This is a genomic window from Pseudomonadota bacterium (genome assembly GCA_016195085.1).
Taxonomy (GTDB): Bacteria; Pseudomonadota; Alphaproteobacteria; order SHVZ01; family SHVZ01; genus JACQAG01.
On the sequence record JACQAG010000039.1, the window covers coordinates 1 to 115,343 of the forward strand.

Here is a 115,343-nt window from a genome sequence, read left to right on the forward strand (position 1 = left end):
CTCAACAACAAAATCCGCGTCATCCAGCGCCGCGCCTACGGCCTGCGCGACCAGGAATATCTCAGACTGAAGGTGCTGACTTGCATGCTGCCGACGCTCTAAAGTTCCCAAAATCACCCACACAACTTCCGGAAGACCCATAATTTTATCGCAGATCCAAAGGATCCCGGCCGTCCCCATGCTCCGCCGACCAATCGAGAACCCGAAGCTGCAGGAGGCGGTGAACCGACTGGTTGCCGCCCTGCAGCCGCGCGCCGTCATCCTTTTTGGCAGCCGCGCACGACGCGCCCATCGACCGGACAGCGACTACGACCTCCTCGTGGTTTCGGATCAGCTTCGTGACTATGACGAAGTCTATCGGCCGGTTGCAGGCCGTGGTCTCCACTGCGAAGTCGTCCCATGCACGGCTGAGACGTGGAGAGAAGCGAGCCTCGACGCCGGCGGCGTTCTCCGCGCCGCGCTCGACGAGGGCGTCCTGATCTATGGCGAACCCTAAGCGGGTCGAAGCCTTCCTCGCCATGGCGGACGAGGATCTCGGTGCCGCGAGCATGCTGCTGGCGTCATCGACGCGGATCGCCCGCTATCACGTCCAACAGAGTGCGGAAAAGGCGGTGAAGGCTCTCCTCGAGCACCGAGGCTTGAACCCCGGTCGCGAGCACCGCTTTGAATTCCTAGCGGAGATGTTACCCGAATCCGACATCTGGCGGGCCCGCATTAGAGACCTCGATCTGCTGTCACCGGCCGCTACGACATATCGTTATCCCACTTCCGAAGGGCGAATCCTCCCTCCACCCGAGAGGGAACCAATCCTGCGCGAGATCGCTATGGTGAGGCAATCCATTCAGGACGTCAGGGCGGCGGTCAGTTAGACCGTATCCGTGGAAATCGTCTCTGACTCCAATACCTCCGGCACCGCCTCAGCCGTAAGCTGGCCGGCCAGACATCTATGCGGCCTGAACCGCGGCCTGCTGGACGTGGAAAAAGCTCTGCCAGAGCGGGTTTGCACCGAACACTGCATCAAAATCACGTCGCGGCCTCATGTCACCGAGCGACCATGATAGGGCTCGCCGTCCGGCGGCGTTTACAATGAAGTCTGCTACTTCCATTGCTTCATCACCACGCGCCTTCGACATGAAGCCTTGATGTACCTTCACTGTTTGGCCATTCACCTTAACAAATGTCGGACCGAAGTAGCGCTTCACGAACCGATCTCCACGCTTGGACTCTTCGTGGATGAACGCGACCTCAATCAACGTCGGCTGGCATCGAGAAGCTAGCTCCGCGCATCTCTTGCGGATTGCACCTGGCATGATCTCGTAAGCGATGCGATTTGCGGGCAGTTGGGTTCCACCGGTCATCGTTACCGCAAACCGTCCAAATTCCTGCCTCCGGAAGAACTCCCCAATCGCGCTCAATTGCGCCTGGGAAGCGGTACGCATGTCGGAGGCGTGCAATCTCACGTCAGCCCCACCGAAATACTCTTCCTTCAACGCTCGCCATGGCGTCCTCAGGTAAGCAGCGATTGCGCCCGCCATGATCGCGCATCCACCGAGCCCAAAAACCGGGTAATTGGGGTCAGCAAACGACTCATGCCCGGTCTCATCGACGAAAAACATGAGGCAATGCGGATGGACCCTTAGAACCTCTTCCATGAGTTATCTCGTTTCGACTTGCTTAATGCGGCGGATATTATCGTATTTCGTGCTCATTGATTCCTCTACGCCTAACAGACCTATTCCCTAATCCCTCCCCCCGAATCGCATCCGGCGCCCAGGGTGCCCCCGGGCGCCGGATCGTTATCCAGCCTCCGACGCCTGGCGCGTCCGCACCAGGCGCCGGGCCCCCGCCCCGAACTCGTCAGCTACAGCCGCTGGTCCCTCCGCAGCTATCGCACTTCATGCAGGTGCCGTTGCGCACCAGTGTGAAGTTGCCGCATTCGCCGCAGCTGTCGCCTTCGTAGCCCTTCATCCTGGCTTCGCGGATCCGCGAGAGCTTGCCGTCGACCGCGGCCATGACCGCTTGGCTGACTTGCACCGACGTCACACCGGCCCCGTTGACCGCCGCCGCCAGCCCGTTGGCGCCATGGGCGTGCGCGTGGCCGTTTCCGCTGGCGGCACCCATCGCCACGGTGGCGGTGGCCGTTGTCACGTTCGCCTCGCTGGCGATCATCGTCGTGCCGTTGCCGCCGCCACCCACGGCATGGCCGACCGCATGTGCAACGGTCGTATGACCGTTGGTGCCGTTCTTCCCGGCCCCGCCATGGAGCACGGTGAAGGTGCGGACGTCCGTGCGCACGAAGCCGCGGCTGGCAACCTTGCCGACATCGATGTCCTCGGGCTCGTTGAGCGCGCCTTCGGAGACACCCTTGCCGATGGCGCCGGGCAACAGGTCTTCCGGCTGCACATGGGCTAGATCGGTGCGGTCGAGATAGGAGATGGCGAGCTCGCGGAAGATGTAGTCGAGGATCGAGGTCGCCATCTTGATCGCCTGGTTGCCTTCGACCATGCCCGAGGGCTCGAAGCGGGTGAAGGTGAAGGCCTCGACGAACTTCTCCAAGGGCACGCCGTATTGCAGGCCCAAGGAGACGGCGATGGCGAAGTTGTTGGCCCAGGAGCGGAGTGCGGCCCCCTCCTTGTGCATGTCGATGAAGAGCTCGCCGACGCTGCCATCCTCGTATTCGCCGGTGTGGAGATAGACCTTGTGGCCGCCGACGGTGGCTTTCTGGGTGTAGCCCTTGCGCCGCTGCGGCAGCATGCGGCGCTGGGCGCGGCGCTCGATCACCCGCTCGACGATCTTCTCCACCACCAGGGAGGCGCGGGCGGCCAAGGGTGCCTCGGCGATCTCCTCGGCGAAGTCGACCGCGTCGTCGTCGTCCAGAAGCGAGGCGGACAAGGGCTGGGAGAGCTTGGAGCCGTCGCGGTAGAGCGCATTCGCCTTCAGGCCCAGCCGCCAGGAGAGCATGTAGGCGTTCTTGCAATCCTCGACCGTGGCCGCGTTCGGCATGTTGATGGTCTTGGAGATGGCGCCGGAGATGAAGGGCTGGGCGGCCGCCATCATGCGGATGTGGCTCTCGACCGAGAGCGAGCGCGTGCCGGTGCGCCCGCAGGGGCTGGCGCAGTCGAACACCGAGAGGTGCTCGGGCTTGAGATAGGGCGCACCCTCGACCGTCATGGCGCCGCAGCAATAGATATTGGCGGCTTCGATATCGGCCTTGCTGAAGCCAAGCGCCAACAGCATGTCGAAGCCGGCATCGTCGAGCTGCTCCGATGACAAGCCCAGCTTCGCCTTGCAGAAGTCTTCGCCAAGCGCCCATTTGTTGAAGGCGAACTTGATCTCAAAGGCGCTGGCGAGGCCCTGCTCGAGCTGCTCGAGCGCGGCATCGGTGAAGCCCTTGGCCTTGAGGCTCGCGTGGTTGATCCCGGGTGCGGTCTTGAGGGTGGCGTGGCCGACGGCGTAGCGGACGATCGCCTCGATCTCGCTCTGGGGATAGCCAAGCGCGGCGAGCGCATCCGGCACCAGGCGGTTGATGATCTTGAAGTAGCCGCCGCCGGCGAGCTTCTTGAACTTAACGAGAGCGAAGTCCGGCTCGATGCCGGTGGTGTCGCAATCCATGACCAAGCCGATGGTGCCGGTGGGTGCGACCACGGTTGCCTGGGCGTTGCGATAGCCGTGGATCTCGCCCAATTCCAGCGCCCGGTCCCAGGCGCGGCGCGCGGCGTCGACGAGAGCCGCATCGGGGCAATTGGCATGGTCCAAGGGAACGGGACGGATCGCCAGGGACTCATAGCCGTCGCGCTCGCCCCAGGCGGCGCGGCGATGGTTGCGGATGACCCGGAGCATGGCCTCGCGGTTGCCCTTGAAGCCGGGGAAGGGACCGATCTCGGAGGCCATCTCGGCCGAGGTCTCATAGGCGATGCCGGTCATCAAGGCGGTGATGGCCCCGCACAAGGCGCGGCCCTCGTCGGAATCGTAGGAGAGGCCCGAGGCCATCAGCAGGCCGCCGATATTGGCGTAGCCCAAACCCAAGGTGCGGAACTCGTAGGAGAGCTCGGCAATGGCGCGGGACGGGAACTGCGCCATCATGACCGAGATCTCGAGCGCCACCGTCCACAGCCTGGTCGCATGCTCGAACTCGGCGACGTCGAAGCTGCCATCCTCGCGGCGGAAGCCGAGGAGATTGAGCGAGGCCAAGTTGCAGGCGGTGTCGTCCAAGAACATGTATTCCGAGCAGGGATTGGAGGCGTTGATGCGCCCCGACTGCGGACAGGTGTGCCACTCGTTGATGGTGGTGTCGTATTGCAGGCCGGGATCGGCGCAGGCCCAGGCCGCCTCGCCGATCTCTTCCCAGAGCTCGGCGGCCTTCACTGTCTTCGAGATCTTGCCGTCGGTGCGGCGGATGAGCTTCCAGTCGCCGCCGTCGAGCACCCGCTCCAGGAACTCGTTGGTGACGCGCACCGAGTTGTTGGAGTTCTGCCCGGAGACGGTGAGATAGGCATCGGAATCCCAATCCGTGTCGTAGGTCGGGAACTCGATCTCGGTGTAGCCCTGACGCGCGAACTGGATCACGCGCTGGACGTAGTTCTCCGGGATCATCGCCTTGCGCGCCGCGATGATGGCGCGCTTCAGGGCCTTGTTCTGCTTCGGCTGGAAGCGCTCCTCGCCCCTTGCATCGGCAGAGGGTCCCTCGCTGCAGGTCTTGATGATGGCGTTCATGTGCAGGTTGCAGAGGCGCGAGCCGGAAACCATCGCCGCCACCTTCTGCTCCTCCACCATCTTCCAGCGGATATAGGTCTCGATATCCGGATGGTCGATGTCGACGGTCACCATCTTGGCCGCGCGCCTGGTGGTGCCGCCGGACTTGATCGCACCCGCGGCACGGTCGCCGATCTTAAGAAAGCTCATGAGCCCGGAAGAGCGGCCGCCGCCCGACAGCGTCTCGCCGTCGCCGCGGAGCTTGGAGAAGTTGGAGCCGGTGCCCGAGCCGTATTTGAACAGGCGGGCTTCCCGCACCCACAGATCCATGATGCCGCCCTCGTTCACCAGATCGTCGGAGACGGACTGGATGAAGCAGGCATGGGGCTGCGGATGCTCGTAGGCCGAGGCCGATTGGGTGAGCTTGCCCGAGCGGTAGTCGACGTAGTAATGGCCTTGCGCCGGACCGTCGATGCCATAGGCCCAATGCAAGCCGGTGTTGAACCATTGCGGGCTGTTGGGGGCGCAGAGCTGGCGGGCCAGCATGGCGCGCATCTCGTCGTAATAGGCGCGCGCGTCCTCCTCGGAATCGAAATAGCCGCCCTTCCAGCCCCAATAGGTCCAGGTGCCCGAAAGGCGATCGAACACCTCCTTGGCCGAGCGCTCGTGGGTGGTGCGCAATTCCGGCTCGAGCTTGGCCAGCGCCTTCTCGTCGGGCACATGGCGCCACAGCCATGACGGCACCGCGTTCTCTTCCACCCGCCGGCGCTTGGTCGGCACGCCCGCCTTGCGGAAATACTTCTGTGCCAGCACGTCGGAGGCGACTTGGCTGTAGAGGGCGGGGATCTCGATATCGCTCAGGCGAAAGACGACCGAACCATCCGGGTTTCGGATCTCGCTGGTGGTCGTTCGGAACTCGATTCCAGCGTAAGCATCCTTGCCTTCGGTCGTGAATCGCCGCGCGATACGCATGAGCCGCCCCTCCTGAAACCACAATATCTTGTGTTGATGGAGGGGAGGTTACGCTAGATCTGGGAGGGCTGCAAGGGTGAAATTAACCAAAAATCAACGATCGTAAATGCGTATAGTCTTCTTTAAATGTTGTACTGCAGCATAGCCGTGTAATCGACTGAATCGGCTGTCACATTTGGATTGGAAAGAATGGCCGCGCGTGCGTACGCGGCAACCGGCTTTGCCCGGTTTTTCGCCCTGTTTTGCCGTCGTCGACGGCCTTCTTGCTCGCTCCGTTCGCAACCGGCCAAAGGCGACCCCCATCGAGGCTGGAACAGTGAGGGCGGCCAGTCTGCCACAACCGCCGGCCCAAGCAACTAGATTTTGTGGCAGAAATGTGGAGCTGCCCAAATGCTACAGATAAGTGCCTATTTTCGTGCGATTCTTTCTTTGATATCCACAGCCCTCGCGATCGCCCGGCGATACACCTGGGGCAGCTTGATCGAGGCGAGTTCGGAGAGGGCGAACACCTGGGCCCGGCGGTGTTCGGGGCTGACCCGGAGCCCCTCGATTCCGCCCGCGACCCAAGCCCGGTAGCTGACGATGAAGACATGACGCCCGGGGATCACCTCGAAGAGCTCGCTCGTCAGAATCTCCTGCCCATCGGCGGCGAGGCCCAGCTCTTCGGCGATCTCGCGGGCGAGGCATTCCTCCGGCCTCTCGCCCGGCTCCAGCCGGCCGCCGGGGAGCTCCCATTCCAGCCGCTCATTCTCCAGCAGTACCACCCGGTCCCCCTCGAGAATGACCGCCTTGATCGACACGGGATAGCGCACGTCCATCGCCCGCCTGATAGCACGGAATTCTGCGTTGCCCCCACCTGTCGCCGTTGCCCCCACCTGTCGCCGTCGCCCCCACCTGTCGCCGTCGCCCCCACCCCAGCCCTCCCCCGCTATGAAGCGAGGGAGGGAGCAAGAGCACCGCACGCGTGACTCCCTCCCCCACCGACGGTGGGGGAGGGTCGGGGTGGGGGCAACCTTGCCGATGCAAGCGGGGGCAACCTTGCCGATGCAAAATGTTGCTGCCATAGTCCGGCCCGCATCGGCGTTGCGGCGTTGGAACTCGAGAATGAGCATCAGCACCAAGCTCTATACCTGGCTCCACGGCGCGCTCGTGGGCACCGACCAGTTCGGCAATCGCTATTACCGGGCGAAGAGCGGGGCCAAGCGCAGCGACCAGAAGGAGCGGCGCTGGGTCATGTATGAGGGCATGGCCGAGGCAAGCAAGGTGCCGCCGATGTGGAATGCCTGGCTGCACCACACGGTGGATGCGCCGCCCACCGACGGCGGCCGGGCGCCGCCGAAATGGGTGAAAGAGCACGAGCCCAACCTGACCGGGACCGCCGCCGCCTACCGCCCGCCGGGCGATCTCATGAAGGGCGGGCATCGTTCCGCCGCCACCGGCGACTACGAACCCTGGCAACCGAGCTGAGGACGGCCCCATGGGGCGTAACCTGATCGAAACGGTGATGGGCGCCGTGGTGCTGCTGGTGGCCGCCGGCTTCCTCGCCTTCGCCTACAGCCACTCCAATCTGCGCAGCGTGCAGGGCTACAATTTGACCGCCAGGTTCGAGCGCATCGACGGGGTCAATCCGGGCACCGATGTGCGCATCAGCGGCATCAAGGTCGGCACCGTGGTGAGCGAGCGGCTCGATCCCGAGCGCTTCCAAGCCATCGTCACCTTGACGATCGATTCCTCGATCAAGCTGCCGGCCGACACCATCGCCGAGGTGGCGACCGAAGGCCTCTTGGGCGGGCGCTTCATGGCGCTGGTGCCGGGCGGGGCCGATGAGATCCTCAAGCCGGGCGATGAGATCAAATACACGCAATCGCCGATCGACGTGGTGCAGCTCCTCGGCCGCTTCATCTTCTCCATGGGCGAGGCGAGCCAGCAGAAGCCGGGCGCCGGACCGCAGAAGCCGGCGCCGTAATCTGCCGGCGCCGAATTTCGTCGATGCCTGATGCCCCCACCCCGGCCCTCCCCCACGCTTCGCGCGGGGGAGGGTGTCGAAGTCTCGGCCTCCTGCCCCCTCCCCCGCCTCAGAGCGGGGGAGGGCCGGGGTGGGGGCATGTCGGCGCCATCGCGCTCGCGTGTCTGGTACTGCTCCCTCGCGCTTCGGCGGCGGCGGAGGCGGCGGCGGTGCTGCAGGGGTTGGACAAGGTGACGGCGCGGGTCTCCACCTTCGAGGCGCCGATCGGGCGGATGGTCAAGTTCGGGACCCTCGAGATCACGGTCCGCACCTGCCGCAAGCGGCCGCCCGAGGAGCCGCCGGAGAGTGCGGCCTTCCTCGACATCGCCGAGCGACCCCCGGGCGAGAACCCGGTCATGCGCTTCACCGGCTGGATGTTCGCCTCCAGCCCCGGCCTCAACGGACTCGAGCACCCCGTCTACGACGTCTGGGTGCTGGACTGCCGCCCCGCGTCCTGAATCATCTTGTCGACCCAGGGCCAGTCATCGGCCTCGGTGGGAAACACCGCGGGGATGGCGAGCGCCCCCGCCAGCCGGCGGCGATATTCGGCGCGGCCGATCTCGAAGGCCCCGAAGCGCTCGAGATGCCGGGTCACGAACTGGCTGTCCAACAAGACGAAGCCGCCATGGCGCAGGCGGGCCACCAGATGCGCCAGCGCCACCTTGCTCGCATCCGCCACCCGGCTGAACATGCTCTCGCCGAAAAAGGCGCCGCCGAGCGCCACGCCATAGAGACCGCCGACGAGCTCGCCCTCGAGCCAGGCCTCCAGCGAGTGCGCATTGCCTTGCTCGAAGAGGGCGGTGTAGAGGCGAACGATCTCGGCATTGATCCAGGTATCGGGCCGCTCCGGCGTCGGCTCGGCGCAGCCTTCGAGCACGGAGGCGAAATTCGTGTCGCAGCGGACCTCGAATTGGCGGCGCTTCAAGGTCTTCTTCAGGCTCTTCGCGAGGTGGAAGCGGTCCAAGGGCAAGATGCCGCGCCGGTCCGGCTCGATGAACACCAGATTGGGATCATCGCGCCGCTCGGCCATCGGGAACACGCCCACGGCATAACCCTGCAGCAGCAGCTCCGGCGTCAAGTCGCTGGTCATCCGGCCAGCGATCCGAAAGGGCTCACCACGGAGGCACGGAGAACACGGAGAGGAATCCGACGGCCGCGCAAGGCGCGGCTACGATTCTCATCTCCGCGATCTCCGTGTCTCCGTGGTGAATTCATCCTCGATGAATTCTACGCGCCCTTGGCGGTTCCGGCGACGAAGCTTTCGAGCCAGTGGATGTCGTAGGCGCCGTCGATGAAGCGCTGGTCGGCGAGCACGCGCACATGCAAGGGAATGGTGGTGTCGATGCCGCCGATCACATACTCGCCGAGCGCGCGCTTCAGGCGCATGAGACACTCGTTGCGCCCCGCCCCGTGCACGATCAGCTTCGCCACCAGGCTGTCGTAGTGCGGCGGCACCCGGTATCCCGGATAGAGCGGGGAGTCGATGCGCACGCCCAAGCCGCCCGGCGCGTGGTAGTCGGTGATGGTTCCGGGCGAAGGGCGGAAGCTCTCGGGATGCTCGGCATTGATGCGGCACTCGATGGCGTGGCCCTGGAAGCGGATGTCGGACTGGCCAAAGCCGAGCTTGGCGCCGCTCGCCACCCGGATCTGCTCGCGCACGAGATCGATGCCGGTGATCATTTCGGTGACCGGGTGCTCGACCTGGAGACGGGTGTTCATCTCGATGAAGTAGAACTGGCCGTCCTCGAACAGGAATTCCAAGGTGCCCACACCGCTATAGCCCAAGCGCCGCATGGCCTCGACCGCGCCGGTGCCGAGCTTGCCCCGCTGGTCGGCGTTCAAGGCCGGCGACGGCGCCTCCTCCAGGAGCTTTTGATGCCGGCGCTGGATCGAGCAGTCGCGCTCGCCCAGATGCACCACCCCGCCCTGCCCGTCGGCCAGGATCTGCACCTCGATATGGCGCGGATGGGCGAGATATTTCTCCAGATAGACGGCATCGTTGCCGAAGCCGGCCTTGGCTTCGCTCTTCGCCAGGCGCAAGGCATCGGAGAGCTCCGCCTCGCCGGCGGCCACCTTCATGCCGCGGCCGCCACCGCCGGCGGTGGCCTTGACGATCACCGGATAGCCGATGTCGCCGGCGAGGCGCTTGGCGACACCGTCATCGGTGATGGCTCCTTCCGAGCCCGGCACGCAAGGCACGCCGAGATCCAGCATGGCGCGCTTGGCGGTGATCTTGTCGCCCATGAGACGAATGTGCTCCGGGCTCGGGCCGATGAAGGTGAAGCCGTGTTCCTTCACCATCTGCGCGAAGGCGGCGTTCTCGGCCAAGAAGCCGACGCCGGGATGGATCGCATCGGAATTGGTGATGGTGGCCGCCGACAGGATCGCCGGAATGTTGAGATAGGAGTCGCGCGCCGGCGCCGGGCCGATGCAGACACTCTCATCGGCCAGGCGCACATGCATGGCATTGGCGTCCGCGGTCGAATGCACCGCCACGGTCTGGATGCCCATCTCGCGCGCCGCGCGGTGGATGCGCAGCGCGATCTCGCCCCGGTTCGCGATCAAGATCTTTTCGAACATGGGCAATGAGTGCTCGCGGCAAACGCTAAGGTGCGGACCCGACCGCTCGCTTCCCTCTTGCCGTCATGCCCGGACTTGATCCGGGCATCCATCGCAGTCCGACACGATGGATTGCCGGGTCAAGCCCGGCAATGACGACTAAAGAGTGAAAGGTGAGCAGGTGCACCACGACGCTAATCGATGACCATCAACAGCTCGCCGAACTCGACCGGCTGACCGTTGCCGACGGCGATGCGCTGGATGGTGCCGGCGCGGGGGGCGGGAATCGGGTTCATGACCTTCATCGCCTCCACGATCAGCACGGTCTGGCCTTGACGGACCTTGTCGCCCTCCTTGACGAAGGGTGCCGAGCCGGGCTCGGCCGAGGCATAGACGGTGCCGACCATGGGCGAGAGCAAGGCACCGGGATGATCGGAGCCGAGCTCCTCCGGCTGGGATAGGGACGCCACGCTCGGGACGGGATTGGCGATGATGGCGGCGGGGGCGACATGCGCCACCGGGGCCGGCGCCTTCGCCACCCTTAGGCTCCAGTCCTTGGCCGCATATTCGATTTCGGTGAGGCCGGTCTCCTCCAGGAGCTGCGCCATGCGGCGCACCAGCGCCTCGTCGATCTCGCGGGTCATCAGCCGCGCCCGTTCGCGGTCTGGAGCAGCCGTTGAACCGCGTCCAGGGCCAAGAGGTAGCCATGACCGCCGAAGCCGCAGATGACGCCCTTCGCCACCAGGGAGATGTAGGAATGGTGGCGAAACGGCTCGCGCAGAAAGATGTTGGACAAATGCACCTCGATGACCGGCAGCTCGGTGAGCTTGAGCGCATCCAGAAGGGCGACCGAGGTGTGGGTGTAGGCGCCGGCATTGAGGATGATGCCGTCGGCGCCGCCACGACCTTCCTGCACCCAAGTCACCAGCTCGCCCTCGAGATTCGATTGGCGAAAGTCGATGGTGAGACCCAGCTTGTGCGCGTGCTCGCGGCAGGCTTCCTCGATGTCGCCCAGGGTCTCGCGTCCATAGATGTCCGGCTCGCGCATGCCCAACATGTTGAGGTTGGGGCCGTTGAGCACGAGGATCGTGGGGGTCTCGGCCAAGGTCTGTCATCGCCGCCGGTTGATGGCCTCGGCCTTATACCATGATCGGCCTATGGTGCAACGCAACAGAGCAGTCGGCCACGGCACGGACTTGCTGCGCCGGCCCGATTTCGCCGATGCTGTGATTCAAAGCAGGAGCCACGTTGATTGCCATGGACGACGCCCGCCCCGAGACCCCACCCACCCGCGAATCCCTGGAGCGCCTCGACCGCGCCGATCCCTTGGGCGGCATCCGCGATCGCTTCTATCTGCCGGCGGGGGTGATCTACCTCGACGGCAATTCGCTGGGGGCCTTGCCGAAGACGGCTCCGGTCCGTGTCGCCCAGGTGGTCGAGGAGGAATGGGGCCGGCACTTGATCGGCGGCTGGCGCCGGGATGGCTGGATGGATTATCCCGAGCGTCTGGGCAACAAGATCGCGCACCTCATCGGCGCCGGTGCGGGCGAGGTGATCACCGTCGACACCACCTCGGTCAATCTCTTCAAGCTGATCGCCGCGGCGCTGACCTTGCGGCCGACGCGCAAGACCGTGCTGTCGGACACCGGCAACTTCCCCTCCGATGTCTACATGGCGCAAGGCCTGATCGAGCTCCTCGGGGCCAAGCATCGCCTGAAGCTGGTGGAGGAGGACCAAATCGAGGCGGCGATCGACGGCGACACCGCCTTGGTCATGGTGACCCATGTCAACTACAAGAGCGGCCGCGTGCACGACATGGCGGCGATCACGCGCGCCGCGCAAGCCAAGGGCGCGCTCATGCTCTGGGATCTCTGCCACTCGGCAGGCGCGGTGCCGGTCAACCTGACGCGCGCCGGCGCCGACCTCGCCGTCGGCTGCGGCTACAAATTCCTGAATGGCGGCCCTGGCGCCCCCGCCTTCCTCTACGTGGCCCAGCGCCACCACGACCGCACCCGCCAGCCCCTGACCGGATGGCTCGGCCATGCCGATCCCTTCGCCTTCGACTTGGCCTACCGGCCGGCGCCCGGCATCCTCCACTACAAATGCAGCACGCCGCCGATCGTGGCCCTGGCGGCCCTCGAATGCGGCGTCGACATCATGCTGGAGGCGGGGATGGATCGGCTCCGCCAGAAGTCGATGGCGCTCGGCGACCTCTTCATCCGGCTCATGGACACGCGGCTTGCAGACCGCGGCTTCCGTCCGGCCTGTCCACGGAACGCCGAAGCGCGCGGCAGCCAGGTCTCCTTCCACCATGATGCGGGCTACGCGATCATGCAGGCCTTGATCGAGCGGGGCGTGGTCGGCGACTTCCGCGCCCCGGACATCATGCGCTTCGGGCTCACCCCCGCCTACACGCGCCATGTCGACATCTGGAATGCGGTCGAGATCCTGGCCCGGATCATGGACACCAAGGCCTATGACCGGCCGGAATGGCGGGAGCCGAGCGGGGTGACGTGAGCGGGGTGCAGCGTCCGGCGACCCGCCTGAGCTAACGTTCCGCGTCGACCGCCGACAGCACATAGTCGTTGAAGACCGTCCGCGGGACGAGGCCTGACAAGCGGTCGTTTCCATAGTAGAGACCCGCCGTGACGACGACGACGAGGTCGAGCTTCGGAACGATGAAGATGCGCTGTCCGCCCTGGCCCAAGGCTCCCACCCAATCGATCAACCGACCGGATGCGAGCGAGCGGCCCAGCCAGAACTGATAGCCATACGCCTCGCCGGAGCTCGTCTTTATCTGCGGTGCCGTGGCAGCATCGATCCACGCCTCCGACACCACCTGCTTGCCATTCCAGCGGCCGTGGTCGAGCACAAGCTGGCCGATCTTGGCCATGTCCCGCGGGCGCATCCAAAAGCAGCACCAGTCTTTTGGATCGCCGTTCGGGAGGATCGTCCAGGCCACATCTGAGATGCCCAGCGGGTCTAAAAGCAGCGATGCCGCCAGCGCATCGAAGCGCTTGCCGGTCACACGCTGCAGGACGGCACCGATCAAGGCCGTTCCTCCACCGCTGTAGTTCCAGACCGTTCCTGCCGGGTGGACTACGGGCTGTCCGAGCACGTAGCGGTATGGAGCGAGGGAACGATTGAGTTCGTTCTCATTCGTGAATGGCGCCTCCTCGCTCCAGTAGAGGCCCATGGACATCGTCAGCAGATGCCGCATGGTGATGCGGTCCTTTTCCGGAGTGCGGAGATCGGCATAGTCCGGGAAGAAGGAAAGCACGGATTGATCCACATCGGAGATGAGGCCGCGGTCGATGGCAACGCCCATCACCAAGGAGGTGACGCTCTTGGTCATCGAGCGCAAATCGTGGGTGGTGGCCACATTGAAATCGACGATGCCCGGACCATTCCGACCCTTCAGGTCATAAGCAGCAAAGTAGTGTTCAAAGGCGAGCTTGCCGTGGCGCACCACGACGACGCCGTGCAGATTGGCCTCTTTCCATTCGTCAAACCTCGTCACCAGCGCGCAGAGCTTGCCGCCGTCCAGCCCGACGCTCTCCGGAGTCGCCACCTGCCACTGATCATCGCTCGCGACCGGCGGTGCGCACACCGTCTCAGCGCGCGTCTCATGGACGGCGAAGCCGAGGCCGAGGAGCAAGACGAGAACGAATGCGCGCATGGCCACTCCTTCTGTACGGAGCGCGCGGAAGCCCACGGCAGGATTGTAGCGAGGATCATCAACAACCGCCAATTGCATCCTCGCGGGTGCTGCCTATACTTGCGCGGTGCCGCGTTCCCAGCTGGAGGTGACGAACATGAAAACGTCGGCTGGCGCACTGAGGTATAAAAGGACGGCGAAGCACCCCACGCTTGCGGTCGTCATTGTCGCCATCTCCCTCCTGTCGCTCTCTGTACCTGCCAAGGCCGACTGCAACCCACCGCAGGAAGGCCTGGATTGGCCGATAGCAACGCCGGAGAGCGTCGGGCTCAACCGGACGACGCTGTGCGCACTGGTGGACAAATTCGATGCGTGGACCACTTCCGAGCTGCACTCGGTTCTTGTCGTGCGGCATGGCAAGCTCGTCTTCGAGCATTATTTCACCGCAACCTTCCAAGACCAGCGCATCCAATACGACGCCGAGCGCAAGAACGACATGCGCTCCATCACCAAGAGTGTGACATCTCTCTTGCTCGGTGCTGCGATTGACCGCGGTTGGGTCGCAAGCATCGATCTGCCGGTGTTGTCCTTTTTTCCGGAATACGCCGATCTCGCCACCCCGGAAAAGGAGCGCATCACCATTCGACATCTGCTGATGATGGCTCATGGATTGGAGTGGGACGAAAGGCGCCCATACTCGGATCCTACCAACAGCGAGATTGTGATGGGGCGTTCGCCCGACCCATATCGCTACGCACTGGAGCAGCCAGTCGCCAAACCGCCGGGAACGGTCTTCAACTACAGTGCAGCATCTTCCGCTCTGATCGCGGGCATGCTGCGCAAGCAGACCAATCGACCCCTCGATGCTCTCGCCCGGATCCTGCTTCTCGATCCTCTGGGGATCGCGAGTGTCGAGTGGTATCGGTACAGCAATGGCCATCCCGCCGCCTCATACGGCCTGATAATGCGTCCGCGCGACCTCGCGAAGATCGGCCAGCTCGTGCTCGGGCGCGGCCTATGGAACGGCACGCAGATCGTGTCATCGGCATGGATCGATGCGGCTACGGCCCCGCAGATCCAGGTGAACGCGTTTGGCACCCCGCAATACGGCTATCAATTCTGGTTGGGCTACTCCGTCTCCTCGGACGGGAAGCGCAAGGTGGACTGGAGCGCCGGCTTGGGGCTTGGCGGACAGCGCGTCAACATCATGCCGTCCCTCGATCTCGTCGTGGTCATAACCGCCGGCCTCTACACGAGCTCCCTGCAGTCCACCGTACCGACCATCATCCTCAGCAACTACGTGCTTCCGGCGGTCGAGTGATGCGCTGATTTAGGAGATTTGCGATGGGCGTGCGCATGGAAACTCGATTCCTTCGGACATTCGCGCTCCTTGGCGCTCTTGGTGCGGTCGCCATCGCGGCGGTGCTATCGGCGTCTGCAGCAGCGGCGGGTGAGCTCGTCCACTTTGACTTGGATTGGAAACAGCCGAGCCAGTGCGAGCGTCTGGGCTACCTGGCGCGGCCTCAGGGCGCCGGGACCCACCCGGCGATCATCGTGCTGCATGGCAGCTCGGGCTTCGCCCCGGAGACGGTGCTCTGGGCCGAGCGGTTGGCGTCTTGGGGCTATGTCGGCCTTGCGATCGACAGCTCCGAGGAGACCTGGGGCAGGGATTGCGGTCGGGGCCAGTTCCGCCAGACCTTCGATGCATTGGCCGCGCGACGATTCCTGATCGAGCAGCCCTATGTCAGCGCCGGACGCATCGGGGTCATCGGGTTCTCCATGGGCGCCGGTTCGGGGCTGGCTCTAATGGAGCGCCGCTTGACTGACCAATCCATGCAGGCGGTCGTCGCGGTCTCACCCCCCTGTGCAGGCCGCGCCGGCATCGTGCGCGGGCCGACCTTGATCCTGATCGGGGAGCTGGATGAGCTGACGCCGGCTGCGGCCTGCCGCGACATGATGGCGCGGCGCAATGACGAGGGCGCCGAGCTGCGTCTCCTGGTCTATCCCGAGGCCCACCACGGGTTCACGGCCCCGTCCCTCAAGCCCGGACGACGGTGGGGCAATGGCTGGATCGAATACAACGAGGCTGCGGCGAATGCCGCGATCGAGGAGACGCGCCGCTTCCTGCAGGCGACGCTTTCCGAGGCGGCCCACTAGGTCAAGCGCCGGCGTTTCTCAGGCTGCAGCCGCCGAATGCCCCCACCCCGTCCCTCCCCCACGCTGACGCATGGGGGAGGGAGTTTTAAGACGCAGGTTTATCGCCCTCCCGCACGCATGTGGGGGAGGGACGGGGTGGGGGCGTCAAACGGTGATTACCCCACCCAATGGGCGATCGCGCGGATCATCTCCTCGCCCACATAGATGAGCGCCAGGTTCCACAGCACGGCGGGGATGGCGAAGAGGGCGGCCACCGCGATCGCCGCACCGTCGCGCTGGATGAGGCCGAGCGCCATCAGCGCCAAGGCCCAGGCCGGCGGGAAGTTGCCGAACGGGATCGGCAGCGCCAGCACCAGGCCGACGAGGCAGATATAGAATCCCACCAGGCGATCCAGGACAGGAGTTGCCGGGCCGACGAGGCGCGGCCGGATGCGCCGTTCGCACCAGGCGAGCACCGGCCGGGCGCGCGCGAGCAGGTTTAGGAGCCCTGCCCGCGGCAAGGAGCGCCGGCCGAGCCAGCGGGGCAGCCAGGGCCTGGGATAGCCCAGCGCCATCTGGAGCGCGACAAAGATGAGCGGCACGCCGGTCAAGGTGGAAAGCCCGGGAAGGCTCGGACCGGGCACGCCGTTTGGGATCGCGAAGATGAAGATGAGAAAGCCGTAGGTGCGGTCGCCGAGGCCCTGGACGATCTCCTCCAAGGTGACCCGCGGCGCGTCCGATGCCGCCAGCACCCGGGCCAGGATCTCCGATGCGGGTTCCGCCGCACCGCCCGATCCGGGCCGAGCGGACGACGCGGTGCCGGCGCTCATGCCGCGGCGGCGCGCCAGCGCGGGATTTCGACGTCGCGGTGGATGGAGACGCTCATCAGGAGGCCGCAGCCGATGAGCAAGGTCAGCATGGCGGTGCCGCCATAACTCACCAGCGGCAAGGGCACGCCCACCACCGGCAACAGGCCCATCACCATGGCGATGTTGATGAAGACGTAGAGGAAGAGCTGGGCGGCGATGCCGATCGCCACCAGCCGGCCGAAATGGCTGCGCGAGCGGAGAGCGATCGCATAGCAATAGACCAGGAGCAGCATGTAGAGGCCGAGCAGCGCCAAGCAGCCGACCATGCCGAACTCCTCGGCCAGCACGGTGAAGATGAAGTCGGTCTGCATCTCCGGCAGGAAGTGCAGCTGGCCTTGGGTGCCGTTGAGCCAGCCCTTGCCGAAGAGCCCGCCCGAGCCCAAGGCGATCTTCGATTGCAGGATGTTGTAGCCGGCACCCAAGGGATCCTGCGAGGGATCGAGGAAGGTGTAGATCCGGCGCTTCTGATAATCGTGCAGGAAATGCCAGGCGACCGGCACGACGGAGCCGGCCAAGACCGCCCCCAGCACGAACTTCCAGATGCGGACGCCGGCGGCGAAGAATATGATCGCCGACCCCGCGGCCAAGAGCATGGCGGTGCCGAGATTGGGCTGGCGCAGCACCAGCGCAACCGGCATGGCGATGAGCAGCACCGGGGGAATCAGCATGATCGGGCGGGCCACCTGATCCAAGGTCAACCCATGGAAGTAGCGCGCCAGCGCCAGCACCAGGGCCACCTTCATCAGCTCCGATGGCTGCAGCTGGATGACGCCCAGATTGATCCAGCGCTGGGCGCCGCCGCCGATATGGCCGACGACGTCGACCACCACCAGGAGCAGGAGGGCCGCCAGATAGATCACATAGGCCAGACGCAGCCACATGCGGATGTCGACCAGCGCCATCAGGAACATGGCGATGACGCCGATGCCGAGGCGCAGCACCTGCTTGGCGGCCCAGGGATCCCAGGCGCCGCCGGCGGCCGAATAGAGCATGGCGATGCCGATGGCGGCGATGCCGGAGACCAGCATCACCAGCCCCCAGTTCACCATCACCAGCTTGCGGAGCAGCGAAAGATCCGGTGACCGTTCGCTGAGTTCCTGCGCCACGCCGCCTCGCGTTAACTATCGAGACTGTCGATAAGCCCCGCCGGCCTTGGTTTAGCCGATTCCAAGGGGCCGGGAAAGGCGCGGCGCGGCGCGGCGGCCATCCGCGCAAGAAGATTTGCCTTGCCGGGACTGCCGGGCCTCAGCATGCTGTCCTCGATGGAGCTCGATAAGACCACGGTTCGCGCCGTCGAGATCCTGGCCGATGAGACCGCACGGGTCACCGGCACCGGCTCGATGGCCTATCTGCACTTGACGCGCGCCGCCAGCGTCAAGACCGACCGCGCGTTGGATGCGGCCAAGACGGAATTCGACAAGCTCCCGGGCGAGCGCCGGCGCTCCATCAGCTCCAGCGCCATCGAGCATGCGAGCCGGGTGGCCTCGGGCAACGACAGCATCCTCAAGCCGATCGCGACGACCGGCAAGAAGGTCTGGCCGCTCCTCATCCGCGGCCGCTAAGCGAATCTTCGATCGGCTGAGATCGCTCTCCTATCGTCACCCCCGGGCTTGACCCGGGGGTCCATCGATGGATTGCCGGGTCAAGCCCGGCAATGACGAAATAAACTAGGAGTTCACCGCGGAGACACGGAGGTCACGGAGACGATTGGCTTCGTGGCGCGCTACGCGTGTGAGCTTCATCTCGTCTCCGTGTTCTCCGTGTCTCCGGGGTGAGTTCTCTTCTGCTTCTGCGTCGTCGTCCCTACCTCAGCACGTTGCTCGCCTCGGCGGCGGCGATGAGGGCTTTGGCGTCGGCGGGCAGCAGGAATTTCTCGGCGATCGCCGTCTCGGCGGCTTTGGCGACGGCGGCGACATAGCCCGCATGGGAGCCGTAGCGCTCCTCCAAGGAGGGCCTCGGATCGTTTGCGGCCAGGCGCTCGGCCTTCGTCTTGGCGAACGGGATCATGCCGCCGGCATAGTTGCAGATCTGATCCTTGTGGAAGCCGGCGGCGGTGATGTTCCAGCCGAGATAAGTGCCAAGCGGCGCATCGCGGAGCACGACGGGAACGCCGCCCAGCTCGTTGCCGTCGGCATCGACCTTGGGCACCTTCATGGCGATGGCGCGTTTCACTCCCGGCGGCACCAGCGTCTGGATTCCGGAGCCGTCCCTATAATTGAAGTCGGGGCCGAAATCGTAATCGATGACCGGGTTGATGAGACCGGTCGGCGCATCGCCGGGCAGCTCGGCGAGTGCGGGAAAGCCCATCGCCTGCCTGGTGGCGTCGACCAAATTCCCGTCCGCCAGCCTCGGATAGCGGCTCGGCGGCGGGGTGGCGCCCGTCATCACCCAATCGCGGAAATGCGCACGGATGGCGTTCACCGTTTCCGTGTGGGGAACCGGATTGGCGGCGAGCAAGCCCTGGCCGTAGCCGGCGCTGGGGCAGGCGGGTGCGGCTGCCACGGTGGTGGTGAAGCCGCCGGAGCCGCCGCCATGCTGGGTCGATGGGATGTAGTAGCGCCTGACCGTGTCGGGCAGCTTGATGTCGGCATCGCCCGATGTCCCGACCCATTCCGGCGTCAGCTTCAGGCCCCAGACCTCCGCCGCGCCGAAATGCTCGATGATCTTCGGACAGGTGTTGCTGGCGGTGCAGCGATCGAGGATGCCCGCCTCCGGCAGCCCGCGCACGGGGTCCGGCCAGCGCGTCCACCATTGCGGGCCCTCGCTGCCGGGCTCGTACAGCTTCAAGACGCCGTCGGGCATGGCAAAGCGCACATTGAGCGCCACCCGCCGCCCGGCGATGATCGGCCAGGCGCCGTCATAGACCTGCCGTCCGGCTTCGTCCTGATTGAAGCCCAGATGCAGGAAGGCGCGGACGAAATTGCCCGATTGCGACACGCCGCGGGTGATCGCCCAGCGGACGCCGCCGGCAATGGGATTGGGCGTGCCGGCATCGTCCTTGGCTTCGTAGCGAAAGAAGGTGCCGAGATCGCGGAAGGCGGCGAAGCCGATGCCCAGCACCGGCGGGTCTGCCGCGGTGAACACGACCTGATAGAGGAGGCTCGGATCGAAGCCGTTCTTGAGGCAGATCTCGGTCGGATCGGGCGTACCGGGAAATGGCTTCTCGGCGCTGCACTTGGCCCAGGCCCAATCGGATGACGGGACGGTCGCGGCGCCGCCGACCACGCCCTCGGCGGTCTCGGAAGCGTGCGTGGTCAAGCTCGCCTGCGTCGTGTCCAGGCTTACCGGGCGGTAGGGCAGCGGATTGGAATGCACGATCATCGGCTGCGAGCTCTTGCCCGCGGCGTTGAGGATCCGCCCCATGACCTTGCCCGCGATGGGAGAACCGTCAGGGTTCTTCGCCACCGGCACGACGACATAATCGTTGTTGGCGGCGGGCCGGGTGGCGCCGGAATTGTCGCCCTGCCAGCCGCTGGAGAGGCCGATGTCGCCGGTCATGCGCTCCTGGGGCACGATGGTGAGGCGGCCGCCGCGATTGGGCACGTCGTGCCACAGGAGCCGGCTCGATTTCGCCATGTCGATCGGCTTGGTGAGCTGGAAGGTCGCGGTGTATTCGACCATGCCGCTTGCGTTCTTCGGCGCCGCAGCGATGTCCTGGATGAGGGCGTTCTCGGGCAGCGCCGGGTCGAGCTCGCCGATCGCCCGGCCCGTGAGCACCTCATAGGGACCGGCATCGCCGAAGCTCCGGCCCTCGAAGGCGGGCCGGGTCTGGGACTCGATTTGAATCTTGGTGACCCGCGCCTCGGCGGCCGGGCACGTGGCCAGGCCGGCAAGCAGGGTGGCGACGGCGAGCGCCACGGCCGCGCTGCGCGCCTGCATCCTGGATCGTCCAATCATCGCTTCCTCCCCTTTCGGCGTCGGCTTCGCTCCGGCTGCGAGCCGATCATTGGCGCAAGGATAGGCGGCTCGGCCGGGACCGGCAATTCACAGGGGCTTGTGCGGGGGCGGCGGCGATGAGGCTAGGAAGCAGGGGCGCCGGTGGCGCCGGCGACGGCGGCCAAGAGGGCTGCCGCATCGAAGGGCTTGGCGAGCGTAGCGACGGCGCCGGCGCTCTGCGCAAACATGAGCAGGCTCCTGCTGCCGCCGGACATGGCGATGATCGGCACCGTTCGATCCATCTCCTGCAGCATGACGATGGTCTCGATGCCGTCCCGGTTGGGCAGAATTATGTCGGTGATGACGAGATCGGGACGACGCTCGGCGAAGCTCTCGATGCCGTGGTTGCCGTCGGCGACGGAGCGAACCACATGGCCGCTCCCCTCCAGCATGGCGCGGACCACCTTGCGGTATTGCGGATCGTCTTCGATGAGGAGAACCGCAGCCATGCGCATGCCGATCCGGCTTGTGGTGAAAGCGGCGCCTCAGAGGATTTAGGGCAAATTCACATCAAAGTCAAAACACTGCCGGCGGATCGGCGCTAAACTGCGCTCGCTATTGCGCCGGTTTGGGCAACAAAGGAACCAAAGTGGGAATCGTCGCTCCGGCATTGGCGAGACTGATGCGCGCCCGCGAAACCTTGCTGGTCGGGCTCGCCGTGCTCATTGCCGTCGTCGCGGCGGCGCTGGTCATTGCCCGCACCTATGTCGACACCCAGGAAAGCCTCTACACCGACGCCGAGATCGCGATGGCGCACGCCACGCAGGATGCGGCGAGCGAGGCCAATCACCTCTTCATCCCGGCCTGGAGCGCTGCCGAGAACGTGCTGGAAGCCGGCCTGCCCGAGCTGGCGGCGGCCGAGGCGGAAAGGCTGTTCTTTGCGCTGGCCACCGTCTCGGTGCGCCACGCGGCGCAGATCAATGCCGTCTATATCGGCTTTCCCGACGGCTCGTTCATGCTGCACGAGGAGTTCGTGCCGCGCGAGCTGAGCGAGCAGCCCTCGGCCGAAAAGATGCTGAGCCGCATGGTCGCCGAGGCGGGTGTCAGGCGCATCATCGACCGGCGCCCGGGCGGCTCCGGCGATGCCTGGTACCTGCAGGATCGCCAACGCGGCGAGTGGGTGCGCGCCGACGCCCGCGCCGTCCCCTACGATCCGCGCACGCGGCCCTGGTACCGGGCAGTGCTCGCCCGCGGCACCCCGATCTGGAGCGATCCCTACGTCTTCGTCTCGACGCGGGCGCCGGGCATCACCTTGGCGATGCCGATCAAGACCCGTGCCGGCGCGCTCTGGGGCGTGGTCGGCGTCGATATCGGGCTCGGATCCTTATCCCAGATCATGGATGGGTTCCGCCGGAGCCATCTCGGCCCGAGCGGCATGATCTTCATCGGCGACGGCGACGGCCGGCTGCTCTCCCATCCCGACCTTCGCCGCCATATCGAGGCCTTGAGCGAAGACGGTCTGAGCGATACCGCCAATGTCAGCCTCGTGCATCGCGCCGATGCCGCCGACCTCGCCTTGTTCCGGGCGCTGGGGGCGACCCAATCGGCGGCGCGCGCCGAGGCCGAGTCGGGCATCATCATCGGCACCCGCGCCGCCTTGGACAAGAACGTGGCGCCCCCGGCCTTCCTCTATATCGGCCAGTCCGCCGACGAGATCGCCGGCGATGCGATCGCCGAGCTCAAGCGCAACCTCGCCATCCTGCTGGCGGTCATCGTCGTGGCGCTGGCGATCGCCGCCTACGCGGTCAAGCTCAGAAACGAAGTGACGCGGCGGCGGGCGACGGAGCGGGCGCTCATCGAAGCCAAGCACGTGGCCGAGGAAGCCACCCGGGCGAAGTCGTCCTTCCTCGCCATGATGAGCCACGAGATCCGCACGCCGATGAACGGCGTCATGTCGATGGCCGAAATGCTGGACCAGACGGATTTGAGCGAGGATCAGAAGAGCATGTCCTCGGTCATCCGCGGCTCGGCCGGGGCGCTGCTGACGATCATCAACGACATTCTCGACTTCTCCAAGATCGAGGCCGGCAAGCTCGAGATCGAGCGCGTGCCGTTCTCGCTCTTGGAGGTGGCGGAGGGCACGGGCGAGCTGGTGAGCCCGCGGGCGGAGGAGAAGGGGATCGACTTCGTGCTCGATCTCGATCCCGCGCTCCCCGATCGCCTGGCGGGCGACCCGACGCGGCTCAGGCAGATCCTGCTCAACCTCGCCGGCAATGCGGTGAAGTTCACCGATTCCGGCGCCATCACCATCAAGGCGCGCGCCGAAGGGATGCCGAAAGCCGGCGCGGTCAGGCTCCGCTTCGAGGTGATCGACACCGGGATCGGGCTCACGCAAGAGCAGCGCTTGAAGCTGTTCAAGCCCTTCGTGCAGGCCGACAGCTCGACCGCGCGCAAATATGGCGGCACCGGGCTCGGGCTCTCCATCTGCCAGCGGCTGGCGGCGATGATGGGGGGTGCCATCGGCGTCGAGTCGGAGGCAGGACGGGGCTCGACCTTCTGGTTCGAGCTGCCGTTTGCGATTGAGGGGGGCGCGGTCGGGGACGGAGCGCCCGTGCTGCCGGCAGTCGCCATTGCCGATGCGCGCGTGGTGCTGGTCGGCTTCGAGCCGGCGCGCCGCCAGATCCTGGAGCGGCTCTTGGCAGCGGCCGGAATCGCCGAAGTGCAAACCGTCGGCCCGGAAATCGACGTCGTCTCGTACCTCCGTGCCCGCTACCGGGCAAGCGGCCAGAGCGACATCGTGCTGGTGCGCGCCGGCCCAACCAGCCGCTCCGGGCTGGATCGGGCTGAGAGCGTTCTGGCGGCCGACGGGCTCGGCCAATGCAAGGTGGTTCTGGTCGCACCCCGGGGCATGGTCTCCAGCCTCGCCGCCGCCGATCGCCAGGGGCTGTTTGCGAGCTTGAGCATGCCTTTGCGCCGGCGCCGGCTGTGGCAGGTGATCGCCGCTTGCCTCGGGCGCGCCAGCCTGGACTCGCGCCAGGCCTCCGGCACGGATGCGGCGACGGGCTGGGCGCCGCCGGAGATCGAGCGCGCGCGGGGTGCAGGCGCCTTGGTGCTGGTGGCCGAGGACAACGCCACCAACCAGATCGTGATCAAGCGCCTCCTGACCCAGCGCGGCTATGCCCATGAGATCGCCAATGACGGTGTGGAAGCGCTGGCGCTCTACCGGCCGGGCGAGCACGGGCTGCTGCTGACCGACTTCCACATGCCGGAGATGGACGGCTTCGAGCTCACCAGGCGGCTTCGCGACCAAGAGCATGAGGGCGTGAGGTTGCCGATCGTGGCCTTGACGGCCGATGCCTTGCCCGGCACCGAGCAGCAGTGCCTCGCCGCCGGCATGGACGGCTATCTGACGAAGCCGATCGACTCGAAGGCGCTGACCCAGATCTTGGAGCGGTTCCTGCCGCAGGCGAAGGCGCTCCGGCGCCCGGGCGGAACGATCGCCGCGGCGCCGCAGGCCGCGCCGGCCGCGGCGGCAGCCGCACTGCCCGAGATCGACCCGCAGGTCTTGGATCTCGAGCGCCTGAAGGAGACCTTCGGCGGCTTCGGCGAGGAGGCTCGGCAGTTCCTGGCCGGCTTCGTCGCCGACGTGCCGCGCATGCTGGAGGAGATCACCGCGGCCTTGGCCAAGGAGCAGCAGGAAGCGGCACGGGACGCCGCGCACGCGCTTAAAGGTGCGGCGCGCTCCACCGGCGCTCAGCGCCTGGGCCAGCTCGCCGCCGACATCCAGGATTGCCTCGACGCCGAAGATTTGGAGACCGCCGGCGTGCTGAACCGGCTGCTCCAGCAAACCCACGCCGAGCTCCGCCAAGCCGTGGCACCGCTCATGCCTGCCGCCTCGTGAGCCGAGGGCGGCGCCTGTACCCGACCTCAAAGAACCCCCACCCTCCCCCGCGCTAACGCACGGGGGAGGGAGATTCAAAAGTGTTCGTGCGGCGCTCCCTCCCTCGCCGACAGGCGGGGGAGGGTCGGGGTGGGGGCATTTTTCGCTGCTAACGGAACCCGATCCAGCGCCCCTCGTCTTGTCTACAGCCGCGCTGCCTGCGCCTGCAGCTTTGCGAGCAGCCGGTCGAGGAGCGCGGATTCTGTCGGCGTGAGGGCGGCCATCAGATTCGCCTCGCGGCCAAGCGCCAAGGGCACGATCTCGGCATAGATCGCGCGGCCCCTGGGCGCCAGGCTCAGAACCCGGCGCCGGCGATCCGCGGCATCGCCGATGCGGCTGATAAGACGGCGATCGAGCATGCGTCCGACGGCGCGGCTCACCTGCACCTTGTCCATGGCTGTCACCCCGCAGATCTCGCTGGCCGAAAGCCGCCGATACCGGCCGAGGGCCGCCATTACCCGCCATTCGGGAATGGAAAGCCCGAAGCGCTCGGCATAGAGCCGGGCAATGGCGCGGCTCACCGTGTTGGTCAAGACCGAGAGCCGGTAAGGCAGGAAACGCTCGAGCTCGAGCCCGGGTGCGGCAATCGCTTCGGGGGGGCTTGGAATTGGTTTCATTTGCAACTAATATCCTAGCTCAAGGGCCATGGGTCAAGCGCCGCCCGCGGATCGGCGGCCGGGAGGAAGCGACATGCCGACGAAACCGGTGGCCGGTGCCGACGCCGTCAATCCGATGGGAACCGACGGCTTCGAGTTCGTCGAATACACCGCCCCCGACGTGGCCGCGCTCGGGCGGCTGTTCGAGGGCATGGGCTTCACCGCGGTGGCGCGGCACCGCTCGAAGGACGTGACCCTCTATCGCCAGGGCGACATCAACTTCATCGTCAACGGCGAGCCCGACAGCTTCGCCCAGTCCTTCGCCCGCGTGCATGGTCCCTCGGTCTGCGCCATCGCCTTTCGCGTCAAGGACGCGCCGGCCGCCTTGAAGCGCGCCGAAGCCTTGGGCGCCAAGCCCTTCGAGGGGCGGATCGGACCGATGGAGCTCAACATCCCGGCCATCCGCGGCATCGGCGACAGCTTGATCTACCTGGTCGACCGCTATGGCGAGCGCACCATCTACGACGTCGATTTCCGCCCGGTGCCGGGTGCCGATCCGAGACCCAAGGGTGCGGGTCTGCTGGCCATCGATCACCTGACCCACAACGTGCACCAGGGCCGCATGGATCACTGGGCGCGCTTCTATGAGCGGCTCTTCAATTTCCGCGAGATCCGCTACTTCGACATCGAAGGCAAGCTCACCGGCCTGAAGAGCCGGGCGATGACCAGCCCCTGCGGCAAGATCCGCATTCCCATCAACGAGAGCGCCGACGACAAGTCGCAGATCGCCGAATATCTCGAAGCCTATCGCGGCGAAGGCATCCAGCACATCGCGCTCGCCGCCCACGACATCTACGAGTCGGTCGAGGGCCTGGCGAAACGCGGCGTCGCCTTCTTGGCCGACGTCCCCGAGACCTATTACCAGATGCTGGCCGAGCGGCTGCCGGGCCACGGCGAAGACGTGGCGAGGCTGAAGCGCGACAAGATCCTGATCGACGGCGCGCCAACCGACAAGGGCGGCACGCTCTTGCAGATCTTCACCAAGACGGTGATCGGTCCGATCTTCTTCGAGCTCATCCAGCGCAAGGGCGACGAAGGCTTCGGAGAAGGCAATTTCCGCGCGCTGTTCGAATCGATGGAGCGCGACCAGATCGCCCGCGGCGTGCTGCAAGACGTGCCGCGGTCCTGAGCGAAGGGACGCACACCATGAGCAAAAGCTGGATCTCGTTCCCCCGTGTGGAAGGCATCGCGTCGCGCCAGGCGCACACCGATCTGCCCGACGGCACCTATGAGCGCGAGCTCGGCAAGGAGGGCTTCTTCGGGCCTTCGAGCCACATGATCCACCGCCATCCGCCCACCGCCTGGACCGATTGGCAGGGCCCGCTCCGCCCCCGCGCCTTCGATCTCGCCAAGCTCAACGGCATCGATGCCTCGCCTTGGGAAGCGGCCGAGCTCCTTGGCAACGCCCATCTCCGCCTCAGGCAATGGCGCACCAGCGGCGCCATGGACCACCTCGTGCGCAATGGCGACGGCGACGAGCTCGTCTTCCTGCATCAAGGCCGCGCCGAGTTCTTCTGCGACTATGGGCATCTCTCGCTCATCGACGGCGACTATCTGATGATCCCGCGCGGCACCCTGTGGCGGATCGAGGCCGCGGGCGATCTGACGGCACTCCTCATCGAGGCGACCGGCGACAGCTACTGCCTGCCGGAGAAGGGCATGGTCGGCCAGCATGCGGTGTTCGATCCGGCGATGCTGGACGTGCCGGCCATCGATGCCGCGTTCAAGGCGCAGCAGACCGAGGATCCCTGGCGGGTCATGATCAAGCGCCGGGGCCGGATCTCCACCGTCACCTACCCGTTCAATCCCTTGGATGCCGTCGGCTGGCACGGCACGTTGTTGCCAGTCAGGATCAATTGGCGCGACATCCGCCCGCTGATGAGCCACCGGGCCCACCTGCCGCCTTCGGCGCACACCACCTTCCTTGCCTCCCGCTTCGTCGTCTGCACCTTCGTGCCCAGACCGGCGGAGAGCGATCCCGGCGCCCTCAAGCTGCCCTTCTTCCACAACAACGACGACTTCGACGAGGTGATCTTCTATCACCGTGGGCGTTTCATGAGCCGCGACAACATCCATCCCGGCATGGTGACGTTGCACCCCTCGGGCTTTCCCCATGGGCCGCATCCGAAAGCCTTGGCGCTCGCCGCCAAGTCCCCGGGCGGGCAGATGCTGGACGAGGTCGCGGTCATGATCGATGCCCGCGATGCCCTCGACATCGCCACGCTGCCCGAGGGCGTGGAATGGACCGGCTATGTCGATAGCTGGAGGACGCAAGCGAAGGCGGCGGAATAGTCAAGAAACGATGAGTGCACCACGGAGACACGGAGAGCACGGAGACGAAAGGATCTAATGCGCGCCTTGCCCGCCAACGCTCCTTCTTCTCCGTGCTCTCCGTGTCTCCGTGGTGAATCTCCTAAAAGTCGAGAAGGGAGAGGCAAGAAACGATGAAGCTCGCATCATTGAAGCTGGGCGGCCGCGACGGGACGCTGGTGGTCGTCGACCGCACGCTGACCCGCGCCGTGCCGGTGCCCGACATCGCCCCCACGCTCCAGCGCGCGCTCGAGGATTGGGGCTTTGTTGCCGCCGAGCTGCGCTCGGTCTACCGCCTCCTCGATCACGACCAGATGCAAGGCGCCTTTCCCTTCGATCCGGCAGCGTGCGCCTCGCCCTTGCCGCGCGCCTATCAATGGGCCGATGGCTCGGCCTATCTCAATCATGTCGAGCTGGTCCGCCGTGCGCGGGGTGCAGAGATGCCGAAGAGCTTCCTCTCCGACCCGCTCATGTATCAAGGCGGCTCCGATTATTTCCTCGGGCCACGGGATCCGATCCTGGCCGGCTCCGAGGAGTTCGGCATCGACTTCGAAGCCGAGGTCGCGGTCATCGTCGACGACGTGCCCATGGGTATCGGCGCCGCCGTGGCCCGTTCCCGCATCAAGCTCGTCATGCTGGCGAACGACGTCTCCTTGCGGAACCTCATCCCGGGCGAGCTCGCCAAGGGCTTCGGCTTCTTCCACGGCAAGCCGCCGACGGCATTCTCGCCGGTCGCGGTCGAGCCTTCCGAGCTCGGGGCTGCCTGGGACGGCGGCAAGCTCAGCCTGCCGCTGTTGAGCCATCTCAACGGCAAGGAGTTTGGCCACCCCAATGCCGGGGTGGACATGAATTTCGATTTCCCCCGCCTCATCCAGCATGCGGCGCTGACGCGGCCGCTCGGCGCCGGCACCATCATCGGCTCGGGCACCGTCTCCAACCGGGATCCCGCGGCGGGCTATGCCTGTGTCGCCGAGAAGCGCACGGTGGAGACGCTGGAATCCGGCAAGCCCGTAACCCCCTTCCTCAAATTCGGCGATGTGGTGCGCATCGAGATGCTGGATGGCGGCGGCAGGACGATCTTCGGGGCCATCGAGCAGACCGTCGCCGCAGCGATGCCGGTGCGCTAGACGACACCCTGCACGTCCGTCGTGCGTTCTTCGACAGGCTCAGAATGAGCAGATTATGTGCATGGCATAAATACTGATGGCAAAAAGACGAGGCTCATCCTGAGCCTGTCGAAGGATGAGCTTGCCGAAGGACGCACAATCGCCGTCCGAGACTACGTCATGCGAGGGGAAACGAGGATGAAGCTCTACGGCTATTTTCGCTCGTCGGCGGCGTTTCGCGTGCGCATCGCGCTCGGCCTCAAGAACCTCGACTATGAAAACGTCTTCATCCATCTGCGCAAGGGCGACCAGTCGACGCCTTCTTTCCTCGGGCACAACCCGCAGGGATTGGTGCCGGCTCTGGCCGATGGCGCGGCCCTTCTCACCCAATCACTCGCCATCATCGAGTATCTGGACGAGACCCGCCCGCACCCGCCGCTGATGCCCTCGACCCCGGTCGAACGGGCGCGCGTGCGAGCGCTGGCGCAAGTCGTCGCCTGCGACATCCATCCGATCGACAATCTCCGGGTGCTCACCTACTTGACCGGCGATCTCGGCGTCTCGGAAGCCAATCTGCAGCGTTGGTACAATCACTGGATCCAGATCGGCTTCCAGGCAATGGAGTCGATGCTGGCGGGCCACCCCTCGACCGGCCGCTTCTGCCACGGCGACACGCCGGGACTGGCCGACATCTGCCTGGTGCCGCAAGCCTTCAACGCCCGGCGCTTCCAGCTCGACATGAGCGGCTTTCCCACGATCCGGCGCATCGTCGAGGCCGCGATGGCGCTCGCCCCCTTCGATCAGGCGCAACCCTCGAAGCAGCCGGATGCGGAGTAGACGCCCTACTCCTCTTAAGCCCCTCGCCCGCATTGCGGCGACTGACGACTCACGGATCGTTGATATCCTTGACGCTTCAGAGGAAACTGCTGGTGCCTTGCGTCAGGAGTTACCCCAAGGTTCAACCGACCCAATCACATACGCCCGCCCGACGACGGCGCTCTTGTCTGGACGTCTTGGTCAATAGTTCGGTAGCCCCAGCAGTACAGCGCAACTCACGCGGGAGATAGAAGGAGTATGAGCAACGGCGATTTGAACTGGATCACGAACTTCATCTGGGGGATAGCCGACGACGCCCTGCGCGATCTCTATGTGCGCGGCAAGTATCGGGATGTGATTTTGCCGATGATGGTGCTTCGCCGTCTCGACGCGGTGCTTGAACCCACCAAGCAGGCCGTGCTCTCGATGAAAGTGAACCTCGACAAGGCGAAGATCTCCAATCAGGACGCCGCTCTCCGGCAGGCGGCCGAACAGGCGTTCTACAACACGTCGCGCTTCACCTTGCGCGATCTGCGCAATCGCGCGAGCCAGTCGCAGCTCAAGGCCGACTTCGAGGCCTTTCTCGACGGCTTCTCGCCGAACGTGCAGGAAATCCTCGACAACTTCGAATTCCGCAATCAAATACCGAAGCTCTCGAAGGCCGACGTGCTGGGCACGCTGATCGAGAAGTTCCTCGATTCCGCGATCAATCTCGGCCCCAAGCCCGTGCTGAACGGCGATGGCTCGGTGAAGCATCCGGGCCTCGACAATCATGCGATGGGCACGATTTTCGAGGAGCTCGTCAGACGCTTCAACGAGGCAAACAACGAGGAAGCAGGCGAGCACTGGACGCCGCGCGACGCCGTCAAGCTCATGGCAAAACTGGTCTTCGTTCCGGTCGCCGATCAGATCACGTCGGGCACCTACCTGCTTTATGACGGGGCCTGCGGCACCGGCGGCATGTTGACGGTGGCGGAAGCGACATTGAACGAGCTCGCTGCGCAGCACGGCAAGAAGGTCTCGACCCACCTCTTCGGGCAGGAGATCAACGCGGAGACCTATGCCATCGCCAAGGCCGATCTGCTGCTCAAGGGCGAAGGCGAGGAAGCCGACAACATCGTCGGCGGTCCTGAATGGTCCACGCTCGCCAACGACGCCTTCCCCTCGCGCGAGTTCGATTTCATGCTGTCGAACCCGCCTTACGGCAAGAGCTGGAAGAGCGATCAGGAGCGCATGGGCGGCAAGGATGGCATGCGCGATCCGCGCTTCGTCATCAAGCACGCCGGCGATTCCGAATTCAGTCTCGTCACCCGTTCAAGCGACGGGCAGATGCTGTTTCTCGCCAACATGTTGTCGAAGATGAAGCACGATACGCCGCTGGGCAGCCGCATTGCCGAGGTTCACAACGGCTCGTCGCTGTTCACGGGCGACGCCGGCGGCGGCGAAAGCAATGTGCGGCGCTGGATCATCGAGAACGATTGGCTGGAAGCCATCGTCGCCCTGCCGCTCAACATGTTCTACAACACCGGCATCGCAACCTATGTCTGGGTTCTGACCAACCGCAAGCCGGCCCACCGGCGCGGGCGGGTTCAGCTCATCGACGCGACTGTCTGGTTCAAGCCGCTGCGCAAGAACCTCGGCAAGAAGAGCTGCGAACTGGCCGATGCCGATATCGAACGCATCGTCGAGACCTTCCTGAAGTTCGAGGAGAGCGATCAATCGCGCATCTTCGACAATGTGGAGTTCGGCTATTCGAAGGTGACAGTGGAGCGACCTTTGCGCGCGCGCGGCATCGATCCGAACCGCGCCTATGCGCCGAAGGAAATCAAGGCACTCAAGGATGAAGGCCGAATCATCGAGGATGGCGCGCCCGTCATCCGCCGTATCCACAAGCCCGGCAAGTCGGAGGCCGATGCGTTACGCGGGCTCTTCCCGGCCACGATCGAAGGCAAGCGCTGCGTGGTCGAATTCGAGCCCGACAGCGACCTGCGCGATACCGAGACGGTGCCGTTGACGGAGCCGGGCGGGATCGAGGCGTTCATTCGCCGGGAGGTGCTGCCGCATGCACCTGATGCGTGGATCGAAGAGAGCAAGACCACGATTGGCTATGAGATCAGCTTTACGCGTTACTTCTATAAGCCGCGGCCGCTGCGCCCGTTGGAAGCGATCCGCGCCGACATCCTGGCGCTGGAGCGCGAGACGGACGGGCTGATGGCCGACATCATTGGAGCCAATCGATGATCGACGGGCTTCGCCCCTACCCGGAGATGAGTCCGACCGGGTTGCCGTGGTTAGCCGAACTGCCGACCGCTTGGGAAGTCCATCGCGCGAAATACTCCTTTCGCGAAGTGGATGACCGGTCAGAGGAGGGGGGCGAGGAGTTGCTCTCGGTTTCGCACAAGACGGGCGTGACCCCGCGCAGCCAAAAGAACATCACGATGTTCATGGCGGAGAGCTATGAGGGGCACAAGGTCTGCCGTCCGGGTGACGTTGTCGTAAATACGATGTGGGCGTGGATGGCAGCCATCGGCGTAAGCCGCCACGTCGGCATTGTCAGCCCTGCCTACGGTATCTATCGGCCGAGAACGACCAACCAATTTGAACCAAAGTATCTCGACTACCTGCTGCGGACTGAGGTCTATCGGGCAGAATATGTGCGCAGCTCGCGCGGCATCACGACATCGAGGCTGCGGCTCTATCCGCCAGATTTCCTCAACATCCCATTCGTGCAGCCGCCCCTCGATGAGCAGCGGCTGATCGTGCGGTTTCTGGATTGGCACGGGGCGCAGACGGCGAAGCTGATCCGCGCCAAGAAGAAGCTCATCGCGCTGCTGGATGACCAGAAGCAGGCCATCGTCCATCGCGCCGTCACGCGCGGCTTCGACCCGAGCGTAAAGCTCAAACCCTCCAGCATCCACTGGCTCGGCGACGTGCCGGAGGGGTGGGAGGTGATTCCTTTCAAGCGATGCATTGGGTTCCAAGAGGGGCCAGGCATTATGGCGCTCGACTTCCGAGATGTCGGGATTCCGCTGTTGCGGATAGCTGGGCTGCATGGCGATGAGGCAACCCTTCGCGGGTGCAATTTTCTCGATCCCGACATGGTTGATAAGCGCTGGCCGCACTTCCGAGTCCAAGAAGGAGACTATTTACTCAGCTCTAGCGCGAGCACGGGCAAAATATGTCTCGCTACCAAAGTCGTTGAAGGTGCAATCCCGTATACGGGGATCATTCGCCTTTGGCCGATTTCAAGCAACGTATCCATGCCGTTCCTGAAGTACTTGATCAGCGCACGTCCGTTTCAGGATCAGCTCGATGCCGCAAAATCAGGCGTGGCCATCGAACATTTTGGACCGACCCACCTAAAACGTATTTTGATTTGCCTACCGTCTCGATCTGAACAAGATGTCCTTGCTCAACATATCGCGGAAACGACGGTGCGGTTCGATATAGCGGCAACCGCCGTCGAACGCGAGATCGCCCTGCTTCAGGAATTCCGCGCTCTCCTGATTGCCGATGTCGTCACCGGCAAGCTCGATGTGCGCGCGGCCACAGCGAGCTTACCCGAGATCACTGAAGCGGAACCCATCGACGAAATTGCGGCCGACGATCTCGAAGAGGAGGTCGGCGACAACGAGAACGAGGAGGTTGCCGCCTGAGGATGCCCGTTCCCGCCCAGCCCAAAATCTACCACATCGTGCACGTCGATCGCCTGGCTTCGATCATCGCGGACGGCTTCCTGTGGTCGGACGCGATGATGGTTCAGCGGCCGGGTGTGGGCACGACAATCGGCATGAACAACATCAAGGCTCGCCGCTTGAACGAGCTTCGTCTGAGCTGTCACCCCGATCTGCGTGTGGGGCATTGCACCCCGTTCTACTTTTGTTCAAGATCGGTTATGCTTTATCTGATCTACAGAAGGAACGAGGAGCTTACTTACAGGGGTGGGCAAGAGCCGATTGTTCATCTTGAAGCCGATCTTCATGCCACCATCAGCTGGGCTCAGCAAAACAATTTGCGCTGGGCGTTCACCCTGTCGAATGCAGGCGCATATTATTTTGAAGATCGTTCGGATGTCGCAAATCTTGGCGATGTCAACTGGGACGCAGTTCAGGCCCGCCAATGGTCCGGAAATGGCGTTTCGCGATCCGTGAAGGAAGGCAAGCAAGCGGAGTTCCTGATAGAGCGCTCATTTCCGTGGCATCTAGTGGAGCGCATCGGCGTTCACTCCCAGGGCATCGTGCCCCTGGTATCGAACGCGATGCAGGGCGCGGCGCATCGGCCGAGAATCGAAATAAGAAGGGAATGGTACTATTGAGGGGGAGATGGCGATGATCGAATTCAGGATCGGAGATATCTTGAAGGCGGACGCCGAAGCGCTCGTCAACACGGTCAATTGCGTCGGCATCATGGGCCGCGGCATCGCGCTTCAGTTCAAGAATGACTTCCCGGAGAACTTCAAGGCTTACGAAGCCGCCTGCAAGCGCAAGGAAGTACAGCCGGGGAAGATGTTCGTGTTCGAGACGGGCACGTTTACCAAGCCGAAGTTCATCATCAACTTCCCGACCAAGCGCCACTGGCGCGGCAAGAGCCGAATCGAGGACATCGAGTCCGGCCTGAAGGCGCTGGTCGAGGAGATCCGCAATCGTGGCATCCGCTCGATCGCCATCCCGCCGCTCGGCAGCGGCCTCGGTGGACTGAACTGGGCTGACGTGCGCCCGCGTATCGAAGCGGCGCTGCGGGACATCAACGATCTGAACGTCATCGTGTACGAGCCCAACACCGCGCCGGTCGCGACCAAGTCACGCGAAGTCCCCAAAATGACCCCAGGGCGCGCGGCGCTGGTCGTGCTCATGCACCGCTATCTCGGCGGCCTGATGGACCCGTTCGTGACGCTGCTGGAAGTCCATAAGCTCATGTACTTCATGCAGGAAGCCGGCGAGAAGCTGCGCCTGCAATACGCCAAGGCCGCCTATGGCCCCTATGCCGAGAACCTTCGGCATGTGCTTAATACGGTCGAGGGGCATCTCGTATCGGGTTATGCCGATGGCGGCGACGCGCCGGACAAGCAGATCGAGCTCGTTCCCGGCGCGGTGCAGGACGCCGAGGCCTTTCTGAGTGACAAGCCGGAGACAGTCGACCGCTTCGATCGCGTCGGCAAGCTGGTCGAAGGATTCGAGACGCCGTTCGGGCTTGAATTGCTCGCAACCGTCCATTGGGTCGCCACGCGCGAGAATGCGGCAAGCGCCGAGGACATGACGGCAAAGGTCTATGCCTGGAGCGATCGGAAGAGGCGCTTCTCGCCGCGCCAGATCGGGATCGCGTTTGAGACCCTTCGCGCGAAGGGGTGGCTTGTGGCTGCGTGAAAACCGACACCTCGGAAAAAGGCCTGGAGGCCCTCATCGTCGCCGACATGATGGGCCGTGCGACGGCGCCGCCGGCTGGTCGATTATCCGAGGAGCCGGAACCCTTTGTCGGCCTGCACAATTGGCTGCTCGGCGATCCGAAGGCCTATGACCGGGCATGGACGGTCGATCTCGTGCAGTTCCGCTCCTTCATTGCCGCGACCCAGCCGCCATTGCTGGCGGCACTCGATCTCGACAACGACAGCCCGGTACGCCAAAAATTCCTGATGCGGCTGCAAGGTGAGATCGGCAAGCGCGGCGTCATCGATGTGCTGCGGACCGGGCTCAAGCATGGCCCGCATGACGTGGACCTATTCTACGGAACGCCGTCTCCGGGCAACATCAGGGCCGCCGGCCGCTTCGCGCTGAACCGATTCTCGGTCACGCGCCAGCTTCGCTATAGCCGCGACGACACTGCCCATGCGCTCGATCTGGTGCTGTTCATCAATGGGCTGCCCCTGGCAACATTCGAGCTCAAGAACAGCCTGACGAAGCAGACGGTGGAAGACGCCGTCGAGCAATACAAGCGCGACCGCGATCCGCGCGAGAAGCTGTTCGAGTTCGGCCGCTGCATCGTTCACATTGCGGTGGACGACGCGCAGGTGAAATTCTGCACTCACCTCAAGGGAAAGAGCTCGTGGTTCCTGCCGTTCAACAAGGGCTGGAACGACGGCGCCGGCAATCCGCCCAATCCCGCGGGATTGAAGACGGATTACCTCTGGAAGAGCATCCTCACGCCATTGAGCCTCACGGACGTCATCGAGAACTATGCCCAAATCGTCAAGCGGAAAGATCCAAAGACCGGCAAGGTCAAACGCGATCAGCTCTTCCCGCGCTATCATCAGCTCGATGTGGTCCGCGAACTCCTCGCCGATGCCAAGCTAAAGGGCGCCGGCCGAAGAGTGCTAATCCAGCATTCAGCCGGGTCGGGGAAATCGAATTCGATAGCGTGGTTTTCGCACCAACTCGTTCGGCTCGAGAGCGGTGCCGCTCAAGTCTTCGACTCCGTGATCGTGGTGACCGACCGTCGCATTCTCGATCAGCAGATTCAGGACTCGATCAAGCAATTCGCTCAGGTGGGTGCCACCGTCGGCCATGCCAAACATTCCGGCGATCTTCGCCGCTTCATCTCCGAGGGCAAGAAGATCATCATCACAACGGTTCAGAAATTTCCGTTCATTCTCGACGATATCGGCTCGCAGCATCGAGACCGCCGCTTCGCGATCATCATCGATGAGGCGCATTCAAGCCAAGGTGGCAAGGCCGCTGCCGCGTTGAACGCCGCGCTGACGGGCGCAGAGGACGGTGACGACGCGGAAACGGTCGAAGACAAGATCAACGCGATCATGGAGCAACGAAAGATGCTCCCGAACGCCAGTTATTTCGCCTTCACCGCGACGCCGAAAAACAGGACCCTCGAGATATTCGGAGAACCCTTCCCCGAAGGCGACACGATCAAACATCGACCCTTCCACTGCTACACGATGAAGCAGGCGATCCAGGAAGGCTTTATCCTCGACGTGCTTCGCTACTATACGCCGGTCAATAGCTACTATCGCCTGGTCAAGACCGTCGCCGCCGACCCTGAGTTCGACACCAAGCGCGCCACCAAGAAGCTGCGCCGCTATGTCGAAAGCAACGACCACGCAATCCGCCTCAAGGCCGAGATCATGGCTGATCATTTCCACGAACAGGTGCTGGCGCTGAACAAGATCGGAGGTCAGGCGCGCGCCATGGTCGTTACCTCAGGCGTGGAGCGAGCTATTCAGTATTTCCAAGCGATCAGCGCCTATCTCGTCGAACGCAAGAGCCCTTACCGCGCGATCGTCGCCTTTTCCGGCGACCATGAGTTCCGCGGCCCCAAGGTGAGCGAAGCCAGCCTGAACGGCTTCCCGTCGAAGGATATCGTCGATCAGATCGAGAATGACCCGTATCGGTTCCTAATCTGTGCCGACAAATTCCAGACGGGCTACGACCAGCCTCTGCTTCACACGATGTATGTCGACAAGGTGCTTTCGGGCATCAAGGCTGTCCAGACGCTCTCAAGGCTGAATCGGGCTCATCCGCAGAAGTACGACGTATTCGTGCTCGATTTCATGAACGACACGGAAACGATCCGCGCCTCATTCGACACGTTCTATCGCACCACGATCCTCAGCGACGAAACCGACCCGAACCGATTGCACGATCTCAAGGCAGCCCTCGACGGCTACCAGGTTTATCAGCGCGGGCAGATCGATCAGCTCGTCGAACTGTATCTGTCGGGCGCCGACCGGGATCGTTTGGACCCGTTCCTCGATGCCTGCGTGGCCTCCTATAATTCCCAACTCGATGAAGACGGACAGGTTGATTTCAAGGGGAAGGCGAAGGCGTTTGCCCGAACCTATGCATTCATCGCATCAATCCTGCCCTTCACGAACTCAGATTGGGAAAAGCTCTCGATATTCCTGAATTTCTTGCTTCCGAAGCTGCCGGCACCGCGCGAGGAAGACCTCTCCAAAGGCATCCTCGAAGCCATCGACATGGACAGCTATCGGGTTGAGAAGCAAGCGGCTCAGCGCGTTCAACTGGCCGATCAAGATGCGGAGGTCGATCCCGTTCCCACCGATGGCGGCGGGCGCAAGGCTGAACCTGAGCTTGACCGGCTTTCCAACATCATCAGGAACTTCAACGACCTCTTCGGCAATATCACTTGGGAAGATGCCGATCGAATTCGACAACTGATCGCGACCGAGATCCCGAACAAGGTTGCCGCGAACGAAGCGTACCAAAACGCGAAGCAGAACTCGGACAAGCAGAACGCTCGCATCGAACACGATAAGGCGCTGGCGAGCGTCATCGTTGGATTGATGAAGGACGACACGGAATTGTTCAAGCAATTCAGCGATAATCCTGAATTCAAGCGCTGGCTGACCGACACGATTTTCTCGGCGACCTACGATCAGCTTGACGGCAAATAAATAGACCGCCCGATCGCTAGAACCCGATATCGACCCCCTGGGCCGGGCGCCACTTGATGAGGGCGTTCTCCAACAGCGTGATCAGGGACTCGGCCACCAGCGCCACCACGCCCAAGACGAACATGGCCGCGAACACGCCGGCGGCGTTGAACGTGCCCTGGGCGGTGGCGATCAGGAGGCCGATGCCTTTGCGCGCACCCAGGAACTCGCCCACCACCGCACCCACCAAGGCGAAGCCGAAGCTCACATGCAGGCTGGCGATGATCCAGCTCAGGGCCGAGGGGATCACCACCGAGAGTGTGACCTGGCGCGGCGAGGCGCCGAGGATGCGGGCATTGGCGATGAGGTTGCGGTCGGCCTCGCGCACGCCTTGAAAGGCGTTGCCGAAGACCACGAAGAACACCATGACCACGGCCAGCGCCACCTTGGAGGGCATGCCGAGGCCGAGCGAGATGATGAAGATCGAGCCCAGCACCACGCGCGGGATCGAGTTCGCGACCTTGATGTAGACGCTGAAGATGTCGGCCAGCAATTGATTGCGGCCGAGCCCGATGCCGCAAAACACCCCGAGCACGGCGCCGATGAGGAAGCCCAGCACCGTCTCCTCCAAGGTCACCAGCACCTGCTCCCAGAGCGGACCCTGGGAGGTGCCCTCGGTCATCCATTCCCAGAGCTGGTCGGCCACGTCGCTCGGCATGGCGAAGAAGAACGGGTCGATCGCCTCGGTGCGGGCGGCGAGCTCCCAGCCGCCGAGCATCGCCACCAGCACGGCGATGCGCAGGGTGATCACCAGCCGGCGGCGGCGCTGCATTCGGAGGAGTGCGGCCACGGTCTCGGCGGTGGGCTTGGGGGGCGTCTGGCTCTCAGGGGCCGACGCGGTCTCGATGGTCGTGTTCATGGCTCAGCTCTCCAGGGCGCGGGAGCGGCGATAGCTGATCATCACCTCGTCGCGGAGATCGTTCCAGATCATCTTGGACAGCTCGATGAATCTCGGCTCGTAGCGGATCTCCGAGGTGACCCTGGGCCTCGGCAGGTCGATGTCGTAGACGGCCTTCACCGTCGCCGGACCCGCCGTCAGCACGAACACCCGGTCGGCGAGCGCGATCGCCTCCTCGAGATCGTGGGTCACGAACACGACCGAGGCCGAGCCCGCCGACCAGAGCTGCAAGAGCTCGTCCTGCATCAAGACCCGCGTCTGCACGTCGAGCGCGCTGAACGGCTCGTCCATGAGGAAGATCTCGGGCTCGTTGATGAAGGTCTGCGCCAGCGCCACGCGCTTGCGCATGCCGCCGGAGAGCTGATGGGGATAGTGCTTCTCGAAGCCGGCGAGACCCACGCGCTTCACCCAATCGCCGGCCCGGCGATAGGCGTCCTCGCGCCTAGCGCCCCGGAACAGCGGACCGGCGACGACATTGTCGATGACGCTCCGCCAGGGAAAGACCGCATCGGCCTGAAAGACGAAGCCGACCCTGGGATCGATGCCGGTGACCGGAGTTCCCATGACGCGGACCTCTCCTTGGGTCGGCCGGGCGAGGCCGGCCACCAGGGTCAAGGTCGTCGACTTGCCGCAGCCCGTGGGCCCGACCACCGCGCAGAACTCACCGCGCTTCACCGTCATGTTGAAGTCGCGGAGCGCCTGCAGGCTCTTGCCCTCCGGCGTCACGAAGCTGCGCGCGACAGCCTCGAGCTCGATCGCCGGCGCCACACTCGATTGAGTCGTGCTCACAGGCACCTCCCCGAGGCCCCTCACCCGCCTCGCTCCCGCTCGGCACCCTCTCCCGCAGTGCGGGAGAGGGGACCACGAGGACGGCCCTCTTCCCCCCTCTCTCGCACCGCGGGAGAGGGTCGGGGCGAGGGTCGAGCAATGCTACTTCACCTTGCTGACGAACTCCGTCGTGTAGGTTTTCGCCAGGTCGATCTTCTTGCCTTGCAGGTTCTTGCTGAAGGCCGAGAGCACCTTCAAGACCGTCTCCGGGCCGTCCGGCGGCATCGTGCCGTCGACCGTGAACATCGCCTTGCCGTCGGCGAGCGCCTTCACATACATGTCCTTGTCGCCGGCGTAGTAGTCCTTCGGCATCTGCTCGGTGATCTCGGCAGCGCTGTGCGTGTCGATGTAGTGCAGCGTCTTGACGAAGGCATTCGCCAGCTTCTGCGTCTCGGCTTTGTGCTTATTCACCCAGTCCGTCATCATGTAGAGGCATGCCGCCGGATAGGTGCCGCCGAGGGCCTCTTTGGTCAGCTCCTTGGTGCGCATGTCGACCAGCACCTTGGCGTCACCGGTCTTCAGCATGCGCGAGATGGTCGGCTCGGTGGTCATGCCGGCATCGATCTTGCCCTGCTGCATGGCGGCGATGAAGGTGTTGCCGGCGCCGACGGCAACCGAGGTGATCTCGCTCACCTTCACGCCGTTCTTGACCGCGAGATATTGGGTGAGGAAGTTGGTCGAGGAGCCGAGCCCGGTCACGCCCAGGCTGCGGCCCTTGAAGTCGGCGGGCGACTTGATCTTGTCCGCCAGCTTTGCCGACACCAGCTCGACCTCCCCCGGCGCCTGGCTGAACTGCACCACCGACATCAGCATCTTGCCCTTGGATTGCAGGTCGATGGTGTGGTCGTAGAAACCGACCACGCCCTGGGTCTCGCCGGCGATCAAGGTTTGCTCGGCATCGACGCCCGCAGGCTCGGTCAGGAGCTCGACCTCGATGCCCTCCGCCTTGAAATAGCCGAGGCGCTCGGTCAGCATCGCCGGCAGATAGATCTGCTTCTCCAGACCGCCGACCATGATGATGATCTTGGCGTCCGCGGCCTGCAGGCTTCCGGCGCCGAACGCAGACGCGGCCGCGATCGTCGCCCCTAACGCCAAGATTTTTGTCAAGGCACGCATAGTCGCTCCTCCCAAAATGACTCTTCACCTTGCCATGGCGCCGCGGCGGCGGGCAAGATCGTGGGGGGGTGCCCGAGCGAGGCGCTCGTCGCAGCCTTCCTAGTCGCAACACGCGACCTTGCCCAGCCCTAATGGGCGACCCACCGGGATCGGCAGCGGCTACTCTTGGCTGCGGGCCTCGGCGACGAGGGACTTGAGCGCCGCCTTGTCGAGCGCGCCCGGCACGAACTGCTTGCCGATGACGAACGCCGGCGTGCCGCCGACGCCGAGCGCTGCCGCCAGGTCATGGTTGCGCTTGAGGATCTCGTCGATCTCCGCCGATGCCATGTCGCGCTTGAGGCGGGCGACATCGAGCCCGACCTCGCCGGCGGTGCGGAAGATCGCCGCCTCGTCGAGCGCGCCCTTGGATCCCATCATGGCGCTGTGGAAGGGCTGGTAGCGTCCTTGCGCGCGCGAAGCGAGCGCGGCGCGGCTGGCGATGACCGAGTCCGGGCCGAGGATCGGAAACTCCTTCATCACCAGCCGGACCTTGCCATCCTCGCCCAGGAGCTCGGCCAGGCTCGGCTCCATCTGCTTGCAGTACGGGCAGCGGTAGTCGAAGAACTCGACGATGGTGACGTCCCCGGCGGCATTGCCCAGGACCGGCGCCGTCGGATCCTCCGTGAGCTCCTTCAGATGCAGGGCGACCGCCGCCTTGCCGTGGTCCAGCTCGGCCTGGCGCTCGCGCTGCTGCAGCACCTGGACGGCTTCGCGAATGATTTCGGGGTGGGTCAGCAGATAGTCGCGAATGAGCGTCTCGATCGCCCGCTTCTCATCGGCATCGAAGCTCTGCTTCTGCGCGGGCGCCGATGCGCCGAAAAGGAGGACCCCGCAGGCCGCCGCCAAGACGAGCCCAAGCCGACGAAGGAGCATGCCATCACCCAATCGAGGAACCGTGCCTGGCCGAGTATGGCCGGCGGTGCCAGCCCCGTCCATGCGGCATGCTAGCCGCGCTGCTGCCGTTGATGCTGGCGCTCGCGCTCGGCCTGCTGCAGCAGGTCCTGGGCGCGCAGCCAGCCCGGCGAGCCCGTCGGCAACAGCTGCTGGGCGCGCTTCGACTGCTGGATCGCATCGCGCAAGCGACCGTCGATGATCGCCTGCTCGGCCAAGGCGAGCGAGGCATCGCCGATGCGGTTCTCGCGTCCGTAGACGATGCCGAGCAAGCGCCAGGCGAGCGAGAACTCCGGCTCGTGATTGACCGCATCGGAAAGGTTCTGCAGCGCATCGGCATTGAGCTTCGGATCGTCGAGCTCGAGCTCGGTCTGCGCCAGGCCCACCCTGAGCAAGGCGGAGTTCGGCAGCAGCCGCACCGCCTCCTTATAGGAGGCCATCGCCGGCACGCCGCGGCCGTTCTCGAACAGCATCTGGCCCTTGAGCTCGTGATAGTAGGGATCGACCGGGTGCTCGGCGATGAGGCCGTCGATGAGCGCCAGCGCCCGGTCGAGCTGCGGTATCCGATAGTAGGCGATCGCCCTGGCATAGCGCGCATATTCGGAGTTGTCGGTCTCCGGATAGGATTGCAGCGTGCGCCCGAGCGGCTCGGTGAAGCCGAGCAGCTTCGCCCGCACCCGCTGGAAGGCATACACCGCCCCCGGCGCGTCCGGCCGATCGGCGAAGCGCGATTGGGCGACCGCGTTCTTCACGAAGTCGATGCGCTCGCGGGTGAGCGGATGGGTTCTGAGGTAGGGCGCTTGGCGCGAGGCGGAGAGCAGCTCCTGGTTCCACAACGTCTCGAAAAACTCCAAGAGGCCGCGCGGCGATTGGCTGGTGTGGTCGAGGAAGGTGATGCCGGCCTGGTCGGCGGAGGATTCCTGTGTCCGGCTGAATTGCAACACATTGGCGGTGGCGAGCGTCTGGCCCACGCCGGCGACCGCACCCAACGCGTTGCCTTGGCCGGTGGCGATCGCCGCGCCGATGCCGAGCAGCATCGAAGCGATGGCCAAGGCCGAGGCCCCCTGCATCTGGTCGTTCCAGCGCGAGAGATGGCCGCCGGCGATATGGCCGGTCTCGTGCGCGATCACGCCGATGAGCTGATTGGGCGTTTCGGCCCGCATGATGGTGCCGGTGTTGAGGAACAGATTCTGACCGCCGGCGACGAAGGCGTTGAGCTGGTTGTCGCGGATGATGTAAATGTGGACGTCGTTGGCATTCAGCCCGGCGGTCGTGAACAGTGGCGCCGCCAGGGTGCGGATGGTATTTTCCGTTTCCGCGTCGCGGATCAAGGATAACCGCTGCGCTTCGGCGATCGTCGGCGCATAACCAAACCAAGCCGCGAGCCCGGCAACGGCCATCGACGAAATGCGTTTTCTCAGCAAGTCCGCGCTTCCTTCGCCCGTGCGCCGTTTCCGCCGATACTGGCCGATGATCGTGCTCTTGGGCGCGGCGATTGGCCTTCAAGCATGTGGGAGCAGCAATCTACTAGGCAAGAGGCAAGAGGGCGATAGCTTCGCCGGCGGCGCCGTGGCCGACGAGCCCAGCGCCGCGCTGGCCGCCCGCGACATGCTGGCCGCCGGCGGCAGCGCCGCCGATGCGGCCGTCGCTGCTTCCTTCACCCTGGCCGTGAGCCTGCCCTCCTCGGCCGGGCTCGGCGGCGGCGGCAGCTGCCTCGTGTGGGAGAAGGCGAAGAAAGCGGCCCAGCTTCTCGACATGATCGAGCCCGCGGCCCCGCACGGCGACGTCGCGAGCCCGATGCTGGCCCGGCTCCTGTTCGCGCTCCATGCGCGCTATGGCCGCCAACCCTGGGCGCAAGCGGTCTCTCCGGCGGAGCAGCTGGCACGGTTTCCGCAGCCCATATCACGCGCCCAGGCGCGGGAACTTGCGGTGGCGCCGGCGGCGGTCTTGCGCGTGCTGGCCGAACAGCGCCTGTTCGTTCGAGCCGATGGCGGCGTGCTCGAGTAAGGCCAGCCTTCGGCGCAGGTTCAGCTCGCCGCCACGCTCGGGCAGATTCGCGCCCGCGGCGCCGGCGTGCTCTACACCGGCCCGGTCGCGCGCGAGCTGGCCCAAGCCTCGGCGGGCAAGATCTCGCTCGAGATGCTGAGCCAGACGCGCCCGCGCTGGCGCGAGCCGGCAAAGGTCGGCTTCGGCGACCGCACCGCCTATTTCACCATGGAACCGGAGCGGGCGGGGATGCTGGCGGCCCGCCTCCTCGCCCTGCTTGGCGACGGAAAGAGCTACGAAGAGACGCCCGAGGCCGAGCGCCCGCATCTTTTGGCCGAAGCGATGGCGCTGGCCGGGCGCGATCTCGCCCGCGACCAGATGAGCCGCGCCGGCGCGGTCCTCAGCGTTTATGGGCGCGACCAAGCCCGTTCGGCGATGGCCAGCTACCGCGCCGATCGCCATGCGTCCGCCGACAGCGCCGGTGCTGAGGCCCCGATGCCCGCGCCACCCATCGGTTCCACCAGCCTGGTGGTCACCGATCGCGACGGTCTCACGGTTGCATGCGCGCTCAGCATGAACGCGCCTTTCGGTACCGGACGCGCGCTTCCCGGCTTCGGCTTCCTCACCGCACCGGCCGAGCCCAAGGGCGAGGCCGCTGCCGCCGCCGTGATGGTGGGGACGCCCGACGGCGATCTCTTGCTGGCGGGGGCTTCCAGCGGCGGCAGTCCCGGCGCAGCCGCCTTGGATCAGGTGGCGCTCGGCGTGCTGGCAGACCACTTGCCGGTCGATCGATCGATCGCCCGCCCCCGCCTCTGGCATTCGGGCGATGCCGACGTGCTGTACGACGAAGCGCTGCCGGCTGCGATCGAGGAAGGGTTGCGGCGCCGCGGCCACCGGCTGCTTGCGGCACCTGCCCTGGGCCGCGTGAACGCGCTCGCCTGTCCCATCGGCATGGCGCGCGCCATGGAGCGCTGTCGCCTGGAAGCCGACCCGCGCAGCAACGGCATTTGGGTCGGCGGAGGCTGATCCTTGCTCAAGATCGCCCGCCGCGGCCTGGTGCCCCCGTTCATCGTGATGGATATCCTGCGGCGGGCCAACGAACGCGCGGCGGCGGGGGGCGACGTGCTGCATCTCGAAGTGGGGCAGCCCTCGACCGGGGCGCCGGCAGCGGTGCTGGCGGCGGCCCATGAGGCGCTCGACGGCGAGACCCTCGGCTATACCGAGGCCCTCGGCCTGCCGGCGCTGCGGGAGACGATCGCCCGGCATTACCGCGACTATTACGCAATCTCCGTGCCGCCCGGCCGCATTGCGGTGACCACCGGCTCGTCCGCCGGCTTCATCCTGGCATTCCTCGCCGCCTTCGAACCCGGCGACCGGGTGGCGCTGGCGGCACCGGGATATCCCGCCTACCGGAACATCCTGGCCGCACTCGGCATCGAGCCGGTCGAGCTCGCGGTCGGCGCCGAAAGCCGCTTCCAGCCGACCGTCGCCGATCTCGAAGCTGCGGGCCCGCTCGCCGGCCTCATCGTCGCCAGCCCGGCCAACCCGACGGGCACGGTCTTGAGCAGAGAGGCCCTCGGCCTCATCGCACAGCATTGCCGGGCCAACGGTATCCGCCTCATCTCGGATGAGATCTATCACGGCATCGGCTACGGCCCGGCGATCACCAGCGCGCTCGTCCTCACCCATGAGGCGGTGGTGATCAACAGCTTCTCGAAATACTTCTCGATGACGGGTTGGCGGATCGGCTGGATGGTGATGCCGGAGGAGCTGGTGCGCCCGGTCGAGTGCTTGGCGCAGAACCTGTTCATCTCGCCGCCGAGCTTGGCGCAACTGGCGGCGGTCGCCGCGTTCGGCTGCCGCGCCGAGCTCGATCGGAACGTCGCCCGCTATGCCGAGAACCGCGCCATTCTGCTGCAAGGTTTGCCCGAGGCCGGTCTCGACAGCCTGGCCCCGGCCGACGGCGCCTTCTACGTCTATGCCGACGTCGGCCGCTTCACCAACGACAGCGAGGCGTTTTGTCGGCGCCTCTTGGCCGAGACCGGTGTGGCGATCACGCCCGGCGTCGACTTCGACCGCGAGCGCGGCCACCGCTGGGTCAGGTTGTCCTTCGCCGGCAGCACCGAAACGGTCGCCAGGGCCGTCGACCGCATCGGTCCGTTCCTCCGGCGCTAGCGAATCATGCGGTTCCACCAGCCCCGCTTCGGCTTGTCGTCGTCGGGCGCTTCGCCACCGACGACGACGACCGGCGGATTGGGATCGACCGGCGCCGGCTCGGGCTCGCTCGGAGCGCCATTGCCGCGCGCCTGCGGGACCGGCTCCGGCGGCGGCACCGGCGTCAGCTCGCGGAGGGGAGCTGGCTCCGGCGGCGGTGCTGGCTCGGCCAGCTCCGGCCGATGCGCGGCGTCATGCTCCCCCCGCTCGCGATGCTCGTCGCCGTCGGGGGCGGCGATCGGCCGCGCCTCGACCGGTCCGTCGGCCTCGCGTTCCTCCAGCCGCTCGAAGATATCGGCGACATCGGTCTTGAGATCCGAGGGCGCCAATTGCGGGAAGGGTGCGGGGTAAGCGGGGGCGCTCGGCTCCACCGGCGGCGGCGGAACGCCCGCGTTCGACTCGGGTTGATCACTGCGCCGTCCACGACGCCGACCACCGCGGCGACCGCGGCGACGCCGGCGGCGCTCGGCTTCGCCCTCGCCTGCGCCGCCATCTGCGGCCGGCTCGGCGCCGGCATCGCGCGGTGCTTCGCCGGCTGCCCGGGGTGCCGCGGGTTCGCTTGCACCCTCGGCCGCGATCGGCGCCTCATCGCCGCGGCGACCGCGACGCCGACGCCGACGCCGACGACCGCGCTCCTCACCCTGTTCGCCGCGCGGGCTTTGTTCGCCCCGAGGGCCCGGTTCGCCGCGTGGGCTTTGCTCGCTGCGCCGGCCGCGCTCGCGTCGAGCGCCGCGCTCGCCCGGCTCGGCCGGCGCCGGCTCGGGATGGCGCTCCTCGCTATCTTCCGACTCCACGTCGGCGTCGACCGCCTCCTCGGCGGGCTCGTCCATCGGCGGCGGCACCACGGCGGCGACCGGCATCCCCACGTCTTCGGCACCGCGCAGCTTGGTGCGATCGATCCGGTGCGCCGGCGGGATCAGCGTGTCGTCCTGGTCGAGCAGCACGTGGAAGGCGTAGCGCTGCTCGATCTCGGCGACGTCCGCGCGCTTGTGGTTGAGGATGTAGAGCGCAACCCCGGCCGGTACATAGACCTTGATCTCGCTCGCCTTGCGGCGCACCCCCTCCTCCTCGATCGCGCGCAGCACATGCAGCGCCGTCGACTCGGTCGAGCGGATGTGGCCGGTACCCCCGCAATGGGGGCAGAGAAGCGTGCTGGCCTCGACCAGGCTCGGCCGCAAGCGCTGGCGCGACAGCTCCAACAGGCCGAACGGGCTGATGCGGCCGAGCTGGATGCGGGCGCGGTCATGCCGCATCGCCTCCTTCAGCCGCCGCTCGACCTGGGCGTTGTGCCGGCTTTCCTCCATGTCGATGAAATCGATGACGACGAGGCCGGCCATGTCGCGCAGCCGGAGCTGGCGCGCGATCTCGTCAGCGGCTTCGGCATTGGTCTTGAGCGCCGTCTCCTCGATGTGCCGCTCGCGCGTGGCGCGCCCGGAGTTGACGTCGATGGCGACCAAGGCCTCGGTCTGGTTGAGCACGATCGAGCCGCCGGACTTGAGCGGGACCATCGGGCTGTGGATGGCATCGAGCTGGCTTTCCACCTGGAAGCGCTGGAACAGGTGAACCGCCGGGTCCTTGTAGCGCTGCACGCGCTTGGCATGGCTCGGCATCAGCATCTTCATGAAGTCTTTGGCGGCTTTGTAGCCGTCCTCGCCCTCGACCAGCACCTCGTCGATGTCGCGGGCATAGAGGTCGCGGATTGCGCGCTTGATCAGGTTGGCTTCTTCATGGATGAGGCAGGGGGCGGTGGATTTCAGCGTCTGCTCGCGGATCGTGTCCCAGAGCCGGACGAGATAGTCGCAGTCGCGCTTGATCTCGACCTTGGTGCGCTCGGAGCCGGCGGTCCTGACGATGAGACCCATGCCGTCGGGAAGATCCAGATCCTCGATCAGCGACTTCAGCCGCTTGCGGTCGGGGGCGCTGGTGATCTTGCGGCTGACGCCGCCGCCTCTGGCCGTGTTCGGCATCAGCACGCAATAGCGCCCGGCCAGCGAAAGATACGTGGTGAGCGCGGCTCCCTTGGTGCCCCGCTCCTCCTTGACCACCTGCACCAGCAGGATCTGCCGGCGCTTGATCACTTCCTGGATCTTGTATTGGCGGAGGATCCGATGGCGCTTGCGCGCCAGGTCGTCGATCTCCTCTCCGCCCAAGGTCTCCACCGCCTCAGCCTGGGCCGCCTCCGGCTTCTCGGCCCGCTCGCTGGGCTCGGCTGCTTCGCCCGTCTCGGCCGCACCGTGGGTCGTGCCTTCGGCCGCCGCCTCCTGGGGACCCTCGAGCAGCACCGGCGCCGCCGTGGCCAGAGATTCCTCAACCAAGGCCGGGGCAGCGCCGCCCGCCTCGGAGACCGGCTCGCTCAGGCTCTCCGTGGAAACAGCCGCGGGGAGCGCCGGGGTGGCGTTCTCGTCGGGCTGCGCGGCGGACCCGTTCTCGCCTTCGGCGCCGTTGTCCCCGCGCTCGCCAATTGCGCCCTCTTGGCCCTCCTCGCGCTCGAGCGCGGCGTGCTGGGCCAAGAGCCGTTCGCGGTCGGCGATCGGGATCTGATAATAGTCGGGATGGATCTCGCTGAAGGCGAGAAAGCCGTGGCGGTTGCCGCCGTAGTCGACGAACGCGGCCTGCAGGGACGGCTCGACCCTGGTGACCTTCGCTAGGTAGATATTGCCTTTGAGCTGCTGCTTGGTCGAACTCTCAAAGTCGAAGTCTTCCAAGCGGTTGCCGGACACGACCACCACCCGGGTCTCCTCCCGGTGGGTCGCGTCGATAAGCATGCGTCTTGCCATGAATTAAATACTCCGCTGCGCCTCCCACCGGCTCCGCTGAGACCGTGCGGCGGGAGAGGCGGCTTCTGTCTTGGTGGAAGCCGGGCCAGGGTCGGAGTCCCCTCGTCGGACGGCGCCTCTGCGGCCAGCCAGGACGGGACATGACAACTCTGGGCGCGCCGCAGCGCGCGGCCGCGGCAGGCTTCGGGTTTCGATGGGAGGAAGGTCTCGCGCTGTTTCAAGCGTCGTCACGCGGCCTCATAAGGAGGCCTTCACCATGGGTTGGATCGACCGACCCACGGCGCCGGCACCAGCGGCGCTGGCGTGGGCGGCCCGAGGGCTCCAAGTCGATAGGCCTAACATAATGACCGGCTGGGGATTTCACAATGCTCTTCAGGCCTCGGCAAAAAGCCAGGCGGCGCCAGCACTTGCGGCTTGCCTGCGGCCCGGCGAGGGATCGCGCCGACACTCGTTGGAGGAATTCGCCCCAGGCGCAAGCCATTTGGCGTGACCGGCTGGGTGCAGTATATCTAGTGGGTTCTCATGTATTGGACCCAATAGCTTGATCGACTTCGGCTGGGCGGCGCGGCTTCGGCCATGGGCCTTGTTTGTCCTCGCTTTGGCTTTGAGCTGGCCCGGTGCTGCGGCCGAGACGATGGTCACCGCGGTCCGCGTGGCCAGCCAAGGCGACCGGCTGCGCTTCCAGCTCGACCTCAGCCAACGGCCGGAGTTCCGCGTCTTCCTCTTGGCCGACCCTTACCGGGTGGTCATCGACCTGACGCAAGCCGCCTGGCGCCTGGGGGAGCCGCCGCCCAGCTTCGCCGATGGGCCGATCGCGGGTTTCCGCTTCGGCCAGTTCCAGCCCGGCACCAGCCGCATCGTGCTGGACGCCCGCCAACCGCTGGTGGTGCAGCAGGCGCTCGTGCAAGAACCCCAGGCGCCCCTCGGCTGGCGGCTGCTGGTCGAGCTGCAGCCGACCACGCGGGAGGCCTTCCTGCAGGCCATGCGTCAGCCCGTCGGCGCGCCGCCGGCGAGCCAGGCAGCATCCCGGCCGCCCGCGGCCCCGTCCCAGCCGAAGCGGAGCGAGGCCAAGCGGGTGGTGGCGCTCGACCCCGGCCATGGCGGCGTCGATCCCGGCACCATCGGCGCCACCGGCACCTTGGAGAAGAACCTGACCCTCGAGGTCGCCCGCGAGATCAAGCGGACGCTGGAAGCGACCCAGCGCTACCGCGTCGTGCTCACCAGGGAAGACGACAGTTTCATCCGTCTGCGCGAGCGCATCCAGGTGGCGCGCGCCGCCGGGGCCGAGCTGTTCGTCTCGCTCCATGCCGATGCCCTGGGGGACGCCAAATTCCACGGCGCCACCGTCTACACGCTCTCCGACAAAGCCTCCGATGCGGAAGCCGAAGCCCTTGCCCAACGCGAGAACAAAGCCGACCTCATCGCCGGCATCGACCTGACGGACGAGGCGCCCGAGGTGACCGGCATCCTCATCGACCTGGCCCAGCGCGAGACCATGAACCTATCGGCGCGGCTCGCCGGCTATCTGGTCGAGGAAATGGCGCATGAAACGCAATTTTTGCGCAAGAGCCACCGATTCGCCGGCTTCGCCGTGCTGAAGGCGCCCGACGTGCCCTCGGCCCTGATCGAGCTCGGCTATCTGTCGAACCGCCAGGATGAGGCGCTGCTGACCCAGCCCGCCTACCGCAAGCGGCTGGCCGGCGTGCTGCTGAAGGCGATCGACCGCTTTTTCCAGGGGCGTACCGGAGCGAAGCGACCTTGATCAGACCGAGCGAAGCGGCTGTGATCAGGCCCTGCCAAGCGCTCCCGAGGCCGGGCTAAATTTCGCCACCGTTGTCGGATAGCCACGCCGGATCAATTTTAGGCTTGTCACACGCGCCCAGGCGGGCGCGGCAGCCGACAAAATGCTAGGGTAGCGGCTTCATGTTCCGAGCACTCGCCTTCATCTTCGCCACCCTCACGGTGCTGGCGGTCGCCGCCGCTGGCGGCGGCGTGTACGTGCTGTGGCATTACGGCCGCGGGCTGCCCGACTACACGCAGCTCGCCGACTATCAGCCGCCGATGGTCACTCGCGTGCATGCCGGCGACGGCCGGCTCTTGGCCGAGTATTCGACCGAGCGTCGCATCTTCGTGCCGATCGAGGCGATGCCCAAGGGCGTGATCAAGGCGTTCCTTGCCGCCGAGGACAAGAACTTCTACAGCCATCCCGGCATCGACGTCTTCAGCATGGCGCGTGCCGCCTTACAGAACCTGGCCAAGATCGGGCAGAACCGGCGCCCGATCGGCGCCTCCACCATCACCCAGCAGGTGGCGAGGAACTTCCTCCTCACCAACGAGGTCTCCTTCGACCGCAAGATCAAGGAAGCGATCCTCGCCTTCCGTATCGAGCGCGCCTACACCAAGGACCGCATCCTCGAGCTCTATCTGAACGAGATCTATCTCGGCGCCGGCTCCTACGGCGTCGCCGCCGCGGCGCTCAACTACTACAACAAGTCGTTGAACGAGCTGAGCGTGGCCGAGGCGGCCTATCTGGCGGCCCTGCCCAAGGCCCCCAACAACTACAACCCGCAGCGCAACCCCAGCGGCGCCAAGGCCAGGCGCGACTGGGTGCTGGACCGCATGCTGGAGGAAGGCTTCATCCGCCCGGAGGAGTATGAGGCGGCGCGCACCGCCCCCATCGTCATCAGGCGGCGGGACGAGACCGAGTTCGTGCGTGCCGATTATTTCGCCGAGGAGGTCCGCCGCGAGCTCATGCAGCGCTATGGCGAGCGGGGCCTCTATGCCGGCGGATTGTCGGTCAGAACCACGGTCGATCCCCGGTTGCAGGCGATCGCCGACAAGGCGCTCAAGGACGGCCTCATCGCCTATGACCGGCGCCATGGCTGGCGCGGGCCGCTCGGCGAGATCGCCGCCGGCCCCGGCTGGGCGGAGCGGCTGGCGGAGATTGCGCCGCCTGCGGGCATCGGCAGCTGGCAATTGGCGGTGGTGCTGACGATCGATCCGGGCGAAGCCGGCATCGGCCTCGCCTCGGGCGAGCGCGGGCGGATTCCCCTGGACGAGCTCCGCTGGGCGCGAGAGACCCGCGACGGCCAGACCCGCGGGCCGGCGATCGAGCGGGCGAGCAACGTGCTCGAAGCCGGCGACGTCATCATGGTCGAGCCGGTCGCCGCCGACGACAAGGGCAAGCCCTACCCGGCAGCGACCTTCGGACTCCGGCAGATCCCCGACGTCGGCGGCGGTCTCGTCGCCATGGATCCGCACACCGGGCGCGTGCTCGCCATGTCCGGCGGCTACAGCTACGAGATGAGCCAATACAACCGCGCGACCCAGGCGCAGCGGCAGCCCGGCTCGTCCTTCAAGCCCTTCGTCTATCTGGCGGCACTCGAGGCCGGCTACACGCCGTCCACGATCATCCTCGACGCGCCGGTCAGCTTCGATCCCGGCGCGGGCCAGCCGATGTGGCAGCCACGGAACTATGGCAACCAGTCGCTTGGGCCGAGCACGCTTCGCGTCGGGCTCGAGAAGAGCAAGAACCAAATGACGGTTCGCGTGGCGCTCGATATCGGCATGGATCGCATTGCCGAAGCAGCCGAGGCCCTCGGCATTACCTCCTATCTGCCGCGTTACTATTCGATGGCTCTTGGTGCCGCCGACACGACACTGCTCAAGATGACGACGGGTTATGCCATACTGGTGAATAGCGGCAAGCGCATCACGCCGACGCTCATCGACCGCGTCCAGGACCGCAACGGCAAGACCATCTTCCGCCACGACGGGCGCACCTGCGAAGACTGCCGGGACGTCGCCTGGCAGAACCAGCCGCCGCCGCGCCTGCCCGACGCGCGTGCGCAGATCGTCGACCCGGCCACCGCCTATCAGATGGTGTCGATGATGCAGGGCGTGATCGAGCGCGGCACTGGGATCCGCATCCGCGATCTCCGGCGGCCGCTGGCAGGCAAGACCGGCACCAGCAATGATGCAAAAGATACCTGGTTCCTCGGCTTTTCGCCCGATCTCGCGGTCGGCGTCTTTGTCGGTTTCGACCAGCCGCGGACGTTGGGCGAGAATGAGCAAGGTTCATCGGTCGCGGTGCCGATCTGGAAGGATTTCATCGCCGAGGCGCTCAAGGGCCAGCCGGTGATCCCGTTCCGCATCCCGCCTGGCATCCGGCTGGTGCGGGTCAACGCGCATGATGGGAAGCTCCCGGTCCCCGGCGACAAGGACGTGATCCTGGAGGCCTTCAAGCCCGGCACCGAGCCCGGCGCGCATCCGGCGATGAGCGAGCTCGAAGAAGAGCCGCCCATCACCGCGATCCCGGCCAGGGCCAGCCCGCCCGTCAACGGCGGCGGGATTTACTAGTCGCTGCACCAGCCAGCAGACAGAAGAGTCACCGCTGTTGGCCGCACCGGAACGGGGGCGCTAAGATCCGCGCCGCCCTAGGCTTCGCATGGGAGAAAGCATGGGAGAGCAGCTTGCCGCCTTGGCCCCGAGCCGGCTGAAGGCACGATGGCTCGAGGTCGAGGCCAACCGGCTCTCCAAGGAGGCATTTCTCGCCGAGGAAGCCGACGCGCTCGCCCGCTATCGCCGGCTTTGGAACGAGGCTCTGCCGCTGCCTGGCGCTGAGAGCCTGGAGGAAAGCATCCTCAGCGAGGTCGCGCGCTGGCGCGGGACCAGCGATCTCGCCTTGACGCGACGCCGCTGCGAAGCGGCTCTGGCCGCCCTCAAGGCGAGATGGCTCGCCACCGTCGATGCCGCGCGCTCCAAGGAAACGATCATCGCCTACTATGATCAGAGCCAGGAGCTGATCGAGGAGCTGATGTGGTGGCATGCGCTCATCGATGACACCTCGCCGCTTGCCTATGTGGCGGCGCTCGACTTCGCCAGGGCTCATGGCTGCCGCGACCTGCTCGATTTCGGCTCCGGCGTGGGCGCCGGAGCGATCCTGTTTCGGCCCCATTGCCGCATCGTCGCCTTGGCGGATGTGAGCTCGACCTTGCTCGCCTTCTGCCGCTGGCGGCTCGAGGCGCGCGGGATGGACGCGAAGCTCATCGATCTCAAGCAAGCGAAGCTGCCGGCGCGTACCTATGATTTCGTGACCGCGATGGACGTCTTCGAGCATCTGGACGACCCGGCCTCCGCCATCGATGCCATCGACGCGGCCTTGGTGCCGGGCGGCTACATCTATGGCCGCTTCGACTGCGAGCCCGAGGACGCCGATCGGCCGCAGCATATCCTCAGCGACTTCGTGGGCGTGTTCGAGCATTTCCGCCGGCGCGGCTTCACCGAAGTGTGGAAAGACGAGTGGTTCTGGGGCCACCAGGTGTTTCGCAAGGCCGGATGAGTTTGAATAGGAAAAGAGGGAGGGCAGCGGTGCTTAAAATTTGGGGACGCGCAACGTCGTCCAATGTGATGAAGGTGGTCTGGGCTTGCGAGGAGATGCGGCTCAATTACCAACGGATCGACATCGGCGGCTCGTTCGGAGGCAATCGCGAGCCGAAATACCTGGCGATCAATCCCAACGGCCTGGTGCCGACCATCGAGGACGATGGCTTCGTGCTTTGGGAGTCGAACGCGATCGTGCGCTACCTGACCGCCAAGCACGGCGCCGGCGGGCTCTGGCCGAACGACCTCAAGGTCCGCGCCGACGCCGACCGCTGGATGGACTGGGTGAATGGCGTCGCCACGCCGCCGATGGGCGCCATGCTGTTCGGCTATTACCGCACTCCCGTGGAGAAGCGCGATCCGGCCGCCCTGGAGGCTGCCCGCATGAAAGCGATCGAGGCCTGGACGATGGCCGAGGCGATCTTGGCGAAGCGCCCCTTTCTCGCCGGCGACAAGCTCAGCATCGGCGACATCGCCATCGGCCCACATGTGCACCGGTGGTTTTCCTACCCGATCGAGCGGCCGAACCTGCCCGGGCTCGCCGCCTACTATGGACGCCTCAAGGAGCGTCCGGCCTATGCCAAGCACATCGCCTTCCCGGTGAGCTGACCCGCGCCAGGTTCGATCCGGGTCTTGCGCTTTGGCCGTGAACACGGCAGTTTCCGCGCCCCGAAGGAGGGTCGTTCAGATGCGTGCCGAGGTCGAGCAGACCGTCACCCACATCAAGCAGGCGCTGGACTTGCTGAGGAGGCATCTTTGACTGGGATCGCGCGGTCAAGCGCCTGGAGGGGCTGAACGCGCTGGCGCAGGGCGAGGGGTTGTGGAACGACCCCGCCAAAGCGCAGGCGATCATGCGCGAGCGCACCCAGCTGGAGAAGGCCATCGGCGACACGACCCAGATCGAGCGCGCGCTCGAAGATGCGGTCGGCTTGCTGGAGCTGGGCGAGGCCGAGGGCGACAGCGCGGTCGTCGAAGAGGCGGAGCAGGCGATCTTCGCCCTCAAGCCCATAGCCGACCAGAAGCAGCTCGAAAGCCTGCTGTCGGGCGAAGCCGATGGCAACGATGCCTATCTCGAGGTCCATGCCGGGGCCGGCGGCACCGAGGCGCAGGACTGGGCCGAGATGCTGGCGCGCATGTACACGCGCTGGGCCGAGCGTCGCGGCTACAAGGTGGAATGGCTGGAGGAGAGCCCGGGCGAAGAGGCCGGGATCAAGTCGGCCACCCTCAAGGTCATCGGCGTCAATGCCTATGGCTGGCTGAAGACCGAGAGCGGGGTGCACCGGCTGGTGCGCATCTCGCCCTTCGACAGCCAGGCCCGCCGACACACCAGCTTCGCCAGCGTCTGGGTCTACCCCGTGGTCGACGAGACCATCGACATCGACATCCAGGACAAGGATCTCCGCGTCGATACCTACCGCGCCTCGGGTGCGGGCGGCCAGCATGTGAACAAGACCGAGAGCGCCATCCGCATCACCCATATGCCGACCGGCATCGTGGTCGCCTGCCAGACCGACCGCTCCCAGCACCGCAACCGCGCCACCGCCATGGCCATGCTGAAGGCGCGCATGTATGAGGCCGAGCTGCAGCGCCGCGAAGCCGAGGCGGCGGCCCAGGCCGCCGGCAAGACCGACATCGGCTGGGGCCACCAGATCCGCAGCTACGTGCTGCAGCCCTACCAGATGGTGAAGGATCTCCGCACCGGCGTGGAGATCGGCAATGCCGGGGCGGTGCTGGACGGCGCCATCGACCGCTTCCTCGAGGCCTCCTTGGCCTCGCGTGTGGGTGGCGGTGCCGATTCCGGCGCGCGCGCCTAGGATTCCTGCCGCGGATGCCCGGGCATCTCGAAAAATACTGGTAAAATCCGCATGTTAAAGGCGCTCGACGGAGCCCGTCGCTTAACCCTTCGGCAACCACTTCCGCGTTAGCATCCGGCCTTGTGCGAGCCCCCGTTCGGGACTATCGTGGGGCTGCTAAAATAGCCTAGTGGCCGAGGAGCCCAAGAACATGGCCAACTCGATCAACACCAATCATGGCGCCTTCGTCGCCCTCCAAAATCTCAACTCGGTAAATCGCCAGGGCCAGACGCTGGGCAACCAGCAGTCGACCGGCAAGCGCGTCAACAGCGCCGTCGACAATGCCGCGAGCTTCGTCATCGCCCAGCAGATCCGGGGCACGCTGCAGGCCACCTCCGCGGTGAGCCAGGGCATCAGCAATGCCCAAGGTGTCACCGCGGTCGCGCTGGCCGCCGGCAACGCGCTCTCCGATCAGCTGACCAATCTGCAGGCAACCGTGATCGCCGCACAGAACGGCGCCAACACCCCGCAGCAGCAGGCGATCTACGCCCAGGACTTCCAGGCGCAAACCGCGCAGATCAGCCAGACCATCCAGAACGCCTCCTACAACGGCACCAACCTGTTCAACGCCGGGGCGAACTCGGTCAACGTGCTGGCCAACACCGACGGCTCCACGCTGACGGTGCAGTCCAACAGCTTCTTCTCCACCGCCGCGGCCAATCTCGGCGCCCAGAGCCTGGCCACCACGGCCGGCGCCCAGCAGGCGTTCTCCGCGCTGCAGCTGGCCCAGGGCTCGCTCTCGACCGCGCTCGGCAATCTCGGGTCCGATACCCGCACGCTCTCCGCCCAGCAGCATTCGCTGCAGGGCCAAAGCGATGCGCAAGCCATCGGCCTCGGCAGCATCGTCGATGCCGATCTCGGCCGCGTCTCGGCGCTGGCGACCGCCAATCAGGTCCAGCAGCAATTGGCGACGCAGACCCTCAGCATCGCCAACCGCAATCCGCAGGTTCTGGTCAGCCTGTTCCGCTAGCAGCTCGACCCCGGGCGGGGTGTGATCTCCGCCTCAGTCCCGACCCTCACCCGCCTCGCTCTCGCTCGGCCCGTCGGTCCGCTCTGCGCGGCCCCGACCCCGCAATGCGGGAGAGATTCCATGGGGTGAGGGTCTTACCTCCGCTGTCCCAGGATGGGTGCCCGGGACTGGGACGCTGGGACAGGCCAAGCTCTCCCGAGCATAGACCCCCTTTCGCCAGGCCCGGACCGGCATCGGCAGTGGCATGTCCGCCGGTTTACGGCTAATTGTAGGGAGCGTCTAAGAAGATCCCGCTCGGGGATCCGGACGCTGGAGTGGGAGGCGTTGAGGTCATGCGGATGCGCATCGTCAAGACGGCTCCGCGCCGGAGGCAGGGATGACGCAGCTCGATACGCGGCGCGGTGCGGCCGCCGCTGGCGGCGGCGTCGGCGCGTTCGGCCAGGCCCGGCGGGGCGGGGCGTGGTGGAACGACGCCAAGGTCCGCGCCGTCCTCTACCAGCTCTTGGTTCTGGCGGGGCTGATCGTGCTGGGCTGGTGGTTCGCCAGCAATGCGATCGACAACATGCGCCGGGCCAACATCACGTCGGGCTTCGGCTTCCTCAGCCACGAAGCCGGCTTCGGCATCAGCGAGACGATCGTTCCCTATACGCCGGCGGACAGCTATGGGCATGCCTTGGTGGTGGGCTTCCTCAACACGATCAAGGTCGCCGTCATCGGCTGCTTGCTGACCACGGTGCTGGGTGTGCTGCTGGGCGTGCTCAGGCTCACCAAGAACCCGCTGCTCTCGCGCCTGGTGTCGGGCTATATCGAGGCCATCCGCAACATCCCGGTGCTGCTGCAGCTGTTCTTCTGGTACGCGCTCATCACCCAGCTCCCCGGCCCGCGGCAAGCGATCAATCCGATCCCCGGCTTCTTCCTGTCCAACCGAGGCATGCAGGTGCCGGCGCTCGAGCTCAATCCCTTGCACAAGATCGTCGCGGGCGTGCTTCTGCTGGGGCTGGTCGCCACCATCGCGCTCTATCATCGGGCGCGGCGCCAGCAGGAGCTGACCGGCCACCATAGCCCCGTGCTGCCGGCGGCACTCCTCCTCCTCGTGGGCGTGCCGCTCCTCATCGGCTACCTCATCGGCGCGCCGCTGACCTTGGAGATCCCCGAGCTGCAAGGCTTCAACTTCGCCGGCGGGCTCACGCTCTCGCCGGAGTTCAGCGCGCTCCTGTTCGGCCTCACCATCTACACCTCCGCCTTCGTCGCCGAGATCGTGCGCGCCGGCATCGAGGCGGTGAGCAAGGGCCAGTGGGAAGCCTCCGCCGCACTCGGGCTCAACCGGCGCCGGACCTTGCGTCTGGTGGTGCTGCCGCAGGCGCTCCGCACCATCATCCCGCCGATCACCTCGCAATACTTGAACTATACGAAGAACAGCTCGCTCGCGGTGGCGATCGGCTATCCCGATCTGGTGAGCGTCGCCAACACGACGATGAACCAGACCGGCCAGGCGGTGGAGTGCATCGCCATCTTCATGACCGTCTACCTGGCGCTCAGCCTCGGCATTTCCGCCTTCATGAACTGGTACAACACGCGCGTCGCGCTGAGAGAGCGTTAACCCATGGCAGATATCGCCGAGGAAATGCCCGGCTCCGGCGGCGGCACCACCGCTCCACCGGGAAAGTCCGCGAGCGCTTTGAGGCAGTTCGTGCTGGCGCTGTTCGGCACTCCCCTCAACGCCGCCATCAGCATCGTCTGCATTCTGCTCCTCCTCTGGATCGTGCCGCCCTTGCTCAACTGGCTGTTCTTCAACGCCACGTGGATCGGCACGTCCAAGGAATGCCGGGCCGCCGCCGGCGCCTGCTGGGCGCTCATCGGCGAAAAATTCCGCTTCATGCTGTTCGGCTTCTACCCCTATGAGGAGCAATGGCGGCCGCTGCTCGTGACCCTGCTGCTCTTGGCGATGATCGGCCTCAGCATGCTCAGGCGCTTGTGGCGGCGCGAGCTGCTCTACGCCTGGATCGTGACGCTGCCGGTCATGTTCGTATTGATGATGGGCGGCTTCGGCTTGAGCCTGGTGTCGACGGAGAAGTGGGGCGGCTTTCCGGTCACGCTGCTGCTCTCGGTATTCGGTCTGGCGCTTGCCTTCCCGCTCGCGATCTTCCTGGCGCTCGGCCGCCGCTCGCACATGCCGATCATCAAGACCTTGTCCATTTGCTACATCGAGGTCATCCGCGGGGTGCCGCTCATCACCTTCCTGTTCATGGCCTCGATCATCTTTCCCTTGTTCCTGCCGGCGGGAGCCAGCCCCGACAAGCTGCTGCGCGCCCAGATCGCCATCATCATGTTCGCGGCCGCCTATATCGCCGAGGTGGTCCGCGCCGGGCTCCAGGGAGTGGCGCGCGGCCAATACGAGGCCGCCGACGCGCTCGGCCAGAGCTACTGGCAATCGATGCGGCTCGTCATCCTGCCGCAGGCCCTCAAGATCGTGATCCCGCCCCTGGTCAACACCTTCATCGGGTTCTTCAAGGACACGACCTTGATCATCATCGTCGGTCTCTTCGATTTCCTTACCACGGTCCGCGGCGCCCTCACGGACGCGGCTTGGCAGGGTTTTGCCAACGAGGCTTATGTGTTTGCCGCGGTGGTGTATTTCGTCTGCTGCTTCACCATGTCCAAGTACAGCCAATACCTGGAGAAGGAGCTGAACCCGGAACGCCGCCGCTGAGAACGTCTCTAGGGAGCGGTTGCCAGGCATGACCGGGCTTGCATATCAAGGGTTGCATTCCCGGCAGGCCGGGCCTAAATAAGAGTGCTGCGGGATTTCGGACAAGAAACATTCATAATCGAGTCGCGCTGCCTCAATTCCAATTAGCAGTACGCAAGGAGTTTCAGCAGTGCCAAAGAAGCGAGTCCCTCTGCCCTCGGCCAAGACCACGAGAGCCAATCCCCGCGGCGCCAGCTCGATCGATGCCCATGTCGGGTTGCGGGTTCGCCAGCGTCGAACCCTGATGGGCTTGAGCCAGACCCAGCTCGGCGAGGCGCTCGGCCTCACCTTCCAGCAGGTGCAGAAATATGAACGGGGCTTCAATCGCATCGGCGCCAGCCGGCTGTTCGAGCTGAGCCGCGTGCTGGGCGTCCCCATCACGTATTTCTTCGAGGGATTGGGCCCGGACACCGAGGCGATCCCGTTCAGCCGCACCGGCGCGCCGGCGGTCGCACCCGACCCGATGAACAAGCGCGAGACCCTGGAGCTGGTCAGAGCCTATTACCGCATCGAAGACGTGGCTCTCAGGCGGCGCCTGATGGAGCTCATCCGGCAGATTGCCGGCGCCAGCGAGACGGTCGAGGACTTCGACGGCAGCGACAAGCAGGTCGCTTAGGCGGCTCGAGGCACCGGCCGGGGCCGTCAGGCCCGTGGACAAGAAGCCTACCGACACCCAATAGCCATGTGCGGGGATTCAGCACCGCGCATCCAACTCTTCCCCGAAATAAGCGGGGGCTTCGTGGACGGCCGGACCGGTGGGCTCGGCCGTGACGAACGCTACTCGGCGAGCGCCGGGACCTTCGCTTCCGGACGCGGCGCGGGCGGGCTCGGATAATGGAAGGCGAGCTTGCCTTCGACGAGATCGACAGTGACCGTGCCGCCGCCGGCGAGACGACCGAATAGCAGCTCCTCGGCCAGCGGCTTCTTCACATGCTCCTGGATCACCCGGCTGAGCGGCCGGGCGCCGTATTGCCGGTCGTAGCCCTTCTCGGCGAGCCAGTTGCGTGCCGCCTGCGTCAGCTCGATCTTGACGCCGCGCTCGCCCAGCTGGGTCTCGAGCTGGCCCACGAACTTGTCGACGACCTTGGCGACGATCTCCGGCGATAGCCCGGCGAAACCGATGATCGCATCCAGCCGGTTGCGGAACTCGGGCGTGAACAGGCGGTTGATCGCCTCGGTGTCGTCGCCTTCGCGCTCCTTCCTCTCGAAGCCGATCGCCGGCTTCACCATCTCGGCCGCACCGGCATTGGTGGTCATGATCAGGATCACGTTGCGGAAGTCGACCGACTTGCCGTTGTGGTCGGTCAGTTTGCCGTGGTCCATGACCTGCAGCAGGATGTTGAACAAATCCTGGTGCGCCTTCTCGATCTCGTCCAAGAGCAGGACCGAATGCGGATGCTGGTCGATGGCGTCGGTCAGCAATCCGCCCTGGTCGAAGCCGACATAACCCGGCGGCGCGCCGATGAGGCGGCTGACGCTGTGCCGCTCCATGTACTCCGACATGTCGAAGCGGGTGAGCTCGATGCCGAGGATGTGCGCCAGCTGACGCGCCACTTCGGTCTTGCCCACGCCCGTGGGACCGGAGAAGAGATAGCAGCCGATCGGCTTCTCGGGCTCGCGCAGCCCCGCGCGCGCCAGCTTGATGGCACTCGCCAAGGCTTCGATCGCCTTGTCCTGGCCGAAGACGACGCTCCTCAGATCCTTCTGCAGATCGCGCAGCACTTCCTTGTCGTCGGCCGAGACGCTCTTGGGCGGAATGCGGGCGATCTTCGCCACGATCGCTTCCACGTCCTTGACGCCGATCGTCTTCTTGCGCCTGGAGACCGGCACCAGCATCTGCGCGGCACCGACCTCGTCGATGACGTCGATGGCCTTGTCCGGCAGCTTGCGGTCGTTGATGTAGCGCGAGGAGAGGTCGACCGCCGCCTTGATCGCCTCGTTGGTATAGCGCACGTGGTGATGCTCTTCGTAATAGGGCTTGAGGCCGAGCAGGATCTTGATCGAATCCTCCGGCGAGGGCTCCTTGATGTCGATCTTCTGGAAGCGCCGGACCAGCGCCCGGTCCTTCTCGAAGTAGTTGCGATATTCCTTGTACGTGGTCGAGCCGATGCAGCGGAGATTTCCGCTCGCCAGCGCCGGCTTCAGGAGATTGGAGGCGTCCATCGCCCCGCCCGAGGTGGCGCCGGCGCCGATCACGGTGTGGATCTCGTCGATGAACAGCACGGCACCTTCCATCGCCTCCAGCTCGCCGATCACCGCCTTCAGCCGCTCCTCGAAATCGCCGCGATAGCGGGTGCCGGCCAAGAGCGCTCCCATGTCGAGGGCGTAGATGGTCGAGGCCTGCAGAACCTCGGGCACCTCCCCATGCACGATGCGCCGTGCCAGGCCTTCGGCGATCGCGGTCTTGCCGACGCCGGGGTCGCCCACATAGAGCGGATTGTTCTTGGTGCGCCGACACAGGATCTGAATGGTGCGCTCGACCTCATCCGCGCGCCCGATCAAGGGATCGATGCGTCCGGCGGCCGCCTTCTTGTTCAGATTGACGCAATAGGCATCCAGCGCCTCGTGGCCGCGCTTGTTGGACTTCTCGCCGGCGGCGGGAGCCGGCTCCTCGTCCGCACCCTGGACCCGGCGCTGCTCGGTCCGTCCATGCACCTTGGCGATGCCGTGGGAGATGTAGTTGACCGCATCGAAGCGGCTCATGTCCTGCTCTTGCAGGAAATACACGGCGTGGCTCTCGCGTTCGGAGAAGAGCGCCACCAGCACATTGGCGCCGGTCACCTCGCTGCGTCCGGAGGACTGCACGTGGATGACGGCCCGCTGCACCACCCGCTGAAAACCGGCGGTCGGCTTCGCCTCGTCGGCGCGCTTGGATACGAGCGCCGACAGCTCGCCGTCGATATAGGCCGCGAGGTCGCGCCTGAGGCGCTCGACGTCCACCCCGCAGGCCCGGAGCACGGCGATCGCATCCTGGTCTTCGGTCAGCGCCAGCAACAGGTGCTCGAGGGTCGCGTACTCATGATGTCGCTCATTGGCGTGATCGAGGGCGCGGTGCAGGGATTTCTCGAGATTCCGCGACAACATGAGACTGCTAATCCTTCTCCAGGGTGCACTGTAGGGGGTGCTGATGCTGGCGCGCGAAATCCATCACCTGAGTCACCTTGGTTTCCGCCACCTCATAAGTATACACCCCACAGATGCCGACGCCGCGATGGTGCACATGCAGCATGATGCGTGTGGCCTCCTCCCGGCTCTTGCCGAAGAAGCGCTCGAGCACATGAACGACGAACTCCATGGGGGTATAGTCGTCGTTAAGCATTAAAACTTTGTACATGGACGGCTTCTTGGTCTTCGGCTTCGCCTTGACCACAACCCCCGTCTGCGGGTTGTCACCGCCGCGCTTGGTGCCATTACCGGTGGCCCGGATCGTCATCGTGACGCTCGAATCCCATTAGCGAATGGTTCGGAGAAGATCATATTGGATTAAGGGAGCCCGGGAAAAGGGCCTAGCGACTACATGGCGTTCGCCGTGACATAATGACAACGGCCCGGCGAGGGGTCCCTCGCCGGGCCGTTTACTTCGATTCGAGTCGACCGGGTTAAGCAGCGATCTGCTTGAACATCCGCTCGACCGTAACGTTCATCCGCGCCTGGATCGGCTCGATCGCCTCATTGGTGGTCTTGACGCTGAGCTCGGAGAACTTGGTGGTCTCGACCACGGCCGCATCGAAGCTCTTCTTCGCCCAGTCATTCTGCAGCTCGACGAACTCGCGGAGCGTCTTCGCCGCCATCAACCCCTGCACGGCGGCCACGCTCTGCTCGACCGAGGCCTGGGTGAAGCTGACCCACTCCTTGCCGAGGTCTTCCATCGCCTTGGCGACGATGGTGCCGGACTTCACCAGGGCTTCGTAGTTGTCCTTGGACAGCGCGTTCAGCTCGTCATAGCCCTTGAACAGGGTCTCGCTCGCCTTGGCGACCTGCTCGGAGGTCAGCTGGAGGGCCTGCTCGTAGTGCTTGGTCGCTGCCGCGGTGCCGGCCTTGATGGCGGTCTCGACGGTTCCCTTGCCGGCGGCGGCGAGGGCTTCGACATGCTTGAAGGCGTCGTTCGCCGCATCCGCGGCCTTGGTCTTCGGCTGTGCCATAATCATTTTCCTCTCCGATGGTGGCGGCGAACCGATGTTTCGGTCGCCTTGCGTATGATGTCCCGGCGGGTCCGCCGCCCAACAACATTTTGCTGCAGCGCAGCATGCAACTAAAATAGGCACTGCAGCCCTATTGTCAAGACCCCTTTGCAGTGCAGCAAGATTGGGAAGGGGCCGGGCTGGAACACGGCCTGCGGCCGGCGGCGGCCGGGCGTCGACCCGACGCGGGTCCATCCCCCGGCACCAGCGCAGAATCCGGGCTGCAATCCACCGCAAGGCGAGTCGCTCGATGCGATTCGGGCATCGATTCCGAAGGAATTGTTCAGGTTTTCGTTTATGTACTGCGAAATCAACGCTTTATAAAAAAGTACTCAACTTTTCATGAGGCTCGTGCCATAACATAGCCATATTTCGGCGGGGTTCGGGGAGTGGCGGGGATGCGGTCGGGTTACCTGGCGTATGTCTCTCGTGCAATCTGGGCACTCCTAATAGCCTTTTCTTTCACCTCCACCCTCAGGCCGGCGAGTGCGGCCGAGCGCTACGCCTCCTTCGTCATCGAGGCCGATACCGGCCGGGTCCTGCATCAGGTCAATGCGGACGAGCTCCGCTACCCGGCCTCGCTCACCAAGATGATGACGGCCTACCTCACCTTCGAGGCCCTCAGGAACGGCGCGCTCAAGCTCAACCAGCCGTTGCCGGTCTCCAAGCACGCCACCGAGGTAATCCCTTCCAAGCTCGGCGTCCTCCCCGGCCAGACCATCACCGTCGAGCAGGCCGTTCTCGGCATCGCCATCAAATCGGCCAACGATGCGGCCATCGTTCTGGCCGAGGCGATCGGCGGCACCGAGCGTGACTTCGCCCGGATGATGACCCAACGCGCCCGCCAGCTCGGCATGACGCGCACCACCTTCGCCAATGCCCACGGCCTGCCCAATTTGAAGCAAGTGACGACCGCGCGCGACATGGCGACGCTCGCCCAAGCGCTGCTCCGCGACTACCCCCGGCAGTACCGCTATTTCTCGACCGAAGAATTCACGTTCAACGGGGCCACCCTTCGAAATCACGATCATCTCCTCGGCAAGTACGAGGGCGCCGATGGCATCAAAACCGGTTTCACCGGGCGTTCCGGCTTCAATCTCGTGAGCTCGGCGGTTCGCGACGGCAAGCGGGTGATCGCGGTGATATTCGGCGGCCAAAGCGCGCGGACGCGCGACGCGCACATGGTCGATCTGCTCGATGACGGCTTCCGCTCGATTGAGATCCGCACCGCCAACGCGGCGCAGCCGGTCAAGCCCAAGATCAAGCCTGAACCCGATGAGGAGGCGCCGGCGACCATCGTCGCCGCCGCGGCCACCCAACCGGCGAGCACGCCCGCGAAAAAGCCCAAGGTCTTCGTCAACACCCCGGCGCCTGCGGTCGAGGTCGAGCAAGGCGACACCGTCGATGGCCCGACTTGGGGCATTCAGGTCGGTGCCTTCAAATCGGCGAGCCAGGCCAAGCACGCCGTCGCCGACGCCAAGCGCCACGACCGGGCGCTCTTGGCCAATGCCCGGATCGATCTGTCGGTGGCCAAGACCTCGGAAGGCCGCATGCATCGGGCCCGCTTCGTCGGGCTCACCGAAACCCAATCCCGCGCCGCCTGCCGGGCCCTCAAGCAGCAGAAGCAGATCTGCGTGCCGGTATCGCCCACCGGCCAGCTCGTCCGCGCCACCTCGCGCGCGAGCTAGACCGAGACCGCCAAAAGCCCCCACCCCGACCCTCCCCCGCCTCCGGCGAGGGAGGGAGAGCTGACCGCGTTTTTTACCCCCTCCCCCACGCTTGCGTGGGGGAGGGTCGGGGTGGGGGCAATGCGGATGTGATGGCGCTAATGCCCGGCCGTGGCCTTTTCCGGCAGGTCGAGGCCGCTTGCTTGCAGGAGCCCGCCTAGATCGGCCTTGAGCCGCTCCAGGCCTTTGGCGGTCTTCGCCTCCAGGCGGGCCGTCAGCGCCGCCTGGGTGTTGGAGGCGCGCAACAGCCACCAGCCATCCTCGGTCTGCACCCTGACCCCGTCGATGGTATTGACCCGGCGCCCGGGCTCGGCGGCTAGCCGCGCCCTGATCTCCTCGACGACGGCGAATTTGCGCTCATCCGGGCAGTCGAAGCGCAGCTCCGGGGTGTTCACCATCTGAGGCAGGCGATCGCGCAAGGCCGAAAGCGGCTCCCTACGGTTGGCGAGCATCTGAATGAGCCTGACGGCGGCGAACAGCGCGTCGTCGAAGCCGTACCACCCATCGGCAAAGAAGATGTGGCCGCTCATCTCGCCCGCCAGCGGCGCGCCGAGCTCGGCCATCTTCGCCTTGATCAGCGAGTGGCCGCTCTTCCACATGACCGGCTTGCCGCCGAGCTCGGCGATGCGGTCGAACAGCACCTGGCTCGCCTTCACGTCGGCGATGATGGTGGCGCCGGGATGGCGGGCGAGCACGTCCTCGGCCAGGATGGCGATGAGCTGATCGCCCCAGACGATGCCGCCCTTTTCGTCGACGACGCCGATCCGGTCGCCATCGCCATCGAAGCCGATGCCGAGATCGGCCTTGCGGACCCTAACCTCATTGATCAGCTGCTCCAGATTCTCGGCCACCGTCGGATCGGGGTGGTGATTGGGAAAGGTGCCGTCAACCTCGACATTGAGGAGGAAGTGCCGGGCGCGAAGCCGCATGCAGATCTCGTTCGTGGGCGGACCGGCGGCACCATTGCCGCTGTCCCAGACGATGACGAGGTCGCGGTCCTCGGGCGCCTCATAGTCGCGCATGACCCGGTCGCCATAGTCGTTGTGGATCTTGCGCCGCTCGACCGCACCCTCGCCCTGGGCGAAGCGGCCGGATTCCGAGAGCCGGCCCAGCTCCTGAATGTCGGCGCCGAAGAACGCCTTCTTGCCCAACATCATCTTGAAGCCGTTGTGGCTGGGCGGGTTATGCGAGCCGGTCACCATGATCCCGCCATCGGCCGGCAGCTCGAAGACCGCGTAATAGAGCATCGGGGTGGAGACGATGCCGAGGTCGACCACGTCGACGCCGGCGGCATTGAGGCCGCCGATCAGCGCTTGGGCGAGCTCGGGCGAGGTGAGCCTGCCGTCGCGCCCGACCGCCGCCTTGCGTCCGCCCGCTTCGCGAATGCGCGTGCCGAAGGCCCGCCCCAACGCCGCGGCATCGGCCTGGGACAGCGTTTCGCCGACCACGCCCCTGATGTCGTATTCGCGAAGGACGGTTGGGTGAAAGCGGTGGCTCACTGCGCCGCCTCGGCCGCGTGCCTGGGGGAGCGCCAGGGGCGCCCGACGGAGCTGTACTCGAAACCGGCCGCGGCCATCTCCTCGGGATTGTAGACGTTGCGCAAGTCGACCATGACCGGGCGCCGCATCAGCTGCTTCACCCGGGCGAGGTCGAGCTGGCGAAACTCGTTCCACTCCGTCACCAGCACCAGCGTGTCGGCCGCTTCCATGGTCTCGTAGGCGTTCTGGCACCAGGTGACGCCGGTTAACAGCTTCTTCGCCTCCTCCATGCCTTGCGGATCGAAGACGCGCACGGCGGCACCTTCGGCGATCAAGGACGGAATGATGTCGAGGCTGGGACTGTCGCGCATGTCATCGGTGTTGGGCTTGAAGGTGAGGCCGAGGATGGCGACGGTCTTGCCCCTGGCCGAGCCGCCGAGCGCGCGCTTCACCCGTCCGGCCATGCTCTTCTTGCGCTTGTCGTTGATGTCGATCACGGTCTCGACGATACGCAAGGGCGAGGCGGCCGCCTGCGCGGTCTTCACCAGGGCCAGCGTGTCCTTGGGGAAGCAGGAGCCGCCATAGCCCGGGCCGGGATGCAGGAACTTGCGGCCGATGCGGCCGTCGAGGCCGATGCCGCGGGCGACGTCGTGCACGTCGGCGCCGAGCTTCTCGCAGAGATCGGCGATCTCGTTGATGAAGGTGATCTTGGTCGCAAGGAAGGTGTTGGCCGCGTATTTGATCAGCTCGGAGGTCTCGAGCGAGGTGAACAGGATCGGCGTCTCGATGAGATAGAGCGGCCGATAGATGCCGCCCATGAGCTCGCGGGCGCGCTCGCTCGTGGTGCCGATGACCACCCGGTCGGGCCGGCGGAAGTCCTCGATCGCCGAGCCTTCGCGCAGGAACTCCGGGTTGGAGACGACGTCGAAATCCGCCTCCGGCCGGACCCGCCGGATGATGCGCTCGACCTCGCGGCCGGTGCCGACCGGGACCGTCGACTTGGTAACCACCACCGTGTAGCCGCTGAGCGCCCGGCCGATCTCCTCGGCCGCGCCATAGACATAGCTCAGATCCGCGTGCCCGTCGCCGCGGCGCGACGGCGTGCCGACGGCGATGAAGACCGCATCGGCCTCGGCCACCGCCTGGGCAAGCGCGGTCGTGAAGGAGAGGCGTCCGGCCTTGACGTTGCCCTCGACCAGCGCCCCCAGCCCCGGCTCGTAGATCGGCATTTCGCCGCGCTTCAGGCGCTCGATCTTGCTCGTATCCTTGTCGACGCAGGTCACGCTCACGCCGAACTCGGAAAAGCAGGCGCCGGACACCAGGCCGACATAGCCCGTGCCGATCATGGCGATGCGCATGGCTTGCTCCGTGTCTTAATTCGTCTGAGGTGCCGGTCAGCGGTAGCGCGCGAGGATGTCGCGCACCCGGTCGACCATGTCGGGTCGCTTCAAGGCAAAGGCAATATTCGCATCGAGAAAGCCGACCCGCGTCCCGCAATCGAAGCGGCGCCCCTCGAAGGCGACGCCATGGAACGGACCATTGCCGATCATCCGCGCCAAGGCATCGGTCAGCTGGATCTCGTCGCCCGAGCCGCGGTGGCCCCTGGCCAAATGCCCGAAGACCGCCGGCTGCAGGATATAGCGGCCGACCACCGCCAAGGTCGACGGTGCCACCTCGGGCTCCGGCTTCTCCACCAGGCCCAAGACCTCGACCAGCGCGCCCTCGGTCTTCCCCGGCCTGACCACGCCGTAGCTCTTGGTCTGCGCCCGGTCGACCTGCATCACCGCCACCAGATTGCCGCCGGTGTCCCGGTAATGCTCCATCATCTGCTGCAGGCAGGGCCGGTCGGACAGGATGAGGTCGTCGGCCAGCAGCACAGCCACCGGCTCGTCGGCAACCAGGTTGCGGGCGCACCAGACGGCGTGGCCGAGCCCGAGCGGCTCCTGCTGGCGCGTATAGGCGACCTGGCCCGGCTCCGGCAGGCTATCCATGAGCTCCTGGTATTCCGCGGTCTTGCCCCGCTGGCGCAAGGTCTCGGCCAGCTCGTAGCTGTGATCGAAGTGATCCTCGATGGCGCTCTTGCCGCGCCCGGTGACGAAGACGAACTCCTCGATGCCGGCGGCCCGCGCCTCCTCGACCGCGTATTGGATCAAGGGCTTGTCGACGACGGGCAGCATCTCCTTGGGCATCGCCTTGGTCGCCGGCAAGAACCGGGTGCCAAGACCGCCGACCGGGAAGATAGCCTTGCGCACCCGCGTATTCGCCCGGGCCTTTGCCATAGATTTCCTTGTTTTCGGGACGGCGCTATGTGCCACAGGCGGCCTGGCACCGCAAGGCGCGGCTGGAAGCGGGCTCAGCCGCCAAGGAGCACGTCCTTGGCCTGGTTGATCTGGGCGGCGAGGTAAGTCGAGCCGCCGCGGTCGGGATGATTGGCCAGCATGAGCCGGCGATGCGCCTCGCGGACCTCCTCGGCCGCGGCACCGGGCTCCAGCCCGAGCACGCGAAAAGCCTCGGCCCGGCCCATCGGCCCGGAAGGCGGGCGGGGCTCGGAGCGATCGCCCGCCTTCTCCTCCCGGTCGCGCCAGGCGCTGCCATGGAGGCGGTCGAGATAGGTCTCCAGCACCTGCGCCGAGGCCGGATCGTCCCTGCGAACCTCCTCGAGGAGGGCCAACAGCTCGGGAAGCGCCAGGCTCTCGAGCGCCCTGCCGGCATACGGCCCGGCCAGCACCTGCCCGGTCACCGAGCCGGTGTCATGGTCGAGCACGACCTGGAGATAGGTGGTCTCCAGCGCCGAGCTTTGTCCGGCGCTGGGGCCGGCGGCGTTCCGCGCCATGGTCCAGAGCGAGCGCCAGCGCGCCGCGAGGGGATAGAGGAGCGCTCCTAAGCTCGCGACCAGGCCGAGGCCGCCGCGGAACAGCAGGAACAGCCCGACCGCCAGCGCCAGCGTGATCGCCACGATCTTGACGGTGCCGGCGAGCCGCTTGGGATCGGCATGGACGAACCAGTGGACGAGCAGGACGACACCGACGAGGAGGACCACGCCGAAGAGGAGGTAGACGGGCATGGCGGGAGGTCAGGGTTCGAGGCGACGCGTCAGCAGGAGCGCGCCGCCGCCGACTTTCCGACCGTAGTCGCCCAAGGCCTTGCGGCCGCCGGCCGCATAGACGGCAACCGCGCTCAACAGCTCGCGCAGCTGGCGCGCGCTGCCGGCATCGAAGGGGCAGTAGGCCCCACGGGATAGTTTGGCGATCTCTTCAAAGGCGCGGCGCGCCTTCGGCTCGCCCCCCTCGTGGAAGATGAAGACGGGCACGCCCAGGAGACCGAGCTCGCCGGCGAGGTGGCCGAGCTGGTCCACATCCTCCTCGAGGTGGTCGCCGACGAAGACGAGAGCGTTCACCCGGGCGCGCTTGGTCTCGGCCAGCACATGGGTCAGCACCTTGCCGATCTGCGTGCGTCCGGCAAGGCAGCGGACACCGGTCATCTGGCGCAAGAGACCGTCCGCCTCGCGGAACCAAGGGCTCGCGTTGAATTCACCGAAGCCTTGGTAGTGGACGAGCTGGATCTCGAGCCCGCCCAGCCCATGGGCCTCGCGGAACATCTCCGCCTGGATATGGCTCGCCTGGTCCCAGGTCGCCTCGCGGCTGGCGGTGGCATCGAGCGCGAAGACGAGCCGGCCCCGCCCCTCGCCGCGAACGGCCGGAGGGTGCAGGCGCATCTTGGCAAGGAAGGTGTCGACCGCGGTCGGGCCGCTCACCTTCGCCGGCGGCAACTTGTCGCTGGGCCCGGGCATTGCCCATTATGTCGGCGAAACCCGCCCGAGTTCCAGATGCTGCTTTGCCTTGGCGGAGGCGGCGGGAACTCGGCTCGTCATCCGCTTACGCGGCATGCAACGCCTTCTGCACCGCCTTCGGCGCGCGATCGATGACGATTAGGTAGGCCCGCGTCGGCCCTTCCGGTTGACGCTTGCCTTGTTCCCAATGACGCAGCGTGTTGACGCTGAACCCGAATCGGCCGGCAAACTCCTCTTGAGTCATGCCAAGCTTCATTCGGATCGCCCGGACATTGATCAGCGCCGGCACGTGGACGCGGTATTCGCTTTCCTTCGCCTCGCCGCGCGCATAAGCAACGGCCTCTCCAAGGCCGCGCCGAATGCCGTCAGCCACCTTGCTCATTGCTTCATCCTTCCATAGCTCGCGGCCAATAACTTGGTCAGTTGGCGGAAGTCGTTCCGGTCCTTCTGGCTCAGGTCGGCCTGCTCATTTTTCGCGTAGGCCGTGAGCGCAAATAGCGGAATTCCGCCGCCGCCGTAGAAATAGACCACCCGCGCGCCGCCGCGCTTGCCGCGCCCCTCCAGCCCCCATCGCAACTTCCGCACTCCGCCGGTCCCCTGGATGAGGTCTCCGGCCGTCGGATTGTGCGCCAGGTAATCCACCAGCAGCGCCCGTTCCACTTGGGTCATGAGCTTGCGCGTTGCCGACAGAAACTCCGGCGTTTCGACAATAGTGATCGGCGCGACCCCAGACATGACCGAATGTAGTCCAATGGATCAGTCGCTACAAGGTCGGATCGGGTGGCGCATGCCCAGTCGGGGACCACTTGTCCGGGCCAAAGAAGGTTGGATTTTATTGCACGTGATCGGCAAGCCTATGCGGGACCGCTGCAGGTGAGCTTGCAGGCTCGCAGCCGCGCACGCACTGCCGCCAAGAGCGCCCCGGGTCTCAGCCGACCTCGGCCTCCGCCCCCTCGGAAAGCCGCGCCGGCAGCCTGAGGCCCGCCACCAGATTGCGCACTTCCTGGCGCGCGGCCAGGTGGGAGAGCTTGAGCGAGCCGAATCGCGGCCCCTGCAGATCGAGCAGCGTCAGGCCCTTCAGGAACAGCTCGCGGAAGATCACCCGCTCGCCGAAGCCGTCGAGCAGCCGGAAGCCGATGCGCTTGGCGAGCTTTTCCAGGATATCGACCATGTCGCGCTTGTTGCGGGCATCGAGATGGCTCAAGCGATTGCGCATGACGATCCAGTCGATCGAGCCGCGATCGCGCAAGGCCCGCTGCTTGCGGCAATCCCAGACCATCTCCGCATAGGTGCCCGGCCGCTGGATGGCCAGGCTCTCGCCGTCGACATTGGCCAGCATGTCGAGGTCGAGGAAGCTGTCGTTGAGCGGCGTGATCAGGGTGTCGGCATGAGCATGGCCGAGCCGGCCGAGGAAGTTGTCGCTGCCCGGGCAGTCGATCACCACGAAATCATGCTCGCGCATGAGCCGGCCGAGCGCCGCCTCGAAGCGCGTGCGCTCATCCAGCGAGGCCTTGGCGAGATCGGAGGAATCGCCCCGTGCGATGGCGAGATGGGTCGGCAGCGGCAGCCCGCCCTCCTGCTGGGCGGCGCGGGCGGAGCGGTTGGCCAGATAGCGGGTCAAGGTGCCTTGGCGCGCATCGAGGTCGAGGCTGCCGACGCCGTGACCCTGGCGCAGCAGCGCCACGATCAGATGCATCGCGGTCGTCGATTTGCCCGACCCGCCCTTCTCGTTGCCGATGACGATGACGTGGGCCCGGCCCGTCATCCGAGCGCCCCCCTCTGAAGCCGAACCCGCACAAGGCAAAGCATAAGCGTCATCATACTATGCTGTCCGCAGCCAAACTGCCGTGTCGTGGAACACCGCACCCCCGTCCGGCAGGCCGGCATCGGCGCTGATGAGCGCATTGATCCCCAGCTTCTCCTCGAACGCATCGTCGGGCCAAATGCTTTCGACAACGACCACGCCTGGCTGCAGCCCGTCGAATACCCGGACATGCACCACGACCGAGGCCTGGTCGTTGCCGAGGCGGACCTTGCCGCCCTCCTTAAGACCGATCCGGCGGCAATCTTCGGGATGGACGAGAGCGGTCGGCCTGCCCTCGCGCTTGCGCGAGCCGGGGGTCTCGGTGAAGCTCGTATTGAGGAACTGCCTGGCGGGCGCCGTCACCAGCCGGAACGGCCGCTCGGCGGTCGCCTTGTCGATGTTGTCGAGATGGTCGGGCAGCGGCGGCATCGCCTTGAACTCAGCACCGATCGCCGCCCAATCCGGCGCGAAATGGAACTTCTTGTCCGGCGTCGGGAAGCCGTCGAGGAAATGCGCGGTCTCGAACGGCAAGGCGCGGTCGATCCAGCGCTGCTCCTTGACCGTCTCGGCATCGGGATAGCCCGACTGGCGCAGGGTCCAGTCGATGATCTCCCAAGCGCTCATGGCAAAGCCCGGATGCTCGGCGCCGAGGCGGCGGGCCAGGCCCTGCAGCACCTCGTGGTTCGAGCGCGCCTCGGCATAGGGCTCGATCACCTTGGGTGCCACCATTGCATGGGTGTGGCCGCCGCCCTGATAGAGATCGTCATGCTCGAGGAAGGTGGTGGCCGGCAGCACCAGATCGGCGAGCTTGGCGGTCTCGGTCATGAACTGCTCGTGCACCACCACGAACAGATCCTCGCGCCTGAACCCGGCCTTCACCTTGAGCGATTCCGGCGCCACGGTGGCCGGATTGGTGTTCTGGATCAGCATGGCCTTGACCGGCGGACCGCCGGCGAGCGCCTCCGGCTCGCCCGCCAAGACCGGGCCGATGCGGCTCATGTCGAGCTCGCGCACGCCGGGATCGAGGCGGTCGAGCCCCTCGATCATGGTCTTGTTCCAGCCATAGAGGGCGGAATTGGAGTAGAGCGCGCCCCCGCCCGGGTAGGCCCAGGCGCCGGTCACGGCAGGAAGACAGGAGGCGGCGTGCACCTGTGCCGCCCCGTTGCGCGAGCGCGAGAAGCCGTAGCCGATGCGCAGAAAGCTGCGTTTGGTGGCGCCGTACAAACGGGCGAACGCCAGGATCTCGGCCACCGCGAGCCCGGTGATGGATGACGCCCATTCCGGGGTGCGCTCCGCCAGATGCGCCTCCAGCGCCGGCGAGGCGTCGGTGTACCGGGCGAGATAGGCCTTATCGGCGAAGCCTTCCTTGTAGAGGACATGCATGACCGCGGCGGCCAAAGCGCCGTCGGTCCCCGGCCTCGGCTTCAGATGCATGTCCGCCACCGCCGCCGTCGCGGTGCGGTAGGGGTCGACGACGACAAACTTCGCCTGGCGCTCGCGGCGCGCCCGGGTCACATGGGTCATCACATTGACCTGGGTCGCGACCGGGTTGCCGCCCCACATGACGATAAGATCGCTCTCCGCCATCTCGCGCGGATCGAGCCCGCGCTTGGCGCCGTAGCCGGCAACCCAGCCGGAATCGCAGAGCGTGTTGCAGATCGTCGTCTTCTGCCGGGAGTAGCCCATGACGTGGCGGAGCCGGTTGATGCCGTCGCGCATCACCAGGCCCATGGTGCCGGCATAGTAATAGGGCCATACGGATTCCGCCCCGTGCCGGCGCGCCGCCTCGGCGAAGCGCTCGGCGGCAAGGTCGAGGGCATCCTCCCAGCCGATCTCCCGCCAGGATCCCTCGCCTTTGGCGCCTTGGCGCAGCAACGGCTTGGCCAGCCGGTCGGGATGGTGCACGCGCTCGGCATAGCGGGCCGTCTTGGCGCAGATCACCCCGGCGGTGTAGCTGTTGGCCGCGGCGCCGTGTACACGTCCGATTGTATGAGTGTCGATTCGCTCTACTTCAAGTAGGCAAGTGCTCGGGCAATCATGCGGACAGACCGAGGGAACGATATCGAGAGGCATGGGACCGGCCAGGCGCGAAGCTTAACCTTCAAGCTAGACGATGCCGCCCGCCCACGCAATCAGCGGAGGCCAATCCCGCAAGGGTCATTGAGCTGGCGACCCCATTGACGGGCGCTGTCCCAGCCCCGGTCGCTCCGAGGGGGGAGCGGGGCCAGCCTTGACCCCGCGCGTTGCGCCACACCACACTCGGGCCCGCGATGGTGGAACGCGTGGATTGTGTGGTGGTCGGTGCGGGGGTGGTCGGTCTTGCCGTCGCCCGTGCCATGGCGCTTGCCGGCCGCGAGGTGATCGTGCTGGAGGCCGCGGACGGCATCGGCACCGAGACCTCCAGCCGCAATTCCGAAGTGATCCATGCCGGCATCTACTACCCGACCGGCAGCTTGAAAGCGCGCTTCTGCATTGCCGGCCGCAAGGCCCTCTACGCCTATTGCGCCGAGCGCGGCATTGCCCATCGGCGGGCGACCAAGCTCATCGTCGCCACCGAAGCGGCGGAGCGCGCCGGCATCGAGACGCTGCGCGCCCAGGCCGCCGCCAATGGCTGCGAGGATTTGCGTTGGCTCAGCGCCTCCGAGGCGAAGGCGCTGGAGCCCGAGCTCGCCTGCATCGGCGCCGTGCTCTCGCCCTCGACCGGCCTCATCGACAGCCATGCCTTCATGCTGGCGCTCCAGGGCGATGCCGAAGACCGCGGCGCCATGATCGCCTTCAAGAGCCCGCTCGAAGGCGGACGCTGCCAGGAGGACGGGATCCTGATCGAGGTCGGCGGCGCCGAGAAGATGCGCCTCCAATGCCGCACCCTCATCAACTCCGCCGGCCTTGGCGCCCAGGACGTGGCGCGGCGGCTCCGCAGGCTGCCCACCCAATCGGTGCCGCCCGCCTTCTATGCCAAGGGCAACTACTTCGTGCTCTCCGGCTCGAAGCCGCCCTTCTCGCGGCTGATCTACCCGGCACCCGTGCAGGCCGGTCTCGGCATCCATGTCACCATCGATCTTGCCGGGCAGATCCGCTTCGGCCCGGACGTGGAGTGGATCGACCGGCTCGACTATGACGTCGACCCTGCCCGCGCCGATGCCTTCTATGCCGCGATACGCCGCTATTGGCCGGGCCTTCCCGACGGCACGCTCAAGCCGGGCTATTCCGGCATCCGCCCGAAGCTGCAGCAGCGGGGAGAGCCGGCGCAGGATTTCCTGGTGCAGGGCCCGGCCGAGCACGGCGTTCCCGGGCTTGCCAATCTCTACGGCATCGAGTCGCCCGGCCTGACCGCCGCCCTGGCGATCGCCGATCACGTCGTCGAGATCTTGGGCCAGCCGAAGCCGGCGCTGACGAGGGCCGCGTGAGCTATCGCCTGAGCGGCCTCTTGGCCCGGGTGGCGGCACCGCCGATCCCGGAAGCCCGACGCTGGCTTGCACCCGATCGCCACGGTCCCGACCGGCCGCTCATCGATCTCAGCCAAGCGGTGCCGGGATATCCCCCACCCAAGGAGCTGACCCGGCATCTGGCCCTGCGCCTGGATGATCCCCAGACCCAGCGCTACACCGATATCGAAGGCTTGCCGGCGCTGCGCCTGGCGCTGGCACGCCACATGAGCCAATGCTACGGGGCCCGGGTCGCAGCACAGCAGGTCTGCATTACGGCGGGCTGCAACCAGGCCTTTTGCCTGGCGCTGATGGCGCTGGCCGAGCCCGGCGAGAACGTGCTGCTGCCGGTGCCCTATTACTTCAATCACCAGATGTGGCTCGACATGCTGGGCATCGGCACGGTCCACCTGCCGTTCCGCCCGGAGCATGGCGGGGTGCCCGATGCGGCCGAGGCGGCGCGGCGGATCACGCCCAAGACCCGCGCCATCGTGCTGGTCTCGCCCAACAACCCGACGGGTGCGGTCTATCCCCCGGACGCGCTGGCCGCCTTCTACAGCCTGGCCAAGCAGCGCAACTTGGCACTGGTGATCGACGAGACCTACAAGGACTTCCTGCCCGGCGACGATAAGCCGCACCGGCTGTTTGAGGATCCGAAATGGTCCGACACGCTGGTGCAGCTCTACAGCTTCTCCAAGGTCTATTGCCTGACCGGCTACCGGGTGGGCTCGGTCATCGCCGGCGGTCGGCTCCTGGCCGAGATCGCCAAGGCGATGGACTGTGTCGCCATCTGCGCGCCCCATATCGGCCAGGAAGCGGCCCTCTACGGTCTGGGTCGGCTGGAGGCGTGGCGGCGCGCCAATACCGGCCTCATGCGCGAACGCGCCCAAGCGCTCGCGCAGAGCTTCGAGGGCGCCAACCATGGCTATCGCCTGGTCTCGCTGGGGGCATATTTCGCCTATCTTCAGCACCCGTTCGAGGGCACGCCGGCGATCGATGTGGCCAAGCGCCTGGCGGGCGAGCAGAACCTGCTCTCGCTTCCCGGCAGCATGTTCGGGCCGGAGCAGGAGCGCTATCTGCGCTTCGCCTTCGCCAATGTGCCGGCGGAAGCCATGGGCCACGTGCGAAAGCGCCTGGAGGCGAGCCTCTGAGGACAATGCCAACACCGGCTCGGCTCGGTTATGCTTGATCCATGGCAAGTCGCCTCAAGCCTGAACCCCTGAATCTCGACCGCCTGTTCCACCCGGCGGTGGCCGCGTGGTTCGAGGCGCGCTTCCCGGCGCCAACGCTGGCGCAGGAAGCGGCATGGCCGGAGATCGAGGCCGGCCGCCATGCCCTCATCGCCGCCCCCACCGGGTCCGGCAAGACCCTTGCCGCTTTTCTCGCCGCCATCGACGGCTTGGTGAAGCAGGGACTGGCGGGCGGCCTCAGGGACGCAACCGAGATCGTCTACGTCTCGCCGTTGAAGGCGCTGTCGAACGACGTCGAGCGCAATTTGGAAGCGCCGCTGGCCGGCATTCGCGAGAACCTGCGAGCCCGGGGCTTGCCCGATGTCGAGATCCGCACCTGGGTGCGCACCGGCGACACGCCGGCCGCCGAGCGCACACGGATGCTGAAGCGGCCGCCTCATATCCTCGTCACCACACCGGAGTCGCTCTACATCCTGCTCGGCTCCAAGTCCGGCCGCGCCATGCTGGCGACGGCGCGGACCGTCATCGTCGACGAGATCCACGCAATCGCACCGAACAAGCGCGGCCAGCATTTGGCCTTGTCGCTGGAACGCCTGCAGGCGCTGGCCGGCGGGCGGCTGCAGCGCATCGGCCTGTCGGCGACGCAGAAGCCGATCGAAGCGATCGCCCGCTTCCTCTTGGGCGCGGGTCCCGAGAGCGCTCAATGCCGGATCATCGACACCGGCCATCGCCGCGCCCGTGACCTCGCGATCGAGGTTCCAGGATCGCCCCTGGAAGCGGTCATGTCCGCCGAGGTCTGGGAGCAGATCTACGAGCAATTGGCCCGGCTTATCGAGGCGCACCGCACCACGCTCATCTTCGTCAACACCAGGCGCATGGCCGAGCGGGTAACGCGGCAGCTCTCCGAGCGCTTGGGCGAAGAGCACGTGACCGCCCATCACGGCAGCCTCGCCAAGGAGCAGCGGCTCGACGCCGAGCAGCGGCTGAAGGCGGGCAAACTCAAGGCTCTCGTCGCCACCGCCTCCCTCGAGCTCGGCATCGACATCGGCGAGGTGGATCTCGTCTGCCAGCTGGGCTCGCCCCGATCGATCGCCAGCTTCCTGCAGCGCGTCGGCCGCTCGGGCCATGCCGTCGACGGCACGCCCAAGGGCAGGCTGTTCCCGCTGTCGCGCGACGAGCTGGTGGAATCGGCCGCCCTCATCGACGCCGTCAGGCGAGGCGAGCTCGACCGTCTCGCCATCCCGGAATTGGCCCTCGACGTGCTGGCCCAGCAGATCGCCGCCGAGGTGGCGACCAGGGAATGGAGCGAGGACGGGCTCTTCGCCCTGGTCCGCCGTGCCTGGCCGTACCGTTCCTTGACCCGCGACGACTTCGACGCCGTGGTGGCGATGCTGGCCCAAGGCTTCGCCACCAGACGCGGTCGGCGCGGCGCCTTGATCCATCACGATGCGGTCAACCACATGCTGCGCGGCCGGCGCGGCACGCAGCTGACGGCACTCACCTCGGGCGGCACCATTCCCGACACCGCCGACTATCAGGTCCTGCTCGAGCCGGAGAACCACGTCATCGGCAGCGTGCATGAGGATTTCGCGGTCGAGAGCATGGCCGGCGACATCTTCCAGCTCGGCAACAACTCCTACCGCATCCTCCGCGTCGAGCGCGGCACGGTGCGCGTCGCCGATGCCCGGGGCATGCCGCCGACGATTCCGTTCTGGCTGGGCGAGGCGCCGGGCCGCAGCGACGAGCTGTCCGAGGCGGTGTCGCGCTTGCGGAGAGAAATCGAAGTGCGCCTGCAAGACGACGCCTCCGGCGCCAGCGCCGAGGAATGGCTCACCCTCGGCGTCGGCATCGCCAAGCCGGCGGCCGAGCAGCTCGTCGCCTATCTGGCCTCGGCCCGGGCGGCACTCGGCTGCCTGCCGACGCTGGAGACCGTGGTGTTCGAGCGCTTCTTCGACGAGGCCGGCGGCATGCAGCTGGTGGTGCATTCGCCCTATGGCAGCCGCGTCAATCGCGCCTGGGGCCTGGCCTTGCGCAAGCGCATGTGCCGCCGGTTCAACTTCGAGCTGCAAGCGGCCGCGACCGAGGACAACATCGTGCTCTCGCTCGGGCCCGCGCATGCTTGCGAGCTCGAGGAGGTGCCGCGCTATCTGCATTCCAACAGCATCGAGCCCTTGTTGACCCAGGCCTTGCTCGATGCGCCGATGTTTCCCACGCGCTGGCGCTGGGTCGCCGGCGTGGCCTTGGCGCTGCCGCGCTTCCGCGGCGGCAAGAAGGTGCCCCCGCAGATCGCGCGGATGGAGGCCGAAGACCTCGTCGGCACGATCTTCCCCGACCAGCTCGCTTGTGCGGAGAATCTCGTGGGCGAACGCGAGATCCCGAACCACCCCTTGGTGCGCCAGGCGATCGCCGACTGCCTCGGGGATGCCATGGATCTGGAGGGCCTGAGGCGGCTGCTGCTGGGGTTCGAGTCCGGCAGGATTCAAGCGGTCACCCGCGATCTGACCGAGCCCTCACCGCTCGCCGCCGAAGTCCTGTCGGCCAGGCCCTATGCCTTTCTCGATGACGCGCCTCTGGAGGAGCGCCGGACCCAGGCGGTGATGAGCCGCCGCTGGCTGGATCCGGAATCCGCCGCGGATATCGGCCGACTCGACCCGGAGGCGATCCAGCGCGTGCGCGAGGAAGCCTGGCCCGATGCGAGCACTGCCGACGAGCTGCATGACGCGATGGTCTGGCTGGGCTTCCTCACCGAAACGGAAGCCCAGCGCGGGACCGGCTGGCATGGATACCTCGCCGCGCTCGAGGGCCAAGGGCGGGTGACGCGGATCCGAACGCCGAAGGTTCAGCTCTGGATCACCGCCGAGCGCCTACCGCAATTCCAGGCGCTGTTTCCCACCGGCCGGCTGGAACCGCCGATCGCCGCACCCGATGCCTATCGCGACCGCAACTGGTCGGAAGATGTGGCGCTGATCGAGATCCTGCGCGGCCGGCTCGAGGGAGAAGGGCCAACGACCCAAGCCGGGCTCGCAGCCGCCCTTGGGCTGGAACCTGAGGAGATCGCTCCAGCGCTCGCCCAGATCCAGGCCGAAGGCTTCGCCCTCAAAGGGCGCTTCACCCAGGATGCGAATGGCGAGGAATGGTGCGAGCGCCGTCTCCTGGCCCGCATTCACGGCTACACGGTGAAGCGCTTGCGCGCCGAGATCGAGCCGGTGGCCGCCCGGGACTTCCTGCGCTTCCTCTTCGGTTGGCAACGGGTGGCGCCGGATCAGCGCATGGCCGGAGCGGATACGATCGAGGCGATCCTGGGCCAGCTCGAAGGCTTCGAAGCGCCGGCAGGCGCCTGGGAGACCGAGATCCTGCCGGCGCGCATCGCCGGCTACGAGCCGGCCTGGCTCGACGATCAGTGCTTGGCCGGGCGCATCGCCTGGGCCCGGCTCCGGCCGCGCAACCCGCGCGCCAATTTGGGCCAGCGCGCCGCCGGTCCGGTGCGCTCGACGCCGATCACCTTCCTGGCGCGCCGCCGGGCGCCGCTCTGGGCCTCCCTCAGCGCCAGCCTCGACGCGGTTCCCGGAATCCGCGCAACTAAGATCCTCGACTGCATCAAACAGCGGGGTGCCTCCTTCTTCGATGAGCTGGTCGAGGCGAGCGGTCTCCTGCGCCCCGAGGTCGAGGAGGCGTTGGCGGAGCTGGTGGCGCTCGGTCTCGTCAGCTCCGACAGCTTCGCCGGCTTGCGGGCGCTGCTGGTGCCCTCGGACAAGCGACGCTCGCACGCCCATGGCGGGCGTCGCCGTGGCAGCGTGCTGTTCGCCATGGAAGATGCCGGACGCTGGGCGCAGGCACGCCGGCCGCCGGCAAGCGAGCCGGAAAAGCCGATCGACGCCGAGGCGGTCGAGCATTTGGCGCGCACGCTGCTGCGCCGCTACGGCGTGGTGTTCTGGCGCCTCCTCGAACGCGAGGCGGACTGGCTGCCGCCCTGGCGGGACCTGCTCCGGGTCTACCGCCGGCTGGAAGCCCGCGGCGAGATCCGCGGCGGCCGGTTCGTCGCCGGCTTTTCCGGCGAGCAATATGCCTTGCCGGAAGCCATCGGCATGCTGCGCGAGGTCCGGCGCAAACCGGATTCCGGCACCCTCATCTCGCTTTCCGGCGCCGATCCCTTGAACTTCGTCGGCATTCTCACGCCGGGTCCGAAGCTGGCGGCGCTGACCGGCCACCGTCTCGCCTATCTGGATGGCATCCCGGTGGCGCTTTTCGCCGGCGGCGCGGTCGAGTTCCTGGAGACCCTCGATGCCGCTGGCCAGTGGCAGGTGCGGAAGGCGCTGCTGCGCGGCGCCGTGCCGGCGTCCCTCGTCGACCTTTCCTGACGGTGCGCATCGGAGCCGCGGCGCCGCCAAGTGACAGGCGTGAGGCGACCGTCCCGACAAGCCGAAAAAACTAAGGACGGTTAACGATAAATTTATCTCGAACCTCTACCTTTCCTCGCGTCGGACCTGGTGTAGATGAGAGATTCGCTTGGATATTCGAACCCTTAGCATCCTTTCCGTCGCCATTATTCTTGGTTTTGGGCTAGCCCTGGGAACGTTCTGGCGCGCCGATCCGCGGCGTGTTGGAGCCGGGTTGTTCGCCGCTGCCTTCGTCAGCTTCGCCGGCGGCCTCTTTCTCTTGGGGTTGCGCGGCGTGGTGCCGGACATGGTCACCGTCGTCGCCGCCAATGGCGCGGTGGGCATCGGCTTTCTCGGCCTGTGGCGAGGTACGCGGGCCTTGTCGGGTGCGCCGGCGCAGCCGCAGATCGAAGCCGGCCTGCTCGTGGTGCTAATGGCGGCCTTCGTGCATTTCACCTACCAGCAGCCGGACGTTCGCTGGCGCATTGTGGTCCTCTCGCTCTTCATTGTCGCGACGAGCACGCTGTCGGTGCGCGACTCTATCCGCTTCGCGCGCGCCTCGGTCGGCAGGTCCGGCGGCGTGCTGGTCGCCGTGTTCGCGGGTATTGCGGCGTATTCATTCCTGCGCGCAACGGCCACGGCTTTTCAGGACGAGATTCCGGATTTCTTGTCCGCTGGCAATTTCCAAGCGGCGGCTTTTCTCGTGCTGATCTTCGGCTGCGCCGCCCTCGCCTTCGCGATGGTGTGGGCGACCCTCGCCCAGATGGCGGAAGACCTGTCGCTGGCCAATAGGGAGCTGTCGCGATCGAACGCGCAGCTCGAATGCTTCGCCCGCGTGGTGTCGCACGATCTCCGCGATCCGCTGTCGACGGCGCGCGGCTATGTCGATCTGCTGCTGGTCCGGCACGGCGATGCCTTGCCGGAGAAACCGCGCGACTACGTGCAGGCGGTCGGCGCCGCGATGGATCGCTGCATGTCGCTGGTCGAGGACATCCTCCTCCTGTCCCGGCTGCAGTCCGACACCCAGCCGCAGGTCCGCGTGAGCATGGCGGACGCGTGCGCCGAGGCGATCTCCAATCTGAATGCCGCGATCGAGCGGGACGGCGCCACCGTGCACCTAGACCGCCTGCCTGACATCCTTGGCGCCCGAGGCGAGATGGTCCGCCTGTTTCAAAATCTGATCGGCAACTCGATTCGTTATCGCCATCCTGATCGTACGCCGGAGATCCGGGTCGAAGCGCTTCGCGATGGCGATAGCTGGCGCTTCGCCGTCATCGACAACGGAAAGGGCATCGACCTGCGCCGCAACCGACGGTTCTTGCCGCCGTTTGAGCGCGACGAAACACCTCACCCGGATAGCACCGGACTCGGGCTGTCGATCTGCCGTCAGATCGTGCAGAACAACGGCGGTCGATTGTGGATGGACAGCGCTCCCGGCGCCGGCACGGTCGTGCACTTCGCTCTCTCCGCTGACCTCGGATCGCCGATCGCGGCGGAGCGCGAGGGGACCGCCAATCTAAGCGTGCCGTGCACCATGCAGACAGGCGTTGTCCACTCCGAGGCCACGGCGCAGCTGCTCTAGCCCGCAGCGTCTCAGCTCTTGGCCAGATACTTGTCGACCAGAACGCCCAGCTCCTGGATCACTTCCAAGGCGATCCCTCGGGGGCTGCCCTTCACATTCTCGCGCACCATGGCCTTCAGTGAGTCGATCTGCACGCGGATCACCTTCAGCCGGCGGGGGCTGTGCTGGCCGGGCTTCTCGGTCACCCGGCAGAGGAGGTCCGCCACCCGCGAGACCGCGGGATAGCCGAAGCTGGCGCCTTCGCCCTTGAGATTGTGGGCGAGCTCGTAGATGCGCTTCTCGGCCTCAAGGAGGCCCGGATTGTCGATCAGCTCCTTCAAAGAGATGTTGATCCGATCCAAGGACTCCTGGGCGATGCTCTTGTAGTCGACGCGGTTCTGATGCTGCTTGACCGCCGCCTCGGCCGATTTGAGGGCGCGCGCGCCGGCACCGGGAACGCCCTTCCCGGTCTTGTCGCCGAGCTGCCGCGGCGGTTTGACGAATTCAGCCATGTATCGATTTTTAGGCAATGATAATTCAATTGCAAATTGTTAATCATCGAGAGAAGATGGAAAAATTTGACTATAGACAATGACTATAGGAATATTCCTCATGGACAAGATTTCTGTCTCCGAATTCAAGGCGACGTGCCTCGCGGTCATCGAGCGCGTGCGCCAAAGCGGCCAGACGGTGGTGATCACTAAGCATGGGCGGCCCGTCGCCGAGGTGATTCCGGTCCGCGCCGGGGAACACCGGGGGCGCGGATTCCTCGGGCGGATGCAAGGGGAGTTTGCCGTGGTCGGCGACATCGTCTCTCCCGTCATGAGCGAGGAAGAGTGGACCCATTCGCTCCTCGAAGGCCAGGCGAGGAAGAAGCGCCCGCGCCGATGAAGCTGCTGCTCGACACGCACATCATTCTCTGGAGCGCCGGCGAACCCAAGCGACTGCCCTCCGCCGCCGCTCAAGCATTGGAGGACGAGGCGAACCAGCTCTGGTACTCGCCCATCAGCGTGTGGGAGGTGCTGATGCTTGCGGAAAAGGGCAGGCTCTCCGGGGTGGGCAAGAGCCGAGAGCGGTTCGTCGAGCGGCTCTTTGCCGGACTCAGCGAGGCACCCCTCAACACCCATGTGGCGATCGCCAGCCGGGCGATCGATCTCCCCCACGGTGATCCGGCCGACCGCTTCATTGCGGCAACGGCGCGGGTCTATGGGCTTCAGTTGGTGACCGAGGATGCGAAGCTGGCAAGCGCCGTCGGCGTCGATGTCTTTCGATGATCGCTTAGAGCCGCGCCAGCCGCTGCAGCAGTAGACGGTAGAAGCCGTCGGAATCGATCGCATTCACGAAGAGCGCATTGGGCTCGGCTTTGGTCTTGCCCCACCAGTCGACGATGGTCGTGCCCTGAGCGGGCGTGTCCGCGGTTTCGATCGCCACATGCACCTTCTTGCCGCCGAACAGATCGGGCTTGAGGAGATAGGCGATGGTGGTGGGATCGTGCAAGGGTCCGCCGGGCATGCCGTATTTCTCGATGTCGTGGCGGTCGTAGAAGGCGAGCATGTTGGCGACCGTTTGCGCGAGCTTGGTGCCGATGGCACGGATCCGCTCGAGACGCTCGGGCGTGGTCAGGTTCTGGTGGGTCACATCGAGGGGCATCATCACGATGGGAATGCCGGCGCGGAACACCACGTCGGCCGCGTGGGGATCAACGAGGATGTTGAACTCGGCGGCCGGGCTGGTATTGCCGCCGGTCTTCCAAGCCCCGCCCATGAGCACGATCTCGCGGATGTTCGCTTGGATCGCCGGCCGGGCCACCAGGGCCAAAGCGATGTTGGTGAGCGGCCCGATCGGCACCAGGGTGATCGGCTCCGGCGCCTGGGCCAGCGCCTCGATCAGAAAGGCGACCGCGTGCTGGGCGCGGGCTGCGATCTTCGCCGGCGGCAGATCGGAGCCGTCGAGCCCACTCTTGCCATGCACATGCTCGGCCGTCAGCAGAGGGCGGAGCATGGGTCTGGGGCAACCGGCATAGACCGCCACCTCGGTGCGGTTGGCCAGCTCGACGACGCGAAGCGCATTCTCTGTGGTGAGGGGCAAGGGCACATTGCCGGCAACGGTGGTGATCGCCTTCACCTCGAGCTCCGGCGAGGCCAGCGCCAAGAGGATGGCCACTGCATCGTCCTGGCCGGGATCGGTGTCGATGATGATGGGACGGGGCATGGCTATAGCATGCCGCGGAGCGCGGTCTTGAGGACCTTGCCGTAGTTGTTCTTCGGCAACTCGCCCACGAACCGATAGAGACGCGGCCGCTTGAAGCGGGCGATCGCCTCCAGGCACATGCGATCGAGCTCGGCTTCCGGCACCTTCGCCTCGCTGCGCGCCACCACGAAGGCCACCACCTCCTCGCCCCATTCGGGGTGAGGACGGCCGACGACGGCGACCTCGGCGACGCCGGGATGGCGCAGCAGCACCTCCTCCACCTCGCGGGGATAGATGTTGGAGCCGCCGCTGATGATCAGATCCTTCGAGCGGTCCTTGAGGGTGAGGAAGCCGTCCTCATCCAAGGCGCCGACATCGCCGGTATGCAGCCAGCCGCTCCGAAGCGTCTGGGCGCTGGCCTCGGGCTTGTTCCAGTAGCCGGGCATGACCGAAGGACCGCGCGCCAGCACCTCCCCCGCCTCGCCCGTCGGCATCGGCCGGTCTTCGCTATCGCCAACCATCAGCTCGACCGCGATCTGGCGCTGGCCGACCGAGGCGATCCGCGCTTCCCAGCGGGGATGCGCGCGGTCGGCGATGATCGAACGGGAGAGCGCGGTGATGGTCATCGGGCTCTCGCCTTGCCCATAGATCTGCACCAGGCGCGGGCCCAGACGGTCGAGCGCGCGCTTCAGGTCGGCGACATACATGGGCGCGCCGCCATAGACGATGGTCTTGAGGTTGTCCAAGGAGGCGGTGGCCAGGGCCGGGCTGTCGACCAGACGCTGGACCATGGTGGGTGCTGCAAACATGGTCACCCCCCGGTGGCGAGGAAGGAGCGCGCAGATCTCACCCGGATCGAAGCCGCCGGATTCCGGGATCACCTGCTTTGCCGCCTGCACCACGTGGGGAAGGATGTAGAGGCCGGAGCCGTGCGACATCGGGGCGGCATGCAGGATCGAATCGCCGGGCTGGATGTGATCCACATCGGCGAAGTAGCAGAGCGTCATGGTCATGAGATTGCCGTGGGTCAGCATCGCCCCTTTCGGCTTGCCCGTGGTGCCGCTGGTATAGAAAAGCCAGGCGAGTCGATCGCTTGACACCGCGGCCGCCGGAACCGCGTCGGCGTCGCCGAGCCGCCTGAAATCCGGCGTCCCCGTCACCAGGAGCGGGGTGCGGGTGCCCGCTTCGGCCAGCGCCGCTGCCGCGGTCTCGGCCAGGTCCGGCGTGGCGATCGCCGCCCGGGCGCCGGAATCGGCGAGGATGTAGGCGATCTCCTTGGCATGCAGCTTGGCGTTGACCGGGACCGCGGCGAAGCCGCCATGCCAGCAGCCGAACAGCAGCGGCACGTAGTCGAGCCCGTTCTTCATGATGAGCGCCACCCGGTCGCCGGGCGCGAGCTCGAGACGGGAGGCGAGACCCCCCGCCAGCCGCGCCGACGCCAGCGCCAGCGCGCCAAAGTCCATGGCTGTGCGCTCTCCATGCGCCAGGGCGGGTGCATCGGGGGCGGCGGCGGCCGTTCGGATGAGGAGCTCCGCCAGGTTCATCGGTGCGCATGATATCGCGGGCCATGCGTCCGAGGCGATGGTCATGCTAAGAAGCCGGTCGCATCGGCGCGGGCACATTGAAGGCTCCGCGGAAGGAGCACCATGACCACGTTCGAAGCTTTGTTCATCGCCGTGCTCCAGGGCGTGACCGAGCTGTTCCCGGTCTCGAGCCTGGGCCATGCGGTCGTGCTGCCGCCGCTCTTGGGGCTCGGCGTCGATGAGCGGGCGCCGGATTTCCTGCCCTTCCTCGTGGTCCTCCACCTCGGCACCGCGGCGGCGCTGCTGGTCTATTTCTGGCAGGACTGGCTCGGTCTCCTGGTCGCCGTGCTCGGCCTGGGCTCGCCCGAGCGGCGCCCGACGCAGCTCAAGCTGCTCGCACTCATCGTCGTCGCCACCATTCCCGCCGCGGTCCTGGGATTCACCTTGAACCACTTCTTCCGCCAGCTCTTCGGCTCGCCGGTGGTGGCGGCCGCGTTCTTGATGGTGAACGGCGTGCTCTTGTGGGTGGGCGAGCGGCTCAGGCGGGCGGCCGCCGGCGAGCGGCGGATCGAAGACATGGGCTGGTTCGATGCGCTCTTCGTCGGTCTCGCCCAGTCGACCGCGCTCATCCCCGGCATCTCGCGCTCGGGCGCCACCATGGTCGCCGGTCTCCGCCTCGGCCTGCACCACGAGGCGGCGGCGCGGTTCTCCTTCCTCTTGGCCACCCCGATCATCGCCGGTGCCGGCGTGCTCGAGGCGCCGAAGCTCCTGCGCCAGGGTGCCACACTGGGGTCCCTGGCGGTGATCGCAGGGATCGTCGCCGGCATCACCGCCTATCTCTCGATCGCCTTCCTCATGCGCTATTTCCACCGCCACGATTTCGAGGCGCTCGATCCCTTCGCCTATTACTGCTTCGCCTTCGGCGCCTTGGCCTTGGGCTTGTTGCTCTTCGTCTTCTGATCCGGCGCGGCGGCGAACGGATCGGCATCGAAGGGCCATTTCGGCCGCTTCATCCTGGTGTAGGGAATGCGGCGGAAGTCGCCGGCGAGCGCCCCCGGCCCGTCGCTGTAGAGCACCTCGCTGGCCATTGGCCCAAAGGCGGCGTGGAAATGGTTGGTGGATTTGACCACGACGATCTTCTTCGCCGTGGGATCGATGCCGACATTGGTGAAGAGATCCAACCCCAGCCCCTGGCAGCGCTCCGTGATGAGAACGATCTCGACGCCGCCGATGCGCAAGCCCGCTGAGTCGCCGAGCGCAAAGGTGGTATCGCCGAAGCTCTGATGCGCATTCCTGGCGAGCTTGAGGACCGTGACGCGCGCATCGATGGGATCGCCCGAGGTCGGGCCCATCTTGCCGCCGAAGCGGAGATCGAAGACCGCACCCTCGCCCGCGGCGAAGCTGAGCTTGACCGCGATCGGATCCCAGATCGGGCCGAAGGCGGCCTCCTGGAGGTCGCGGGCCAGCATCGCCGCGAGGAAGAACGTCGAGTCCCCGGGAGCCCCGCCGCCGGCATTGTCCGCCGGCTCGGCGATCACCACGGGACGGCCGGGCAAAGACACCGCCCGGTCGAGGGAAGCCTCGATCGACAACAAGGGCGGCGCCAGGCATTCGCGCATGGCGAAGAGCTGCATGCCCAGCTCTTCGGCGAGCCTGTCACCATAGTCCTTGCGGTCGTCGGTGATCACCAGCACCTTGGTGCCGATATCGGCGACGTCGCCATAGGAAAAGCAATGGGCGACCGACACGGAAAGCACGCCGTTCTTGCCTTCGAGCGATTTTATGTGATCGACGAAGGAGCGCATCGGCTCGGCGGTGGTGCGCAGGAATTGCACCATGCGGCAATCGAAGCTGCTCATGACCGGCTTCGCCTTGCCCAGCGCCGCATCGGCGATGATGGCGACCAACTCCTCGCCGCGCTCGAGGAAGTCGGTGTGCGGATATTCCTTGAAGCAGACCAGAGCGTCGGCCTCGCTGGTCATCGCCTCCGTCAGATGGCAATGGGGGTCGAGCTCGGCACCGATCGGCACCTTGGGTCCGACGATGGCGCGTACGCGGCCGATGAGATCACCCTCGCAATCGTCATAGCCCTCGGCCGCCATGGCGCCGTGCAAGCCCAGGACCACCATATCCACCGGCATCGCCTCTCTCAGCTCCGCCAGGATCTGGTCGCGGAAGCCCTCATAGACCTTCCTGACGGTGCGCCCGGCCGGCATGGCGAAGGTATGCAGGCCCTCGACCACCTGCCAGTTGCCCGCCTTCGCTTGGCGGCGCGCCGCCGCCAGGGGGCCGCTGAAGAAGCTCGGTTCCTGCGGGTGCCGGCCGGCCGGCGCGTAGAAGCTTTCCTCGAAGGCGCGCTTGTCCGTCGGCATCGGCGAGAAGGTGTTGGTCTCGGTGGCAAGCGCGGCGACGAAAACCTTCACGGGTGGACCCTCCGGCTCAACTCCACGGATCGGCATCGAGGGGCCAGATCGGCCGCTTGATGCGGGTATAGGGAACCTTGCTGAAGTCGCGGGGCAGCGCCCCCGGCCCGTCGGTGTAGAGCACGTCCTCGGCGATCTTCGAATAGGCGCCGTAGAAGTGGTTGGTCGACTTGACCACGATGATCCGGCGCTTGGTCGGGTCGATACCGAGATTGGAGAAGAGATCGGTGCCCCAGGCCTGGCCGCGCACCGAGACCAGCACCACGGCGATTCCATCCACATCGATGGCGGCGGCATCGCCCAGGCGGAAGACCGTGCCATGGGCGCTCTGGGTTGCATCCTTCACGCATTTGATGACCTTGACCCGCGCATCCACCGGCGGACCGGAGAAGCGCCCCATCTTGCCGCCGAAGCGGAGATCGAAAGTGGCACCCTCGCCCGCCGCGAAGCACATCTTGACCGCGATCGGATCCCACAAGGGCGCGATCGCCGCGTTCTTGATGCCGCGCCTGCGCATGGCGGCGAAGATGAATGTCGAGTCCGACGGCGCGCCGCCGCCGGCATTGTCGGCCGGCTCGGCAATCACGATCGGCCCGGCTTCGGCCATGCTCGCCTGATCAAGCGACTCCTCGATGGAGAGAAACGCCGGGCGAACCGCATCGCGCATGGCGATGAGCTCGCGGCCCAGCGTTTCGGCGAGGCGGTCGCCCACTTCCTTGCGGTCGTCGGTGATCACCAGGATCTTGGCGCCGATATCGGGCACGTCGGCATAGGGATAGCAGTGCACCACCGAAATCGACAAGATTCCGTCCTTGCCCTCCATCGCCTTGATGCGATCGACGAAGCCGCGCATCGGCTGGCGCGAGGTAGGAAAGCTCTGGATCATCCGGCAGTCGAAGACGCTTTTGACCGGCTTCACCTTGCCCTGGGCGGCATCGGCCACCAGGCTCACCAGCTCTTCCGCGCGCTCGAGGAAGTCGGTGTGGGGAAATTCCTTGTAGCAGATCAGCACATCGGCCGAGCCCAGCATCGCCTCGGTCATGTGGCAGTGGGGATCGAGCTCGCTGCCGATCGGCACCTTGGGGCCGACGATGGCGCGGATGCGCTGGAGCATGTCGCCTTCGCAGTCGTCGTAGCCCTCGGCAACCATGGCGCCGTGCAGGCCCATGCACACCATGTCGACCGGCATCGCCGCTTTGAGCTGCGCCAGGATGTCGTCGCGAAACTCCTCATAGGCAGCGCGCGAGACCGTGCCGGCGGGCTGCGCCGCGGTGCAGAGGCCTTCGACCACCTGCCAGTTGTTCGCCTTCGCCCGCTGCCGCAGTACCCAGAGGGGTGCCGTGGTGTGGCGGGGATGGTCGGGATGCTGGCCGGGCGGGGCATAGAATTGCTCGAGGAAGGCCGCGCGGCCGGTCAGCATGGGCGAGAAGGTGTTGGTCTCGGTCGAGAGCGAAGCGGTGAAGACTTTCATGGGGATCCGGGCTTGAGGGGTGGCGGAGGACGGACCCGCGGCGTCCATTCACCTCCGGTTTAGGTCGACCTTGCTATAGAGACACCCGTGTCGATCGTCGGCCCTGGTTTCCTCCGAGGCTGTCTTTGGTGCGACACGGAATAGCTCCCCTTGGCCCCGACGTCTGACGACGCCGGGGCTTTTCTTTGGCCGGTCCCGCTGTTCAGGAGTCCAGGCGCTTGTCCTCGAGGCTGCGCGCCTCGCGCTCCTCCTCGCGGCGCCGGCTGAGCTTCTCGGATTTCGTCTCGCCATGCCGGCTGCGGTTCAGGGCGGCGCGGCTCTTGTCTTGGGCACGCTCGCGTGCCTTGCGGACCTTGTTGAGGTTGACGACCTCGCCCACGTATCCCTCCTCGCCGGAGATGAAAGACTACGCGCAGTCAGCCGCAGGCGGCAAGAATCGCCTGGAGCTGGCCCACCAGGTCCGGGGCCAGGGCCGAGAAGCGCCGGCGGATCGCCGCGGTGCCGACGGTGAACGCATCGGCGCCGGCGGCGGCAAGCGCCTTGACCCGCTCGGGCGAGTCGATCGAGCCGGCGACGATGAGCTCGCCGGCGAGCACCCGCCGCGCCGCACGCACCAGGTCCAAGGGATCGGCCTGGGTTGCCCGGTAGGCGAGCAGATCCACCCCGGCGGCACCCAAGGCCTCCAGGCGCCGGCAATCGGCGGCGATGTCGGCGCCGCTGCCGTCCAGCTTCGTCGGGTGTCCAATGGGCTTGCCGGCGAATGGATAGCAGCGGATGGCGCTGCCTTTCAGGGTCTCCAGCATCGCCGGCGCATCGATGCCGCCCAAGAGCCGGTCGATGCCGAGCTCCAGCGCCGCCCGGGTCGAGGCCAGCACCGTCTCCGGCGTGGTGCTTACGACTTCGAGATAGGAGACGGCACCCGCTTCGCGGATGCGCCTGGTGAGCTCGGCCAAGACCGGACGTCCGACGCCGATGTCCTTGAAGCCGACATGCTTCAAGCCGAGCGGCCTGACCTCGTCCATGAGCTCGAGGCAGTCGCGCACTGTCTGATCCTCGACCGTCAGCATGAAGATGAAATTCACGGCCGACGGACGCTGGGTAAAAAGGCTGGGGACATGGGCGCCAGCCTAGCAGATCGGCGACGCCTCCGTAGCCGCGGGCGCCGACAGGGATGCCCCCACCCCAACCCTCCCCCGCTATGAAGCGAGGGAGGGAGCAGGAGCGACGATCGAATCTCCCTCCCCCGCCGCCCTTCGACAGAAGCTCAGGGGTGGGGGAGGGCTAGGGTGGGGGCGTCGACCGCTCAGGTCTTGTAGTCGGGCTCCTCGCGGTCGAGGAGGCGCAGCATGGCGTTGAAATGCGCCTGCGCCGCCGGCGGCGTCAGCCCGCGGTCGCGGTCGGGCGAGTCCCGCAGAATGCCTTCAGGCAGCGCATGCAAGGGCTTGCCCATCTGGCTCGCCAACACCGTGTACATGGCCCAGCGCTCGGTGAAGTAGAAGCTGTCATAGGCTTGGGCGACGGTGCGCCCGATGGTGGTCAAGCCATGCATGGCATGGAAGATCACGGTCTTCTTGCCGACCAGCTTGACCATGCGCTGGCACTCTTCGGCGCTGATGACACCATTCATCTCGTCGTCGTAGCAGATCTGCTTGGCAAGCCCGATGGCGTTTGCATGCGCGGTGCCGAGCCGGCCGCCCTTGACGCACGCAATCGCCGTCGCATAGGGCGGATGCGCATGGATGATGCAGGTCGCGTGCTCGAGGGAGGTGTGGAGCGCGCCGTGCAGGTGAAAGGCGGCCGAGCGTACCTGGCCCTCACCGGCGATCAAGTTGCCCTTGGCATCGGCGATGATCAGATTGGAGGCGGTGATCTCACGGAAATGCAGCTCATAGGGGTTGAGCAGGAAGCGGTCGCTCGCCGAGCCCGGCAACACCATGGAAAAGTGATTGGCGATGCCCTCGTTCCAACCCAGACGGTTGGCGATGCGGAAGGCGCCGGCGAGCTCGACGCGGGCCTGCCATTCGGCGGCATCCGAGGGGCGAGTGGTCGGACGGACGGTGCGCAGCTTCGCAGTCATCGGCATCGTTTCCTTGGGCCGGGAGGGATTGAAGAGGTTGGTCGTAAGCCTGGCGTTTCGTATCCGAATTGTAAAGCCGGTCATACCGGTTCGAACACCGGCTCGAAGCCGTCGTCGATCGGCCAGCGCGGCCGATCCATGCGCTTCCAGGGAATGCCGGCGAGATTGGGCGTGGTCGGTCCCGGCGTGTCCACCACCAGCATCGCCAGCGCATAGGCGTAGGCCTGCTGATAGTTCATGGGATTCTTGACCACGATGAACTTCAGCTCATGGGGGTCGATGCCGGCGGCGCGGAACTGCTCGTCGGCATATTCATAGGCCGAAGCGGAGGCGCAGATGATTTTGATCTCGCCGATCTCCAGGACGGCACTCGGCCCCATGCTGGCATTGAGGCCGCCCATGAGGCCGCCCGAATAGGTGAAGCGCCCGTCGAACAGCCGCTCGACGGTGACCTCCGCCTCCACCGGCTTGCCGTAGACCGGGTCGAGCTTGTTGCCGATGCGGGCGCGAAAGCGGCCGCCGACGCCGGCCTTGGTCGCCTGGCCGACGGTCTCGGGATCGACCAGGAGAATGGCGGCACTTTGATCGCTGCCGGCTTGGATGAGGGCCTCCAGCACGACGGCGCTGTCGCCCGCCGCACCGCCGCCGACGCAATCCGCCGCATCGGCCAAGACGATCGGGCCGGCATTGGCGGCACGGCCCCGGCGGATCGCCTCGGCGGTGCCGATTGTCGGCACGGCGAATTCCTGGCGGCGGGACCAGGCGGTCTTGGCCATGTCGAGGGCGACTCGATCGGCCGCTTCGCCGTCGCCGTCGCTGATCGCGACCGCGGTGAAGCCGACGCCCGGAAAGTCGAGCCAGGGCTGCACGCAGAAATAGCTGGCGGCCAGCACCTCGCCCGCCGTCTCCCGGGCGCGGGCGACGGCATGGGCATCGGCCATGGGCCCGGTCCCCTTGGTCCGCTGCTTCTGCGCCGGCAGCAGCATCGGCGCGCGGCGCGCGCGCATCACCGGCTTGATCTTGCCTTGGATCGTGCGCAGCAGCAGACCGGCCGCCCGGCGACCGGTCTCGAAGCCGTCATCGTGCGGATAGTGCTGATAGCCGATGAGGATCTGGGAGAGCCGCAGCATCGCCGGCGTCACATGGGCGTGGAGGTCGAGGCTGACCGCGACCGGCACCCCCTCTCCGACCACCAGGCGCACGTCGGCCAGGATATCGCCTTCGGCGTCATCGAGACCCTCGGCGACGAAGGCGCCGTGGAGGGCGAGATAGACGCCGTCGACCGGGAGAGAGGCCCGCAAGCGATCGATGAGCTCGCCCTTGAGGCGCTCATAGCAGGAGCGCGCCACCCGGCCGCCGGCGCCGCCATGGGTGGCGATCAGCGGCAGCACCTCGGCCTCGTAGAGGCCGAAGAGGTGCAAGGCGCCGCCGACCTCGGTGTTGCTGCTCATGAGCTTGGCAAGCCCGGCCCCGCGCTCGAGATACTTGTTCTCGAAATCGGCCATGTCGCTCACCACCGGCGACAGCGTGTTGCCTTCGAACAAGAGCCCGCCGACGGCGATGCGGGGTGGTTTGATCCTGGCCATGTGCTTTAGCACCTATCGTTCGAACGCGAGACAAAGATTCACCATGGAGACGACATACAAGGCACGAAGAAACAGAGGTTCACGCAGAGGGCGCTGAGAATACGCTGAGAGCGCAGAGGAACGATTTCTGCCGCGCTGAGCGCGGCGCAAAGACTCTTCGCTCCGCGACCTCCGCGTCTCTCTCGGCGAACTCCGCGGTTCGCTCTTCTTCGATGCCTCCGTGGTGCATTCTCCTAGGGCTTGCGGCCGGTGAGCTGTTCATAGAGCGCGCGGTCGGTGGCACCCTCGCTGGCGATGACCGCGACCGAGGCCTCGCCATCGAGGCCGAGGCGATCCCTGAGGCTCCGATCGCGACAGATTGCCAACAGACCGGCAAGGCCGGCAATACCGGTCTCGCCGATGACGAGCGGCGGATCGAGGCGTGCCGCGTGCCGGAGTGCGGTCAGCGCCGGCTCGTCGGGGATGGCGAGAAAGGCGAAGGCTCCCCGATCGAGGATGGTCCAGGAGAAGGGCGAGACCGTACGTGTGGCAAGACCGTCCATGACGGTGGCGAGATCGCCGTCGGCGGGGCTGAGGCGGCCGGCTTCCGCACTTCTCAGAATCCCGGCCGCCGCCAGCGGCTCGACCACGATCACCCGGGGGCCGCGCCGGCCCAGCAATTGCCGGAGCCGTCCCACCACCGCGGCCGCCAGGCTGCCGATGCCGGCGGCGACGAAGAGATGCGTGGGGATGCGGCCGTCCCGTTCCCAGCCCTGGGCGAGCTCGCTTGCCAGCATGGAATAGCCATGGAGCGTATGGCGCGGCACGTCGGGGTAGAGGGGCAAGGGCAGATCGGAGACGACGAAGCCGCCGGTTCGCTCCGCATCGGCCATGCAGCGCTCCAAGGCATCATCAAAGGTGCCGGGCACCCGGACCACGGTGGCGCCGAGGGCCGCGATCGCCTGCGCCCGGCCGGGGCTGACGCCGTCCCGCATGTAGATGGCAGCATTGCAGCCGAAGCGACTCGCCGCCCAGGCGATAGCGCGGCCGTGATTGCCCGACGTGGCGGCCATCAAGGTGATGTGTCCGGCCTCTGCGGCATGGCGGCCGGCGATGATCTCGGCGCTGTCGATGTGAGCCTGCCCGGTGCGGCGCTGGAGCTCGCTCGTCACCAGCTGCAAGGCCGCATAGGGCGGGCCCAAGACCTTGAAGCTGCCGACGGCGAAGCGTTGACCTTCATGCTTCACCGTGAGGCGGGCGATGGCGAACGCGGCGGCGAGGTCCGGAACCTCGATCTCCGGCGTCGGCCGGTAGTGGGGCCAGCGGCGGATGTCGGCGGCGGCGCTCTCCGCCTCATCCTCGGACATGACCCGGCGCTCGGCCGCGCCATAGGGCCGGCCGGCGCGAAAACGCGGGTTGAGCAGGAGCTCGGTCGTGGGGCTGGCTGGCGTCGTCACCGGCGACTTTCCGATCGGAACAAGCTTTTACGATAGGGTTGCCGGCGAGGGAATAGCTGTCTACTTTCGGCCCATTCCATCGACCGGCCGGAAGAGCCGGAGGCGAACGAGGAGGCGTTCCATGCTCGATCCGCAAACCCGGGCGGCGCTGACCGGCCTGGCGGTCGTGGTTGCCCTTGGCATCACCGGCGGCAGCGCCGAGGCGCAGAAGCCGGGCGGCACCGTCATCATGGCGCAGCAGGCGCAACCGCCCTCGACCGATGCGCAAACCACCTCGGCGCAGGCCGCGCGCAACATCTCCATGCATTGGGCGGAGACCCTGGTCGCCCGCGCCGAGAATGCCGCCCCCATCAACGACCTCGCCGAGAAGGTCGACATCTCCGCTGACGGCCTCACCTACGTCTTCACGCTCCGCCAGGGTGTGATGTTTCACAACGGCAAGGAGATGACGGCCGAGGACGCCAAAATCTCCACCGAACGCTACGCCAAGGTCGGCGCCAGCGCCGGCATGATGACCCCGGTGGCGTCGGTCGCCGCCACCGACAAGTACACCATGACCGTCAAGCTGAAGACGGCGGTGCCCGGCTTCATCGAGCAACTAAGCTCGCCCCGCGCCCCGGTCATCGTCATGCCGCGCGAAGAGGCGGCCAAGGAAGCGAACAAGATCAACCATATCGGCACCGGGCCGTTCGAGTTCGTGGAATACAAGCCCGACTCCCACGTCGCCTTGAAGCGCTTCGAGGGCTACCGCGCCAACCCCAACTACACCAAGCGCGACGGCTTCGGCGGCAAGAAGACCGCCTATTTCGATGCCATCACCATCCGCTTCATGCCCGAAGGTGGGGCCCGCACGGCGGCGCTCGAGACCGGCGAGGTGCACATCCTGGAGCAGCTGCCGGCATCCGCGGCCAAGCGCCTGGCCGCCAACAAGGACATCAAGACCTATGAGATGATCCCCTGGGCCTACCAGACGGTGTTCTTGAACGCCGGCCAAGCGCCCACCAACAGCGTGAAGCTCAGGGAAGCCATCCAGATCGCCATCGACGCGGAGGAGATCATGGCGATCTCGACCGAGGGCCTCTTTCGGCTGACCCATGGCTGGCAGCATCCGGGCTCGCTCTACTTCGCCGGCGACGTCGGCAAGGAGAAATACGACGTCCGCGACGTCGGCCGCGCCAAGGCGCTCGTCCAGGAATCCGGCTACAAGGGCGAAGAGATCGTCTTCCTCACCGACAACAGCTTCAAGAACCATAGCGACACCGCCGTGGTGATGACCGAGCAGCTGAAGAAGATCGGCCTCAACATCCGCCTGCAGGTGACCGACTGGCCGACCTCGGTCGCCATCCGCAGCAAGCCCACGGGCTGGAACATGTTCCCGGTGATGATGGGAATCGAGCCCTATGAGGGCCCCTACAACGTCGCCGGCGTATTCGTCGGTCCGAACAATTTCCAGTTCGAAAAGGACGAGGTGCTGGAGCGCGAGAACGTGGCTCTCACCACCCAGCCGACGCTCGATGGACGCCGGCAGGCCTTCGCCAATATCCAGCGCCGGCTCTATGAGCGCTTCTATGCGATCAAGGTCGGCGATGTCGGCATCTACCAGGCGACCCGCGCCAATGTCGCCAACTATCAGCCCTACCGCATCCCCCGCATGTGGGATGTTTGGTTCGAATAAGGGATCGACTAGACTTGCCGGCGCATCGTCGGGCGGGGGCCGAGGAATCGAATGGGTCGTTATCTGGTCTACCGGCTGTTGAGCGCCGTGCCGGTGCTCGTGGTGGTTTCGCTCGTCTCCTTCCTCATCATCTTCCTGGTGCCAGGCGATCCGGCCGCCGAGATCGCCGGCCCCGGCGCCACCTCGGCCGAGGTCGAGCGCATCCGCCATCAGCTCGGCCTCGATGCGCCCCTCTATGAGCAGGTGGTCGGCTATTACGGCAGGCTCGCCCAAGGCGACCTCGGCCGCTCGATCCTCTTGGGCCGCGGCGTCGGTGCCGCCATGCTGGAGCGGGCGCCGATCACGCTCTCCTTGACCGGGCTGGCGCTCATCATCGCGCTCACCCTCGGCCTCCTCTTGGGCGTGGTCGCCGCGGTGCGCCAGAACAGCTGGATCGACCAATCCTCGATGACCGTGGCGCTCATCGGCCTATCGGTGCCGGACTTCTGGCTCGGCCTCGTTATGATCTACGGCTTCGCCGTGCTCTTGGGCTGGCTACCCACCGGCGGCTATGTCGATACCAGCTTTGCCAGCTGGGCGCGCTCGATGGCGATGCCCGCACTGGCACTCGGCATGACCCAGATGGGGCTCTTGGCCCGCATCACCCGGGCCAGCATGCTGGAAGTGCTGCGCCAGGACTACGTGCGCACCGCGCGGGCCAAGGGTTTGCCGGAATTCGTGGTGATCGCCAAGCACGCGCTCGCCAACTCCATGGTCCCGGTCATTACCGTCATCGGCCTCATCGTCGGCATCCTGCTCGGCGGCTCGGTGGTGATCGAGCTGGTATTCTCGCTTCCCGGCGTGGGGCGCCTCATCATCGGCGCCATCCTCAGGCGTGACTATCCGGTGATCCAGGGCGGGCTCTTGCTCACCGCCAGCATCTTCGTCTTCGTCAACCTCATCGTCGACATCCTCTACGCCTATCTCGACCCGCGGGTGCGGTATGACTGAGGATAAGATGAAGATGGATCGCCGGGTCAAGCCCGGCGATGACACAAAAAGAAAGCTCGTCATGCGCGGGCTTGACCGGGGGTGGACTTTGGGAGGGGGTGAGGATCACCCCCTCCCCGACCCTCCCCCGCGCATCCACGTCTTTCGCTCAGGGCCGACGCCGTGACCGCTTCCGCGCAAATCGCCGAGCCCAGGCGGACCAGCCGACTCATCGAGCGGATGCGGCGCTCGACCTTGCCGCGCCGCCTCCTCCGCCATCGCCTGTTCATGACCGGGGCGGTACTCTTCTCGCTCATCGTGCTGATGGCGCTGTTTGCCGATCTCCTCGCCCCGCACGCGCCCAACCAGAACAATGTGCGCTACCGGCTGGGCGAACCCAACGATTTGTTCTGGCTCGGCACCGACAATTTCGGCCGCGACATCCTGAGCCGGGTCATCCATGGCAGCCGGGTGTCCTTGCGCATCGGCCTCATGGTGGTGATCACCAACGCCGTCTTCGGCACGATGATCGGCGCCTGCGCCGGCTATTTCCGGCTGCTCGACAATCCGGTCATGCGCCTCATGGACGGGCTGATGGCCTTCCCCGCCATCCTGTTGGCGATCGCGCTCGCCGCCGTGCTCGGCCCCTCGGAGGTCAATGCCGCCATCGCGCTCACCGTCGCCTATACGCCGCGCACGGCGCGCATCGTCAGGGCCTCGGTCCTGGTGGTCCGCGAGATGGACTATGTGCAGGCGGCGCTGGCCACCGGCGCCGGCCATATCCGCATTCTCTTCCGCCACATCCTCGCCAACAGCATGGCGCCCTTGATCGTGCAGCTCACCTTCATCTTCGCCGTCTCGGTCCTGGCCGAAGCGGTGTTGAGCTTCATCGGCGTCGGCCCGCCGCCGCCGACACCCACCTGGGGCAACATCATCTCCGAGGGCCGCAACTATATTCGCGAGGCGCCGTGGATCTCCCTGTTCCCGGGCATCGCCATTGCGGTTACCGTGCTGGGCCTCAATCTCCTGGGCGACGGGCTGCGCGACGTCTTGGATCCGCGCATGAAGGTGGAACGATGAGCCTACGTGCAGAACCCTTGCTGTCGGTGCGCGGACTCAGCACCAGCTTCGGCGGGCCGCCGGTGGTCGAGGGTGTGAGCTTCGATCTGGCGGCGGGCGAGGTCTTGGGCATCGTCGGCGAATCCGGCTCGGGCAAGAGCGTCACCGCGTTGTCGATCATGCGCCTCATCTCCCATCCCGGCCGCGTGGTGGCGGGGCGCATCTTCTTTGAGGGCGAGGATCTCTTGGCCAAGAGCGAAGCCGAGATGCGCAAGATCCGCGGCGAGCGCATCTCCATGATCTTCCAAGAGCCGATGACCTCGCTTAACCCGGTCTTCACCGTGGGCGACCAGATCGTCGAGACCCTGCGCTATCACCAGGGCATGGGCCGGAAGGATGCGGCGAAGAAGGCGATCGAGCTCCTGAAGCTGGTGGAGATCCCGACCGCCGAGCGCCGGGTCGACGAGTACCCGCACCAGATGTCGGGCGGCATGCGCCAGCGGGTGATGATCGCCATGGCGCTGGCCTGCCGGCCGAAATTGCTGATTGCGGATGAGCCGACAACGGCACTCGACGTCACCATCCAGGCGCAGATCCTGGACCTGCTGCGCCAGCTGCAGCGCGAGCTCAACATGGCGGTCATCCTGATCACCCATGATCTGGGCGTGGTCGCGGAATTCGTGCAGCGCGTCATCGTCATGTACGCCGCCCGCACGGTGGAGCAGGCCTCGGTTTCGGCGCTGTTCAGCGCCCCGCAGCACCCCTATACCGAGGGATTGCTGGAATCGATCCCGCAGCTGGATCAGGTGGCCGATCGGCTGCAGGCGATCGAGGGCACCATCCCCAGCCTGCAGGACATGCCCACGGGCTGCCGCTTCCACCCGCGCTGCCGGTATGCGCAAGCCCCTTGCGCCGAGCTCGACCCGCCGCTCTTCGAAGTGGCCGAGGGCCGGTTCGCCGCCTGCATCCGGCACACCGGCTACCGCCTCCCCAGCCTGGCGGAGGCCGCCTCGTGACCGCCAGCCAGACTGCTCGCCGGACCGCCCTCCAGGGCCGCCCGACCCTCATGGAGGTCGACAGCCTGGTCAAGCACTTCCCCTTGAAGAAGGGCTTCTTCCTGTCGACCGAGATCGGCGCCGTGCGTGCCGTCGACGGCATCAGCTTCCAGGTCGCCGAAGGCGAGACCTTGGGCCTCGTCGGCGAATCCGGCTGCGGCAAGTCGACGACGGGGCGGCTGCTGCTCCGCCTGATCGAGCCCACATCGGGCGCCATCCGCTTCGGCGGCGAGGATCTGGCCACCTTGCCGCCCAAGGCTCTCCGCCAGCGCCGCCGCCAGATCCAGATCATCTTCCAGGATCCGTACTCCTCCTTGAATCCGCGCATGACGGTGGAGGACATCGTCGGCGAGCCCTTGATCGTGCACGACGTCGGCAGCTCCCGGGAGCGCACCACAAGGGTGGCCGAGCTCCTGTCCGTGGTCGGGCTCGCCCGCGAGCACGCCAACCGCTACCCGCACGAGTTCTCCGGCGGACAGCGCCAGCGGATCGGCATCGCCCGGGCGCTGGCGCTCAATCCGAAATTCATCGTTTGCGACGAGCCGGTTTCTGCGCTCGATGTGTCGATCCAGGCGCAGATCATCAACCTCATGCAGGACCTGCAGCGGGAATTCGAGCTGACCTATCTTTTCATCAGCCACAACCTCGCCGTCGTCCGCCACATCGCCGACCGGGTGGCGGTCATGTATCTCGGCAAGATCGTCGAGATCACCGACAAGCACACGCTCTACGAGGACCCGAAGCATCCCTATACCCAGGCGCTCTTATCCTCGATCCCGATCGCCAAGCCTGAGCAGAAGCGCCAGCGCATCATGCTGACGGGCGACGTGCCGAGCCCGATCAACCCTCCCGCCGGCTGCCGCTTCCACACGCGCTGCCCCTATGCGGAAGCGATCTGCCGGGAGAAGGAGCCGCCGCTCATCGAGGTCGGCGGCGGCCACCGGGTCGCCTGCCACCTGGTGCAGCCGCAGAATGCCTGAGGCAAGGGTGCGGGATTTCACCGCTTGACCCTCCGGGCGTGGCATCATAGGCGGGTCGAACCAACCAAAACCAATGAGGAGACCCCCATGCGCATTGCCGTCGCCGCCGCCCTGCTGCTTGCCGCCGCCTCGCCCGCTTGGGCGCAGAGTGCCAAGATGGACATGGTCACCGGCTCGGGTCAGGTGAAATGGTCACCGGCGCCGCCGAGCTTGCCCAAGGGCGCCATGATCGCCGTCATCTCCGGCGACCCGTCCAAGGACGGCCCCTATGTGCTGCGCCTCAAGATGCCGGCCAACTACAAGGTTCCGGCCCATCACCACCCGACCACCGAGAACGTCACCGTCATCTCCGGCAGCTTCCATGCCGGCATGGGCGACAAGCTCGACATGAAGAAGGCGATGACCTTCGGGCCGGGCGGCTTCGCCTCGATGGCCTCCGGCATGAACCACTATGCCTGGGCGACGAAGGAGACCGTGCTGCAGGTGCATGGCATCGGCCCCTTCGCCATGGTGTACGCCAACCCTGCCGACGATCCCAGCAAGACGCGCTAACGCCCCGCTGCCGCGCGGGCGGAGCCACGGCTTGACTGCGTCCCTGGGTGACAGCATATTGACAGCAAAATGCTGGGGGTCCGCATGTCCACTTTGACCGTCCGCAATCTCGAGCCCGAAGTCGTCGAGCGCCTGAAAGTGCGGGCGCGTGCAAACCATCGATCGCTGGAGGCCGAAGTTCGAGTGATCCTCAGCGAGGCTGCCCCGATCTCGCGGGCCGAGGCGATCGCGGCGCTTAAAACCTTTGGGAAGAGGCTCGGCAAGCGTCGATGGTTCGCCGAAGACTCGACCGCAGTGATCAGAGCGGCCCGCGACGGGCGGCGTGATTAGCGCCGTCATCGACGCGAGCGTCGCCGTCAAGTGGTTCGCGTCGGAATCGGACAGCAGCGCCGCGCGGCGGCTTCTTGACGTCGTCGAACCTTTCGCTCCGGATTGGCTCTTGCTCGAGGTCGCTCACGTTGCGGAGCGCGCCCGACGCAACGGCGTGCTTAGCGCGGAACAATGCCGCGGCGTCGTGGAGATGCTGGAAGCGGCGGTTACCCTCGTGTCGGCGCGCCAGCATGTTGCTGCCGCCCAGGAGCTTGCTGCCGAGCGCGGGCTGTCCGTCTATGACGCCATCTATCTAGCCCTTGCGCTCGACTATCGGCTGCCGCTGATCACCGCCGACATGGAGCTGGCGGCTGCCGGCGGTGTCCATCTCGCTGACTTCGTCCGCCGGCTGTAGCCACGGCTCGCCTAAGTCCGCCCATGACCAAGCTCCGGCGCACATTCAACATCGAGGACCTGCGGCAGGCGGCCAAGAGGCGGCTGCCGCGGGGGATCTTCGAATATGTCGACCGCGGCACCGAGGACGAGACCGGGCTCGAGGAAAACCGCGCTGCCTTCGAGCGCATCCGGTTCAAGCCGCGGGTACTCCTCGACATGTCGACGCGCCGCATGGAGACGACGCTGTTCGGGCGTCAGCAGCGCCTGCCCTTCGTCATCGCGCCGATGAGCCCGACGGGCTTCCTCTGGTACGAGGGCGAGCTCATGCTGGCCCGCGCCGCGGCCGCCGCCGGCATTCCCTACTCCTTCCCCACCTATTCATTCACCGCGATGGAGAAGATCGCCGCGGCAACGCCGGGAAACCTGTGGTTCCAGCTCTATATGTGGCAGGACCAGGAGCATTCCTTGGCGCTCCTCGAGCGTGCCAAGGAGGCGGGCAGCCATGCGCTGATCGTCACGGTGGATACCTCAGTCGGCCCCAACCGCGAATTCAATCAGAGGAACGGTATGACCGAGCCGTTTCGTCCGGCATTGCGGCCGATCCTGGGCATGCTGGCCCATCCGGGGTGGCTCATGCGCGTGCTCCTTCCCTACGTTCTCGCCAAGGGCGCGCCCATGCTGGAGAACCATCCGACGGAGCACCGCTTGGGCGTCTTCCGCAAGCCGCCGAATGACGGCATCAGGATCAGCGCGTCGCTCAATTGGGCCGACATTCGGAAGCTGAAGGAATTCTGGAAAGGCCCGCTGGTCATCAAGGGCATTCTCCGCGCCGACGACGCCAAGCGGGCGATCGATGCCGGCGCCGACGGCGTGGTGGTCTCCAACCACGGGGCGCGCAATCTCGATGGTGCCATCGCCTCCATCGACGCCTTGCCAGAGATCGCCGACGCGGTCCGCGGCCGGCTCACGCTCCTCTTGGACAGCGGCATCCGCCGCGGCAGCGATGTGGCAAAGGCACTGGCGCTCGGCGCGGACGCTGTCCTCATCGGCCGCGCCGCTCTCTGGGGCCTGGCGGTCGCCGGCCAAAAGGGCGTCGAGCACGCGCTGGCGCTGCTTGGCAACGAGCTCGACATTACGATGGCTTTTCTCGGTTGCCGGGAGTTGGCCGAGCTCGGGCCGGATCTGTTGGCGCTGCCGGCGCGCCCAGCGCTTACAAGGTCAATGGAGCCCGTCTAGGATTGAGGGCTACCATGCCCGCCATGATCTTCGCCCAGCCCCCGCCCGCCCGCGATCCGCTGCGCCGCGCCATCGCGGCGCTCTATCGCGCAGATGAGACGCACCTGGTCGAACGCCTGATCGACGCGGCGGCGGTGGCGCCGGCGGTGGCGCGGCGCATCGAGGCCAGGGCCCGGGCACTCGTCGTCGACGTCCGGCGCGGGCGCCAGGGCCAGGGTGGGCTCGATGCGTTCTTGCACGAATACGCGCTCTCCACCCGCGAGGGCGTGGTGCTCATGTGCCTGGCCGAGGCGTTGCTGCGCATCCCCGATGCCGAAACCGCCGACCGGCTGATCCGCGACAAGATCGGCGAGGCCGACTGGCAGGCGCATCTCGGCCGCTCCGACTCGCTCTTCGTCAACGCCTCCACCTGGGCCTTGATGCTGACCGGACGGGTGATGGCGCTGGGTGCGGAGGAGGATGATTGGCCGGGCGTGCTCGGCCGGCTCGTCCGCCGCTCGGGCGAGCCGGTCATCCGCAACGGCTTGACCCAGGCGATGCGCATCCTGGGCCGCCAATTCGTCATGGGCCGCTCCATCGAGGAGGCCCTCGAGCGCGCCCGCGAGCCCGAGCGCCAGGGCTATCGCCATTCCTACGACATGCTGGGCGAGGCGGCGCGCACGCAAGCGGATGCCGAGCGCTATCGCCTCTCCTATGAGGCCGCGATCGGCGCCATCGGCAAGGCCTCATCGGGAAGCGGCCCCATCGCCGGGCCCGGCATCTCGGTCAAGCTCTCGGCGCTCCATCCGCGCTACGAGCTGGCGCAGATGGATCGGGTCATGGCCGAGCTGGTGCCGGTGGTGAAGAGCCTGGCGCTCCAGGCCAAGGGGCTCGATATCGGCTTCACCGTGGACGCGGAGGAATCGGACCGGCTCGAACCCTCCTTGGACGTGATCGAGGCGCTGGCATTGGATCCCGAGCTCGCCCAATGGTCCGGCCTCGGGCTTGCCGTGCAGGCCTATCAGAAGCGCGCGATCCCCGTCATCGACTGGCTGGCCGACCTCGCGGAGCGGAGCCGGCGCCGGCTCATGGTCAGGCTGGTCAAGGGCGCCTATTGGGACACCGAGATCAAGCGCGCCCAGGAACGCGGGCTAGCGGGATATCCCGTCTTCACCCGCAAGCTCGCGACCGACGTCTCCTATCTGGCGGCCTCCCGCCGCCTCCTGGCCCGGCCGGATCGCTTCTATCCGCAATTCGCCACCCACAACGCCCATACCCTGGCCGCGATCCTGGAATTCGCCGGCAACGATCGCGACTTCGAGTTCCAGCGCCTGCACGGCATGGGCGAGGCGCTCTATCGGCAGATCGTCAACGCCGATGCCGGCGGCATTCCAGCCCGCGTCTATGCGCCGGTGGGTGGGCACGAGGATCTCTTGGCCTATCTCGTGCGCCGCCTCTTGGAGAACGGCGCCAACACCTCCTTCGTCAACCGCATCGTCGATGAAAGGCTGCCGATCGATGTGGTGGTGGCCGATCCGGTGCAAGCGCTCAGGGGCATGACGCCGAAGCCGCATCCGCGCATCCCGCTCCCGGCCGACCTCTTCCGCCCGGAGCGGGTGAATTCGCTCGGCATCGATCTCGGCGATGAAACCCAGCTCGCTCCCCTTGCCGCCGCCATGGACGAAGCAGCAGGGCGCGGCTGGAAGGCCGCACCCATCGTCGCCGGGCGGGAGCGCTCCGGCAGCGGCAAGATCGTGCGCGATCCGAGCGACCACCGGCGCGAGATCGGCCGGGTGGTGGAGGCGTCGGCCGCCGACCTCGAAGCGGCCCTCGCCGCCGCCTCGGCATCGTCGGCAGCATGGGATGCGACGCCGGCGGAGCGCCGCGCCCAGATCCTGGAGCGCAGCGCCCTCCTTTACGAAGAGAAAATGCCGGAGCTGATGGCGCTCGCCATTCGCGAAGCCGGCAAGACCCTGCCCGATGCCTTGGCCGAGGTTCGCGAAGCCGTCGATTTCTGCCGCTACTATGCGGCGCGCGCGCGGGCCGACTTCGCCTATCCGTTCGAGCTGCCGGGACCCACGGGAGAGCGCAATAGCCTCGAGCTGCATGGCCGCGGGGTCTTTGCCTGCATCAGCCCGTGGAACTTTCCCTTGGCGATCTTCACCGGCCAGGTGGCCGCCGCACTCGCCTCTGGCAACGCCGTCATCGCCAAGCCGGCCGAGCAGACCCCACTCATCGCCGCCGAGGCCGTGCGTCTCCTGCATGCCGCCGGCGTTCCCGCCGAGGTTCTGCATCTCTTGCCCGGCGACGGTGCTGCGGTGGGGGCGCCGCTGGTCGCCGATCCGCGCATCGCCGGCGTCGCCTTCACCGGCTCGACCGAGACCGCCCGCACCATCAACCAGTCGCTGGCCGCCCGTTCCGGCCCGATCGCCCCGCTCATCGCCGAGACTGGCGGGCAGAACGCGATGATCGTCGACTCCTCGGCCCTGCCTGAACAGGTGGTGATGGACGTCGTCGCCTCGGCCTTCCAAAGCGCCGGGCAGCGCTGCTCGGCCTTGCGCATCCTCTGCCTCCAGGAAGACGTGGCGGACCGGATCACCGCCATGCTGAAGGGCGCCATCGACGAGCTCCGGCTCGGCGATCCCGGCCTCATCGGAACCGATGTCGGCCCGGTCATCGACCAGGAAGCCCTGGACACGCTGGAGGCGCACGCCAGGCGCATGGCCCACGAGGGCAAGCTCATCGCCAGGGCCAAGCTCGGCCCCGAGGCCGCCCATGGCACCTTCATGGCGCCCTTGGCCGTCGAGATCGACCGCATCGACCGCTTGACTGGCGAGGTCTTCGGACCCGTCCTGCATGTGCTCCGCTACGAAGAGGATCGCCTGGAGGCGGTCCTGGACGAGATCCGGAAGACCGGCTTCGCGCTCACGCTTGGCATCCACAGCCGCATCGACGAGACCGTGCGGCGGGTGACCAGCCGGCTCGGCGTCGGCAACACCTATGTCAACCGCAACATGATCGGCGCCGTCGTCGGCGTGCAGCCCTTCGGCGGCGAGCGTCTGTCGGGCACCGGCCCCAAAGCCGGCGGCCCCTTCTATCTCCACCGGTTCGCGGTCGAGCGCACCGTCAGCATCGACACCACGGCGGCCGGCGGCAATGCCAGCCTGTTGTCGCTGACAGAGTGACTAGAGAATGACTAGAGTCTATTCCGCCCGGACATGATCACCCTCATCCTTAGGAAGAGGGAGCAGGATGTAAGCGCTCTTCCCTTGTATTCCCTCTCCCATGGGGAGAGGGCTAGGGTGAGGGGAAGCGCCAGCCGAGACGTTCGGCACCATCGCGAACGCGGCATCTCTTCCCCTCACCCCAACCCTCTCCCCATAGGAGAGGGCGAAGAGGCGATCCTCGCTTCCAATTGACCAAAACGCATCCTAACTTGCTGTAACGCACGTGTCACAGACCGTCGCTATGGTCGGCCACGATCATTCCATCCCAGCGGAGGTAAGGCCCATGTCGGCACGCCGTCTCCTGAGGCTCATCGCGCTAGCACCGCTCACCCTGCCGCTCGCCGCCCTGCCAAGCGCCGCCGCCGGCATCGATGACGTCAAGCACCTCATCGTCATCTATGGCGAGAACCGCAGCTTCGACAATCTCTACGGCCTCTTCCCCGGCGCCGACGGCATCGCCAATTCGGAAAGGACCCAGACCCAGGTCGACAAGGAGGGCAAGGTCTACGAGGCCTTACCGCAGCCGATCAACACCGGCCTGAAGCCGCCCGGGCCGGACCCGCGCTTCCCCGCGAACCTGCCCAACAAGCCCTTCGACATCGGCAAATACGTGCCGATCGGCGAGAAGACCGGCGATCTCGTGCATCGCTATTGGCACGAGATGGAGCAGATCGACGGCGGCAAGATGGACAAGTTCGTCGCCTGGTCGGATGCCGCCGGACTCGCCATGGGCTATTACGACGGCAGCTCCATGGCGCTGTGGAAGGTGGCGCAGAAATATACGCTGGCCGACCACTTCTTCCATGGCGCCTTCGGCGGCTCGTTCCTGAACCACGTGTTCCTGGTCTGCGCCTGCGCGCCCCGCTACGAGGGCGCGCCGGAAGCCCTGGTGGCCAAGCTCGACGCCAATGGCCGTCTGCAGCCCGGCCCCGATGTGGTGACGCCTGACGGCTTTGCCGTCAACACCATGCAGACGGTCTACCAGCCGCACGCGGCCTCGATCACCGACACGGCGCGGTTGTTGCCGCCGCAGACCGCCCCCACCATCGGCGACCGCTTGAGCGCCAAAGGCGTGGACTGGGCCTGGTATTCCGGCGGCTGGGACGACGCGCTCGCCGGCAAGCCCGACCCGCTGTTCCAGTTCCATCATCAGGCTTTCGCCTTCTTCAAGAACTATGGCGACGGCACCGAAGCGAAGGCGAAGCACCTCAAGGACTACAAGGATTTCGACAAGGCGCTCGCCGACGGCACGCTGCCGCCGGTCGCCTTCTACAAGCCCATCGGCGGCTTGAACCAGCATCCGGGCTATACCGACGTCATGTCCGGCGACAAGCACATCGCCGAGGTGATCCAAAAGATCGAGCAGAGCTCGATCTGGAAGGACACCCTGGTGATCGTGACCTATGACGAGCATGGCGGCTATTGGGACCACGTGGCCCCGCCCAAGGCGGACAAATGGGGGCCCGGAAGCCGGGTGCCGACGCTCATCATCGGCCCGATGGTGAAGAAAGGCTTCGTCGACCATAGCGTCTACGAGACCACCTCGATCCTCACCTTCATCGAGAAGAAGCATGGGCTCGAGCCGCTCGCCACCCGCGACCGCGACGCGCCCAACCTGACCGGCTTCTTCGAGTAGCAACCGGACATTTCGCATCCCGGCCCTCCCCCGCATCAGCGGGGGAGGATAAACGGCGCCGTAAGGTTGAAGCGCTGGCCTCGATTGCCGGCTGCGCTACACTCCGGGACGGAGGTGGCGCCATGTCTCGCTTGCTCGCCTTGGTTTTCTTGCTGGCCGCATCGCGGTTTGCCGGCTGGGCGCCAGCCGTCCAGGCCGAGGAGCCGCCCGTCGACCTGGCGATCGTGCTGGCGGTGGATTCCTCCGGCAGCATCAACACCGAACGCTATTTCATGCAGCTCCGCGGCTATGCGGGTGCCCTCACCTCGCCGGAGATTCTGAACGAGATTCTGAGCGGGCGGCATCACCGCATTGCAGTTACCTATTTCGAATGGGCGGATGCCAAGCGGGTCGCCCGTGTCGTGCCCTGGACCGTGATCGACGGCAAGGAGTCGGCGGCCAAGGTGGCAGACCTGCTCGCGGCCCATCGCCGCCAGCTCGTCGGCGATACCTGCATCGGTTGCGCCATCGAGGAGGCGATGAAGCTGTTCGCCGAGCTGCCCTACAAGCCCGACCGCAAGGTCCTGGACATTTCCGGCGACGGCGAGAGCAATGCCGGCCCGCCGGTCGGAGAGCCGCGCGCCTTGGCCTTGAGCCAGGACATCACCATTAACGGGCTGCCGATCGTGACCGCCTATGAGCCCAATCTCGCCCACTACTACCAGAGCGAGGTGATTGGCGGCCCCGGCGCTTTCGTCATCGCGGCACGCGGCTTCGATGACTTCACCCGCGCGATCGGCGCCAAGCTCCTGCGCGAGATCGCCGATCGCGGCACGGCCCCCTCGCAACTGGCCGAGATCCGCCGCGGACCGAAGTGATTCACCACGGAGGCACGGAGAAGGGCGAATTCTCGCGCGCTACGCGCGCAGACGGTCTTCTCATCTCCGTGTCCTCCGTGTCTCTGTGGTGACTCTCATCGTGGAGCGTCGGGGCACGCCCGGCCATGACGAATTGGGAGAGGGCGCTTCAGCCCCGCCCTTTGGCCATCCGCTCGAGCTCGGTTGCGGCCGTCTCCAGGTTGCGCAAGGTGCGCTCCATCTCGGCGCGTTCCCTCGGATCGACCCGGTGGCTGTCGAGGGCGTAGCGCACGCCGGCGGCGCGCTCGCGGAAGCGCTGGGCCTTGGCGAGGAACTGCTCGCTGCTGAGCAGCTCCCGCTCGTCGCCGCGTTTCCTTGGCCGTCGCATCATGGTTGTAGAGTATAAAACGGCCCGGGAGGAAAAGCTCCGAAATGTCCGTTCTCGACCTCGACCGATTCGCGGCCGCCCCGCTCGCCCGCGAGCCCTATGACTTCGTCGTGCTGACCGATTTCATCAAGAAGGCGGCGCAGCCGGCGATCGCCGCCGATTTCCCCGATATTGCCCAGGGCGGCAGCTTTCCCTTGAGCGTGCTCGACTATGGACCCGCCTTCGCCAACCTCGTGGACGAGCTCCAGGGACCGGCGATGCGCCGCACCTTCGCCGGCAAATTCGGCATCGACCTCGAGGCGCGGCCGGTCACCATCACCGCGCGCGGCCACACCCGCGAAAAGGACGGCCAGATCCACGCCGACAGCAAGACGAAGCTCATCACCGTGCTCATCTACATGAACCCTGAATGGTCCGCCGGCGATAGCGCCGGGCAGCTTCGCCTCCTGCGCTCGCCCGAGTCCCTGGATGACGCCGCCGTCGAGATCCCCCCGGCGATGGGAACCCTCGTCGCCTTCCGCTGCGCCGCCAATGCTTGGCACGGCCATCATCCTTTTGTGGGGGCCCGTCGCGCCATTCAATTGAACTGGGTGACCGACAAGGGCGTGGTCAGGCGCGAAGAGTTCCGTCACCGCCTCTCCGCCTTGGCGAAGCGGCTGACGTCGTGGCGGCGAGCAGGCCGATGAACGACACCGTCACCAAGACCAGCGCCGGCGTCGCCGCAATCCGGCTGCTCGAAGCCTATGGCGTCGACCTCGTCTTCGGCATTCCGGGCGTGCACACCCTCGAGCTCTATCGTGGGCTGGCCAACAGCCGCATCCGCCACGTGACCCCGCGCCACGAGCAGGGCGGCGGCTTCATGGCCGACGGCTATGCGCGGGTCTCCGGCCGTCCCGGCGTATGCATCCTCACCACCGGCCCCGGCGTCACCAACGCCGCCACCCCGATCGCGCAGGCCTATTCCGACAGCATGCCGATGCTGATCATCTCCTCGGTCAACGCCAGGGCCGATCTCGGCATGGGGCGCGGCCGCCTGCACGAGATCACCAACCAGCAGGCCGCCATCGCGCCCTTGGTCGCCTTCAGCCAGACCATCCTCGAGCCCGCGCAATTGCCGGACGCGATGGCGCGCGCCTTCGCCGTGTTCCAGGGCCAGCGCCCGCGCCCGGTGCATATCGAGATCCCGATCGACGTGCTCGAGCTCCCCGCGGAATTCCCGATCGCCGCCAGACGGGCGTTCGGGCATCCCGCACCCACGGCGGACGCGATCGCGGCGGCAGCGGCGATTCTGGCGCAGGCGAAGAAGCCGGTGATGATCGTCGGCGGCGGCGCCGTCAACGCGACCGCCGAGGTGGCGGCGATGGCGGAGCGGCTCGCAGCACCGGTGATCGCGACCAAGGCCGGCAAGGGCACGCTCGCCGATACCCATCCCCTGGCGCTCGGCGGCAACCTCATCTCCAAGCCGGCGCAGGAGCTGCTGGGTTCGGCCGATGTGGTGCTGGCGGTCGGCACCGAGCTTGCCGAGACCGACCACTACACCGCCGGCTTGCCCATACGCGGCCGGCTCATCCGCATCGATGTCGACGCCAAGGTGCTGACCCGCGACTATCCGGCCGAGGTGGCGATCCTCGCCGATGCGAAGCTGGGCTTGGCCGCTCTCCTCGCCGCGCTCGGCAGCGATGCCGTCGCCGCCCTCAGGGGGAATTCAGCGAAGGCCGAAGTCGCCCGCATCCGCGAGCGCATTCTCGCCGCGGCACCGCCCTTGCGCCTGAAGCACTTCAAGGTGCTGGATGCGCTGCGCCGGGCCATGCCGGAAACCGGCGTCGTGTTCAGCGACATGACCCAGATCGCCTATACCGGCAACACCTACTACCCCTGCCCCCGGCCCCGCTCCTGGTTCCACCCCAATGGCTACGGTACCTTGGGCTTCGCGCTGCCCGCCGCGATCGGCGCCAAGCTCGCCCGGCCCGACCGGCCGACCGCCGTGCTGGTCGGCGATGGCGGGCTCCTGTTCACGGTGCAGGAGCTGGCAACCGCGGTCGAAGAGTCGCTGCCGCTCGCCGTGGTCATGTGGAACAACGACGGCTACGGCCAGATCCGCGACGGACTCGTTGCCCGCGGCGTGCCGGAGATCGGCGTCAATCTGCGCAACCCCGACCATCTGGCCCTCGCCCGCGCCTTCGGCTGCAGGGCGGTCCGGCCCGAGAGCCTGGAGGCGTTCACCGATTCCGTGCGCGAGGCACTCACCCATGAGGTGCCCACCTTGATCGAGGTGCATGAGCAGGCGGGATACCTCGATTAGCGCCGAGGCGCCCAGGCTTGGCCGGGATGCCTGGCCGGTTCCGCCGGCGCGCGCCTGGGCGGCGTGGTCGGTGGGCGGGTTCTTCTTCTTCTACGCCTTCGTGCTCCGGGTCTCGCCCAGCGTCATGGTCGAGGAGCTGATGCGGGACTTCGCCGTCGGCGGCGCCCTCCTCGGCAATCTCTCCGCCTTCTATTTCTATGCCTATGCCGGCCTGCAGATGCCCTTGGGCGTGCTGATGGACCGTCTCGGCCCGCGCCGGCTGATGGCGGGTGCCGCCGTGCTGGCCGCCGGCGGCACCCTCCTCTTCGCGCTGGCCGACAGCATCACCGGGGCCTATCTCGGCCGCTTGCTCATCGGCGCCGGCTCGGCCTGCAGCTGGGTCGGGGCCTTGACCTTGGCGACGCTCATGTTTCCGCCGGCGCGCTTCGCGCTCCTGGGCGGCCTGACGCAAACCGCAGGCACGGTCGGGGCCATCTTCGGCCAGGCGCCTCTCGGCGCCGCGGTCGATGCCTTCGGCTGGCGCGGCGCCATGACGGCGACCGCGCTCATCGGCCTTATCCTGGCGATCCTCTTTTGGACCGTGGTCGAGGAACGGCCGCGCCACGCCGCCACGCCGTCGGCCTTTCTGGGCGGCTTCCGGCGCGCCGCCATGAACCGCGAGACCTGGCTCTGCGCCATCTGCGGGCTCGCCTTCACCGCGCCGATCCTGGCCTTCGCCGGGCTGTGGGGCGTGCCCTATCTGGCCGCCGCCTATGGCATGGCGCGGCCGGAGGCAGCCGCCGTCCTGTCTTTCTGCTTCGTCGGGCTCGGCATCGGCGCGCCGATCCTGGGCTGGCTCTCCGATCACCTCGGCCGCCGCAAGGCCCCGCTCATCGCCGCGGGCGCGCTCTCCACGGCGTCCCTGGCCCTGATCCTCTACCTGCCGAGCCTGCCGATCTGGCTCATCTGCGTGCTGCTCTGCTTGAACGGCGCCGGCACCTCGGCCCTGGTCTTGACCTTCGCCGCCGCGCGCGAGCACAACCCGCCCGGCGTCAGCGGTGCCGCCTACGGCATCGTCAACACCGCGGTGATCGGCTCCGGTGCAGTGTTCCAGCCCCTGGTCGGCCTGCTGCTCGACCTGCAATGGCAGGGCGAGATGCTGGCCGGCGCCCGGGTGTTCACGCCCGAGTCGTATCGGCTCGCCTTCGCCTCGCTCTTGGCCGCCTGCGTCCTCGGCCTCGTTGCCGGCAGCCTCATGAGCGAAACCCACGGGCGGCAGCGGGGCTAAAAACTGCGGTTGCGCGACGTCCCGAACAACCTGCTAGTCTTGCCGGCAAGCACCAAGAACACGGACGCAGGGCTAAATCGGGAGACTTTCATGGTCAGGGCATGCATGAGCCTGCTCTTCGGGCTCGCCGTTCTCTTCCTCGTGCCGGCGTTGGCCTTGGCGCAAGCGCCCCAGCGCGGCGGCACGCTCGCCAGCATCGTCAATCCGGAACCGCCGATCCTGATCGTCGGCCTCAACAACCAGGGCCCGACCTTGATGGTCGGCGGCAAGATCTACCAGGGCTTGTTGCGCTTCGATCATGATCTGAAGCCGCTGCCAAGCCTGGCCAAGTCCTGGACCATCTCGGCCGACGGCCGCACCTACACCTTCAAGCTCGAAGAGACCGTGCGCTGGCATGACGGCAAGCCCTTCAGCGCCGAGGACGTGGTCTTCAGCCTGACCAAATGGCACACGGAATTGAACCCGCGGAGCCGCGCCGTGCTCCAGCGCATGGCCGCGGTCACCGCACCCGACCGCAGCACGGTCGTGATCCAGCTGAAGGAGCCGTTCGAGCCGCTCTTGCTCATGTTCGATGCGACCGCGCTGGCGATCATGCCGAAGCACATCTATGACGGCACCGACTTCCGCACCAACCCCATGAACCAGACGCCGATCGGCACCGGGCCGTTCAAGTTCAAGGAGTGGCAGCGCGGGCAATACATCCAGCTCGTCCGCAACGAGGATTACTGGAAGCCGGGCCTGCCCTACCTCGATGCCATCATCTATCGGGTGATCCCCGATGCGGCCCAGCGCGCGGTGGCGCTGGAGACCGGAGTCGTGCAGCTCGCCCAGAGCAACGACATCGAGCCCTTCGAAATGCCGCGCTTCCGCGCGCTTCGCAATTTCGAGATCACCGGCAAGGGCTGGGAGATGTTCAGCCCGCTCGCCTGGATGGATTTGAACCTGCGCGAGCCGCCGCTCAACGACAAGCGCTTCCGCCAGGCGCTGATCTCGGCGATCGACCGCAATTTCATCCGCGAGCGCATCTGGCATGCCCTGGGGCGGGTGCCGACCGGGCCGATCGCGTCCACCACCCGCTTCTACGATAAGGACGTGCCGCTCTATCCCCATGATCCCGAGAGAGCGAAGAAGCTGCTCGACGACATGGGATTGAAGCCCGACAGCCGCGGCGTGCGCGCGCATCTGAAGAACCTGGCGCTCCCCTACGGCGAGGTGTGGATGCGCACGGCCGAGTATGTGAAGCAGGCGCTGGCCAAGGTCGGCATCGAGGTCACCATCGAGTCGACCGACGCCGGCGCCTGGGCGCAGCGCTTGGGCGAGTGGCAATATCAGACAAGCTTCAACTTCGTCTACCAGTGGGGCGATCCGACCTTGGGCGTGGCCCGCACCTACGTATCCTCCAACATCCAGAAGATCGCCTTCACCAACACCATGGGCTATGCCAATCCGACCGTGGACGATCTCTTCGCCCGGGCGGCGACGGCGCCGACCGCGTCCGACCGGCAGAAGCTGTTCAGCCAGGTCCAGCGCATCCTCGCCG

98 protein-coding genes (1 of these 98 running past the window's edge) are annotated in these 115,343 nt (G+C 66.2%); 56 read left to right on the forward strand and 42 right to left on the reverse strand.

Translation table 11 applies throughout. The features are described from left to right. The 3 genes from HY058_11715 to HY058_11725 form a co-directional block, all read left to right on the forward strand. Window positions 1–102: transposase (locus HY058_11715; protein MBI3497961.1), on the forward strand; the 102-nt coding region annotated here is incomplete at its 5' end. A 76-nt stretch (window positions 103–178) separates the two neighbouring features. Further along, entirely contained in the window at window positions 179–496 is a 318-nt protein-coding gene (locus tag HY058_11720; GenBank protein MBI3497962.1) for a nucleotidyltransferase domain-containing protein, read from the forward strand. Then, complete coding sequence (locus HY058_11725) at window positions 483–869, forward strand: HEPN domain-containing protein (GenBank protein MBI3497963.1); 387 nt, start codon at window positions 483–485, stop codon at window positions 867–869. Before HY058_11720 ends, HY058_11725 begins: the two co-directional genes overlap by 14 nt. Before the next feature lie 75 nt (window positions 870–944). Here the strand turns inward: HY058_11725 and HY058_11730 are convergent, their stop codons facing one another. From HY058_11730 to HY058_11740, 3 genes are all read right to left on the reverse strand, one after another. After that, entirely contained in the window at window positions 945–1,652 is a 708-nt protein-coding gene (locus HY058_11730) for a DUF3800 domain-containing protein (GenBank protein ID MBI3497964.1), read from the reverse strand. A 205-nt stretch (window positions 1,653–1,857) separates the two neighbouring features. Continuing rightward, window positions 1,858–5,664: a vitamin B12-dependent ribonucleotide reductase gene (locus HY058_11735; protein MBI3497965.1), complete on the reverse strand. Its 3,807-nt coding sequence runs from the start codon at window positions 5,662–5,664 to the stop codon at window positions 1,858–1,860. A gap of 407 nt (window positions 5,665–6,071) precedes the next feature. Further along, complete coding sequence (locus tag HY058_11740; protein MBI3497966.1) at window positions 6,072–6,482, reverse strand: NUDIX hydrolase; 411 nt, start codon at window positions 6,480–6,482, stop codon at window positions 6,072–6,074. A 286-nt stretch (window positions 6,483–6,768) separates the two neighbouring features. Between HY058_11740 and HY058_11745 the strand changes: the two genes are divergently transcribed. From HY058_11745 to HY058_11755, 3 genes are read left to right on the forward strand one after another with little or no spacing between them, the layout of a single operon-like run. After that, window positions 6,769–7,131 (forward strand): NADH:ubiquinone oxidoreductase subunit NDUFA12, encoded by a 363-nt coding sequence (locus tag HY058_11745; GenBank protein MBI3497967.1) that lies wholly within the window; start codon window positions 6,769–6,771, stop codon window positions 7,129–7,131. A gap of 10 nt (window positions 7,132–7,141) precedes the next feature. Further along, entirely contained in the window at window positions 7,142–7,630 is a 489-nt protein-coding gene (gene mlaD / locus HY058_11750) for an outer membrane lipid asymmetry maintenance protein MlaD (protein ID MBI3497968.1), read from the forward strand. A 23-nt stretch (window positions 7,631–7,653) separates the two neighbouring features. Next, window positions 7,654–8,127 carry a DUF2155 domain-containing protein gene (locus HY058_11755; GenBank protein MBI3497969.1) on the forward strand — a complete coding sequence of 158 codons (474 nt, stop codon included), beginning with the start codon at window positions 7,654–7,656 and terminating at the stop codon, window positions 8,125–8,127. On the opposite strand, the gene HY058_11760 is transcribed toward HY058_11755, so the two are convergent. From HY058_11760 to aroQ, 4 genes are all read right to left on the reverse strand, one after another. Then, window positions 8,088–8,759, reverse strand: coding sequence for a leucyl/phenylalanyl-tRNA--protein transferase (locus tag HY058_11760; protein ID MBI3497970.1), 672 nt, complete (start codon window positions 8,757–8,759; stop codon window positions 8,088–8,090). The genes HY058_11755 and HY058_11760 overlap by 40 nt on opposite strands. A gap of 137 nt (window positions 8,760–8,896) precedes the next feature. Then, a complete protein-coding gene (gene accC / locus HY058_11765; GenBank protein MBI3497971.1) occupies window positions 8,897–10,249 on the reverse strand; it encodes an acetyl-CoA carboxylase biotin carboxylase subunit in 1,353 nt (450 codons plus the stop codon). 173 nt (window positions 10,250–10,422) lie between these two features. Then, a complete protein-coding gene (locus HY058_11770; GenBank protein ID MBI3497972.1) occupies window positions 10,423–10,872 on the reverse strand; it encodes an acetyl-CoA carboxylase biotin carboxyl carrier protein in 450 nt (149 codons plus the stop codon). Beyond that, window positions 10,872–11,333 (reverse strand): type II 3-dehydroquinate dehydratase, encoded by a 462-nt coding sequence (gene aroQ, locus HY058_11775; protein MBI3497973.1) that lies wholly within the window; start codon window positions 11,331–11,333, stop codon window positions 10,872–10,874. Before aroQ ends, HY058_11770 begins: the two co-directional genes overlap by 1 nt. A gap of 152 nt (window positions 11,334–11,485) precedes the next feature. Here aroQ and kynU point away from each other — a divergent pair, with 152 nt between their 5' ends. Beyond that, window positions 11,486–12,745 carry a kynureninase gene (gene kynU, locus HY058_11780; protein ID MBI3497974.1) on the forward strand — a complete coding sequence of 420 codons (1,260 nt, stop codon included), beginning with the start codon at window positions 11,486–11,488 and terminating at the stop codon, window positions 12,743–12,745. Window positions 12,746–12,776: 31 nt separating this feature from the next. On the opposite strand, the gene HY058_11785 is transcribed toward kynU, so the two are convergent. Then, the gene (locus HY058_11785) at window positions 12,777–13,979 is read right to left on the reverse strand and encodes a serine hydrolase (protein ID MBI3497975.1); all 1,203 of its coding nucleotides are present in this window, start codon (window positions 13,977–13,979) and stop codon (window positions 12,777–12,779) included. A 64-nt stretch (window positions 13,980–14,043) separates the two neighbouring features. On the opposite strand from HY058_11785, the gene HY058_11790 reads away from it, so the two are divergent. Both HY058_11790 and HY058_11795 read left to right on the forward strand, forming a co-directional pair. Further along, window positions 14,044–15,207: a serine hydrolase gene (locus tag HY058_11790; GenBank protein MBI3497976.1), complete on the forward strand. Its 1,164-nt coding sequence runs from the start codon at window positions 14,044–14,046 to the stop codon at window positions 15,205–15,207. A gap of 35 nt (window positions 15,208–15,242) precedes the next feature. After that, the gene (locus tag HY058_11795) at window positions 15,243–16,043 is read left to right on the forward strand and encodes a dienelactone hydrolase family protein (GenBank protein ID MBI3497977.1); all 801 of its coding nucleotides are present in this window, start codon (window positions 15,243–15,245) and stop codon (window positions 16,041–16,043) included. A 155-nt stretch (window positions 16,044–16,198) separates the two neighbouring features. Here HY058_11795 and HY058_11800 read toward each other — a convergent pair whose 3' ends face one another. Both HY058_11800 and rodA read right to left on the reverse strand, forming a co-directional pair. Further along, window positions 16,199–16,852 carry an exopolysaccharide biosynthesis protein gene (locus HY058_11800; GenBank protein ID MBI3497978.1) on the reverse strand — a complete coding sequence of 218 codons (654 nt, stop codon included), beginning with the start codon at window positions 16,850–16,852 and terminating at the stop codon, window positions 16,199–16,201. Next, window positions 16,849–17,940: a rod shape-determining protein RodA gene (rodA, locus tag HY058_11805; GenBank protein MBI3497979.1), complete on the reverse strand. Its 1,092-nt coding sequence runs from the start codon at window positions 17,938–17,940 to the stop codon at window positions 16,849–16,851. The genes HY058_11800 and rodA overlap by 4 nt, the downstream gene beginning before the upstream one ends. A gap of 177 nt (window positions 17,941–18,117) precedes the next feature. On the opposite strand from rodA, the gene HY058_11810 reads away from it, so the two are divergent. Beyond that, window positions 18,118–18,453 carry a hypothetical protein gene (locus tag HY058_11810; protein MBI3497980.1) on the forward strand — a complete coding sequence of 112 codons (336 nt, stop codon included), beginning with the start codon at window positions 18,118–18,120 and terminating at the stop codon, window positions 18,451–18,453. Between the two features lie 241 nt (window positions 18,454–18,694). Here HY058_11810 and HY058_11815 read toward each other — a convergent pair whose 3' ends face one another. Together HY058_11815 and HY058_11820 are read right to left on the reverse strand one after the other, a co-directional pair. Beyond that, window positions 18,695–20,728, reverse strand: a complete 2,034-nt coding sequence (locus HY058_11815; GenBank protein ID MBI3497981.1) for a hypothetical protein — start codon at window positions 20,726–20,728, stop codon at window positions 18,695–18,697. A 182-nt stretch (window positions 20,729–20,910) separates the two neighbouring features. Beyond that, on the reverse strand, window positions 20,911–21,276 hold the full coding sequence (locus tag HY058_11820) for a response regulator (GenBank protein MBI3497982.1): 366 nt from the start codon (window positions 21,274–21,276) through the stop codon (window positions 20,911–20,913). Window positions 21,277–21,449: 173 nt separating this feature from the next. On the opposite strand from HY058_11820, the gene HY058_11825 reads away from it, so the two are divergent. Continuing rightward, on the forward strand, window positions 21,450–24,668 hold the full coding sequence (locus HY058_11825; protein ID MBI3497983.1) for a response regulator: 3,219 nt from the start codon (window positions 21,450–21,452) through the stop codon (window positions 24,666–24,668). Window positions 24,669–24,850: 182 nt separating this feature from the next. On the opposite strand, the gene HY058_11830 is transcribed toward HY058_11825, so the two are convergent. Continuing rightward, window positions 24,851–25,324, reverse strand: a complete 474-nt coding sequence (locus HY058_11830) for a winged helix-turn-helix transcriptional regulator (protein ID MBI3497984.1) — start codon at window positions 25,322–25,324, stop codon at window positions 24,851–24,853. Window positions 25,325–25,397: 73 nt separating this feature from the next. Between HY058_11830 and hppD the strand changes: the two genes are divergently transcribed. The 9 genes from hppD to HY058_11875 all read left to right on the forward strand — a co-directional run bounded on the left by hppD (window position 25,398) and on the right by HY058_11875 (window position 37,957). Next, a complete protein-coding gene (gene hppD, locus HY058_11835; GenBank protein MBI3497985.1) occupies window positions 25,398–26,492 on the forward strand; it encodes a 4-hydroxyphenylpyruvate dioxygenase in 1,095 nt (364 codons plus the stop codon). A gap of 17 nt (window positions 26,493–26,509) precedes the next feature. Beyond that, window positions 26,510–27,655: a homogentisate 1,2-dioxygenase gene (locus HY058_11840; GenBank protein MBI3497986.1), complete on the forward strand. Its 1,146-nt coding sequence runs from the start codon at window positions 26,510–26,512 to the stop codon at window positions 27,653–27,655. A gap of 152 nt (window positions 27,656–27,807) precedes the next feature. Continuing rightward, window positions 27,808–28,800: a fumarylacetoacetate hydrolase family protein gene (locus HY058_11845; protein ID MBI3497987.1), complete on the forward strand. Its 993-nt coding sequence runs from the start codon at window positions 27,808–27,810 to the stop codon at window positions 28,798–28,800. A 177-nt stretch (window positions 28,801–28,977) separates the two neighbouring features. Next, window positions 28,978–29,616 carry a maleylacetoacetate isomerase gene (gene maiA / locus HY058_11850; protein ID MBI3497988.1) on the forward strand — a complete coding sequence of 213 codons (639 nt, stop codon included), beginning with the start codon at window positions 28,978–28,980 and terminating at the stop codon, window positions 29,614–29,616. A gap of 237 nt (window positions 29,617–29,853) precedes the next feature. After that, on the forward strand, window positions 29,854–31,836 hold the full coding sequence (locus HY058_11855) for an SAM-dependent DNA methyltransferase (GenBank protein MBI3497989.1): 1,983 nt from the start codon (window positions 29,854–29,856) through the stop codon (window positions 31,834–31,836). Continuing rightward, window positions 31,833–33,251, forward strand: coding sequence for a restriction endonuclease subunit S (locus HY058_11860; GenBank protein MBI3497990.1), 1,419 nt, complete (start codon window positions 31,833–31,835; stop codon window positions 33,249–33,251). Before HY058_11855 ends, HY058_11860 begins: the two co-directional genes overlap by 4 nt. Before the next feature lie 2 nt (window positions 33,252–33,253). After that, window positions 33,254–33,910 (forward strand): DUF4433 domain-containing protein, encoded by a 657-nt coding sequence (locus HY058_11865; protein MBI3497991.1) that lies wholly within the window; start codon window positions 33,254–33,256, stop codon window positions 33,908–33,910. A gap of 13 nt (window positions 33,911–33,923) precedes the next feature. After that, window positions 33,924–34,958, forward strand: a complete 1,035-nt coding sequence (locus HY058_11870) for a macro domain-containing protein (protein ID MBI3497992.1) — start codon at window positions 33,924–33,926, stop codon at window positions 34,956–34,958. Continuing rightward, window positions 34,955–37,957: a type I restriction endonuclease subunit R gene (locus tag HY058_11875; protein ID MBI3497993.1), complete on the forward strand. Its 3,003-nt coding sequence runs from the start codon at window positions 34,955–34,957 to the stop codon at window positions 37,955–37,957. Before HY058_11870 ends, HY058_11875 begins: the two co-directional genes overlap by 4 nt. Before the next feature lie 16 nt (window positions 37,958–37,973). On the opposite strand, the gene HY058_11880 is transcribed toward HY058_11875, so the two are convergent. The 5 genes from HY058_11880 to HY058_11900 form a co-directional block, all read right to left on the reverse strand. Beyond that, on the reverse strand, window positions 37,974–38,855 hold the full coding sequence (locus HY058_11880) for an ABC transporter permease (protein MBI3497994.1): 882 nt from the start codon (window positions 38,853–38,855) through the stop codon (window positions 37,974–37,976). Between the two features lie 3 nt (window positions 38,856–38,858). Further along, window positions 38,859–39,683, reverse strand: a complete 825-nt coding sequence (locus HY058_11885) for an ABC transporter ATP-binding protein (GenBank protein ID MBI3497995.1) — start codon at window positions 39,681–39,683, stop codon at window positions 38,859–38,861. Window positions 39,684–39,824: 141 nt separating this feature from the next. Further along, entirely contained in the window at window positions 39,825–40,838 is a 1,014-nt protein-coding gene (locus tag HY058_11890) for an ABC transporter substrate-binding protein (protein ID MBI3497996.1), read from the reverse strand. A 159-nt stretch (window positions 40,839–40,997) separates the two neighbouring features. Beyond that, a complete protein-coding gene (locus HY058_11895; protein ID MBI3497997.1) occupies window positions 40,998–41,750 on the reverse strand; it encodes a DsbA family protein in 753 nt (250 codons plus the stop codon). 71 nt (window positions 41,751–41,821) lie between these two features. Continuing rightward, window positions 41,822–43,168 (reverse strand): M48 family metallopeptidase, encoded by a 1,347-nt coding sequence (locus HY058_11900; GenBank protein ID MBI3497998.1) that lies wholly within the window; start codon window positions 43,166–43,168, stop codon window positions 41,822–41,824. Between the two features lie 169 nt (window positions 43,169–43,337). On the opposite strand from HY058_11900, the gene HY058_11905 reads away from it, so the two are divergent. The 3 genes from HY058_11905 to HY058_11915 are packed head-to-tail and all read left to right on the forward strand — an operon-like array spanning window position 43,338 to window position 45,929. After that, window positions 43,338–43,775, forward strand: a complete 438-nt coding sequence (locus tag HY058_11905) for a gamma-glutamyltransferase (GenBank protein ID MBI3497999.1) — start codon at window positions 43,338–43,340, stop codon at window positions 43,773–43,775. A 45-nt stretch (window positions 43,776–43,820) separates the two neighbouring features. After that, complete coding sequence (locus tag HY058_11910) at window positions 43,821–44,780, forward strand: gamma-glutamyltransferase (GenBank protein ID MBI3498000.1); 960 nt, start codon at window positions 43,821–43,823, stop codon at window positions 44,778–44,780. A gap of 48 nt (window positions 44,781–44,828) precedes the next feature. Continuing rightward, the gene (locus HY058_11915; protein ID MBI3498001.1) at window positions 44,829–45,929 is read left to right on the forward strand and encodes an aminotransferase class I/II-fold pyridoxal phosphate-dependent enzyme; all 1,101 of its coding nucleotides are present in this window, start codon (window positions 44,829–44,831) and stop codon (window positions 45,927–45,929) included. On the opposite strand, the gene HY058_11920 is transcribed toward HY058_11915, so the two are convergent. After that, the gene (locus tag HY058_11920) at window positions 45,926–48,745 is read right to left on the reverse strand and encodes an Rne/Rng family ribonuclease (protein MBI3498002.1); all 2,820 of its coding nucleotides are present in this window, start codon (window positions 48,743–48,745) and stop codon (window positions 45,926–45,928) included. The two genes, HY058_11915 and HY058_11920, sit on opposite strands and share 4 nt — an antisense overlap. A gap of 634 nt (window positions 48,746–49,379) precedes the next feature. On the opposite strand from HY058_11920, the gene HY058_11925 reads away from it, so the two are divergent. The 9 genes from HY058_11925 (at window position 49,380) to HY058_11965 (ending at window position 60,315) form a co-directional block, all read left to right on the forward strand. After that, window positions 49,380–50,507, forward strand: coding sequence for an N-acetylmuramoyl-L-alanine amidase (locus HY058_11925; protein ID MBI3498003.1), 1,128 nt, complete (start codon window positions 49,380–49,382; stop codon window positions 50,505–50,507). A 161-nt stretch (window positions 50,508–50,668) separates the two neighbouring features. Next, window positions 50,669–53,104: a penicillin-binding protein 1A gene (locus HY058_11930; protein MBI3498004.1), complete on the forward strand. Its 2,436-nt coding sequence runs from the start codon at window positions 50,669–50,671 to the stop codon at window positions 53,102–53,104. Between the two features lie 100 nt (window positions 53,105–53,204). Continuing rightward, window positions 53,205–54,086 carry a class I SAM-dependent methyltransferase gene (locus HY058_11935; GenBank protein ID MBI3498005.1) on the forward strand — a complete coding sequence of 294 codons (882 nt, stop codon included), beginning with the start codon at window positions 53,205–53,207 and terminating at the stop codon, window positions 54,084–54,086. A 29-nt stretch (window positions 54,087–54,115) separates the two neighbouring features. Beyond that, on the forward strand, window positions 54,116–54,736 hold the full coding sequence (locus HY058_11940) for a glutathione S-transferase family protein (GenBank protein ID MBI3498006.1): 621 nt from the start codon (window positions 54,116–54,118) through the stop codon (window positions 54,734–54,736). A gap of 79 nt (window positions 54,737–54,815) precedes the next feature. Continuing rightward, window positions 54,816–55,941 (forward strand): peptide chain release factor 2 gene (gene prfB, locus HY058_11945; GenBank protein ID MBI3498007.1). Its coding sequence is split into 2 segments (ribosomal slippage): window positions 54,816–54,884 and window positions 54,886–55,941, totalling 1,125 coding nucleotides; the frame shifts between segments, so codons are not numbered across the junction. A 190-nt stretch (window positions 55,942–56,131) separates the two neighbouring features. Next, window positions 56,132–56,950: a flagellin gene (locus HY058_11950; GenBank protein MBI3498008.1), complete on the forward strand. Its 819-nt coding sequence runs from the start codon at window positions 56,132–56,134 to the stop codon at window positions 56,948–56,950. A gap of 376 nt (window positions 56,951–57,326) precedes the next feature. After that, on the forward strand, window positions 57,327–58,550 hold the full coding sequence (locus tag HY058_11955; protein MBI3498009.1) for an ABC transporter permease subunit: 1,224 nt from the start codon (window positions 57,327–57,329) through the stop codon (window positions 58,548–58,550). Window positions 58,551–58,553: 3 nt separating this feature from the next. Then, complete coding sequence (locus tag HY058_11960) at window positions 58,554–59,660, forward strand: amino acid ABC transporter permease (GenBank protein MBI3498010.1); 1,107 nt, start codon at window positions 58,554–58,556, stop codon at window positions 59,658–59,660. Window positions 59,661–59,898: 238 nt separating this feature from the next. After that, window positions 59,899–60,315 carry a helix-turn-helix transcriptional regulator gene (locus HY058_11965; protein ID MBI3498011.1) on the forward strand — a complete coding sequence of 139 codons (417 nt, stop codon included), beginning with the start codon at window positions 59,899–59,901 and terminating at the stop codon, window positions 60,313–60,315. Window positions 60,316–60,476: 161 nt separating this feature from the next. Here HY058_11965 and clpA read toward each other — a convergent pair whose 3' ends face one another. The 3 genes from clpA to HY058_11980 all read right to left on the reverse strand — a co-directional run bounded on the left by clpA (window position 60,477) and on the right by HY058_11980 (window position 63,847). Further along, complete coding sequence (clpA, locus tag HY058_11970) at window positions 60,477–62,783, reverse strand: ATP-dependent Clp protease ATP-binding subunit ClpA (GenBank protein MBI3498012.1); 2,307 nt, start codon at window positions 62,781–62,783, stop codon at window positions 60,477–60,479. Between the two features lie 7 nt (window positions 62,784–62,790). Beyond that, window positions 62,791–63,132 (reverse strand): ATP-dependent Clp protease adapter ClpS, encoded by a 342-nt coding sequence (gene clpS / locus HY058_11975; GenBank protein MBI3498013.1) that lies wholly within the window; start codon window positions 63,130–63,132, stop codon window positions 62,791–62,793. 166 nt (window positions 63,133–63,298) lie between these two features. After that, window positions 63,299–63,847, reverse strand: coding sequence for a phasin family protein (locus HY058_11980; GenBank protein MBI3498014.1), 549 nt, complete (start codon window positions 63,845–63,847; stop codon window positions 63,299–63,301). 431 nt (window positions 63,848–64,278) lie between these two features. On the opposite strand from HY058_11980, the gene HY058_11985 reads away from it, so the two are divergent. After that, on the forward strand, window positions 64,279–65,568 hold the full coding sequence (locus tag HY058_11985) for a serine hydrolase (protein MBI3498015.1): 1,290 nt from the start codon (window positions 64,279–64,281) through the stop codon (window positions 65,566–65,568). Between the two features lie 137 nt (window positions 65,569–65,705). Here the strand turns inward: HY058_11985 and HY058_11990 are convergent, their stop codons facing one another. The 9 genes from HY058_11990 to HY058_12030 all read right to left on the reverse strand — a co-directional run bounded on the left by HY058_11990 (window position 65,706) and on the right by HY058_12030 (window position 74,752). Continuing rightward, complete coding sequence (locus HY058_11990) at window positions 65,706–67,106, reverse strand: phosphomannomutase/phosphoglucomutase (protein ID MBI3498016.1); 1,401 nt, start codon at window positions 67,104–67,106, stop codon at window positions 65,706–65,708. Next, complete coding sequence (locus HY058_11995; GenBank protein MBI3498017.1) at window positions 67,103–68,443, reverse strand: UDP-glucose/GDP-mannose dehydrogenase family protein; 1,341 nt, start codon at window positions 68,441–68,443, stop codon at window positions 67,103–67,105. Before HY058_11995 ends, HY058_11990 begins: the two co-directional genes overlap by 4 nt. Before the next feature lie 36 nt (window positions 68,444–68,479). Next, entirely contained in the window at window positions 68,480–69,364 is an 885-nt protein-coding gene (galU, locus tag HY058_12000) for a UTP--glucose-1-phosphate uridylyltransferase GalU (protein MBI3498018.1), read from the reverse strand. 74 nt (window positions 69,365–69,438) lie between these two features. Further along, the gene (locus HY058_12005) at window positions 69,439–70,149 is read right to left on the reverse strand and encodes a molecular chaperone DnaJ (GenBank protein MBI3498019.1); all 711 of its coding nucleotides are present in this window, start codon (window positions 70,147–70,149) and stop codon (window positions 69,439–69,441) included. A 9-nt stretch (window positions 70,150–70,158) separates the two neighbouring features. Beyond that, window positions 70,159–70,800 carry a VWA domain-containing protein gene (locus tag HY058_12010; GenBank protein ID MBI3498020.1) on the reverse strand — a complete coding sequence of 214 codons (642 nt, stop codon included), beginning with the start codon at window positions 70,798–70,800 and terminating at the stop codon, window positions 70,159–70,161. Window positions 70,801–70,960: 160 nt separating this feature from the next. Further along, complete coding sequence (locus tag HY058_12015) at window positions 70,961–71,257, reverse strand: helix-turn-helix domain-containing protein (protein MBI3498021.1); 297 nt, start codon at window positions 71,255–71,257, stop codon at window positions 70,961–70,963. Further along, entirely contained in the window at window positions 71,254–71,544 is a 291-nt protein-coding gene (locus tag HY058_12020; protein ID MBI3498022.1) for a type II toxin-antitoxin system RelE/ParE family toxin, read from the reverse strand. The genes HY058_12015 and HY058_12020 overlap by 4 nt, the downstream gene beginning before the upstream one ends. Window positions 71,545–71,803: 259 nt before the next feature. Then, window positions 71,804–72,640: an AAA family ATPase gene (locus tag HY058_12025; protein ID MBI3498023.1), complete on the reverse strand. Its 837-nt coding sequence runs from the start codon at window positions 72,638–72,640 to the stop codon at window positions 71,804–71,806. 57 nt (window positions 72,641–72,697) lie between these two features. Beyond that, window positions 72,698–74,752, reverse strand: coding sequence for a molybdopterin oxidoreductase family protein (locus HY058_12030; GenBank protein MBI3498024.1), 2,055 nt, complete (start codon window positions 74,750–74,752; stop codon window positions 72,698–72,700). 197 nt (window positions 74,753–74,949) lie between these two features. On the opposite strand from HY058_12030, the gene HY058_12035 reads away from it, so the two are divergent. The 4 genes from HY058_12035 (at window position 74,950) to HY058_12050 (ending at window position 83,252) form a co-directional block, all read left to right on the forward strand. Beyond that, window positions 74,950–76,086, forward strand: coding sequence for an NAD(P)/FAD-dependent oxidoreductase (locus tag HY058_12035; protein ID MBI3498025.1), 1,137 nt, complete (start codon window positions 74,950–74,952; stop codon window positions 76,084–76,086). Next, a complete protein-coding gene (locus HY058_12040) occupies window positions 76,083–77,255 on the forward strand; it encodes an aminotransferase (protein MBI3498026.1) in 1,173 nt (390 codons plus the stop codon). The genes HY058_12035 and HY058_12040 overlap by 4 nt, the downstream gene beginning before the upstream one ends. Before the next feature lie 41 nt (window positions 77,256–77,296). Then, window positions 77,297–81,652 (forward strand): DEAD/DEAH box helicase, encoded by a 4,356-nt coding sequence (locus HY058_12045; protein MBI3498027.1) that lies wholly within the window; start codon window positions 77,297–77,299, stop codon window positions 81,650–81,652. A gap of 148 nt (window positions 81,653–81,800) precedes the next feature. Beyond that, entirely contained in the window at window positions 81,801–83,252 is a 1,452-nt protein-coding gene (locus tag HY058_12050) for a hypothetical protein (protein ID MBI3498028.1), read from the forward strand. An 11-nt stretch (window positions 83,253–83,263) separates the two neighbouring features. Here HY058_12050 and HY058_12055 read toward each other — a convergent pair whose 3' ends face one another. After that, window positions 83,264–83,743, reverse strand: coding sequence for an Hpt domain-containing protein (locus HY058_12055; protein ID MBI3498029.1), 480 nt, complete (start codon window positions 83,741–83,743; stop codon window positions 83,264–83,266). A gap of 100 nt (window positions 83,744–83,843) precedes the next feature. Here HY058_12055 and HY058_12060 point away from each other — a divergent pair, with 100 nt between their 5' ends. Together HY058_12060 and HY058_12065 are read left to right on the forward strand one after the other, a co-directional pair. Next, window positions 83,844–84,122: a type II toxin-antitoxin system Phd/YefM family antitoxin gene (locus HY058_12060; GenBank protein ID MBI3498030.1), complete on the forward strand. Its 279-nt coding sequence runs from the start codon at window positions 83,844–83,846 to the stop codon at window positions 84,120–84,122. Beyond that, complete coding sequence (locus tag HY058_12065; GenBank protein ID MBI3498031.1) at window positions 84,119–84,505, forward strand: type II toxin-antitoxin system VapC family toxin; 387 nt, start codon at window positions 84,119–84,121, stop codon at window positions 84,503–84,505. Before HY058_12060 ends, HY058_12065 begins: the two co-directional genes overlap by 4 nt. Window positions 84,506–84,509: 4 nt before the next feature. On the opposite strand, the gene HY058_12070 is transcribed toward HY058_12065, so the two are convergent. Both HY058_12070 and HY058_12075 read right to left on the reverse strand, forming a co-directional pair. Next, entirely contained in the window at window positions 84,510–85,448 is a 939-nt protein-coding gene (locus HY058_12070; GenBank protein ID MBI3498032.1) for a nucleoside hydrolase, read from the reverse strand. Beyond that, a complete protein-coding gene (locus HY058_12075) occupies window positions 85,445–86,965 on the reverse strand; it encodes an AMP-binding protein (protein ID MBI3498033.1) in 1,521 nt (506 codons plus the stop codon). The genes HY058_12070 and HY058_12075 overlap by 4 nt, the downstream gene beginning before the upstream one ends. A gap of 102 nt (window positions 86,966–87,067) precedes the next feature. Between HY058_12075 and HY058_12080 the strand changes: the two genes are divergently transcribed. After that, a complete protein-coding gene (locus HY058_12080) occupies window positions 87,068–87,904 on the forward strand; it encodes an undecaprenyl-diphosphate phosphatase (GenBank protein ID MBI3498034.1) in 837 nt (278 codons plus the stop codon). On the opposite strand, the gene HY058_12085 is transcribed toward HY058_12080, so the two are convergent. The 7 genes from HY058_12085 to HY058_12115 form a co-directional block, all read right to left on the reverse strand. Then, the gene (locus HY058_12085) at window positions 87,850–89,367 is read right to left on the reverse strand and encodes a M81 family metallopeptidase (protein ID MBI3498035.1); all 1,518 of its coding nucleotides are present in this window, start codon (window positions 89,365–89,367) and stop codon (window positions 87,850–87,852) included. The genes HY058_12080 and HY058_12085 overlap by 55 nt on opposite strands. A gap of 16 nt (window positions 89,368–89,383) precedes the next feature. Further along, window positions 89,384–90,838: a M81 family metallopeptidase gene (locus HY058_12090; GenBank protein ID MBI3498036.1), complete on the reverse strand. Its 1,455-nt coding sequence runs from the start codon at window positions 90,836–90,838 to the stop codon at window positions 89,384–89,386. 202 nt (window positions 90,839–91,040) lie between these two features. Then, on the reverse strand, window positions 91,041–91,217 hold the full coding sequence (locus tag HY058_12095; GenBank protein MBI3498037.1) for a DUF4169 family protein: 177 nt from the start codon (window positions 91,215–91,217) through the stop codon (window positions 91,041–91,043). 37 nt (window positions 91,218–91,254) lie between these two features. Continuing rightward, window positions 91,255–91,920: a hypothetical protein gene (locus tag HY058_12100; protein MBI3498038.1), complete on the reverse strand. Its 666-nt coding sequence runs from the start codon at window positions 91,918–91,920 to the stop codon at window positions 91,255–91,257. Window positions 91,921–92,141: 221 nt separating this feature from the next. Beyond that, on the reverse strand, window positions 92,142–92,915 hold the full coding sequence (locus HY058_12105) for a class II aldolase/adducin family protein (protein MBI3498039.1): 774 nt from the start codon (window positions 92,913–92,915) through the stop codon (window positions 92,142–92,144). An 80-nt stretch (window positions 92,916–92,995) separates the two neighbouring features. After that, window positions 92,996–94,501 (reverse strand): M81 family metallopeptidase, encoded by a 1,506-nt coding sequence (locus HY058_12110; protein MBI3498040.1) that lies wholly within the window; start codon window positions 94,499–94,501, stop codon window positions 92,996–92,998. A gap of 233 nt (window positions 94,502–94,734) precedes the next feature. Further along, on the reverse strand, window positions 94,735–95,937 hold the full coding sequence (locus HY058_12115; GenBank protein ID MBI3498041.1) for a diaminopropionate ammonia-lyase: 1,203 nt from the start codon (window positions 95,935–95,937) through the stop codon (window positions 94,735–94,737). Window positions 95,938–96,058: 121 nt separating this feature from the next. On the opposite strand from HY058_12115, the gene HY058_12120 reads away from it, so the two are divergent. The 12 genes from HY058_12120 to HY058_12175 all read left to right on the forward strand — a co-directional run bounded on the left by HY058_12120 (window position 96,059) and on the right by HY058_12175 (window position 109,867). Next, window positions 96,059–97,612 carry an ABC transporter substrate-binding protein gene (locus tag HY058_12120; GenBank protein MBI3498042.1) on the forward strand — a complete coding sequence of 518 codons (1,554 nt, stop codon included), beginning with the start codon at window positions 96,059–96,061 and terminating at the stop codon, window positions 97,610–97,612. Between the two features lie 51 nt (window positions 97,613–97,663). Continuing rightward, window positions 97,664–98,602, forward strand: a complete 939-nt coding sequence (locus tag HY058_12125) for an ABC transporter permease (protein MBI3498043.1) — start codon at window positions 97,664–97,666, stop codon at window positions 98,600–98,602. Window positions 98,603–98,821: 219 nt separating this feature from the next. Then, window positions 98,822–99,661 (forward strand): ABC transporter permease, encoded by an 840-nt coding sequence (locus HY058_12130; GenBank protein ID MBI3498044.1) that lies wholly within the window; start codon window positions 98,822–98,824, stop codon window positions 99,659–99,661. Next, the gene (locus HY058_12135; protein ID MBI3498045.1) at window positions 99,658–100,656 is read left to right on the forward strand and encodes an ABC transporter ATP-binding protein; all 999 of its coding nucleotides are present in this window, start codon (window positions 99,658–99,660) and stop codon (window positions 100,654–100,656) included. The genes HY058_12130 and HY058_12135 overlap by 4 nt, the downstream gene beginning before the upstream one ends. A 50-nt stretch (window positions 100,657–100,706) precedes the next feature. Further along, the gene (locus HY058_12140) at window positions 100,707–101,675 is read left to right on the forward strand and encodes a dipeptide ABC transporter ATP-binding protein (protein MBI3498046.1); all 969 of its coding nucleotides are present in this window, start codon (window positions 100,707–100,709) and stop codon (window positions 101,673–101,675) included. An 87-nt stretch (window positions 101,676–101,762) separates the two neighbouring features. Further along, entirely contained in the window at window positions 101,763–102,227 is a 465-nt protein-coding gene (locus tag HY058_12145; GenBank protein MBI3498047.1) for a cupin domain-containing protein, read from the forward strand. Window positions 102,228–102,311: 84 nt separating this feature from the next. Beyond that, complete coding sequence (locus tag HY058_12150; protein ID MBI3498048.1) at window positions 102,312–102,557, forward strand: Arc family DNA-binding protein; 246 nt, start codon at window positions 102,312–102,314, stop codon at window positions 102,555–102,557. Next, the gene (locus tag HY058_12155; GenBank protein ID MBI3498049.1) at window positions 102,550–102,951 is read left to right on the forward strand and encodes a type II toxin-antitoxin system VapC family toxin; all 402 of its coding nucleotides are present in this window, start codon (window positions 102,550–102,552) and stop codon (window positions 102,949–102,951) included. Before HY058_12150 ends, HY058_12155 begins: the two co-directional genes overlap by 8 nt. A gap of 23 nt (window positions 102,952–102,974) precedes the next feature. Continuing rightward, window positions 102,975–104,168 carry an alpha-hydroxy-acid oxidizing protein gene (locus tag HY058_12160; GenBank protein MBI3498050.1) on the forward strand — a complete coding sequence of 398 codons (1,194 nt, stop codon included), beginning with the start codon at window positions 102,975–102,977 and terminating at the stop codon, window positions 104,166–104,168. Window positions 104,169–104,191: 23 nt separating this feature from the next. Further along, complete coding sequence (gene putA, locus HY058_12165; protein MBI3498051.1) at window positions 104,192–107,332, forward strand: bifunctional proline dehydrogenase/L-glutamate gamma-semialdehyde dehydrogenase PutA; 3,141 nt, start codon at window positions 104,192–104,194, stop codon at window positions 107,330–107,332. A 325-nt stretch (window positions 107,333–107,657) separates the two neighbouring features. Further along, window positions 107,658–109,010, forward strand: a complete 1,353-nt coding sequence (gene acpA / locus HY058_12170; GenBank protein MBI3498052.1) for an acid phosphatase — start codon at window positions 107,658–107,660, stop codon at window positions 109,008–109,010. Window positions 109,011–109,132: 122 nt separating this feature from the next. Then, window positions 109,133–109,867 carry a DUF1194 domain-containing protein gene (locus HY058_12175; protein ID MBI3498053.1) on the forward strand — a complete coding sequence of 245 codons (735 nt, stop codon included), beginning with the start codon at window positions 109,133–109,135 and terminating at the stop codon, window positions 109,865–109,867. A 148-nt stretch (window positions 109,868–110,015) separates the two neighbouring features. Here HY058_12175 and HY058_12180 read toward each other — a convergent pair whose 3' ends face one another. Then, window positions 110,016–110,237: a hypothetical protein gene (locus tag HY058_12180; GenBank protein MBI3498054.1), complete on the reverse strand. Its 222-nt coding sequence runs from the start codon at window positions 110,235–110,237 to the stop codon at window positions 110,016–110,018. Between the two features lie 41 nt (window positions 110,238–110,278). On the opposite strand from HY058_12180, the gene HY058_12185 reads away from it, so the two are divergent. From HY058_12185 to HY058_12200, 4 genes are all read left to right on the forward strand, one after another. Further along, complete coding sequence (locus HY058_12185; GenBank protein MBI3498055.1) at window positions 110,279–110,920, forward strand: 2OG-Fe(II) oxygenase; 642 nt, start codon at window positions 110,279–110,281, stop codon at window positions 110,918–110,920. Then, complete coding sequence (locus tag HY058_12190) at window positions 110,917–112,536, forward strand: 5-guanidino-2-oxopentanoate decarboxylase (GenBank protein ID MBI3498056.1); 1,620 nt, start codon at window positions 110,917–110,919, stop codon at window positions 112,534–112,536. The genes HY058_12185 and HY058_12190 overlap by 4 nt, the downstream gene beginning before the upstream one ends. Beyond that, the gene (locus HY058_12195; GenBank protein MBI3498057.1) at window positions 112,511–113,803 is read left to right on the forward strand and encodes an MFS transporter; all 1,293 of its coding nucleotides are present in this window, start codon (window positions 112,511–112,513) and stop codon (window positions 113,801–113,803) included. The genes HY058_12190 and HY058_12195 overlap by 26 nt, the downstream gene beginning before the upstream one ends. Window positions 113,804–113,893: 90 nt before the next feature. Further along, window positions 113,894–115,343: the 5' portion of an ABC transporter substrate-binding protein gene (locus tag HY058_12200; protein ID MBI3498058.1), read on the forward strand. It continues 128 nt past the right edge of the window; 1,450 of the gene's 1,578 nt are visible here — the first part of the coding sequence; it begins with the start codon at window positions 113,894–113,896; its stop codon lies off the right edge, out of view.

What these genes read in the sequence shown, in the direction of transcription:
- HY058_12180 (MBI3498054.1), bottom strand. Translation starts at nt 110,237, where the DNA reads ATGATGCGACGGCCAAGGAAACGCGGCGACGAGCGGGAGCTGCTCAGC.
- HY058_12010 (MBI3498020.1), bottom strand. Translation starts at nt 70,800, where the DNA reads ATGCGCCTGCACCCTCCGGCCGTTCGCGGCGAGGGGCGGGGCCGGCTC.
- HY058_11855 (MBI3497989.1), top strand. Translation starts at nt 29,854, where the DNA reads ATGAGCAACGGCGATTTGAACTGGATCACGAACTTCATCTGGGGGATA.
- HY058_12055 (MBI3498029.1), bottom strand. Translation starts at nt 83,743, where the DNA reads ATGGCTGAATTCGTCAAACCGCCGCGGCAGCTCGGCGACAAGACCGGG.
- rodA (MBI3497979.1), bottom strand. Translation starts at nt 17,940, where the DNA reads ATGGTGAACTGGGGGCTGGTGATGCTGGTCTCCGGCATCGCCGCCATC.
- HY058_11845 (MBI3497987.1), top strand. Translation starts at nt 27,808, where the DNA reads ATGAAGCTCGCATCATTGAAGCTGGGCGGCCGCGACGGGACGCTGGTG.
- HY058_12125 (MBI3498043.1), top strand. Translation starts at nt 97,664, where the DNA reads ATGGGTCGTTATCTGGTCTACCGGCTGTTGAGCGCCGTGCCGGTGCTC.
- HY058_12090 (MBI3498036.1), bottom strand. Translation starts at nt 90,838, where the DNA reads ATGAAAGTCTTCACCGCTTCGCTCTCGACCGAGACCAACACCTTCTCG.
- HY058_11770 (MBI3497972.1), bottom strand. Translation starts at nt 10,872, where the DNA reads ATGACCCGCGAGATCGACGAGGCGCTGGTGCGCCGCATGGCGCAGCTC.
- HY058_12065 (MBI3498031.1), top strand. Translation starts at nt 84,119, where the DNA reads ATGAAGCTGCTGCTCGACACGCACATCATTCTCTGGAGCGCCGGCGAA.
- HY058_12190 (MBI3498056.1), top strand. Translation starts at nt 110,917, where the DNA reads ATGAACGACACCGTCACCAAGACCAGCGCCGGCGTCGCCGCAATCCGG.
- HY058_11925 (MBI3498003.1), top strand. Translation starts at nt 49,380, where the DNA reads ATGGTCACCGCGGTCCGCGTGGCCAGCCAAGGCGACCGGCTGCGCTTC.
- HY058_11890 (MBI3497996.1), bottom strand. Translation starts at nt 40,838, where the DNA reads ATGCGTGCCTTGACAAAAATCTTGGCGTTAGGGGCGACGATCGCGGCC.
- HY058_11795 (MBI3497977.1), top strand. Translation starts at nt 15,243, where the DNA reads ATGGAAACTCGATTCCTTCGGACATTCGCGCTCCTTGGCGCTCTTGGT.
- HY058_11935 (MBI3498005.1), top strand. Translation starts at nt 53,205, where the DNA reads ATGGGAGAGCAGCTTGCCGCCTTGGCCCCGAGCCGGCTGAAGGCACGA.
- HY058_11790 (MBI3497976.1), top strand. Translation starts at nt 14,044, where the DNA reads ATGAAAACGTCGGCTGGCGCACTGAGGTATAAAAGGACGGCGAAGCAC.
- HY058_12140 (MBI3498046.1), top strand. Translation starts at nt 100,707, where the DNA reads ATGGAGGTCGACAGCCTGGTCAAGCACTTCCCCTTGAAGAAGGGCTTC.
- kynU (MBI3497974.1), top strand. Translation starts at nt 11,486, where the DNA reads ATGGACGACGCCCGCCCCGAGACCCCACCCACCCGCGAATCCCTGGAG.
- HY058_12015 (MBI3498021.1), bottom strand. Translation starts at nt 71,257, where the DNA reads ATGAGCAAGGTGGCTGACGGCATTCGGCGCGGCCTTGGAGAGGCCGTT.
- maiA (MBI3497988.1), top strand. Translation starts at nt 28,978, where the DNA reads ATGAAGCTCTACGGCTATTTTCGCTCGTCGGCGGCGTTTCGCGTGCGC.
- HY058_12020 (MBI3498022.1), bottom strand. Translation starts at nt 71,544, where the DNA reads ATGACCCAAGTGGAACGGGCGCTGCTGGTGGATTACCTGGCGCACAAT.
- HY058_12135 (MBI3498045.1), top strand. Translation starts at nt 99,658, where the DNA reads ATGAGCCTACGTGCAGAACCCTTGCTGTCGGTGCGCGGACTCAGCACC.
- HY058_12025 (MBI3498023.1), bottom strand. Translation starts at nt 72,640, where the DNA reads ATGACGGGCCGGGCCCACGTCATCGTCATCGGCAACGAGAAGGGCGGG.
- HY058_12075 (MBI3498033.1), bottom strand. Translation starts at nt 86,965, where the DNA reads ATGAACCTGGCGGAGCTCCTCATCCGAACGGCCGCCGCCGCCCCCGAT.
- putA (MBI3498051.1), top strand. Translation starts at nt 104,192, where the DNA reads ATGATCTTCGCCCAGCCCCCGCCCGCCCGCGATCCGCTGCGCCGCGCC.
- HY058_12030 (MBI3498024.1), bottom strand. Translation starts at nt 74,752, where the DNA reads ATGCCTCTCGATATCGTTCCCTCGGTCTGTCCGCATGATTGCCCGAGC.
- HY058_11865 (MBI3497991.1), top strand. Translation starts at nt 33,254, where the DNA reads ATGCCCGTTCCCGCCCAGCCCAAAATCTACCACATCGTGCACGTCGAT.
- HY058_11755 (MBI3497969.1), top strand. Translation starts at nt 7,654, where the DNA reads ATGCCTGATGCCCCCACCCCGGCCCTCCCCCACGCTTCGCGCGGGGGA.
- HY058_11870 (MBI3497992.1), top strand. Translation starts at nt 33,924, where the DNA reads ATGATCGAATTCAGGATCGGAGATATCTTGAAGGCGGACGCCGAAGCG.
- HY058_11960 (MBI3498010.1), top strand. Translation starts at nt 58,554, where the DNA reads ATGGCAGATATCGCCGAGGAAATGCCCGGCTCCGGCGGCGGCACCACC.
- HY058_11980 (MBI3498014.1), bottom strand. Translation starts at nt 63,847, where the DNA reads ATGATTATGGCACAGCCGAAGACCAAGGCCGCGGATGCGGCGAACGAC.
- HY058_11740 (MBI3497966.1), bottom strand. Translation starts at nt 6,482, where the DNA reads ATGGACGTGCGCTATCCCGTGTCGATCAAGGCGGTCATTCTCGAGGGG.
- HY058_11895 (MBI3497997.1), bottom strand. Translation starts at nt 41,750, where the DNA reads ATGCTCCTTCGTCGGCTTGGGCTCGTCTTGGCGGCGGCCTGCGGGGTC.
- HY058_11900 (MBI3497998.1), bottom strand. Translation starts at nt 43,168, where the DNA reads ATGGCCGTTGCCGGGCTCGCGGCTTGGTTTGGTTATGCGCCGACGATC.
- HY058_11745 (MBI3497967.1), top strand. Translation starts at nt 6,769, where the DNA reads ATGAGCATCAGCACCAAGCTCTATACCTGGCTCCACGGCGCGCTCGTG.
- HY058_11985 (MBI3498015.1), top strand. Translation starts at nt 64,279, where the DNA reads ATGCGGTCGGGTTACCTGGCGTATGTCTCTCGTGCAATCTGGGCACTC.
- HY058_12045 (MBI3498027.1), top strand. Translation starts at nt 77,297, where the DNA reads ATGGCAAGTCGCCTCAAGCCTGAACCCCTGAATCTCGACCGCCTGTTC.
- HY058_11820 (MBI3497982.1), bottom strand. Translation starts at nt 21,276, where the DNA reads ATGGCTGCGGTTCTCCTCATCGAAGACGATCCGCAATACCGCAAGGTG.
- clpA (MBI3498012.1), bottom strand. Translation starts at nt 62,783, where the DNA reads ATGTTGTCGCGGAATCTCGAGAAATCCCTGCACCGCGCCCTCGATCAC.
- HY058_11950 (MBI3498008.1), top strand. Translation starts at nt 56,132, where the DNA reads ATGGCCAACTCGATCAACACCAATCATGGCGCCTTCGTCGCCCTCCAA.
- HY058_11830 (MBI3497984.1), bottom strand. Translation starts at nt 25,324, where the DNA reads ATGAAACCAATTCCAAGCCCCCCCGAAGCGATTGCCGCACCCGGGCTC.
- HY058_12110 (MBI3498040.1), bottom strand. Translation starts at nt 94,501, where the DNA reads ATGGCCAGGATCAAACCACCCCGCATCGCCGTCGGCGGGCTCTTGTTC.
- HY058_11995 (MBI3498017.1), bottom strand. Translation starts at nt 68,443, where the DNA reads ATGCGCATCGCCATGATCGGCACGGGCTATGTCGGCCTGGTGTCCGGC.
- HY058_12185 (MBI3498055.1), top strand. Translation starts at nt 110,279, where the DNA reads ATGTCCGTTCTCGACCTCGACCGATTCGCGGCCGCCCCGCTCGCCCGC.
- HY058_11825 (MBI3497983.1), top strand. Translation starts at nt 21,450, where the DNA reads ATGCGCGCCCGCGAAACCTTGCTGGTCGGGCTCGCCGTGCTCATTGCC.
- HY058_11915 (MBI3498001.1), top strand. Translation starts at nt 44,829, where the DNA reads ATGGATATCCTGCGGCGGGCCAACGAACGCGCGGCGGCGGGGGGCGAC.
- acpA (MBI3498052.1), top strand. Translation starts at nt 107,658, where the DNA reads ATGTCGGCACGCCGTCTCCTGAGGCTCATCGCGCTAGCACCGCTCACC.
- HY058_11880 (MBI3497994.1), bottom strand. Translation starts at nt 38,855, where the DNA reads ATGAACACGACCATCGAGACCGCGTCGGCCCCTGAGAGCCAGACGCCC.
- HY058_12130 (MBI3498044.1), top strand. Translation starts at nt 98,822, where the DNA reads ATGCGGCGCTCGACCTTGCCGCGCCGCCTCCTCCGCCATCGCCTGTTC.
- HY058_11920 (MBI3498002.1), bottom strand. Translation starts at nt 48,745, where the DNA reads ATGGCAAGACGCATGCTTATCGACGCGACCCACCGGGAGGAGACCCGG.
- HY058_12150 (MBI3498048.1), top strand. Translation starts at nt 102,312, where the DNA reads ATGTCCACTTTGACCGTCCGCAATCTCGAGCCCGAAGTCGTCGAGCGC.
- accC (MBI3497971.1), bottom strand. Translation starts at nt 10,249, where the DNA reads ATGTTCGAAAAGATCTTGATCGCGAACCGGGGCGAGATCGCGCTGCGC.
- HY058_12060 (MBI3498030.1), top strand. Translation starts at nt 83,844, where the DNA reads ATGGACAAGATTTCTGTCTCCGAATTCAAGGCGACGTGCCTCGCGGTC.
- HY058_12120 (MBI3498042.1), top strand. Translation starts at nt 96,059, where the DNA reads ATGCTCGATCCGCAAACCCGGGCGGCGCTGACCGGCCTGGCGGTCGTG.
- HY058_12175 (MBI3498053.1), top strand. Translation starts at nt 109,133, where the DNA reads ATGTCTCGCTTGCTCGCCTTGGTTTTCTTGCTGGCCGCATCGCGGTTT.
- HY058_11725 (MBI3497963.1), top strand. Translation starts at nt 483, where the DNA reads ATGGCGAACCCTAAGCGGGTCGAAGCCTTCCTCGCCATGGCGGACGAG.
- HY058_11860 (MBI3497990.1), top strand. Translation starts at nt 31,833, where the DNA reads ATGATCGACGGGCTTCGCCCCTACCCGGAGATGAGTCCGACCGGGTTG.
- HY058_12145 (MBI3498047.1), top strand. Translation starts at nt 101,763, where the DNA reads ATGCGCATTGCCGTCGCCGCCGCCCTGCTGCTTGCCGCCGCCTCGCCC.
- HY058_12080 (MBI3498034.1), top strand. Translation starts at nt 87,068, where the DNA reads ATGACCACGTTCGAAGCTTTGTTCATCGCCGTGCTCCAGGGCGTGACC.
- HY058_12160 (MBI3498050.1), top strand. Translation starts at nt 102,975, where the DNA reads ATGACCAAGCTCCGGCGCACATTCAACATCGAGGACCTGCGGCAGGCG.
- mlaD (MBI3497968.1), top strand. Translation starts at nt 7,142, where the DNA reads ATGGGGCGTAACCTGATCGAAACGGTGATGGGCGCCGTGGTGCTGCTG.
- HY058_11730 (MBI3497964.1), bottom strand. Translation starts at nt 1,652, where the DNA reads ATGGAAGAGGTTCTAAGGGTCCATCCGCATTGCCTCATGTTTTTCGTC.
- HY058_12195 (MBI3498057.1), top strand. Translation starts at nt 112,511, where the DNA reads ATGAGCAGGCGGGATACCTCGATTAGCGCCGAGGCGCCCAGGCTTGGC.
- clpS (MBI3498013.1), bottom strand. Translation starts at nt 63,132, where the DNA reads ATGACGATCCGGGCCACCGGTAATGGCACCAAGCGCGGCGGTGACAAC.
- HY058_11720 (MBI3497962.1), top strand. Translation starts at nt 179, where the DNA reads ATGCTCCGCCGACCAATCGAGAACCCGAAGCTGCAGGAGGCGGTGAAC.
- HY058_11930 (MBI3498004.1), top strand. Translation starts at nt 50,669, where the DNA reads ATGTTCCGAGCACTCGCCTTCATCTTCGCCACCCTCACGGTGCTGGCG.
- HY058_11955 (MBI3498009.1), top strand. Translation starts at nt 57,327, where the DNA reads ATGACGCAGCTCGATACGCGGCGCGGTGCGGCCGCCGCTGGCGGCGGC.
- galU (MBI3498018.1), bottom strand. Translation starts at nt 69,364, where the DNA reads ATGGCAAAGGCCCGGGCGAATACGCGGGTGCGCAAGGCTATCTTCCCG.
- hppD (MBI3497985.1), top strand. Translation starts at nt 25,398, where the DNA reads ATGCCGACGAAACCGGTGGCCGGTGCCGACGCCGTCAATCCGATGGGA.
- HY058_12005 (MBI3498019.1), bottom strand. Translation starts at nt 70,149, where the DNA reads ATGCCCGTCTACCTCCTCTTCGGCGTGGTCCTCCTCGTCGGTGTCGTC.
- HY058_11800 (MBI3497978.1), bottom strand. Translation starts at nt 16,852, where the DNA reads ATGAGCGCCGGCACCGCGTCGTCCGCTCGGCCCGGATCGGGCGGTGCG.
- HY058_11735 (MBI3497965.1), bottom strand. Translation starts at nt 5,664, where the DNA reads ATGCGTATCGCGCGGCGATTCACGACCGAAGGCAAGGATGCTTACGCT.
- HY058_12035 (MBI3498025.1), top strand. Translation starts at nt 74,950, where the DNA reads ATGGTGGAACGCGTGGATTGTGTGGTGGTCGGTGCGGGGGTGGTCGGT.
- HY058_11840 (MBI3497986.1), top strand. Translation starts at nt 26,510, where the DNA reads ATGAGCAAAAGCTGGATCTCGTTCCCCCGTGTGGAAGGCATCGCGTCG.
- HY058_12105 (MBI3498039.1), bottom strand. Translation starts at nt 92,915, where the DNA reads ATGACTGCGAAGCTGCGCACCGTCCGTCCGACCACTCGCCCCTCGGAT.
- HY058_11760 (MBI3497970.1), bottom strand. Translation starts at nt 8,759, where the DNA reads ATGACCAGCGACTTGACGCCGGAGCTGCTGCTGCAGGGTTATGCCGTG.